General features: G+C 54.9%; 68 protein-coding genes and 1 pseudogene (1 of these 69 cut by a window edge). 39 read left to right on the top strand and 30 right to left on the bottom strand.

Annotated elements, in window-relative coordinates:
- From JT718_RS20820 to JT718_RS06895, 3 genes and pseudogenes are all read left to right on the top strand, one after another.
- Positions 1 to 111: pseudogene (locus tag JT718_RS20820) on the top strand (IS982 family transposase); the annotation flags it as partial.
- Positions 112 to 143: 32 nt separating this feature from the next.
- A complete protein-coding gene (locus JT718_RS06900) occupies positions 144 to 581 on the top strand; it encodes a hypothetical protein (protein WP_205501499.1) in 438 nt (145 codons plus the stop codon).
- 80 nt (positions 582 to 661) lie between these two features.
- A complete protein-coding gene (locus JT718_RS06895) occupies positions 662 to 997 on the top strand; it encodes a hypothetical protein (RefSeq protein WP_205501498.1) in 336 nt (111 codons plus the stop codon).
- A 292-nt stretch (positions 998 to 1,289) separates the two neighbouring features.
- On the opposite strand, the gene JT718_RS06890 is transcribed toward JT718_RS06895, so the two are convergent.
- Both JT718_RS06890 and JT718_RS06885 read right to left on the bottom strand, forming a co-directional pair.
- Entirely contained in the window at positions 1,290 to 2,621 is a 1,332-nt protein-coding gene (locus JT718_RS06890) for a M20/M25/M40 family metallo-hydrolase (RefSeq protein ID WP_205501497.1), read from the bottom strand.
- Between the two features lie 45 nt (positions 2,622 to 2,666).
- Positions 2,667 to 4,871 carry an acylase gene (locus JT718_RS06885; RefSeq protein WP_205501496.1) on the bottom strand — a complete coding sequence of 735 codons (2,205 nt, stop codon included), beginning with the start codon at positions 4,869 to 4,871 and terminating at the stop codon, positions 2,667 to 2,669.
- 262 nt (positions 4,872 to 5,133) lie between these two features.
- On the opposite strand from JT718_RS06885, the gene JT718_RS06880 reads away from it, so the two are divergent.
- From JT718_RS06880 to JT718_RS06835, 10 genes are all read left to right on the top strand, one after another.
- The gene (locus JT718_RS06880) at positions 5,134 to 6,846 is read left to right on the top strand and encodes a potassium channel family protein (RefSeq protein WP_205501495.1); all 1,713 of its coding nucleotides are present in this window, start codon (positions 5,134 to 5,136) and stop codon (positions 6,844 to 6,846) included.
- Positions 6,847 to 7,239: 393 nt separating this feature from the next.
- Positions 7,240 to 9,126, top strand: coding sequence for a gamma-glutamyltransferase family protein (locus JT718_RS06875; protein ID WP_205501494.1), 1,887 nt, complete (start codon positions 7,240 to 7,242; stop codon positions 9,124 to 9,126).
- Between the two features lie 836 nt (positions 9,127 to 9,962).
- The gene (locus JT718_RS06870) at positions 9,963 to 16,562 is read left to right on the top strand and encodes a T9SS type B sorting domain-containing protein (RefSeq protein ID WP_205501493.1); all 6,600 of its coding nucleotides are present in this window, start codon (positions 9,963 to 9,965) and stop codon (positions 16,560 to 16,562) included.
- Positions 16,563 to 16,566: 4 nt separating this feature from the next.
- On the top strand, positions 16,567 to 17,592 hold the full coding sequence (locus JT718_RS06865; protein ID WP_205501492.1) for a PorP/SprF family type IX secretion system membrane protein: 1,026 nt from the start codon (positions 16,567 to 16,569) through the stop codon (positions 17,590 to 17,592).
- A gap of 917 nt (positions 17,593 to 18,509) precedes the next feature.
- The gene (locus JT718_RS06860; protein WP_240336967.1) at positions 18,510 to 24,443 is read left to right on the top strand and encodes a PKD-like domain-containing protein; all 5,934 of its coding nucleotides are present in this window, start codon (positions 18,510 to 18,512) and stop codon (positions 24,441 to 24,443) included.
- 15 nt (positions 24,444 to 24,458) lie between these two features.
- Positions 24,459 to 25,412: a PorP/SprF family type IX secretion system membrane protein gene (locus tag JT718_RS06855; RefSeq protein WP_205501490.1), complete on the top strand. Its 954-nt coding sequence runs from the start codon at positions 24,459 to 24,461 to the stop codon at positions 25,410 to 25,412.
- Positions 25,413 to 25,520: 108 nt separating this feature from the next.
- A complete protein-coding gene (locus tag JT718_RS06850) occupies positions 25,521 to 27,503 on the top strand; it encodes an OmpA family protein (protein WP_317195490.1) in 1,983 nt (660 codons plus the stop codon).
- Between the two features lie 255 nt (positions 27,504 to 27,758).
- Positions 27,759 to 29,726 carry a tetratricopeptide repeat-containing sensor histidine kinase gene (locus tag JT718_RS06845; RefSeq protein ID WP_205501489.1) on the top strand — a complete coding sequence of 656 codons (1,968 nt, stop codon included), beginning with the start codon at positions 27,759 to 27,761 and terminating at the stop codon, positions 29,724 to 29,726.
- Positions 29,713 to 30,354 (top strand): response regulator, encoded by a 642-nt coding sequence (locus JT718_RS06840; RefSeq protein ID WP_205501488.1) that lies wholly within the window; start codon positions 29,713 to 29,715, stop codon positions 30,352 to 30,354. Before JT718_RS06845 ends, JT718_RS06840 begins: the two co-directional genes overlap by 14 nt.
- 512 nt (positions 30,355 to 30,866) lie before the next feature.
- Positions 30,867 to 32,333 carry a PKD domain-containing protein gene (locus JT718_RS06835; RefSeq protein ID WP_205501487.1) on the top strand — a complete coding sequence of 489 codons (1,467 nt, stop codon included), beginning with the start codon at positions 30,867 to 30,869 and terminating at the stop codon, positions 32,331 to 32,333.
- Positions 32,334 to 32,443: 110 nt separating this feature from the next.
- On the opposite strand, the gene JT718_RS06830 is transcribed toward JT718_RS06835, so the two are convergent.
- The 12 genes from JT718_RS06830 to JT718_RS06775 all read right to left on the bottom strand — a co-directional run bounded on the left by JT718_RS06830 (position 32,444) and on the right by JT718_RS06775 (position 46,044).
- A complete protein-coding gene (locus JT718_RS06830) occupies positions 32,444 to 34,231 on the bottom strand; it encodes a hypothetical protein (RefSeq protein ID WP_205501486.1) in 1,788 nt (595 codons plus the stop codon).
- Positions 34,232 to 34,233: 2 nt separating this feature from the next.
- The gene (locus tag JT718_RS06825; protein WP_205501485.1) at positions 34,234 to 36,402 is read right to left on the bottom strand and encodes a DUF4175 family protein; all 2,169 of its coding nucleotides are present in this window, start codon (positions 36,400 to 36,402) and stop codon (positions 34,234 to 34,236) included.
- Positions 36,403 to 36,482: 80 nt separating this feature from the next.
- Positions 36,483 to 38,036: a BatA domain-containing protein gene (locus JT718_RS06820; protein WP_205501484.1), complete on the bottom strand. Its 1,554-nt coding sequence runs from the start codon at positions 38,034 to 38,036 to the stop codon at positions 36,483 to 36,485.
- 149 nt (positions 38,037 to 38,185) lie between these two features.
- A complete protein-coding gene (locus tag JT718_RS06815; RefSeq protein WP_205501483.1) occupies positions 38,186 to 38,635 on the bottom strand; it encodes an RNA methyltransferase in 450 nt (149 codons plus the stop codon).
- 465 nt (positions 38,636 to 39,100) lie between these two features.
- Positions 39,101 to 39,985, bottom strand: coding sequence for a DUF58 domain-containing protein (locus JT718_RS06810; protein WP_205501482.1), 885 nt, complete (start codon positions 39,983 to 39,985; stop codon positions 39,101 to 39,103).
- 234 nt (positions 39,986 to 40,219) lie between these two features.
- Complete coding sequence (locus tag JT718_RS06805; RefSeq protein WP_205501481.1) at positions 40,220 to 40,594, bottom strand: endonuclease domain-containing protein; 375 nt, start codon at positions 40,592 to 40,594, stop codon at positions 40,220 to 40,222.
- A gap of 17 nt (positions 40,595 to 40,611) precedes the next feature.
- Positions 40,612 to 41,607 carry an AAA family ATPase gene (locus JT718_RS06800; protein WP_205501480.1) on the bottom strand — a complete coding sequence of 332 codons (996 nt, stop codon included), beginning with the start codon at positions 41,605 to 41,607 and terminating at the stop codon, positions 40,612 to 40,614.
- Positions 41,608 to 41,835: 228 nt separating this feature from the next.
- Positions 41,836 to 42,456 (bottom strand): DUF4159 domain-containing protein, encoded by a 621-nt coding sequence (locus JT718_RS06795; protein WP_205501479.1) that lies wholly within the window; start codon positions 42,454 to 42,456, stop codon positions 41,836 to 41,838.
- 15 nt (positions 42,457 to 42,471) lie between these two features.
- Positions 42,472 to 42,705: a DUF2442 domain-containing protein gene (locus tag JT718_RS06790; protein WP_205501478.1), complete on the bottom strand. Its 234-nt coding sequence runs from the start codon at positions 42,703 to 42,705 to the stop codon at positions 42,472 to 42,474.
- On the bottom strand, positions 42,689 to 42,922 hold the full coding sequence (locus JT718_RS06785) for a DUF4160 domain-containing protein (RefSeq protein ID WP_205501477.1): 234 nt from the start codon (positions 42,920 to 42,922) through the stop codon (positions 42,689 to 42,691). Before JT718_RS06785 ends, JT718_RS06790 begins: the two co-directional genes overlap by 17 nt.
- Before the next feature lie 95 nt (positions 42,923 to 43,017).
- Entirely contained in the window at positions 43,018 to 44,334 is a 1,317-nt protein-coding gene (locus tag JT718_RS06780; RefSeq protein WP_205501476.1) for a TldD/PmbA family protein, read from the bottom strand.
- 66 nt (positions 44,335 to 44,400) lie between these two features.
- The gene (locus tag JT718_RS06775) at positions 44,401 to 46,044 is read right to left on the bottom strand and encodes a TldD/PmbA family protein (RefSeq protein ID WP_205501475.1); all 1,644 of its coding nucleotides are present in this window, start codon (positions 46,042 to 46,044) and stop codon (positions 44,401 to 44,403) included.
- A gap of 395 nt (positions 46,045 to 46,439) precedes the next feature.
- On the opposite strand from JT718_RS06775, the gene JT718_RS06770 reads away from it, so the two are divergent.
- Complete coding sequence (locus tag JT718_RS06770; RefSeq protein ID WP_205501474.1) at positions 46,440 to 47,345, top strand: TolB family protein; 906 nt, start codon at positions 46,440 to 46,442, stop codon at positions 47,343 to 47,345.
- Positions 47,346 to 47,491: 146 nt separating this feature from the next.
- Here JT718_RS06770 and JT718_RS06765 read toward each other — a convergent pair whose 3' ends face one another.
- On the bottom strand, positions 47,492 to 48,202 hold the full coding sequence (locus JT718_RS06765; protein WP_205501473.1) for a head GIN domain-containing protein: 711 nt from the start codon (positions 48,200 to 48,202) through the stop codon (positions 47,492 to 47,494).
- 376 nt (positions 48,203 to 48,578) lie between these two features.
- On the opposite strand from JT718_RS06765, the gene galA reads away from it, so the two are divergent.
- Complete coding sequence (gene galA / locus JT718_RS06760; protein ID WP_205501472.1) at positions 48,579 to 51,455, top strand: beta-galactosidase GalA; 2,877 nt, start codon at positions 48,579 to 48,581, stop codon at positions 51,453 to 51,455.
- A gap of 58 nt (positions 51,456 to 51,513) precedes the next feature.
- On the opposite strand, the gene JT718_RS06755 is transcribed toward galA, so the two are convergent.
- Positions 51,514 to 52,032: a hypothetical protein gene (locus JT718_RS06755; RefSeq protein ID WP_205501471.1), complete on the bottom strand. Its 519-nt coding sequence runs from the start codon at positions 52,030 to 52,032 to the stop codon at positions 51,514 to 51,516.
- Between the two features lie 231 nt (positions 52,033 to 52,263).
- Between JT718_RS06755 and JT718_RS06750 the strand changes: the two genes are divergently transcribed.
- The 3 genes from JT718_RS06750 (at position 52,264) to JT718_RS06740 (ending at position 54,265) form a co-directional block, all read left to right on the top strand.
- Entirely contained in the window at positions 52,264 to 52,533 is a 270-nt protein-coding gene (locus JT718_RS06750) for a DUF7683 domain-containing protein (protein WP_205501470.1), read from the top strand.
- 421 nt (positions 52,534 to 52,954) lie between these two features.
- Entirely contained in the window at positions 52,955 to 53,434 is a 480-nt protein-coding gene (locus JT718_RS06745; protein WP_205501469.1) for a DUF2243 domain-containing protein, read from the top strand.
- Between the two features lie 24 nt (positions 53,435 to 53,458).
- Positions 53,459 to 54,265 carry a cytochrome c oxidase assembly protein gene (locus JT718_RS06740; protein WP_205501468.1) on the top strand — a complete coding sequence of 269 codons (807 nt, stop codon included), beginning with the start codon at positions 53,459 to 53,461 and terminating at the stop codon, positions 54,263 to 54,265.
- A 159-nt stretch (positions 54,266 to 54,424) separates the two neighbouring features.
- On the opposite strand, the gene JT718_RS06735 is transcribed toward JT718_RS06740, so the two are convergent.
- Both JT718_RS06735 and JT718_RS06730 read right to left on the bottom strand, forming a co-directional pair.
- Positions 54,425 to 56,479 carry a M56 family metallopeptidase gene (locus JT718_RS06735; RefSeq protein WP_205501467.1) on the bottom strand — a complete coding sequence of 685 codons (2,055 nt, stop codon included), beginning with the start codon at positions 56,477 to 56,479 and terminating at the stop codon, positions 54,425 to 54,427.
- The gene (locus tag JT718_RS06730; RefSeq protein WP_205501466.1) at positions 56,454 to 56,855 is read right to left on the bottom strand and encodes a BlaI/MecI/CopY family transcriptional regulator; all 402 of its coding nucleotides are present in this window, start codon (positions 56,853 to 56,855) and stop codon (positions 56,454 to 56,456) included. Before JT718_RS06730 ends, JT718_RS06735 begins: the two co-directional genes overlap by 26 nt.
- Before the next feature lie 281 nt (positions 56,856 to 57,136).
- Between JT718_RS06730 and JT718_RS06725 the strand changes: the two genes are divergently transcribed.
- Positions 57,137 to 57,682: a hypothetical protein gene (locus JT718_RS06725; protein WP_205501465.1), complete on the top strand. Its 546-nt coding sequence runs from the start codon at positions 57,137 to 57,139 to the stop codon at positions 57,680 to 57,682.
- Positions 57,683 to 57,746: 64 nt separating this feature from the next.
- Here JT718_RS06725 and JT718_RS06720 read toward each other — a convergent pair whose 3' ends face one another.
- Positions 57,747 to 57,944: a hypothetical protein gene (locus JT718_RS06720; protein ID WP_205501464.1), complete on the bottom strand. Its 198-nt coding sequence runs from the start codon at positions 57,942 to 57,944 to the stop codon at positions 57,747 to 57,749.
- Between the two features lie 382 nt (positions 57,945 to 58,326).
- Here JT718_RS06720 and arfB point away from each other — a divergent pair, with 382 nt between their 5' ends.
- On the top strand, positions 58,327 to 58,731 hold the full coding sequence (arfB, locus tag JT718_RS06715; RefSeq protein ID WP_205501463.1) for an alternative ribosome rescue aminoacyl-tRNA hydrolase ArfB: 405 nt from the start codon (positions 58,327 to 58,329) through the stop codon (positions 58,729 to 58,731).
- 362 nt (positions 58,732 to 59,093) lie between these two features.
- Here arfB and JT718_RS06710 read toward each other — a convergent pair whose 3' ends face one another.
- Together JT718_RS06710 and JT718_RS06705 are read right to left on the bottom strand one after the other, a co-directional pair.
- Positions 59,094 to 59,897, bottom strand: coding sequence for a DUF481 domain-containing protein (locus JT718_RS06710; protein ID WP_205501462.1), 804 nt, complete (start codon positions 59,895 to 59,897; stop codon positions 59,094 to 59,096).
- Positions 59,898 to 60,192: 295 nt separating this feature from the next.
- Positions 60,193 to 61,542, bottom strand: a complete 1,350-nt coding sequence (locus tag JT718_RS06705; RefSeq protein ID WP_205501461.1) for an MBL fold metallo-hydrolase — start codon at positions 61,540 to 61,542, stop codon at positions 60,193 to 60,195.
- A 174-nt stretch (positions 61,543 to 61,716) separates the two neighbouring features.
- Between JT718_RS06705 and JT718_RS06700 the strand changes: the two genes are divergently transcribed.
- Positions 61,717 to 62,556, top strand: coding sequence for a cyanophycinase (locus JT718_RS06700; protein WP_205501460.1), 840 nt, complete (start codon positions 61,717 to 61,719; stop codon positions 62,554 to 62,556).
- A gap of 75 nt (positions 62,557 to 62,631) precedes the next feature.
- On the opposite strand, the gene JT718_RS06695 is transcribed toward JT718_RS06700, so the two are convergent.
- From JT718_RS06695 to JT718_RS06685, 3 genes are all read right to left on the bottom strand, one after another.
- Positions 62,632 to 63,810: a T9SS type A sorting domain-containing protein gene (locus JT718_RS06695; RefSeq protein ID WP_205501459.1), complete on the bottom strand. Its 1,179-nt coding sequence runs from the start codon at positions 63,808 to 63,810 to the stop codon at positions 62,632 to 62,634.
- Positions 63,811 to 64,168: 358 nt separating this feature from the next.
- Positions 64,169 to 65,362 carry a T9SS type A sorting domain-containing protein gene (locus JT718_RS06690; RefSeq protein ID WP_205501458.1) on the bottom strand — a complete coding sequence of 398 codons (1,194 nt, stop codon included), beginning with the start codon at positions 65,360 to 65,362 and terminating at the stop codon, positions 64,169 to 64,171.
- 293 nt (positions 65,363 to 65,655) lie between these two features.
- Positions 65,656 to 66,549 (bottom strand): NAD(P)/FAD-dependent oxidoreductase, encoded by an 894-nt coding sequence (locus tag JT718_RS06685; protein WP_205501457.1) that lies wholly within the window; start codon positions 66,547 to 66,549, stop codon positions 65,656 to 65,658.
- A 269-nt stretch (positions 66,550 to 66,818) separates the two neighbouring features.
- Here JT718_RS06685 and JT718_RS06680 point away from each other — a divergent pair, with 269 nt between their 5' ends.
- From JT718_RS06680 to JT718_RS06665, 4 genes are all read left to right on the top strand, one after another.
- Positions 66,819 to 68,060: an OmpP1/FadL family transporter gene (locus tag JT718_RS06680; RefSeq protein ID WP_205501456.1), complete on the top strand. Its 1,242-nt coding sequence runs from the start codon at positions 66,819 to 66,821 to the stop codon at positions 68,058 to 68,060.
- A gap of 11 nt (positions 68,061 to 68,071) precedes the next feature.
- A complete protein-coding gene (locus JT718_RS06675; RefSeq protein ID WP_205501455.1) occupies positions 68,072 to 69,517 on the top strand; it encodes an SGNH/GDSL hydrolase family protein in 1,446 nt (481 codons plus the stop codon).
- Between the two features lie 153 nt (positions 69,518 to 69,670).
- Entirely contained in the window at positions 69,671 to 70,138 is a 468-nt protein-coding gene (locus JT718_RS06670; RefSeq protein WP_205501454.1) for a hypothetical protein, read from the top strand.
- Positions 70,139 to 70,683: 545 nt separating this feature from the next.
- On the top strand, positions 70,684 to 71,145 hold the full coding sequence (locus JT718_RS06665; RefSeq protein WP_205501453.1) for a hypothetical protein: 462 nt from the start codon (positions 70,684 to 70,686) through the stop codon (positions 71,143 to 71,145).
- A gap of 414 nt (positions 71,146 to 71,559) precedes the next feature.
- On the opposite strand, the gene polA is transcribed toward JT718_RS06665, so the two are convergent.
- On the bottom strand, positions 71,560 to 74,427 hold the full coding sequence (polA, locus tag JT718_RS06660; protein WP_205501452.1) for a DNA polymerase I: 2,868 nt from the start codon (positions 74,425 to 74,427) through the stop codon (positions 71,560 to 71,562).
- Positions 74,428 to 75,282: 855 nt separating this feature from the next.
- Here polA and JT718_RS06655 point away from each other — a divergent pair.
- Together JT718_RS06655 and fbaA are read left to right on the top strand one after the other, a co-directional pair.
- Positions 75,283 to 75,564 (top strand): 2TM domain-containing protein, encoded by a 282-nt coding sequence (locus tag JT718_RS06655; RefSeq protein WP_205501451.1) that lies wholly within the window; start codon positions 75,283 to 75,285, stop codon positions 75,562 to 75,564.
- A gap of 52 nt (positions 75,565 to 75,616) precedes the next feature.
- Positions 75,617 to 76,687, top strand: coding sequence for a class II fructose-bisphosphate aldolase (fbaA, locus tag JT718_RS06650; RefSeq protein ID WP_205501450.1), 1,071 nt, complete (start codon positions 75,617 to 75,619; stop codon positions 76,685 to 76,687).
- 999 nt (positions 76,688 to 77,686) lie between these two features.
- Here fbaA and JT718_RS06645 read toward each other — a convergent pair.
- From JT718_RS06645 to JT718_RS06635, 3 genes are all read right to left on the bottom strand, one after another.
- Positions 77,687 to 78,472: a TPM domain-containing protein gene (locus tag JT718_RS06645; RefSeq protein WP_205501449.1), complete on the bottom strand. Its 786-nt coding sequence runs from the start codon at positions 78,470 to 78,472 to the stop codon at positions 77,687 to 77,689.
- Positions 78,473 to 78,934: a TPM domain-containing protein gene (locus JT718_RS06640; protein ID WP_205501448.1), complete on the bottom strand. Its 462-nt coding sequence runs from the start codon at positions 78,932 to 78,934 to the stop codon at positions 78,473 to 78,475. It abuts the gene before it with no gap.
- A gap of 162 nt (positions 78,935 to 79,096) precedes the next feature.
- Positions 79,097 to 79,675 carry a LemA family protein gene (locus JT718_RS06635; protein ID WP_205501447.1) on the bottom strand — a complete coding sequence of 193 codons (579 nt, stop codon included), beginning with the start codon at positions 79,673 to 79,675 and terminating at the stop codon, positions 79,097 to 79,099.
- Positions 79,676 to 79,987: 312 nt separating this feature from the next.
- Between JT718_RS06635 and JT718_RS06630 the strand changes: the two genes are divergently transcribed.
- The 7 genes from JT718_RS06630 (at position 79,988) to JT718_RS06600 (ending at position 85,605) form a co-directional block, all read left to right on the top strand.
- On the top strand, positions 79,988 to 80,986 hold the full coding sequence (locus JT718_RS06630) for a sugar phosphate nucleotidyltransferase (RefSeq protein ID WP_205501446.1): 999 nt from the start codon (positions 79,988 to 79,990) through the stop codon (positions 80,984 to 80,986).
- Positions 80,987 to 81,087: 101 nt separating this feature from the next.
- Complete coding sequence (locus JT718_RS06625) at positions 81,088 to 82,047, top strand: NAD(P)H-dependent flavin oxidoreductase (protein WP_240336966.1); 960 nt, start codon at positions 81,088 to 81,090, stop codon at positions 82,045 to 82,047.
- 289 nt (positions 82,048 to 82,336) lie between these two features.
- Entirely contained in the window at positions 82,337 to 82,654 is a 318-nt protein-coding gene (locus tag JT718_RS06620) for a DUF433 domain-containing protein (protein WP_240336965.1), read from the top strand.
- Positions 82,638 to 82,964, top strand: coding sequence for a DUF5615 family PIN-like protein (locus JT718_RS06615; RefSeq protein WP_205501445.1), 327 nt, complete (start codon positions 82,638 to 82,640; stop codon positions 82,962 to 82,964). The genes JT718_RS06620 and JT718_RS06615 overlap by 17 nt, the downstream gene beginning before the upstream one ends.
- Before the next feature lie 4 nt (positions 82,965 to 82,968).
- Entirely contained in the window at positions 82,969 to 83,559 is a 591-nt protein-coding gene (locus tag JT718_RS06610) for a Crp/Fnr family transcriptional regulator (protein WP_205501444.1), read from the top strand.
- Between the two features lie 174 nt (positions 83,560 to 83,733).
- Positions 83,734 to 84,564 carry a 4,5-DOPA-extradiol-dioxygenase gene (gene ygiD, locus JT718_RS06605; protein ID WP_205501505.1) on the top strand — a complete coding sequence of 277 codons (831 nt, stop codon included), beginning with the start codon at positions 83,734 to 83,736 and terminating at the stop codon, positions 84,562 to 84,564.
- 276 nt (positions 84,565 to 84,840) lie between these two features.
- Positions 84,841 to 85,605 (top strand): DoxX family membrane protein, encoded by a 765-nt coding sequence (locus tag JT718_RS06600; RefSeq protein ID WP_205501443.1) that lies wholly within the window; start codon positions 84,841 to 84,843, stop codon positions 85,603 to 85,605.
- Between the two features lie 447 nt (positions 85,606 to 86,052).
- Here JT718_RS06600 and JT718_RS06595 read toward each other — a convergent pair whose 3' ends face one another.
- Complete coding sequence (locus JT718_RS06595; protein WP_205501442.1) at positions 86,053 to 87,321, bottom strand: exo-beta-N-acetylmuramidase NamZ family protein; 1,269 nt, start codon at positions 87,319 to 87,321, stop codon at positions 86,053 to 86,055.
- Between the two features lie 246 nt (positions 87,322 to 87,567).
- Between JT718_RS06595 and JT718_RS06590 the strand changes: the two genes are divergently transcribed.
- From JT718_RS06590 to JT718_RS06580, 3 genes are all read left to right on the top strand, one after another.
- Positions 87,568 to 88,509 carry a hypothetical protein gene (locus JT718_RS06590; protein ID WP_205501441.1) on the top strand — a complete coding sequence of 314 codons (942 nt, stop codon included), beginning with the start codon at positions 87,568 to 87,570 and terminating at the stop codon, positions 88,507 to 88,509.
- 118 nt (positions 88,510 to 88,627) lie between these two features.
- Positions 88,628 to 89,536 (top strand): agmatine deiminase family protein, encoded by a 909-nt coding sequence (locus JT718_RS06585; RefSeq protein ID WP_205501440.1) that lies wholly within the window; start codon positions 88,628 to 88,630, stop codon positions 89,534 to 89,536.
- A gap of 227 nt (positions 89,537 to 89,763) precedes the next feature.
- A complete protein-coding gene (locus tag JT718_RS06580; protein WP_205501439.1) occupies positions 89,764 to 90,684 on the top strand; it encodes a hypothetical protein in 921 nt (306 codons plus the stop codon).
- A gap of 228 nt (positions 90,685 to 90,912) precedes the next feature.
- On the opposite strand, the gene htpG is transcribed toward JT718_RS06580, so the two are convergent.
- Positions 90,913 to 92,733, bottom strand: coding sequence for a molecular chaperone HtpG (htpG, locus tag JT718_RS06575; RefSeq protein WP_205501438.1), 1,821 nt, complete (start codon positions 92,731 to 92,733; stop codon positions 90,913 to 90,915).
- A gap of 594 nt (positions 92,734 to 93,327) precedes the next feature.
- Here htpG and JT718_RS06570 point away from each other — a divergent pair.
- Together JT718_RS06570 and JT718_RS06565 are read left to right on the top strand one after the other, a co-directional pair.
- The gene (locus tag JT718_RS06570; protein WP_205501437.1) at positions 93,328 to 93,627 is read left to right on the top strand and encodes a hypothetical protein; all 300 of its coding nucleotides are present in this window, start codon (positions 93,328 to 93,330) and stop codon (positions 93,625 to 93,627) included.
- 138 nt (positions 93,628 to 93,765) lie between these two features.
- Positions 93,766 to 95,987: the 5' portion of a TonB-dependent receptor gene (locus JT718_RS06565; protein ID WP_205501436.1), read on the top strand. 181 nt of this gene lie beyond the right edge of the window; the window shows 2,222 of its 2,403 coding nt (coding positions 1-2,222); the start codon lies at positions 93,766 to 93,768; its stop codon lies off the right edge, out of view.

The raw sequence follows: 95,987 nt of genomic DNA, 5'->3' as shown, positions 1-95,987 counted from the left end.
GGTATCACCGGCTTTTTCCCAAAGAAAATCCATGCCGTCACTGCCCAAGGATTCATCCTTAAGCTTATCCTATTTATCTCCGCCTACTCTCTAACTCAAGTCATCGAGTAAATCGCAACTTGGGTTAATTAACTGAATACAGAATGGATGAACACTACAATCTTCTCCTTCGCGTGGCAGCCTATAACAGGCAGTTCAAGAATATAGAATCGAAAATCTTCCTGAATGAGGGCACAAACCCAAATGAGGCCAGCAATTACACCAGCTTGCTTTATGAGAGGTATTTGAGTAAAGGCGCAATATTGGAAGTTAAAAACGGCTTGTTCCTTTTCTACTGGAAGCTTATCCACCCGGCGGGCATATTCATACGGGGCCTGAACTTTCTACAAGTATTGGCCTATCTGGAGTATTACGACGAGCTTAGAAATAACAAAATAAAAGAGGCAATGGCCATCTTGAAGGAGTACAACGAAAGGGAAAAGGCCAATAATAATGAGGAGAAGAAAGGCTTTGAACTGGAAGAGCGCGATGGGGTTACGTTCATCAAGAACACCAATTTTGTCATCAGCAAAATCATGTAGCTGTTAAGTCATTTTTAAAAACTTTGGCTTTAGGATTTAGTATCTAAAAAGATGAAGCCTCTTACTTTAACCTAATTCCTATGGATTCTACTATGTCTATCTATGCCCTTCCTGGGCATAAGGTCAAGCTTAAGGAGAACTACATGATGATGGGGTATGGTCACGACAAGGATAATATCCAAAGACACCTGAAGTTGGGGGAAATCTACACCGTAGAGGAAACAATGGTTTTTTCCTCTACTTCTTACGTTTATTTTGAGGAGGTGCCGGGTATTTCCTTCAACCCCATTCAGTTTGACTCTATCATCCCCCAGAGCCATGAAGACGACATGAAAAACCCATACCTTATTAAGTTTATTGAAGATTCAGCAAGATACAGCCAATCAAAGGAAGGAAACTCAGGGGAGGATGTGTGAACAAGAGCATAGGTATCAACTTTGCCAATCACAGATTCCTTCAGCCGTAAAGCTAATTAACGGGCAGCAACTAATTCTGTCATTTCTATTTGCCGTTTTGTGCCTGTTTTAACCCATCCACGCCTTTCTCTTCCTAAAGTCGGGTCACAGGCATGTGGTTAGCATCACAATTACCCCTTCTAAGATCCCCTACTGCCATTGGTAATACCCAAAAAATGTGGTCCTGCAGAAGAAGCAGCACCTAGATGTACCACATCTTCTGCAGGAACTTCAACATACTGCTTAACTCTTATTACCTCTTCCCCTTCACCATACCCGCTTCGGCCAGGAGCAGGAGCAAGGCACGCTGAGCGCCCAAGTAGGCTTTGTCGTTGATCCAATACTCGTCCAGGGCATGCGCTCCGCCGCCTTTGCCGCCGCTGCCAATGGTCACCGCCGGGATGCCTTTGGAGAAGGCGATATTGGAATTGGTGGAACCCACCCGAAGCGCCGGCTCCGTGCCCAGGAACCGGGTGGCGGCCATACTGCGCTGCACCAAGGCCACACCAGGGTCTACGCCGCCCGCCGGACGGTCGCCAATCAGTTTCACCTCCACCGTCAGGTTGGCCCCCAGGCGCTTCATCTGGTTTTCCTCCTGCAAGGCCCGCTGCACGGCAGCTTGCAGGAGTTTGTCAATGCCTTCCACCCGCTCGGGGCTCTCAGAGCGCATGTCTACTTCCATCCAGGACTCAAACGGAATAGAGTTCACCGAGGTGCCGCCGCCAATCACGCCCACGTTGTAGGTGGTTCTTATGCCTTCTTTGGTAAACTGATCGGCGGCTACGGCGAAGTAGTGGATGGCCCGGCCCAAGGCATTGTGCGGATTCGCCAGCCCGAAAGCCCCCGAAGAATGCCCTCCCGGACCTTTGAACGTGATGCGGTACCGGTGCGAACCCAGGCCCCGGTTGGTTACCGTCCCAATGCCGGTTCCGTCCACGGCAATGTACGAATCGATTTTGGGGCCTTTTTCGGAAAACAGGTGCTTAACGCCCCGCAAGTCGCCCAAGCCCTCTTCGCCTACGGTGCCTATGAACAAGACATCGGCTTCCGTTTCCAGGCCGGTTTTCTCCAAAGTCTTTAAAACCGACAGCACCATGGCCAAACCGCGGGTGTCATCGCCAACGCCAGGGGCGAGGAGCGTGTCGCCGCGTTGTTTCACTTTCACATCGGTGCCCTCGGGGAACACCGTGTCCAGGTGCGCCTCCATGACTACCGTTTTGGAGCCGTTTTTCCCTTTTCGGCGCGCCAACACGTTGCCTACTTCATCTATCCAGACCGAATCGGCCCCGGCAGCCCGCAGCATCTCGGCGTACTTTCGGCCGCGTACTTCTTCCTTGAAAGGCGGCGCTGGTATCTCAGTGAGCGTAATCAGGTCCTGGAGTGTTTGCGGCTCCAGCTCCAGAATGGTCTTGAAAGCAGCTTTTACCGCGGAGTTCCTGGCCAGGGCTTTTATCTCGTTTTCGTAACGCTTGTTAACGGCGATGGGCTTGGCGGCTTCTGTAGATTGGGCCAAGGCAGGCAAAGTGCCGAGAGCAAAGGTGACTGGCAAAAGACCGCGGAGCAGGAGCTGAGAGAAGGAATTCATGGGTTGTTTGTTAGTGCTGTTGGTATGGGTTGGAGAGAATGGCTTCTATTGTCTTTTCTCTCCCGGGTGGTAGGTGGCTTTGGCGCGTTTCTCCACATCCTCCCGGTAATAGGCCACGTCTTTGAACTGCACATCGGCGTAGCGTTGGGCCTGGTCATCAAAATGCGGTGAGGCTGGGTCGCCGCTTTGTCCGCCCGCCAGCAGGGTTTTGGCCTTCACCTTAGGCCCAAACTCCACCACGGCCACAAAGCTGTTGCCGGAGGTGCCGTACAGGCGTTTGGTGTTGTAGGAGTTAGCACCGTATGAGGCCAGGGCGCCCCAGTTCCCCGAGGCCATGCCAATGGGAAGGCTCGGTTTGGCATCATTGAACGGCTGCTGAATGTCGCCGGTGAGGCGCTGAAAGCGGTTGATCTCGCCCCAGGGCGTGTTCCATTGCCCGAAGTCTTTTTCCACCTGGTTCATGGCCTGGCGGAACAGATCCAGCCGCTCCTGCTCCGGCGATTGGTTTGCGTAGTAGTCAAAGCGCTGGATCAGGTTCATACTCTTAGGGGCACTGCCGTTCCTCGTGGAAAGAGTGGCGTAAAAGTGCGCCAAAGACATAGCCACCGATTCTTTGGACACGGCATAATCCCAACGGCGCATCACCTCCATGGCCTCTCTCAGCTTAGGGTCGTTGGGCTTGAGCTTATCGTACGCCTTCACCAAGCCGGGAATGAGCACCTCAAAGCCGGGCAGGTACGGGTCGTAGGCCAGGCTAATGAGTTTATCCAAGGTCAGGTTCTCGGCTTTCTTGAGCAACCGCACCGCATGGATGCCCCGGAAGTTCTCGGGCGAAGGCGCCATGTACACGGGGTAATCTTCTTTTTTGGGGCTGTATTCGCCGGCGCTGGTAAACGGCGTGGAGTTGCAGTTCTGAATCCAGCCGTTGGGCGGGTTGATCACCCGAATGGTTTCTTCCAGCGGGTGCAGTCCCTGCCAGTCGGTTTTGGGGTTGCTGCCGTCTACGGGCTTGGAGTAGTCAAAGGCCGTGTCGCGCTTGGGGAAGAAGTTACCGTGGTAATAGGCAATGTTGCCCTCGGCATCGGCGTAGACGGTGCCGTTAGACGAGTTGGTCCTCATCTGCATCATCTCGTTGAACTCCTTCAGGTTGCGCTTCTTGGTGCGGGTGTAGGATTGGGTAAGCGCCTCTACCGGTTTCCACATCAGGGCGGTGGCTACCCATTTGTTTCCGTTCTGGTGCGTGATGGGGCCGTGGTGAGTCCGGTAAGTGGTAAAGGTTTTCTGTTTGATCTCGTTGCCTTCTTTGTAAGCCAGGGTTACCTGAGAAGTACTGACCGGCCGCTGCTCACTACCGTACTGGTAGAACAGCTTGCCATCTTTCTTCACAATGGTTTCCTCAAATTCATCTATCACGTCTACGTACGCCGAGGTGTGCATCCAGCCGGTTTTCTCGTTGAAGCCCTGGTAAATGAAGAACTGCCCCCAGGTCACGGCGCCGTACGCGTTCAGGCCCTCTTCGCTCACCGCGTGCACCTCGCCCCTAAAGAAGAAAGACGTATGCGGATTGATCAGCAGCATGGCGTTGCCCGAGGCCGTACGTTTGCCCGAGATGGTAAAGCCGTTGGAGCCTTTGGGTTCCGCCAGAAGGTTGGGCTGCGTGGCCGGATGATAGCCCGTAAGCCCTGCGGCTTTGTTCTCTCCATAGAACGCCTTGATCTTGTCTGTAGCGATACTTTCTATGTCGCCGCCAATGGAGCCCTCGGTGAAGTACATGGGCATCCAGGGCTCAAAGCGCGTCAGTAGTTTGGGCTTCACCTCGGGGTGCGTGTGCAGGTAGTAGTTGATGCCATCGGCGAAGGCCTGGCAGAGGGTTTTCAGCCACTCGGGGCTTTTCTCGTAGTGCCGGATGGCTTCCTCTTTGGTCATGAACAGCCGGGCCCGCAGATCGCTGTAGAGCATTTCCTGGCCTTCCACTTCGGCCAGCCGGCCGATGGCCCAGATGTAATTGCGCTCCACCCGGTTAAAATCATCTTCGCACTGCGCATATAAAAGCCCGAAGACCGCATCGGCATCGGTTTTGCCGTAGACGTGGGGCACGCCAAAATCATCGCGTATAATGGTGACGCGCGCCGCCTGTTCCTGCCACTTGTCTACCTCTCTGGAGGAAGCCATCTTCTCGCCGGTGGCGCAGGAGAACAGGAAAAAGACAAACAGGAAGTAAAACGCAATGGGTTTGGCAATGGATTTCATGAAGCAGGAAAGATCAACTGATGGATGTCCAATTTAAGGCTATTTTCTAGAAAACACAGGCAAAACAGGAGGCAGAAATAGCCCCGGGGAGAGGCCTGCCAAAACAGGACAGTACCGTTGTATAAAAGGGGCTACTTCCGGCTGAATCGCACCGCCCGTTTTGGGGCTGTTTTCGGCAAACCGGCCCCCAAACGCCCTGTTCGGCAGGAAGTACCCTCAGGGCTTTTCCTATTTCCCGTTTCTTCCGTAGTATGCAGTGGCTATGAAATTCTTACCTACCCAACTCTTACTCTTCCTCAAAAACAAGCCTGACCGGCGTAACCTCATCCTGTTGGGGAAGTTCATGCTGGTCTTGCTGGCCTTAATTGCGGTCTTCACCATCATCTTTCACCTGCTTATGCTGCGGGAGGGGCGCACCTTCTCCTGGATCACGGGTTTGTACTGGACCCTCACCGTCATGTCTACCCTGGGTTTTGGCGACATTACCTTTCATAGCGATTCGGGGCGCTTTTTCTCTATTGTGGTGCTGCTCTCTGGCATGGTGTTCCTGCTCATCCTGTTTCCGTTCACGTTCATCAATTTCTTCTACGCCCCCTGGATGAAAGCCCAGGAAGACGCCCAGGTACCGCGCGCCCTTCCGGCGGGCACCAGCGGCCATGTGGTGCTCACGCAGTACGGCCCGGTCACCGAAGCTTTGATCTACAAATTAAACCAGTTCGGTTACCCTTATGTGGTGCTGGTCCCCGATTTGGCAGAAGGGCTGCGGTTGCACAGCCTGGGCATCCGGGTCATGCTGGGCGATTTGGACGACCCCGAAACCTATACCAGGGTGAACGTGCACCAGGCGGCCCTGGTAGCGGCCACGGCCACCGACGTGATCAACACCAACATTGCCTTCACGGTGCGGGAAATCAGCAGCCAGGTGCCCATCATCTCTACCTGTAACTTTGCGGCCTCAGTAGACATTCTGGAGCTGGCGGGCAGCAACCACGTGCTGCAGTTGGGCGAAATGATGGGCGTTTTCCTGGCCCGGCGCGCCAGCGGCGGCGATGCCTGCGCCCAGGTAATTGGCGAATTCAAGGAACTGCAGATTGCCGAGGCCTCGGTGGCCGGCTCGCCGCTGGTGGGCTTAACCCTGAAAGAGACCCGGTTGCGCGAGCAGGTAGGCGTGAGCGTGGTGGGCGTCTGGGAGCGGGGCAAGTTTGGGGCCGCCCAACCTGAAACCCTGATCACCGAGACCACGGTGCTGGTGCTGGCCGGGTCCAAAAGGCAGATAGAGAACTACAACAAGGTCTTCCAGACCGAAAAGCACCTGAAAGGCCCCGTGATCATTCTGGGCGGCGGCCGGGTGGGCCGGGCCACGGGCAAGTCGCTGGCCGACCGTAACCTGGACTACAGGATTGTGGAGAAAGACCCGGCCCGGGTAAAGGCCAATCCAAACTACGTGCTGGGCGACGCCGCCGAACTGGAAATCCTGAAAGCCGCGGGTATTGACGAATCGCCGTGCGTGATCATCACCACCCATGACGACGACATGAACGTGTACCTCACCATCTACTGCCGCCGCCTGCGCCCCGACATCCAGATCATCACCCGCTCTACCCTGCAGCGCAACCTGCCCACCATGCACCGCGCCGGCGCCGACTTTGTGATGTCCTACGCGTCCATGGGCGGTAACACCATCTTCAACCTGCTCAAGCGAAGCGATATTTTGATGGTAGCCGAGGGGTTAGACTTACTAAAGGTTCAGGTGCCAGAGCAGTTGGCCGGTCGGTCCATTGCCCAGTCTTCCATCAGGCAGGAAACCGGCTGTACCATTATTGCCGTGCGGCAGGGAGACAACCTTATCATCAACCCAGACCCGTTCATGGTGCTCCCGCCCCAGGCCGAAATCATTTTGATTGGCACCGTAGAGGCCGAGAACAAGTTCTTCAGCATGTATGGCCAGAACGATTTCCTGGAAAGGGCAAAATAAACGGGTTGTGCAGCAGGCAGAAAGGCAACTGCGGGAATAGCTGGTTTCCGCGAGCCAGCTTCTTGCCGCTTGACGCATTACGGTAAAAGAGAGGATTAAAGCGCGAACCCAAGGTTTCAGTCCTCGGCCTAGAGAGAAGCTTTTAGTGATGTGCTGTCCCGGGTTCCGTTTCAGGGCTGTTTTGTCCAAAACAGCGCCAAATTGAACAAAATGAAATAGTAAAATAGCTTTGGGTTGCTTCCTGAAAAACAGCTTCTGTTCTTCCTTGCAGGACAATCTGTCCCGGGGAAAACGGCAGAGATTGACATTTCTGGGTCTGCGATTAAAAACAGAGACTGACGCGCCGTTTTTAAGCCGTTTTTGCCTACTTTAAGCTATTCCAACGCTACGGGTATGAAACACTTCTTTACGCTGCTTCTCAGTCTTTGCACGCTCCTGTCTGCCACTGCGCAGCAAACGCAGAAACCGCCTTTGCACGGCAAGCACTGGATGGCCATTACGGGCAAGCCAGTGGCAGCCACCGCCGGGGCCATGACGTTCCAGAAAGGCGGCAACGCGGTGGATGCAGCCTGTGCCATGCTGGCCGCCACCTGTACCATGTGGGATGTTTTAAGCTGGGGCGGCGAAACACAAGCCCTAATCTATAACCCCAAAACCAAAAAGGTAATTGCCATCAACGCCATGGGTGTGGCTCCTACCGGCGCTACGGCGGCTTTCTTCAAGGGCAAAGGCTACCATTTTCCGCCGGAATACGGACCTTTGGCCGCTACTACGCCGGGCACGCCCGGCGGCCTGCTGCACATGCTGGCGAACTACGGCACCCTAAGTTTGGAGCAAGTATTGGCCCCAGCCATGGAAATGGCCGCCGGGTACCCCATAGAGGCTCAGACGGCCAACAGCTTTGAACGCGAAAAAGAACGCCTCAAGCAGTGGCCCTACAGCAAGAAAGTGTTTCTGCCCCATTTAGGCCAGAAAAGGGAAGCCCCGGAAGCCGGCGAGATTTTCGTGCAGAAGGATTTGCTGGCCACCCTCACCAAACTGGTAGATGCCGAGAAAGCGGCCCTGAAAAAAGGCAAGAGCCGCAAAGAAGCCATCATGGCTGCCTATGAACGCTTTTACACCGGCGACATTGCCAAAGAGTTTGTGCGCGGCTGCCAGGAACAAGGTGGATTGATTACGATGCAGGACCTGGCCAAGTGGAAGCCGTTAGAAGAAGAGCCGCTTTCTACCAACTACCGGGGCATTGACGTGTACAAGTTACCGCAATGGACCCAGGGCCCCATGCTGCTGCAGGCCCTGAACGTGTTGGAGAACTTTGACCTGAAGAGCATGGGCTACAACAGCGCCAGGTACATCCACACCGTGTACCAGACCATGAACCTCACCTTCGCCGACCGGGACTTTTATTACGGCGACTCCTACTTTCCGCCGCAGGAACCCATGAAAGGTTTGCTCAGCAAAGAGTACGCCAAGCAGCGCGCCTCGCTCATCCGGCCAGACAAGAACAACCCCAACATTGGCCCCGGCGATCCTTACCCTTTTGAGGGCAAAGGCCTGAAGAACCCTTACCTCAAACTCCTGAAGGAAAGAGGCTATGAGCTAGACACCACCAAACGCAACTTCGCCCCCACCCACGACATCCGCAACGAATCATCCACAGCTGATTACCAGCAAAGGCTCTGGCTGGGTACCACCACCATGGAGGCCGCTGATAAAGAAGGTTGGGTAGTGTCTATTACCCCCAGCGGCGGCTGGAACCCGGCCTGCATTGCCGGGAATACCGGCATTGGCATGAGCCAGCGGATGCAAAGCTTTGTACTGGATGCGAACCTGAATCCCTTCAACGTAGTAGAGCCAGGTAAACGCCCCCGGGTGACCTTAACGCCCTCTATGGCCCTAAAAGACGGGAAGCCTTTCCTGTCCTTCGCGGTACAAGGGGGAGACACCCAGGAACAGAACCTGCTGCAGTTCTTTTTGAACATGGTGGACTTTGGCATGACCGTGCAGCAGGCCTCTGAGGCGGCTAACTTCAACACTAACCAACTCTGGCTCTCCCTAGGCGGCACTAAAACCGAAGACAGGCAGCCAAAGCCCGGCCACATACTGCTCCACGACAGCACCCCGGAAGCTGTCCGCACCCAACTGAAACAGATGGGCTATACCTTAAGCTTTGATGACCGTACCAGCGGCCCTATCAACGCCATCTACTTTGATTGGAAACATGGCAGCCTTTGGGGCGGCTCCAGCAACCACGGTGAAGATTATGGAATAGGGTGGTGATGGTGCGTTCAACAGCAGCCTTCAATGCGCCAAGGGGCACTACCATCAGGTAGTGCCCCTTAACATTTACGCCCCACAACAGGGGATGAGCGCCGCATGGCCCTTGGTTTTGGCAAGAAGGCAAGGGCTGGTTTGCGAAGTACTTACCGCGCTGAAAAGTCTGTACATGGGTCAGAGGACAGGAAAACACCTCTTCCAAACCCAATCCTTATCCATTCCTGAACCATATTTCACCCTTCGCCTAGATTTATACCTATTCCAATATTTGCGGAAAACCAGCTACTGCTTCTAAGTATTTATAGCATCTTACGGATGTACAAACACACTTGAAAAAGCAACATTCTTCATTGACAAACCTTTCTTTATGCTTTATCTCACTGAAGTTACAAGGCGGTGTAGCAAGGCAAAAACTTAGGTGAAACAAAGCCTGAGCCAGGGCTATTCTAGACTATGAAACATTTATCCGCATAGTTTAGGCAGCCTGGGGAATTCTTCCTTTAATGTATGTAACATTTCAAGAATAGTTCTTATTTGAATTATTCAAAATTGCTCAACATTACTCTCCCCTCTTTATCATGATTATAATATCTATTTATAATACTTAGCGATTTACCCCTGCTTGCCCCATAGAACCGTTCTATCATCTTAAAAATTATCTATATAATAGCTTGCTAATATTAATTTTTATTGAAATAATTGAATCATTTTACTAAAAACCTTGTCCATTAATCAACCTCCCCCTAAAAGCAGAGCTTTTTCATTGATCTAATATTTTATATAAATACAGCGTTCAGCTTATGGTGCAACTTTACCGTAGCCTATTTACAGCGTGCTTTTTGGTTTTACTCTCCTGCCTCCAGACTTACGCCCAGGAGTGTAATGTAACCGTAACCGCTAGCGGCCCCACTACCTTATGCCCGGGGCAGCAAGTTGTCCTTACCGCCTCCTCGTCCAGTGCCGGCGCTACATTCCAGTGGCTGAAGGATGGTGCCCCCATCTCTGGTCAGACGTCTACTACACTAACAGTGGCTGCCACCGGCGACTATTCCGTTCTGGTAAAGGGTAGTTCCTGCACAGAAAACACTTCTTCTCCTATCACGGTTACCGCAAGCGCTAACCCAGTTGCCGATTTCACCTTCACAGACAACGTGTGCTCTGGCGCCAACGTCAGGTTTGACGGCGCTCCCACAGGCGCAGGCTTCAAATATGAATGGGATTTTGGAGACCCCTCCTCAGGCAGGAACAACACCAGCGACGCGCAATCCCCCACCCACACGTTTATCTCAAACGGAACCGGCACGGTCACGTACAATGTCAAGCTAAAAGTAACCAATGCGGGAGGCTGCACAAACGAGGTCACAAAAGTGATCACGGTAACGCAACGGGCAGATCCATCTTTGGAAGATGTCCTGGCCACCCAGAACTTCACCTTACCCTTCACCAATTGTTCATCGGTAGCATCAAGTTACCTCTTAAAGGTAAGAAACACTTCCACCACCAAGAGTACTAATAGATCCTACACCATTGACTGGGGTGACGGTAAGGTAGAAAACTTTCCCGCTACTTTTGATGGGGCGGAGCACACCTACACCACCCAAGGCGCGTTCAACCTAAAATATATCATTGCCGGTGCCAATGGTTGTACCACTACCCGTAACATTTTAGTCTATAACGGAAGCAACCCCAGCCTTACGGTGGGCAGCCCGGGAAGTACCATTGGCTGCGCCCCTATTACGTACACGTTTCCTATCTCAGGAGTGGCAAATAACAGCCCGGCCACCATCTACACCTTTCAATTTGACGATGGCAGCCCGGCTTATACGTTCACACAAGACAATGTGCCCTCCAGCCTTTCTCACACGTTTAGAAAAAGCTCTTGCAACAACAACAACAGAGACTCCTTCAACCTGATAGCTACTGCATCAAACCCCTGCGGAATCACTAACGTTACCGTAAGCTCCATTTTCATTTCGGCTACTCCGAGAGCCAGGTTTGAAGTGGAGCCAAAAAGTTCGGTGGGGTGCCTCAACACGCCTTATACCCTCAAAAACACCTCAGACCCTGGGGCTAACATGCTGGGTATTGGCAGGTGTAACACCAATGCCAACTACCTATGGGAGATTAGCCCGGCCACCGGATGGACACTTACCGCCGGAACGCTTACTTCTTTTAGCCCTGCCATCAAGTTTACCAGCACAGGTGATTACAGTATCAAGCTGAAAGTAACCAACAGCTGTAACTCGCATGACACAACCATGGTCTTTTCCGTCATTGATGTGCCCACTTCTAAGTTCTCCACCACGGTCAACCCAGCCACCGGATGTACCAACCTGGAAGTAGCCACCACCAATGAATCTGTGGGAGCGCAACTGTCTTACCAGTGGTTTGTCTCGCCCAACACTGGCTATACCATTACCTCGGGCTCTCTTACCAGCAAAAACCCTGTCTTCAATTTCACGGAAGCCGGAGCTTACACCCTTTCCCTGAAGACCATCAATCCCTGCGGAACCGATAGCAGCAGCACCCAGGTGGTAGTAAAGTCTCCGCCCATTGTCACCTTGCCGGCGGCCAGGGAATACTGCGCTCCCCAGACCATCGCCTTTACAGAGGCCAACACGTCCCATAGACCATCGTATGATCCAAATTCAGGGGCAATCACCGCCTACAAATGGACGGTAACCGGACCTGCCGGCGCTGCCTTTGTAGGGGGCACCACCGATGCGTCACAATACCCCTCCATTGATTTCCCGGCAGAGGGAACATACAAAGTCACCGTTACCGCCAACAATGAATGCGGCACCTCGGTGGCAGCATCACAGGAAATCACCATCCGGGACCTGCCTCTGCCTCCTACGGTAACGGGGCTCACCATCTGTGAAGGGCAGCCTGCCACTCTTACCGTAAGCGGAAGCGCCACAGACCTTACGTACCGCTGGTACACGCAGGCAACCGGCGGCACCCCGCTTTTTACCGGCACCTCCTTTACGCCTTCACCGGACTTAACCAGCACCACCACGTTTTATGTGGAAGCGGTTAGTGGCTTTAGCTGCGTTAGCTCCACCAGAACTCCCGTAACGGTAGTAGTAACCAGAGCTGTTTCCAACAACACCATTACCCCACAGGCACCTCTTACCGTGTGCGAGGGGGAAGCCCCTAAAACCATTTCCGGCTCTGTTCCCGCCGGTGGAGACGGCGCTCCTTACCAGTATAAGTGGCAAATCAGTACAGATGGCGTAACGTTCGCTGATGCCCCGGGCACCAACAATGAACAAGATTATACGCCTGGTGTCATTACGCGCAACACCTGGTACAGGAGAACCATTGCCTCGCAGACCTGCCCGGTACACATAAGCAACGTGGTGGCGTTCACGTTTAGCCCTACGCCGGCGGCTCCTGTTCTTGCTTCCAATGACGTTTCCATCTGCCAGGGCCAGCAAGCCGACCTAGCGGTGAATGCGCAAACAGGCTTTACCTACAAGTGGTACACGGCCAGCACCGGCGGCGTGTTAGTGACCACCGGAAACTCCTTCAGAACTCCGGTGCTAAGCCGAGACACTGTATTCTATGTGGAGGCCATCAATGACAATAACTGCGTTAGCACCTCCCGCTCTGAGGTACGGGTTAGGGTAGCTCCTGCCATTGCAGACAACACGGTACTAGGCGGCCAGGATATTTGTACCGGCCAAACGCCAGGCGTTCTGACGGGCTCTCAGCCAACCGGCGGCAACGGGTCTTTCACGTATGCCTGGGAATCCAGCTCCACCTCAGGAACCAGCGGGTTCGTGCCTATTCCTAATTCCAATACCAAAGATTTCACGCCGCAGGTCCTCACCACCACCACCTGGTTCAGGAGGGTAGTTAGCTCGGCCGGATGCGTGACGACCAGCGGCGCCGTAGAAATTACCGTACGGCCTGAAATCACCGCCAATACGGTATCCTCTAACCAGACCATCTGCACAGGAAGCGTTCCGGCCGTGATCACAGGCTCCCAACCCCTGGGCGGCAACAACACCTATACCTACCAATGGGAAAGCAGCACCACCTCTGATGCAACAGGCTTCTCACCAATTGCAGGTGCTACCAGCAAGGACTTCACGCCTACGGAAGCTATCACGCAGAATACCTGGTTTAGACGGGTGGTTACGTCTGGCACCTGCCAGGAAAGCGCGAGCGCACCGGTATTCATAGAAGTGCAGCAACCTATTGCCAACAACACCATCTCAGCGGAGCAAACCATCTGCGCGGGGGAAACCATCCAGGCCTTGACCGGTTTGGAGCCAACCGGAGGCAGTGGTACCTACACCTACGTTTGGGAGCAAAGCACCACTTCGGCAACCACCGGCTTCAGCCCTATCGCCAATGCCACCACCCGTGACCTGGCGCCCATGGCGCTTACCACCACCACTTGGTTCAGGAGAGTGGTATCTGGCGGAGCATGTGCCGCCAGCACCAGTGACGTGGTTCAGATCACGGTCAGCCCTGCCCTGGAAAACAATGTCATCACGAACGGCCAAACCCAGACTATTTGCACCGGCTCGGTTCCCGCCCCTTTACTTGGTGCACAACCTACCGGCGGCGATAATGTGTTCACGTACCAATGGGAGCAAAGCACCGACGGCTCCACCTATACAGACATCTCAGGGGCTACTGACAAGGATTTTGCCCCGGGGGCGCTTACCCAAGACACCTGGTTCAGACGAAAAGTAATTTCCAGGACCTGTACATCCACCAGTCCGGCGGTGAAAGTTGAGGTGCAACAGCCTATCGCCAACAACACCATTGCCGGGGAGCAAACCATCTGCGCAGGTTCGGCTTCGCAGGAGCTGACGGGGTCGCAGCCAAGCGGCGGCTCTGGCACGTACCGCTATGTCTGGGAAGCCAGTACCGATGGCAGCAGCTTCGCGCCTGTTGCGAATGCAACGCAACAGAGCTACACCCCTGTCAACCTGGCCCAAACCACCTGGTTTAGGAGACGAGTAGAAGGAAGCGCCTGCCCAGCCGACTTGAGCAACCTGGTGAAAGTTACGGTTACCGTGCCGGTGACCAATAACGTTATCAGCGCTCCGCAGACCATTTGCAGCAATACGGCCCCCCAACGGTTAACGGGCTCCACACCCGCCAGCGGACCGGGCGCGGTGTTTACCTACCAATGGGAAAGCAGCACCACCTCGGCCACGGCAACTGATTTCACGGCAATTCCCGGGGCAGATGCGATGGATTATGCGCCTGGCGCGCTCACCAGAACCACCTGGTTTAGGAGGGTAGTCAGCACGGGTGGTTGCACCAGCACCTCCGCCGCAGTGCAAATCACGGTTGACCCATTGCCGGCCTCGCCTACCGTGGCCAACCAGACCATCTGCGAAAACAACAGCGCTATCTTGGCAGTAACAGGAGCCGGCGCAGGCTCTTACCAGTGGTTTGACGCTGAAACCGGCGGCACGCTGCTGGGGCAAGGCACTTCCTTCATCACGCCGGTACTCACCGCTGACGCTACCTATTACGTGCAAATCACCGATGCCAAAGGCTGCGTTAGCCCCCGCACGGCGGTAGTAGTTACGGTAAATCAAAACATAGGGAACAACATTGTCTCCTCAGACCAGGCGCTTTGCGTAGGCTCCAGCCCTAGTTTGCTCACCGGCACTGAGCCTACTGGCGGCAACGGCAATTACACCTATCTGTGGGAAAGCAGCACTGCCGGTCCTACCAGCGGGTTTGCTCCGGCCGCAGGCAACAACACCGGAAGCACCTACCTGCCCACCAACATCACCACAGTCACCTGGTTCAGGCGCAGGGTTACTGCTGGTCCTTGCCTGCCCAGCGTAAGTGCCGCCGTCAGGATCTCCATCAGCCCAGTAATCACAAATAACCGCATCTCCTTCCCGCAGTCTACCTGTTCGGGTACTCCGCCGGCCATGCTTACCGGTACGCAACCACAAGGGGGCGACGGCACTTACACCTACCTCTGGGAAAGCAGTACCACCGGGGCTACCGGCGGGTTCTCTCCTGCGGCAGGCAACAACACCGGCAGCAGCTACCAACCCGAGAGCCTTACCCAGAACACCTGGTTCAGACGGACGGTATTCTCAGGGGGGTGCTCCCTTACCTCGGCAGTGGTGCAGATCACGGTGGTGCCGGTCATTGCCAACAACACCATCACCGCCGACCAGACCATCTGTAGCGGTGATGCCGTTCAGCCACTCAGCGGATCGGTGCCAACCGGCGGCAACGGGACCTACACCTATCTCTGGGAAAGCAGCACCGACGGGGTAAGGTTTACTCCTGCCGCCGGCAACAACAGAACGGCCAATTATACCCCGGGCGCTATCAGGGCAACTACCTGGTTCAGACGTACCGTGACCTCTTTCCCTTGCCTGGAGAGCAAGAGCGCTCCCGTTAAGGTAACGGTGATCACGCCTATTGCCAACAACACCATAAGAACAGAGCAGGAAGTTTGCGCCGGTGTAGTTCCTGCCTTGCTGCAGGGCTCCTTGCCTACCGGAGGCGGCTCCAGCAACGTTTTCCTGTGGGAAGTAAGCACCACTGGTCCTACCGGCACGTTTACGCCTGCTCCGGGCACCAACACAGACATCAACTACCAGCCGGCGGGGTTAACGCAGACTACCTGGTTCAGAAGGGTGGTAGTTTCGGCTCCTTGCCAGAATCAGCCCAGCAACGTGGTGCGCATCCTGGTGAAGCCTTTACCGGCAGCCCCGGCCTTGGCCTCGGCGCCTCCCAGGGTGTGCTCTGGCGACAGGATCAACGTCACCGTCACCAACCCGGGGTTTGGGGTAGAGTGGTATGACCAGCCGCAGGGCGGAAGGCTGCTGTACGTAGGTGCTACGTTTCCCACTCCGGCCCTGGTTGAAACCACCACGTTTTACGCCCAGACCGTCACCCGGGAGGGCTGCACCAGCAGCAGAACCGCCGTGCAGGTAGAGGTGATTCCGCCTTCGGCAAACGCCGGCCCCGATGTGACCATTATTGCAGGGCGGTCTACCCAGCTGGTGGCCACCGGCGGGGTGAAATACGAGTGGTCGCCGGCTACCGGGTTGTCCTCGGTGAACACCGCCTCTACCACGGCCACGCCAAAGGAAACTACTACCTACACGGTCACGGTGACCACCGCCGAGGGATGTATCTCCAAGGACGAGGTAACGGTGACCGTGCTGCCGGAAGTCTTTATTCCCAACGTGCTTACGGCGAACAAAGACGGCATCAACGATGACTGGGAAATCCTGAACATAGAGAAATACCCCAACTGCACGGTAGAGATCTTCAACCGCTGGGGCGTGAAACTCTTCTCTTCCCAGGGCTACAAGACCCGGTGGGACGGCACTTACCAAGGCAAGCCGTTGCCGGTAGCCGCCTACTACTACATCATTCACCTGGACAAGGACGAGAAACCGATTGCCGGAAGCATCACCATCATCAAATAAGGCCATGAAAGCAGGAAAGTATTTAGTAGTTGTGAGCCTGACATTGGTATGGATGGCTTCCTTCAGGGCTGCGGCACAGCAAATGCCCCAGTTCAGCCAATACATGACCAACAGCCTGGTCATAAACCCGGCCGTGGCCGGAATTGAGAACTACATGGACGTGCGTGCCTCCTACCGGAAGCAGTGGATTGGCATTGAGGGTGCGCCTACCACCTTCTACACCAGCATGCACGCCTCCATTGGCAAGAGTGACCGCAACGCCCAAGGCCGCGGCAAGGCCAGAAACACCAAGCCCAGGAGCTCGGTAAACCGGAACAACAGGTTCCATCGGGTGAGTCCGCACCACGGCATTGGGGCCATTGCCCAGGTAGACCAGGCAGGGCTGCTGAAGACCAGCTCGGTGAACCTCATGTACTCGTTCCATTTGCCGCTCACCAGGTCCATTAACCTGTCGTCGGGCATCTCGGCGGGGGTTCTCAAGAACAGCTTCAATACCAGCAAGGCCAGAAGCATCACCCCAACCGATGCCGCCCTCTTGGGGGAGCAGGTGAACCTGACCAAGGCAGACGTGAGCATTGGCACCTGGCTCTACACCTCCCGCGCGTTCCTGGGGATTTCGGGGGCCCAGCTGATCAACAGCAAGAGCGACTTTAAAACTCCGCTGGACGTAAGCATCTCAGGCCGCCTGATCCCGCATTATTTTGTGACGGCAGGTTACCGGTTTAGCGTCCATGACCTGATGTTTACCCCCTCAATCCTGTACAAGAAGGCCGGCCCAAGCCGCGGTGCCATTGACCTGAACATGAAAGCCATGTATAATGAGCGGGTATGGATTGGCGCCTCTTACCGCGACAGGGATGCCGTCTCTTTTCTCTTTGGCGCGTACGTGAGCCACGTGCTGGACTTCGGGTATTCCTACGACCTTACCACTTCTGGGCAGAATGAGAACAGCGCGGGCTCGCATGAGTTTATGGTGGGCTTCAAGCTCAACAACAGATTGAAAGTCATTTGCCCCCGCTGGGTGTGGTAAACCTGGTTGCCCCGCAAGGCACTAGCAGCACTTAACATCCTAAACGGGGCACCTGGAGGTGTCCTGTTTAGATGAATAAGCACCGGCCTAAGTGGCGTGTTCCTGGTAAGGGTACGCTACCCAGGCCGGTGCTTTTTTTATGCCCAAGGCTTTTGCAGCCCTGCGACTTACGCTTCAATCAAATCTGTTTTGGGGCTGTTTTGCTGAAAAGAAGCCGTAAATAGCCTCTCTGCTCATTGGGCCAGGTGCATGCAACTTTGTGTCCTTGCGCTCTTGCATGTGCGTTTTAAGAAGTTGTGCCTGCATTTTCCGGCCGTTTTCACTAAAAGAGGAGCAAAACAGGCTTACTGAGATTAGATAGGCAAGAGGCATGCAGAAGGGTAAAGGCAGCTACAGCCGATAGCAAGATTTTCCTGTGAAGCCAGAGCTAGAGCCAAAGGCACTCGTTTCCGCTACAAACCGCGCCCACAAATTCGTTGAGGGCACAGGCACTCTCCGCAAAGCCGGCTCTTTTCTTACCGCCTTCTTTAATTCACCCCATCATCTTTTGGCAACGGCTACCGGCTGCTTCCCTGTAATGTAGCCGTCCATAGCCCTTTGCCTCCAACAGCCACTTGGTTGTGCAAACCTCTTTATTACGAAATTAAAATTATAAAGTTCAGAATTCCACGGATATCACAATTTATTTGATAATTTTGCACAAGTGAAATTTTATTGTACTATATCAATTAATCAAAGCATTTTTAAAAGCTATCAATCACCATGGAAATAAGGAAATTTATCATCCATACTACCTAAAGAACTACCTTTTCCAGGCTTGACACTAGATTCTTATCATTCCTACGCTTGGTACATTTCTTTAATACAATTGGATTAATAATAAAACAAATCATCCTAAAGCCCCCTGGAGGAGTTGTATGAAAATACGTTTACTACTAATCACTGCCTTGCTTCTGCTTAAGTTTGAAGCATATACACAGAAAATACCCGCATTAAATTCATTGCAGCAGTTCACGGTTGTAGGAGGCACCCATGTTGAAGGAAAGGAAAGCAGCAAAATAAAAGGCGGTGTTCTTCCAGCAGCGTCCCGGAACCCGGAGGCACGGGCAGACCTGGCCAGGGTGTATGCCGAATTGCAGCAGCAACCGCCCACCGCCACCCTGCAGGGCGAGGCGCTGTCGGGTGGCCAGCTCAAACCAGGGGTTTACCGGATCAAAGGCAATGCCCACCTCCGCAAAACCCTGCGGCTACTGGCCAACAGGCACCCAAACGCCAGCTTTATTTTCCAGGTGGAGGGCGACTTGCTGGTAAACCCCGGCGTGGCCGTTGAACTGGGGAAAGGAGTAAACGCCAGGAACGTTTTCTGGCAGGTAGCCGGAAAAGTAACCCTCGGCAACCAAACCGCCCTTAAAGGGGCCGTTGTAGCCGCCGGGAACATCACCAGCACCAACGCCCAGGTGCAAGGCAACCTCTGGAGCAAAGCAGGCAGTGTGTCACTTCTAAAAACAGACATCACTCCGTTGGCCGACAATGTGTCTGACCTGGAAATAAAGCACACCGTCACCGAAGGACCTTACCGGGTGGGCCAGGTGGTTACCTACACCATCACGTTGAAAAACCTGGGGCCCGAGGCGGAAACCAACGTGGCCGTTTCCTTTGACCAGCCAGGACATAAATACCTCACCTCCACCACTTCCGTAGGATCAGCCTATGATCCGGCCACCGGTTACTGGACCATCAGCCAACTGCCCAGCGGAAGCGTTGCCGTGCTGGTGGTCACCGCCAGCATCCAGAGAACGGAATTTTCCACCACCGTGGCCACCGTAACCGGCGACGGCAAAGACCCTAACATCAAGAACAACACCTCTGAGCTATCTATCTGCGCCACACCCTCCAAACTGGGCGAGGTAAGCGGGCAAACGTCCCTCTGCGTGAACACCCCCGGAAATGTGTACCAGGTGGCCCCAGTTGCCGGAACCCGAAAATATGCCTGGACCCTTCCCGAAGGCTGGACTATTACGTCAGGAGCAGAAACCAACAAAATCACCGTGACCACCGGGGGCGCCGAAGCCCGCGGCCGGATCTCGGTGCGCCCGGTAAACGCGTGCGGCGAAGGCCCGGAAAGCATCCTGGAGGTAAGCACCGTTTCTTCGCCCCCGCCCATGCCCTCTACCATAACGGGTCCCAAGGAGATCTGTGGCGGTAAAGACAGAATCACCTACTCCATTGCCCCGGTTTCAGGAGCGGCTTCTTTCCAATGGACCGTACCCGCAGGCTGGACCATAGAGAGCGGCCAAGGCACCACCTCCATCACTGTCACCCCGGGCACCACCGGCGGACAGGTGAAGGTAACCGCCGAAAATGGCTGCGGGAAAAGCGCCAGCAGCGAGGCCCAGGTAGCAGTATCTCCTTCGGCCCCACAGAAGCCTACCCAGTTGTCGGGCCCGGAGCAAGTCTGCGCCAATGCCGATCGGATTACCTACCGGGTAGCCAATGACCCAACCGCCACCAGTTACACCTGGACCGTGCCCGAAGGCTGGACCATCCTCAGCGGGCAGGGCACCGCCACCGTGGAAGTAAAAGCCGGCACCTCGGCTGGGCAAGTGACCGTAAAAGCCCGGAACGGGTGCGGCACCAGCCCGGAAGCATCCATCAGAACAGTTGTTTCCAGTGGCATTCCGGCCATAGGCGCCATTTCGGGCAGCACGGCTTTGTGCCTCTCGCAGGCTGAACAGACCTACTCGGTAGAGCCGGTAGAAGGGGTTACCTCTTACCAATGGAGCGTTCCCGCCGACTGGCGACTCCTGTCAGGGCAGGGTTCCCGCAGGATTAACGTGAAAGCGTACTCTACCGGTGAGGTGAAACTCATCGCCACCAATGCCTGCGGCGAAAGCACTGCCGTAACGCTCAAAGTAACCGTAAGTACTGCGCCGCCCAGCATCCCCGGCATTATCTCAGGGGTAGCGGCCCCGTGCTTTTCGCAGGAGAACCTCACGTACTCAGTTAAGGCACTCAACGGCGCCACATCTTACGTGTGGTCCTTGCCCACTGGCTGGACCCTGGTTTCAGGGCAGGGCACGTCTTCTATTGAGGTGAAAGCGGGCACCACGGCCGGCACCATCTCTGTTACGGCCAGCAACGGCTGCGGAGACAGCCCCGTTAAAACCCTGTTGGTAACCCCCACGTCAGAGCTTCCGGCTGCGACGGTGGCCATCACCGGTGAAACGGCTCCCTGCGCTGGCGCCCAGCAAACGTACACCATCAGCCAGCCGGTGGCGGGCCTGACGTATACCTGGGTGTTGCCCCAGGGCTGGAGCCTTGTTTCGGGCCAGGGCTCTGCCACGGTGGTGGTAAAGCCAGGAACCACGGGAGGCCGTCTGCTGGTAACCGCAAGCAACGCCTGCGGCCAGAGCACCTCCACTGCGCTGGCGGTCACCCCTTCCACGGGCGCGCCGGCTTTGGCAGCAACCATTCAAGGGCAAGCAGGGGTGTGCGCCAGCGCAGACCAACTTACCTACAGCATCACCTCCAACAACGCCGTTTCTTCCTTCAACTGGCAGGTACCCGCCGGCTGGACCATTGTAAGCGGTCAGGGAACCCGAGAAATTATAGTCAAAGCAGGAGCAAACGGAGGCAGCATTCAGGTAACGGCCACCAACGGCTGCGGACAGAACACCACCCGCAGCCTGCCGGTTTCCATTTCTTCCACCATTCCTGTCGCTCCCACCCAGATTACCGGCCCTGCGGCCCTTTGCGCCAACCAGGGAGAAGTCACCTACTCCATTGCCCCAGTGGCCGGCGCTACCTCCTACACCTGGACCATTCCTACCGGCTGGACCCTTGTGCGGGGCCAGGGCACAACCAAATTGGTGGTGCGGGTAGGTTCAGTGGCTGAGCCCGTGCGGGTGGTAGCCCAGAATGCCTGCGGCACCAGTGCCGAAGCAGCCTTGCAGGTAAACCTGTCTTCCTCGGCCCCGGCCAAAATAGGCCCCATTCTGGGAGATAAAGCGTTCTGTTCTTCCACTGCCTCCCGCACCTACGCCGTGGCAGAAGTGGAGGGCGCTAAAACCTACACCTGGGCCGTGCCCGCCGGTTGGACCATTACTTCCGGCCAGGGCACCCGAACTATCAGCGTGACTCCGGGTACGGCGGGCGGATACGTGAAAGTAACGGCCGCCAATTACTGCAGCACCAGCACAGACTCTACCAACATCACCGTAGCACAACCTCTTTCGGCCACGCCAACGGCGATCCAGGGAGCTACCGCCCCGTGTATTTCTGAAACAGCGCTCACGTACTCGGTGAATGCCGTGCCTGGGGCCACCCAGTACACCTGGGCCGTGCCAAGCGGCTGGACCATTGTGAGCGGGCAGGGCACCACCTCCATTCAGGTTACGGCAGGACCCGGCGCCGGCGCCATTACCGTAGCGGCGGCAAATGCCTGCGGCGCCAGCGCAACCCTTCGCCTGGAAGTTACCCCGGCTCCGCAGCCTGTGGCACCGGCGGCAATTACCGGCACCACCACCCCATGCGGCGGCGGAACAGAGCAAACCTATCAGGTTCAGAATCCAGTAGCGGGAATGGCCTACACCTGGGCGGTTCCTGCCGGATGGAGCATTGTGAGCGGACAGGGCACCGGCACCGTGGTGGTAAAAGTGGGCAATACCGCCGGCAACCTTACGGTACAGGCCAGCACGGGCTGCGGGACCAGCGCGGCCCAAACCCTGGCTATCATTCCTATTTCTCTCTCTGCCGCCACTGACCCCGTACAGGGTGCTACTGCTTTCTGCGCCAATACCGTGCAGACGTACAAAGTAGCCGCCAGCACCGGCGCTACAACGTACCAGTGGCAAGTACCTGCTGGTTGGACGATCATCAGCGGCCAGGGCACCCCAGAGGTACAGGTAAGAGCCGGCTCCGGCACGGGCGAAGTAGCTGTCACCACCCAGTATAGTTGCGGAACCGGCCCGAAAAGAGTGTTAGCGGTAAGTGCCGGTTCCAGTGATTTGGTAGCACCAGCGCGTATTACCGGTACCAGCGGCGTTTGCGCCCAGGCCAACCAGGTGACGTACGCTATCCCGGCGGTAGACGGGGCCACCTCCTACGCCTGGACCGTACCAACCGGCTGGACCATCACCGCCGGCCAGGGCACTACTGCTATCTCGGTAAAGGCGGGCTCTGCCGCAGGGCAGGTAAGCGTAACCATTAGAAACGCATGTGGCGCCAGCGCCTCCACCACGCTTGCTGTAAGCGTTGCTCCTGTCACGGCCCCAGTACTGGGCGCCATCACAAGCCAGGGAGTTACCTGCGCCACCACCCGGGTAACTTACCAGGTCGCTGCGGTGGCCGGCGTTACCGCCTACACCTGGTCCTTGCCGGCGGGCTGGGACATTATCTCTGGTCAGGGCACCCACCAGGTGACCGTGGCCCCCGGCACCGCCGGCGGAACCCTGAGTGTGGTGGCGGTGAATGCCTGTGGCCTTTCCTCCAAGCCCAGCACCCTGCCAGTGCAGATTCAGACGGCTACGCTGGCCCGGCCAAACCCCATCATTGCCACCGCCTCGGCGTTGAAGCCGTGCATTGGGCAGAGCGGGATAGTGTTCAGGATTGATCCGGTAGCGGGGGCCACTTCCTACCAATGGACTTTGCCGGCCGATTGGAAAGTGGAAGCAGGACAGGGCACCACCACGCTTACCGTTACTGCCGGCAGCACCGCCGGCACCATCAGGGTAGTGGCGAAGAATGCCTGCGGCGAGAGCGAAAGCCAAACTGTGGCGGTTGTTCCGGGCAGCAGCATCCCGGTGATCAGGGGTGAGATTTCGGGGAGCGGCTTTCTCTGCGCCAATACGGACCCGGTGACGTACAGCATTGGTGACATCACCGGCGCTGCCCAACTCAACTGGACCATTCCTACGGGCTGGACGCTGGTAGCCGGCCAGGGAACCACTTCCATCACCGTTATTCCTTCCGCGGCCAGCGGCACCATTAAAGTACAAGCCACCAGCGGTTGCGGGGTTAGCGCCGAAAAGACCCTGCAGGTAACGCCCGGTACGGTAAGCATAGTGGCTCCCAGCGTAATCACCGGACCTACCGCCTTCTGCGAAACCACCGAGCAGCAAGTCTATGACATTGCCGAAGTAGCCGGCGCCGAGTCATACGAGTGGACCGTTCCGGCCGGTTGGACCATCTTGAAAGGCCAGGGCACCGCCAGCCTTGCCGTGGTGGCCAAGGCAGGCAACGGCACCGTGAGCGTGAAGGCCACCAATGCCTGTGGCAACAGCGCCGTCACCAACCTGCGGGTTGCCGTAGCGCCACCTTTGGTAAAAGAGCTGGTGATCCTGGACGAAAGCTCGGCCTGCGTGGGCAACCAATTCTCAGTGGTAAGTCAGCCCGGGGTTACCTACACCTGGACCATTGAGGCCCGCGAGCAAGGCTGGGCCATCACGTCGGGGCAGGGCACCAACAAAGTAACCGTACGCGCCCCGGCCAACGCCCCGCTGGCATCGGCCAGAATCCTAGTGGTGGCCAGCAACGGCAACTGCTCTACCGCCTCCAGCTCTCTTGACATCGCCCCCCAATACCTGGCCCCTGAACTCAACGTGCCCAACGTGTTCTCCCCTAACAACGACGGGAAGAACGACCTCTGGGTGGTGCGCAACCTGCTGGAGTACCCCGACAATGACCTGGTGATCCTGAACCGTTGGGGCAGCGAGGTGTACCGCATGAAACAGTACCGCAACAACTGGAACGGCGGCGGACTGGCCGAGGGCACCTACTACTACGTGCTGCGGGTGCGCCTCTGCGACAACCAGGAAATGACTTACAGAGGCTACGTAACCGTGATGCGCTAAAGAAAAATGAGGAGAATGAAGAAAGGAATACTAGCAATAGTGGCGCTGGCTATGGGCTTCTGCCTGCCGCAGGAGGGCATGGCCCAACAGTCCCCTCAGTTTACGCAGTACATGTTCAACGGGCTGTTGCTGAACCCCGCCTACGCGGGCAGCAAAGGATTCAGCAGCATCAGCGCGTCGCACCGCAGCCAGTGGACCGGGCTGGAAGGGGCCCCCATGAGCCAGACCTTCAGCGTAGACGGCAACCTGAACCGCAAGCTGGCCGGCGGCCTCATCATCACCAATGACCGGGCGGGGGCGCAGCGCTTCACGGAGGTGTCGGTGAACTCAGCGGTGCGCATTTCGCTCTCGCCGGTTACCCGGCTGGCGGTGGGCATGGCGCTGGGCGTAACGCAGCAAAGCCTCAACGGTGCCCTGCTGCAGCCAGATGAGCAGAACGATGCCGCCATTCCGCAGGGGATAGAACGGGCCGTGAAGCCCAGCGCCAAACTGGGTGCTTATCTCTACAGCAACAAGTACTACGCCGGGGTGTCTGTGAGCAACGTGATTTTCTTCCAGGACGGCCTGCCCACCGACCCCAAACCCCACGTATTCCTGACCTCGGGCGGGGTGTTTGACCTTGGCCGCAAGATGAAGTTCAGGCCCAGCGTCTTGCTGAAGGAAGATTTCAACGGCCCGGCCGCTTTGGACGTGAACACCTTCCTGATGTTCAACGACTACATCTGGCTGGGCACCTCCTTCCGGACCACGCTGAACCTGTTCAACAACCGGGAGTTTGCCACCGCCACCCGCCTGGGCAACGCTCTGGCCGTGCTGCTGGAGCTGCACCCTACGCCCCTCATCCGGGTGGGCTACTCCTATGACTTCTCCCTCACGCCGCTGAGCACCTATTCCAGCCATGAGATTTCGCTGGGCTACAATTTTTTGAAGAAGAAGTATGGCCGCATGCTCACTCCGCGCTACTTTTGAGCTGTTGGCCAAAGAAATAACATACAAGCTGATTTAGGGCCGTTTTGCCGAAAGGACCCCAAAATCAGGTTTTCATTTACCCCCACCGGTTGGGGCAAGAATTAGATTGTGAAAGTACTTTATCTCTTTTTACTGCTCTGCTTTGTCCACTGCGTACAGCCGGTGGGCACCCTGGCCCAGAGCCAGGCCAGGGCAGACAAGCATTACAACAACTTTGATTACGCCCTGGCGCTGGAAGAGTACAAGAAGCTGCTGGACAAAGAACAGCCTTCGCTCCACGTCACGGAGCGCATTGCGCACTGCTACCGGCTCATCAACCAGCCGGGCTCGGCGCAGTTCTGGTACCGGCAGGCCCTGGGGTTTGCGGGAGCCGCGCCCATCAACCTGCTGTACTACGCCAATGCCTGCCGCCAGAACGGCGAGTACACCACGGCCAAGCAGCACTACCTCCTGTTCGCCGAGCGGGAACCGGGCCGCCGCGCCGAGGCCCTGAACCTGGCCAAGGCCTGCGACCTGGCCATGAGCTGGATTGCCCGTCCGGTAGGCGTAGACGTAATCCCAGACAGCACCCTTAACTCGCCATACGCCGATTTTAGCCCGGTTTTCTACCGCGAGGGCTTGGTGTTTTCCTCAGACCGGGTGCGGGGCCACAACGGCTCAGACCAGAAAGTGTACGGCTGGACCGGCACCCCGTACCTGCAACTGTACTACGCAGAGCGCAAGGGCACTACGGCCTGGGCCGAGATCAAGCCCATGGAGAAAACCATCAATACCCAGTTCCACAACGCCATTGCCACGTTCTCGCCCGACTTCAACGAGGTGTTCTTTACCCGCACCAAGCGCGTGAAAAACCGGGTCCTGCCCGATGAACTCCTCACCGAAAGCAACTGGCAGCGCTACTCCAAGAACGATGAATTCATTAACCGGCTGGAGATTTACAGCGCCACCTTCGCCAAAGACAAGTGGCAGGATGCCAAAGCGTTTCCGTTCAACCAGAGCGAGTCGTACTCGGTAGGTCACCCGGCGCTCTCGCCCGACGGGCGGATCCTGTACTTTGCCTCAGACATGCCCGGCGGCTACGGCCAAACCGACCTTTACTTCAGTGAGCGCCAGCAGGACGGCTCTTGGTCTACGCCGGTCAACGCCGGGCCGGTGATTAACACGGCGGGCAAGGAGGTGTTTCCGGTGGTGCACGCAGACGGCACCCTGTACTTCTCCTCAGACGGGCACCTGGGCATGGGTGGCCTGGACCTTTTCTCCGCCGAGGGCAGCCGGGCCACCTGGAGCCCCGTGGAGAACCTGTACTACCCCTTCAACTCGCCGCGCGATGATTTTGGCCTGATTTACGAAAAAGACGGCAAAAGCGGCTACCTGTCCTCTAACCGCGAAGGTGACACCGGCTCAGACAACATTTACCGGTTCAAACCCACCGAGGTGCCCTGCAAGCTGTCGGGCATTACGTACGCCCGCGTTCCTTCGCGCACCGGTAGGGCCCGCCTGGAGCGCGTGGGGCAGGTTCGGCTGGAAATCACCATGAACGGCGACACCGCCAACGCGCTGGTGCTGGAGACCGATGCCAGGGGCCAGTTCCTGTTCCAGGTGAAGGCAAACCAGACGTACACCATCCGGGGCAGCAAGAGAGGCTACCTCACGCAGACCTTCCACATCATGCCCGACTGCCGCGTGGCCACCGACACCGTGCACATTGAGATGGTGATGGACCGCGACACGCCCAACCAACCCATTGTGCTGGAGAATCTTTACTATGACTTGGACAAGCACAACCTGCGGCCCGAAGCCATCATAGAGCTGGACAAGGTGGTGTCCATGCTGCGCGACAACCCCACCATCAAGATTGAGCTCAGTTCCCATACAGACAGCCGCGAAACCCACCGCTACAACCTCATGCTGTCGCAGCTGCGGGCCGCCAGCGCCGTGAAGTACATTCTCTCGCAGGGCATTGCCCCGGAGCGCGTGGTAGACAAAGGCTACGGCGAAACCCGCCTCCTGAACCGCTGCAAAGACGGCGTTCCCTGCTCTGAGGAAGAGCACCAGCTCAACCGCCGCACCGAGTTCAAGATCATCCGATAATCACCCGCTCCTCTTGGTTGCCATTCTGATTTGGGGCTGTTTTACCCAAAACGGCCCCAAAACCAGAATGGCTTTTTTGTTGCAGTTGCGTTAGCGCGGGCCCTGGTCAATCTAGCGAAACGAGTAGCCAGAGACGTACCAGTTTTTCTGAAGCAGCATCAGGAGAATTCTATTTGCTTATTCTTCTAAATTATAGGATTTTTATACCCAGCTCTTTACAACTATTTTTTCTTTCCTTGCTAACCCCCAGTTTGGATGCAGATAAAAATCCATCGTCTTCTTTGTGCCTTATTGCTGTGGCTGACTTGCACGGTACAGGCGCAGGCCCAGATGCAGCTGTTGGCCGAGAAAACCCTGAAACGGCAGGTGAACAGCCTGATTGTGGCCGGAGACAAGCACTTGCTCAATGATAACCTGGACTCTGCGCGGTATTACTTCCTGCAGGCCGAAAAACTGTCCCGTAAGAATAACTTCAAGTACGGCCTGGTGCTCTTCACCAGTTATTACATCCACGTGCTTAACCGCGAAGGCAAGTATGACGAGGCGCTGAAGCTGAACCTCCGCTCCATTGAGCTCTGCAAGGAGATGAAAGACAGCGCCTCCTTATCTATTGCCTACAATAACACCGGGCATGGATACGGCCACAAAGGCGCCCTGGATTCCTGCGCCGCGTATTACCTCAAGGCCCTCCACATTGCGGAGGCCATAGACAGCCTCACGTTTGTGCGGCGCTACACCAACAACCTGGCGTTTGTCTTTCTAGAGCTGGGAGACGCCAAAAAAGGCCTGCATTACGCTACGGCGAGCCATAAACTGTCGGTGCAACTCCAGGACTCCTTCGGGATAGCCAGCAGTCTGGTGAACATTGCCTCCGCCGAAAAGCACCTCAAGCAGTATGAGAAATCCATTCAGCACAATCTGCAGGTAATTGCGTACGGCAAAGCCCTCAAAGACCCCAGCTATGAACTGGATGCTTACCTCATTCTGGGCGAAGTGGCCATAGACCAGAAGAACTACAACTCGGCTTCGGCTTATTTCCAGAAAGGAGCCCAGATACTGAAAACCTACTCAGACCCAGATTACGCCTTCCGGTTCGACTGGGGCATGGCCCGGGTACAGTTTCTGCTGGGTTCCCCGCAACTGGCGAATACCTACTTAGAGAAAGGCCTGAAGCTGGCGCATTCCATTGGGGCGAAAACAGAGCTTCGGCAGATGTACCACCTGGGAGCCGAGATCAAGGAGAAACTGCGGCAGCCGTACCAGGCCCTGGAATTCCGCAAGAAGTACGAGGCCCTCAATGACTCGCTGCAAAGCGCCGAGCACAAGCGCAACATCCATAAGATGGAGATGGAGTACCAGACCTCGCAAAAGGAAAAAGCCATAGCCCAGCAGCAGCTTACCATTGCCAACACCAGCCTGGAACTGCAGAAAAAGACCAACCTGATTTACCTCTCAGTGTTCGCGCTGGTGGTGCTGTTGCTCTTCATTGTCTTGCTGTACCAGTTCTACCGCAACCGACAGAAAGCCGCCGCTGAAAAACTGCTGGCGCTGCAACAGGTGCAGGAGATTGAAGTGCTGCAGGCGCTCATGCAGGGAGAGGAAAAAGAACGGACGCGCATTGCCAAAGATTTGCATGACGGTGTGGCGGGCATGTTGGCTGCCGTGAAAATGCACGTGGGCAGTTTGTCTCTGCAAGATGAGCGGGTTCTCCAGAACATTGGCTACCAGCAGGCAGTCACGTTGCTGGACGAGGCTTCTTACGAGGTAAGAAAAACCGCCCATAACCTCATGCCCGAAATGCTCATGCAACACGGCCTGGACGAAGCCCTGCGCCGGTACTGCCTCAACATCAGCAATGAGAAAACGCTGGTGGTACAGTATGATTCCTGGGGCGAGATAAAGCGGTACAAAGACAGCTTTGAGCTCTCGGTGTACCGGATTGTGCAGGAACTCATCAACAATATCATCAAGCACTCCAAAGCAGACAAGGCCATTGTTCAGTTGAGTTACCAGCACAACGTGCTTTCGGCTACGGTGGAAGACAACGGCATTGGGTTCAGCCATCAGGAGAAAGGTGATGGCTTAGGCCTGAGCAGCCTGAAAAGCCGGGTAAAAGCCATCAATGGTACTTTGGAAGTAGAAGCCGAGGCCGGCAGTGGTGTGAGTGCCTATTTAGAATTTGAAACCAGCGGGTTAGAAGTAGAAGCATATGAACTCAGTTAAACTGGCTATCATAGATGACCATCAGGTAGTAATCAATGGTTTGGTCTCCATGTTTTCTGCTACCCCAGAGTTAGACGTTGTCCTGAGTACCACAAACCACCAGGAGTTATTGGAGTATGTCACGCACACTCCGCCAGATGTGCTGCTGATGGACATTCAGATGCCCCAGATCAATGGCATTGACCTCTGCAAACTGGTTTTAAAGAAGAATGCGGGCGTGAAGATCATCGCCTTCAGCAGCTTTGACGATAGCCATTTGGTGAAGCAGGTGATAAGGAACGGTGCCTCGGGCTATGTGCTGAAAAACGCCGATCAGCAGACCTTGCTGCAGGCCATCAAAGAAGTGACAAGCGGACAGGAGTACCTTGACGACTCCATCAAAAAACTCTTGCTGCAGGAAAGCCTTACCGGCCAGCGGCGGTCTATGTTTGAGATCCCGCTGACCAAGCGGGAAAAGGAAATCCTGAAGCTGGTGGCCGAGGAACACAGCAACCAGGAAATCGCTGATAAACTCTTCCTGAGTTTGCGCACGGTAGAGACGCACAGATTCAACTTAACCCAGAAATTAGGGGCTAAAAACACAGCCGCCCTGGTAAAAGAAGCCATCAAAAGAGGCCTTATTGATTAAACCCGCCTACAAGCCTGGTCTTGCAAACCCTCAGAAAACAGGTTCAGACTTGCGGCTTTGCTGGCCTGGTAACTCTTCCTTCATTTCCTGTTGCCTGCTTTAAAGAAGCAACTACGTAGTACTACTTAATTACATTTTCCAGCGTTTTTGCGCAAAAATACCCGTGTCTGGTAGCCTAAATTTGTCCTATTCAATCACCCGAACACAGGACTAGCTACTATGGAAAAGATCATTCTACCCAATTGTTTGCCTTCTTAGCATCCTTGAGGCTGAGAGTTCTTTAGCCTGCGCCAGACTTTCAGCAGCCCCCAAGAGTAGCTAACAGGCAAACTGCTAATCAGAAAAGCATCCTCCACAAAGAAGCAATGATTTCAAAAAATCAATGACAAAATACCCATGCCTTTCACTAACTGGTTTTAGCCTGTTTCAGATAAAACACCGCTAAAACGGACCAGCTCACCGGTTTAAAAGATTTGTTTTTCCCCTCAACGTTCAACTTTTAACAACTCACTATGTTCTCTTTAAGAAAAATATTCCTGCTCCTTCTTCCTGCCCTATTGTTGTTTTCTGCCTGCGAAGACAAAGAGGACAAAGAAGATCCAAAACCTAACACACTAGTGGCGAACGCCGGCCCAGACCAACAGGTGGAGTTTATCAGAACCATTACCCTGGACGGCAGCGCCTCTGAGGACAGCGAGAACCAACCGCTCACGTATTCCTGGAGCTTCACCAAGAAGCCGGCCAACAGCAACGCCGCGCTTACCGGGGCCAATACCGTAGAAGCCACCTTCCTGCCAGACCAGCCGGGTGAATATGAGGCTGAGTTAACGGTTAGCAACGGCAAGGTGTCGGTTAAAGACAAAGTGCTGGTGACCCTCACCTCATCGGCAGTGGTGCTACAGGACATAGACGTGAAAACCGTGCTGGAAAACCGCATCGCCGATCCAAGCCTCCCCGATTACCTGGTGAACGAGGACATAGGCGTAAACGCCGAACTGACTGTTAAACCAGGCGTGGTCATTGCGTTCGCGGAAGACACCCAAATGTCTGTGAACGGCGATGGCGGGGTGCTAATCGCGAAGGGCGAGGCTACGAACAAGATTAAATTCACCGGCAAAACGGCTCAGAAAGGCTATTGGGCTGGTATCATGATCTACTCTAACAGCAGCCTGAACGAATTCTCGCACGCCGAGGTAGTGTACGGCGGCAGCGAAGACCTGATGAGTGCCGCCAGAGCCAACATAGTTCTGACCGAAGATGCCCGCTTAACCATCAAGAACACCACTATCTCCCAAAGCGGTGGCCACGGGCTGTACCTGGCCGATGGCTCCATCCTGGTGGGGTTTGCCAACAATACCTTAAGCCACAACGCAGAAGCACCCCTTAAATTAGCGGCCAACAATGTGCCGGTGCTGGATGCCGCCAGCGTGTTTACCAGCAGCAACGCCAGAAACGTAATTGAAGTGATGCGCTCATCGGTGGAGGGCAGCAATGAAGTGGTTTGGCCTGCTTTCAATGACAATACCCCCTACCGCTTCCTTGGATTCATCGGCGTGCATGCCGGCTGGAGGCTCACCCCAGGCATCACCATTGAAGTAGCCGAGGACCAGCAGTTTGACATTGGCGATGGTTACATCCATGCGGTAGGTACCCCTGAAAAGAAAATCACCTTCACCGGTGTTTCCAAAACAACCGGCTCCTGGAACGGGATCATGATTTACACCAGAAGCGCCTCTAACCGGATGGAACACGTGCAGATCAGTTATGCCGGCGGTGCCGATATTATCTCTGGCGTGAAGACCAGCGTAGTGGTGAGCCACGGCGGCAGCCTAACCATGAGAAACTCAGTTATCAGCCACAGCGGCGGTTACGGGGTTTACCTCAATGGCCGCGACGTAACCTTCAACGCCGATATGGAAACCGCCAATACCTTTACCTCAAATGCCCTGGCTTCCGTGTACCATAATGTGCGTCATTAAGTCAACAGCTTCTTAGCAGAATTCCGGGTTCAGTACTTAGGTAACTGAGCCCGGGATTCTGCTTTTAAAACGATATTGAAATGGGAGGCAGATTTGTATGGAAATAGCTTTTACAGTTTCTCTTCCAGCCACAGGTAACTTAAAGACACAAGCAAGAAAAGTCCAATCACCCACAAAGGAAAATCAGTGTGCACTTGCATGGACTGAGTGTCTGGAGAGGCGGCGCTCTGCTTGACTAACTTTAAGAACGCCTGCTGCTGTTGCCGAAGTTTCTGCGTTTGCCAACTGTTCTCGGGCTGCACAAAGGTAGTATACTCCTGCCCATTAGAGGTAAGAACAGAATACCAACCGGTTTCCTGTGGCCACAACAAGCCTTGCTGCTGCTCCTGCAGGAGAGAAGAAGGCTGAACCAGAACCGGCGCGGCATCCCCACCCTTCAGGCTCTGAAACGTTACCTCATGGGAGGAAGAATTCGCTGAGAAAGAAACCTGTAGTAACTGATGCGCTTGCGGAACAGAGGGCATAACAGCTAAAGACGGTTCTTCTGCAGGTTTGGCGATGGCATTCAAAACAGTTGCCCAGTACTGCTGATAAAGAGTTTCTTTGCCTTCCAAAACCAAAGGAAAAGTCTCGGGCAGCACACTTACGCCCACCTGCCCCATACCCCGACGGTACCGCACTGCCAAGGCCTGCCGCGGGTTCTGTTCCCAAACCATTGCTTGCTGCCCTTCCTTGAGTTGGAACACTCTGGTTGGCAAAAAAAGCACGGCATTGGAAGAAGCTAACCCTTGCCACCGCACCGCTCCGTTTCTGGGCTGTTTCTGGGAAACTGGCTTGAAAACGGTCTCCGCAAAAAATGGAATGGCTTTGAAACTGGGCTGAGAAAGGGTGGTTAGCATACCTAAACCCTGCTGCCGAACGGCTTGCTGTAGCGCTTGTTTCTCTGCGTCGCTCAGATTTTGTAAGGCTGTTTCATCCAGGAGCACCGCGTCAGACTTCTGCAAAAGCCCGGTTGTGAGTCTATCCAGCTTTGTTGAAGTAAGATTCACCACTTCAGTCTGGAAGACACCCTTGCTCACCTGGGTCCGGATGGCTACGCGGTGCCCTTGCTGGCTTAAGAAGTTCTTCAGGAATTTCACCTCAAACGATGGCGCTGAAGAAAGCACCAGCACGCTCAACGGGCGTGAAGCCTTCACCTCAACCGGAACGGCTTCCTGGTACACAGAATCATTGACCCCAGTCCAGCGCAAGGTATAGACAAACTTACCTGCCGTTTTAGGGGTAAACCTTAAGCGAAAAGCCTTCGCCCTTTTCTTTACGACTGCCGAATCACGGGCCTCACCAGATGCGTGCAAAAATACCTTGGTTTCCTGCGCTGATGCGGTATGGAATGTGCCCTGCACCTGCACCTCTTCGCCCAAGGTTACCTCTTTAGGCCAGGACGCGGCCAGCACACCAGCCGGAATCTCAGACAAGTGGGGCACGAACCGTAAAGAATCAGACGCAGGCATCTCTTCGGACGGAAGGCCATGCCCTAACACATGGATTGTCTTTACTTCCGGGTGCTGTTTCAAAAAAGCGGTAAGGTTTGCTACGGGCTGGGCAGCGTTAGCTTCCAAGTTCAACCCGTACACCTGCGGACGAGGTTTCAGGCTTTTCAACAATCGCTGCAGGGTATCTGGGCTGTAGCCGTCGGTGAGCAGAAGGACCTCTGAGGCATTGTAGGTGCGGGTGATTTTAGGCGGCACCAATAGCAGCACCAGGCACGCAACTGCTCCCCAGGAAGCCAGTAATCGCCACGCTAACCGGCGGCGGTCCGGACGGCGCACGGCCAGCCAAGTGAGCCAGCTTCCCAGCAACACCGCTACTCCCAACAGAAAGGGCAAAGGTATTTCCATGGTTACTTGAGCCGGTTAAAATAGTCTTGGGCCAACTTTTTAGGCGCGGCGGGCGCGACTGGTTTCTGCACTGTTTTAGAAGAAACAGGCAGGAAACGGTGGAAGGCGGCTTCGGCGCGGGTGAGGCACTCTGCACAAAGCGGCCGCTGCCCCCTGATTTCCTGCGCCAGTTGCCGGATGTCTTGCAAGGCCCTTAGGTACCTGCCCGGCTCCCGCACGGCGGCTTTGCCCAGTTCTTGTCCGGCTTGCTCCAGCAGGGCGGCATCTGCCGAGGTAGGCTTTGCTCCTTGCCTGATCTGCGCTACCCGCACCAAGGCTTGCCGCACCATGGTAGCCGTTACCTCGGGCTTTTCTTCCCGACGGGTTTGCACAGCCTGCACTTTGCTCAGATCGCCGGTGAGGCGTTTTTCGGGTTCTTTGAGCGGAGGAGGCTCAAAACCGGTTTTCTTCACGTACGCTCGGGACTTTTGCTGCACTTCCTTGAGCATCCGCAAGGCTTTGTATTCAAACGGCAAAGCTTCTTTGGGTCGGCCAGTCCTGAGCCGAAGCTCGGCTTCCCACATCTGGGCCAAGGCACCTTTGAGCTGGGCTTTGACGGCCGGTTCAAAGAAAGTGGCGGCTTCTTCCTGGTCGTGCTTGTGTAGATAAGGGTCCAGCAACTCGTTCATCTGGTTCTGGTGCTCGCTCTCGCCTTTTTTGGGGGAATGGTCGTGCCCGTCATCCAGGGTGTGCCCTTCGGCTAATCCTTCGGGCAGACCGGCCGTGCCGATGTTCGATTCAAACTCCTCGCCCAGGAACTTGCCGTAGCGCAAACGCAGCAGCTTTTGGTCTACCCCAATGTTATTGGAGCGCTCCTGGAACACGGCCTGCGTGAGGCCTTTCTGCTCCTGGATGAGCTTTTCGGTGTCAATGATGATCTGCCGCTGGCTCCTGAAATACTCGGGGTTAGGCGCCACGCCCAAGGACATATCATCCATAGTTTCCACAATGGTGGTGTCCTCAATCTCTACCAGGAAAGCCTCAGTGCGGGTGTAGCCCCGGTGGTTGTCCCAGGCCTGCAGGTAGAAGTAGAGCTCATCGCCGTAGGTCATGCCCAGTTGCTGCAGGTTCAACGTCTGGTTCAGTTGCAGTTGCCGGGGCTGCCCGTTGAAAGAAAGCTTCAGGGGAATGCGCTGCTCCCGGAACTTCACGGCTTCACCCTCGCCTTTGGCGACGGTAGCAATCAGATCGGCGTTCCGGAGGCCGTAATCGTCCTGCAAGGTGCCCTGGAGAATTATGCGCTGCGGATCTCCGAACAAAATTTCGGTGTACTGCCCGGGTTTCCTGATCTGGATAGAGGGCGCTTCATCTGGAATGACCTCGATGGAATAAAAGTCTGAAGCCTGTCCGTTCAGCCGCAGGTGGTACAGCGCAGATTGCGTAGCCGCGAGGGAAGCGGTATAGGTGTTTTCCTGCCCGGCTACCAGCCGCAACGGAATAGGTTTCTGGTTGCTCAGCACCAACTGAAAAGAAGCAACAGGCTGATTGGTTTGCACGGTCCAGGTGATTTGCGCCCCAGCCTCGGCTTTGAACGAAGGCATAGTCACGGCATACGGCGCTTTCCGGGTGTAGCCCGGCGGCGTAATGCGCAGGTGCATCTGCTCAATGGCGGGCAGAATGGCTTTGGGGTCGGCTACGGGTTGGTTTACATTGCTGGAAGTGCCGGTAGCCGTTCCGGGTGCTTGTTTCTTTGGAAGGAGGTTTGCCGGCACAAACCAGAGGACAGAGGCCAAGGCTACTCCCGTTAAGAGCAGCATCCATCCACTGCTGATATTCACCCGGGAGGCTTCCTGCGGGGAAATCTGGCTCAACATTTCTGCCGTCCGTTGCCGCTGCAATTGCCCCAGCAGCGACAATTCGTTTTCCGGCTGAAGCAGCAACTCGGTACTTTCTTCCAGTTGCGGGTACTTCCGGTTCAGGTGACGGGCAACGGTGGGGTAATCGGTTTTCTGCCTGAGTTGGTACCAACGGCTTACCTGCATGGCCAATACCAGCAACACCAACGTAATTGCTACCACTTGCCCTACAGTACCGCCCCAACCCTGGTACGCCCATAGCAACAGCGGCAGTACCAAACCTACTCCCTGCAACGCAAACAGCCCCCCCTTCTTCTGAAGGTACTGCGTCCGCACTTGTTCAAGAACGGGAGAGGCTGGGGTGCTATGTCGGTTGGTTTGGATCACCTGTTTCTCTTCAAATTTGTTGCTTGAACTTACCCGATTTGCTGCGTTTTACTTCTGCTCGCGAACCACCTTTCTAACGCCAACAACAGCACTACCAATGCCACCAGCCACGGCTTCAGGTCAATTGATTCTTCGGTGGTTGTAGGCTTGTTTTCAGAGAAAGAGGCGGAAATCATTCTGGGCCTTTCCACGGCTTTGGGCAAACTGCGCGTGTCATAAAGCGTGCGCCAGGAAGAGTCTTCGGGGAAGAGCAGACGCAGGAGCAGTTCAGGGAAATGGCCGCTGTCAGGTAGGTTATTCCAGTCTGGATGGAAACGACTGTAAAAGTGATACTGTGTGGCGTTCTGCTGGGTTTGCTGCGTGAGCATCGGCTGCCCGAAACCGTCTTGCCACAGTACTTCAACGGAAAGATTGATGGTTACCGGAATGCGGCGGTGCAAGGGAATAGTCTTAGAAAGCCTTGGAATCTGCAGCCAACTACTTACTGGTTGCGCCTTTGCAGAGGCAGGAGCGTCTTGCAGCGTTTTCAGCTTCTTTTGAGGGAAACGGGCCAGAAACGAAGTGAGAGATTCATCAGAAAGCCAGAACACCCAATCTGGTGCCGAAGTGGGCAGCGGTTGCCCATCTGAAGATACCGTCAAGGTATGAGCAACGCCTTTGTACTCCAACGCAGCTTGCAAGGCAGCCCCCAGGTAGCGCACATCGGCTTGCCGCGATTGGGAATAGCGCACCAGCACCTGCAGGGGCTCCTTTCTGAGCGGGATGGTGTTTCTGGCGCTGCCCAACAAATGAAGTGAATCCACCTCAGAATGGCTGGTAAACCGAACCGAAGGAAAGCCTGGAACCGAAATCACCTGCCCGGAAATCGGCTTCGCTACCCGATGCTCCGTGAACGTGATTTCCTGTTCCTCGCTCCGCCCAAACTGCAGAAGCAGTTGTCCAGACGAGGTGTAATATGCCTCCTGCAGCCAGGTTTGGGTTCGGGGCACACTCACCGGAATCCAGCTGAAGCCGTTCCGTAACAGCGGATGCTCGCCCCGGTGGTGGCGCAGCAAATCAGTGGTGAAAATCTGGGCGGTGGCATGGGACGGGAGGCTGCGGTTGAGTACCCGGGCCATAGCCCACGCGTTGGTGGTATCCGGAAAGAGGCTATTCACCTGGAACGTTCTGATGGAAGTTTCAGGAGTCAAAGACAACTCAGGAAAGGCCGGCTGCAGCCGATGGATACGCCAGCCTTGGACCGCCATTGAATCTACGGTAGCCGCAATCTGGGAGAGATACTGGGGTTGGAATAGCGCCGGGTGCAGAAAGGCGTGTTTCTCAGGTTGTACGGGCACTTCCCGCTTCCAGTGCAGTCCGGCCAAAAGAAGGGCCAACAGCAAAATAAGTAGGCAGCGGAGTAACAGGAGCCAGGGTTGGGTGAGGTGCAGGCTGCTCAGGCGTTGGCTCTGCGAGGGCTGTAACCACCGGATACTGCCTACAGGTACCGTTTGGGGTGGCTTCTTGTTCCACAAGTGAATCGCGATTGGCACCGCTACTGCGGCCGCTGCCCATAACCAAACCGGACTCAGGAACTGAAGCAAAACGAGGTAGATAAACGCAGGGGTAAGACATAAGACGCAAGCAAATGGAGCTTGGTCTGGCAATCCAAGATAAGAGGAGCATATGGATTTTCCTACATTCTCTGGGCATTCCGTTTTGGCCTGCCTTGGTTGCCTTTTGGAAAGTCCTCTTACTTGCCCAGGCTGTTCTTCAGGTGACGGTCATACAGCATGATGGAGCCCGCCGAGGCCACGTTCAGAGAAGTAGCCCCCGGGAGCTGCACCAGGTGATGGCACCGGTCCCGCACGGCATTGGTGAGCCCGTGGTCTTCCGCGCCCAGCAAATACACACACCGGCCTGGGTGCGCAAATTGCTCTACCGGCACCGACCGTACATCCAGCTCCACGCCCACCAACTGGCAACTGTACGGCAGGTGCGCGTAGAAATCCTCGAAATCTGTGTAATGGAACAGCGGAATCTCCTTCCAGCTCTTGTTCGTGTCGGTGGACTGCTTCTTGTACCGTTTGCCTATGGTGAAGATGAAACTGGCCCCCAGAATAGACGCCGACCGCCACAAGGTACCCATGTTGGTCTCGTTTTTCGGTTCAAAGATGCCTATCCCAAAGTAGCCGCTTTCCATAAAATGAGTGAATGAGTGATGGAGAGAATGAGTGAGTGCAAGACAAAGGTAAGGGAGGAAGTTTTCTGTTTCTGCCTTGTTTTTTGGGTAATAGGCTGTAAACGAATGTGGCCGAGACACTCGCAGGTCCTCCGGACACTACGAGGTCTTGAGCGGCTTTTTTGATTGTTGATTGTTAATTGCTGATTGTTTTACAGAAATATTACCGTTGGCACGAGTGTTAAGCGAAACGTCACGCATGCCGGGTAATCCTCGCTGGCCCTCGCTGGCGCGAGCCTCCGGCTCGTGTCCGCACGCATGCCTGATCTCAATTCAGGCGATATTCTGGGGATGTGAGGGATTGAAGGAAGAATAGACTACATGAACAAGGGTAGGGTCAAACAATACACTGCTTTCTTCTGTTTTAGGTTGATTTCTGCAAAAGAGGGCAATAAACGGTCCTAAGAGCGCCTGTTTGAACTCACGCTACTGCCTGGCTCGGCTCATCAGGAAAGCGCGCAGAGCTTTGTCCAGCGGCTCGTGCAGGTGGAAACGCTCGTAGTGGATCTGCTTTTTGCGGGTGTCCGTCTCCAAGTTGCGGAGCCATTCCTGTAATTGTTGCAGATAGGCGGTCCGCTGGCTTTCGGCACTCACCTGCATGGTTTGGCCGGACTCCAGATCCTGGAAGGTGAGTTGCCCTTTGTAGGTAAACTCCAGCTCATTCTGCCCCATCAGGTGGAACAAAAGTGTATCCCTTTCACGGGCTCCAATCTTGCGTAACGTTTCGGTGATCTCTGAAGTCTGCTCGTACATGTCGGTGACCAGCACGGTAATCTCTTTCTGCCGCTTTTTCGCGAAAACAGGCGCTAAACGCTCTGGTGCCGGAAATGCCCCATTAGGTTTTACCTGCTCTACCTGATGAAAGAACCGCTGTAAATGCTGACTCGATTGCTGCGGCGAAAGCTGCACCAATTGCTCTTCCTGTAACACAAACAATCCCACCGCATCACCTTGCTGCACCGCCAGATACGCGAGCGAGGCCACTAGATAACGGGCATAGTCCAGTTTGGTAAGTGTTCCGTCCTGATGCCCCATAGAACCACTGGCATCCACCACAAACCGCACCGCCACGCTGCTGTCCACCTCCGATTCCCGGATGTAGTACCTATCTGAGCGCGCGAACATCTTCCAGTCCAATTGTCGCAGATCATCGCCGGGCTGGTAGCTCCGGTACTGGCTGAACTCTATGCCTGCTCCCCGCCTAATGCTCTGGTTCTGACCCAGCATAAAACCATCTACCACCGTCTTGGCAATCAGGCGCAGGTCTTTAATAGCAGCAAACGTTTGCGGGTTGAGGAGGCGGTGGGGCATGAATGACGATTGTTTAGGTCTTTGTTCTTCTATAGGAGCTTTTTCGTCCCCCTTTGAAGGGGGTAGGGGGATGATTATTCGTGCTGATAGTATTATTACTTTCTTTTAATTTGATTAGAAATAAGCCTCTTCGTAAAGAACAGCAGTCTTGAATTGAAGCGCCTTTGTCATCCCCCTACCCCCTTCAAAGGGGGACTAAATACGTGCACAGCAAAAAACTGGCTTTAAAAGTGCTCAGTTATTCTTTTCGCTCTTTTCTGCAATCCACGTTTCCAAGGTCCTCTGCACGTTGGATAAATCGTTCATGACTTCATCATCTGTGAATCTCAGAACCGTAAAGCCTAAGGCTTTCAAACTCCGATCTCTTTCAGCATCTTCCTCGGTTTTGAAGTTGTGCGAATATCCATCCACTTCAATAATCAAGGCGAGCTCCTTACACAGGAAATCAGCGATGTAGTTGCCAATGGGCCTCTGCCGCAAGAAAGAGTATCCTAGTTTCTTTTTACTCAGTAACTCACACCACAGTCTGATCTCTGCTTTCGTGGAATCTGAACGAAGTGCTTTTGCCAGTGGCTTCAGTTTCTTATTGTAGTGGTGATTGTCCTCCATTTCAAGAACAGTTTGCCCTACCTTAAAACCTCCCTCGGCATCTCCACGCCTTTCAGCAGTTCTTCTACTACTTTATCTGTAGTGATATTGTCTGCCTCGGCGGTGAAGTTCACCAGCACACGGTGCCGCAGCACCGGATACGCCATGGTCTGCAGATCAGGCAATGTTACCGCGAAACGGCCTTGCAGCAGGGCTCTGGCTTTGGCGGTAAGGATGAGCGCTTGTCCGGCCCGTGGACCGGCTCCCCAACGCACGAACTCCTGCACAAACGGCACCGGACTTTCAGCGGGACGGGTGGCGCGAACTACGCGGGCAACAAAGGAAACCAAATCATCAGAAATCGTCACTTCGCGCACCAGACTTTGGAGCGCCAGAATCTCAGGTCCGGAAAGAATGGGTTGCACCGTTTCCCGTTTGCCGCCGGTGGTGTTTTTCAAAACCGAAATCTCCTCCAGTTCTGTAGGGTACTTTATTTTGATGTACAGCAGGAAACGGTCTAACTGCGCCTCAGGCAGCGGGTACGTACCGCTCTGTTCAATGGGGTTCTGCGTGGCAAGCAGGAAGAACGGGCGCGGCAGCGGGTAGGTTTTACCGGCATAGGTCACTTCAAACTCCTGCATGGCCTCCAATAACGCCGCTTGGGTTTTGGGTGGCGTCCGGTTGATTTCATCCGCCAACACGATGCTTGCGAAGATGGGGCCTTCATTGAACTGGAAAAAGCGCTTGCCCGTAGTGTGGTCTTCCTCCAAGACTTCGGTGCCCAGAATATCGGTGGGCATGAGGTCTGGGGTGAACTGAATGCGACGGAACGGCAAATCCACGGCACTGGCCAGCGTACGCACCAGCAGTGTTTTCGCCAAGCCGGGAACGCCTTCCAGGAGTCCGTGGCCACCGGCTAACAGGGTGATGAGCACCTCGTCCAGCACTTCCTGCTGGCCTACAATGATTTTACTTATTTCCTGCCGAAGCGCCGGCAGTTTGCTTAACAGGTGGGTTACGTCTTGTGGGGTCACGTGGGGCGGAAGCTAAACGGTACTACTTGAACTAGTAAGTAAGCGATTGTTGCGGGAATCGCCATGGAGATTTCAAGCTGTTTTCAGGAAAACAGGTAATACTACTTATACCATTTGCGCTGGCGCGAGCTTGCAGCTCGTGCCTCCATTTTTTTAGTGCTCAGAAGAAGAAAATCTGACATGCGTGTGGACACGAGCTACAAGCTCGCGCCAGCAATAAGCTTTTTACTAACTCGTCAACGCATACATCAAGATATTTACCCCAAACTTGGTGTTGTCCTCGGCCAGCCAGCGCTTGTTCCTAAAGTCGTAGTCCCATTCGCAGCCGTAGTCTTTGTTACTATAGAGCACCCCTATGCGGCCGTTCACTTCAACTGCTTTCAGGTAATCATGCACCAGGTCATCGCCCCAACCGTTGAGTTCAAAGGACGTGGTAGGCGGGCCTTCCTCGAACTTGAAAAAGGAACGGTAAATAGGATGGCTGTTGGGAATTTTCTTCAACGCCTTCGGCCCGAAACATACGCGCATCTGCTCCTCAAAAGACCGCGCGAAGAGACCATCTATGTCATGGTTGCAGTCATCCACAAACACAAAGCCGCCATTCTTCACGTAGCGCTCAAAATTGGCTCTTTCCTTCGCGTTAAACTGCACCAGCTTATGGCCGCTCAGGTAGCAAAACGGGTAGCGGAACAACTCGGTGCTTTCCAGGCTGATGACCTTTTCCTGCTCTACGATAGGCACGGTGGTGTACTCTACCAGCGAATGCAGCAGGTTGGAGGGCATCCGTTGGTCGGTGTCCCAGTTGCCGGAGCGGTATTGCAGGCGTACGAAGGTGAAAGGAGCGGGCATGGAAAAACTACGAAACTAGAGTAAACCCGCAATAGATAAATCTTCGTCCAGGTCCTCCCAGTGGATACCAACCCCATTCCCAATTAGGCGCCAGTTCATCCGTTGCGCTTCTGTACTGTCTCTCAAAACCGGAAACCACTCCAAAGGGATTCCCAATTCTCTTCCATCCGAAAGAAGAACATACATCTTGGCATCGGTGAACCAAACCTTCTGAGCTTGAGGAGTAGTGTGCTTAACTAAAGTATTCATGCCATTTTTGCTCAAACAGAGACTTATGTTCTTGTACCAATTTACGTAGTTCGTTCAGTTCCTTTGCATTGAGCTGGTAAGAACTTGCTAATTCAACAGGCGAAATCCAGAACTTAGCATAAGCCTCCGCATTCTCAACATGTAAATGAGGAGGTTCAGAACCTTCATTGCTAAAGAAGAAGAACCTGAATCCTAATATTCTTAAAATAGTTGGCACAGCAATCAGAATGCTTTAGGATGGACAAGTAAAATCCCGCTTTTGGCCTATATTCTTGAAATTAGGCCAAAAGCGGGAAAGAGATTCAGGCCGGACTACACTGCGTCTGACAAGCTGGTGAAGGTAAAGTCTCTGATCTTCATAGGGGGTACCAGATTGCCACCGATGCGCTGCGGTTTACCCAAAGCCTCAAGGTTGTTGAGCATGATGACCGGACTCTCGTTGAAACGGAAGTTCTTCACGGGGTGCTTGATCTTGCCGTTCTCAATATAGAAGGTTCCGTCGCGGGTGAGGCCGGTGTAGAGCAGGGTCTGCGGATCTACGGCTCTGATGTACCACAGGCGCGTCACTAGGATTCCTTTCTGGGTGCCTTTGATGAGGTCTTCCAGGCTCTGGTTGCCGCCGGCCATGATGAAGCCACCCGGAGAGGGCAAGCCTTTCACGCCTTTCTTCTGCGCCCAGAACTGGGAGTAGGTCATATTCTTCACCACGCCTTTGTCAATCCAGGTCACTTTCTCGTGCGGACGACCGTCGCCGGACCAGGTGGAGGAAGGAATCTCGGGGTTGGTAGGGTCTGAGGTGATGGTCACGCGCTCATCAAACATCTTCTCACCCAGTTTAGTCTTGCCGCCTGGCTTGCTCAGGAAAGAGCGGCCTTCCTCAGCGTTACGGGCATCCAGGCTGCGGAACATATTTTCCAGCAGGTCCACGGCCGCGGTAGGCTCTAGAATAACGGTGTATTTGCCGGGTTCCACCGCTTTGGCGTTCACCGAGCTCAGGGCTTTCTGGGCCGCAATCTCTGAGGCCGCAGCGGTGTCCAGCTTGGAAACATCGCTCACATCACGCGTCACGTAGCCCGAGCCGGTACCGTCTGAGGTACGCATGGTCACGGAGAAATCCACGTCTGAGCTTTGGTTATAGGCGAACAGGCCTTTGGAGTTCATCTTGGCGCTGAAGCCACTACGGTCTTCCCAGAAACCGGCGGCTGTCAGTTTTTTGCTATCGGCGAGCTGCATGCTTTTGGCGGCGGCGTTAGCGCGGTATTCAGGATCTATGTCGTGGGTAGTTTTAAACCAGGCGTTGCTGGGCAGGTAATTCTGCGGGCCTAGCATGGGCACGTACTCCGGGCTTTCCGGGGCGATGCGGGCTACCTCTTCGGCACGGCGCACTACTTTCTCCAGCGAAGCATCGTCAAACTCGTTGATGGTAGCTACGCCGGAACGCTTGCCGAAACGGGCTTCCACGGCCAGTGACATGTTTTCTTCCTCGCCGCTGGTAGACACGGTACTGCGGGCATAACGGATGTTACCCCCTTTATAGCCGGTGAGGTTTACCTCGCACTCATCGGCTTTGGAATAGCTCAGGGCCTTTTTCAGCAGCGCCTGCGCCTGATCTTTACTTAATATTGCCATTGGTTAGTATCACGTAGCGAGTAGCAAGACACACGACAAAAGCCAGGGTCTGCTCTCGTGTTTTTGTTAAATCTTACGACCCGTGTTAATTACATTCACACCATTGAAGCGGGTGTGGGCGGAGCCGTGCGAAACGGCACTCACCTGGCTGGGTTGGCCTTTGCCGTCGAAGAAGGAGCCGAACATGCGGTAGTCGCTTTCGTCGCAGACAGCGGCGCAGGAGTTCCAGAATTCCTGGGTGTTGCTCTGGTAAGCCACGTCTTCCAGCGGACCTACAATTTTACCTCCTTTGATCTCGTAGAACAGCTGGCCCCCAAACTGGAAGTTGTAGCGTTGCTGGTCAATGGAGTAAGAACCACGTCCCGCGATGTAGATACCACGGTCCACACCTTTGATCATGTCATCCACGCTCAGTTTCTGCTTGCCTGGCGCCAGTGACACGTTAGGCATGCGCTGGAACTGCACTGAGCTCCAGTTGTCGGCGTAAGAGCAGCCGTGCGATTCTTTCTCACCGATGATGTGGGCCTGGTCGCGGGTGGCCTGGTAATTCACCAGTACGCCGTCTTTGATGAGGTCCCAACGCTTGGTTTTCACGCCTTCGTCGTCATAGCCTACTGCGCCCAGAGAACCCGGCTGCACTTTATCGGCGAAGATGTTCACGTGCTTGCTGCCGTACGGGAAGGTTTTGGTTTTCCATTTGTCCAAGGTAGCAAAGGAGGTTCCGGCGTAGTTGGCTTCGTAGCCCAACACGCGGTCTAATTCCAGCGGGTGCCCCACGCTTTCGTGGATGGTCAGGCCGAGGTGATTAGGGTCTAACACCAGGTCGTACTTCCCCGCCATCACTGATTTAGCCGTCAGTTTCTCGCGGGCTTGTTTTGCCGCCAGACCGGCATCGGCCACCATGTCAAAGTATTTGTCATAACCGGTAAGACCAGTGCCTTCCGGGCCCTTCATGGTAGGCGCTTTCACGGTGAGGTACTCGTAGCCCATGCCCATCGGCGCGCTCAGCGCATCGCGGGTCTTGAATTTGCCAGAAGTTTTGTCCACGGCGGTTACCGTGAAGTTGGGCCAGATGCGGTGGATGTCCTGGTCAATGTAAGAGCCATCGGTAGAGGCGAAGTATTTCTGCTCGTTTATCTGAAACAAGGCCGAATTCACGAAGTTGGCTCCGTTCGCCAGGGCCGCCGCATTGGCTGCCAGAAGCAAATCGGCTTTCTCTGAAACGGGCACCTCAAAGGCGTTCTTCTGGATAGGCGTTCTCCAGCTTACCTCGCCGTAGCCTTTCTGCGGCGCCAGCTGTACCGGCTCTTTCTGCAGCTTGGAGTTGGCTTTGGCGATGGCCACGGCCTGCTCGGCGGCTTTGGCAACGCCTTTGTCGCTCACGTCTGAGGTGGCCGCGAAGCCCCAGGTACCGTTGGCAATCACGCGCACGCCCACACCGTAGCTCTCGGTGGTGCTGATGCCTTGTACTTGCTTCTCGCGGGTAAACACGTTCTGGGCCAGGTAGCGGCCAATGCGCACATCGGTGTAAGTGGCGCCTTTGCTTTTAGCGGCGTTCAAAGCCACATCGGCGAGGCGCTTTTTCAGGGCCACGTCCACGGTTTCCAGGGCGCGGGCCGGATCAATCTCGTGACCAAACGTTGGGACGTTGGAAAGCAAAAGCCCTCCTACACCCATGGCGGTCAGTCCTATAAAATCACGTCTTTTCAAGGGGTTGTTTGTTAGGTAAGCGAGAATTTATCAGAGCAAAAAGATTTGCACTTCTAAGTTTACTTCTTGTTCAGGAGGAAAGCAAGAAAGTTGGGCGGTAACTGCGGAAAGGGCCTCGGGATACACCGGTTAACCACCGTTTTGCCTCTGTTTTCCTGAAAACGGCTCTAAAACAGACAGGCCTTTCAACACCTTCTATATGATTGTTTCGCCAGTCGCCCTGCAAAATGCACCATTGGCTGCAAAACCCTGGCAACGGATTCCTATTCCCCCGAACTATGCAGTAAATACAATCAGCCCCTGCGTTTACCGGCTGGTTTTCTAAAAACTGTTTAAAAATGCTTTCCACCGCTAAAAAGCTTTTACTAGCCCTTACCGCTTTCCCAAGCCTAGCTTTGGCTCAATCAGCCCCAGACACTGTCACTGCCGTTCAACTTTCGGCCACGCCTCGCCTCTTCGCCGACGGCGTGATTTCCACCCAGGACTTTGAATTCAACGCCACCTTTACGCCCGACGGAAAGACCGTTTTCTTCACCAAGGCGACGCCCGGCTGGCAGCGCATGGTGATTCTGTACTCCGAGCAAAAGAACGGAAAGTGGCAGGAACCCAAACTCGCGCCTTTCTCCGGCCAGTACCGCGATGCGGATCCGTTCATCAGCCCAGACGGGCAGAAGCTGTTCTTTATGTCTGACCGGCCGGTGAACGGCGAAACAAAAGTAGACTACGATATCTGGTTTGTTTCCAAGACGAAGGGCGGCTGGAGCGAGCCGCAGGTGGTGCCGGGCGGACCAAATACGTTAAAGGACGTCTATTACCCCTCCGTAGCCGCGAACGGAAATATGTACTTCAGCGCGCTCACCGCCTCCGGCATGGACTTGTATGTATCTAAATGGGAGAACAGCCAATACGCCACCCCGGAGAAGTTGCCGTTCAACACTGCCGCCACCGATCTGGACCCCATTGTCACCGCCGATGAACGCCTGCTCTTTTTCACCAGCAACAACCGCAAGGCGTTTGGCGGGGCAGATCTGTTCGTGAGCGTCAATGGCCCGCAGGGTTGGTCCACGCCGCGGCCGCTAGGTTCCAGCGTGAATACATCGCTCAACGAAGGCCAACCCGGCCTCTCCGCTGATAACAAAAAACTGTACTTCACCTCGGCAAAAATGCCCGCTGGAGCCCGCCCGAAACAAGCTTCCTACAAAGAACTCCTGCAAGAACTGCGGGGCACCTACAACGGTTTGGGCAATATCTACGAGGTGGATATCTCTGAGCTCCTGGCCCTGGCAACGGCCTCCCATTAGGTCAGCTCACTGGCACGCAAATACCCAGTCCTGTTTTAAGGCCGATTTTGGAGAAACAGGACAAAAAACGCCTTTCCGCCCTCCCTTTAAAACACCAATCCCCAGCCTGAGGTTCAAGCTGGGGATTGGTGTTTATTTTTCAAGACTCAGGACTTGATGGGCCTTACTTTGCCCATGCCGCTGTGCTTTATTTTGGGCGAGCCTTTGTAGTCAACGCTCACAATGCCGGCGGCGTCTACGTTCAGTTCCCTGGCCACGTTTACCTGGGCACTGCTGGCCCCGGCGGCGTCAATGGTGAAGAAATCAGTTTTGAGGTCGATGGCCTTGAGGCTGGCGGCCCCGGCCAGGTCCAGGTTCACGGTTTCGGCGCGGCCGCTGAGGGTTATGTCGGCCCCGCCGGCCACATCGGCCACCAGCTCTTTCACGTTCAGGGCCATTTTCACGTCAATTCCCCCGCTGAATTTAAACTTCATGGCATTGGCGTTGAGGGCGTTGGTGGACGTCAGCTTGATGCCGCCGCTCAGGTTCAGGCTTTTCAGGTCTTTCACGGTCACGTAGGCTTTCAGCTTCTTGGCATTTTTGATCCCCGATTTGGTTTTGATCTGCAAAACGCCGTTCTGCACGGTAGACTCAATGAGGGGCAGAATGTTCTCCTCCGCCTCCAGTTGCAGGCGTTCAGTAGCGCCCTGGGTCAGCACCACCTCAAACCCGCCGCTCACGCTCAGGCCCGTAAACGCGCCCACCGAACGGGTTTCTGTTTTCATGTTGCCGTTCCCTTCCACAGCTTGGGCCTGCACGTGCTGCACCAGACCAACAAGCGCCAGCAGCATGCAGAGGGAGAAGAATGTCTTTTTCATGGTGAATAGGAGTTTAGTTTCGGGTTGTTTTCTCTAAAAAGATGCAGAATACGCGCAAAGGTTGCTTGCCCCGCTCAAAAACCAGGGCAACTTACCAGCGCCTGCCCACTCTGCTGGCTCTGTTTTAGGACCGTTTTGGGAGAATCTGCCAGGAAGCAGCGCAGTTTTTCCCCAAGACAGGCCAGGCAGGCGGGGGCCTTGCAAAAATATATAAACTCTTCTATATTCAAGAAGGAAAAGCCAGGCCTGTTCCCATCACCGGCCCTGGCAGAGGACGCGTTTTAGTCCCGTTTTTCAGGAAACAGGCCCAAAAAGACCACCCTACCAAAATTGCCGAAGTTTTAAGTAACTTGATTCCGTTCTCAACCTTCTGTCTATGTCACGCCTGAAGAGCTACCTGTTCCTCGGATTACTGTTTCTGGTGCATCTTGCCTTTGCGCAGGAAAAGAACGGCGGCGGCCGCCAACGTTTCCTGCTGGATTTCAACTGGCGCTTTGCCTTCGGACATCCGTCAGACACCAAAAAGGATTTCGACCACGGCACCAGTTATTTCTCTTATCTGGCCAAAGCCGGCTACGGCGACGGTCCCGCCGCCGCCAAGTTTGATGACCGGGCCTGGCGCCGGCTCAACCTGCCGCACGACTGGGCGGTGGAACAGGACTTCAGTCCGCAGGCCAGCTTCAGCCACGGGTTCAAAGCCATCGGCCGTAACTTCCCTGATAGGAGCGTGGGCTGGTACCGCAAAACCATCCACATTCCCGCCTCGGATCTGGGCCGCCGCATTGCGCTGGAGTTTGACGGCGTGTACCGCGACTCCAGGGTGTGGGTGAACGGCCATCTGGTGGGTGCCGAGCCAAGCGGCTACAACACCTTCCGGATGGACATCTCTGAGTACCTGAATTACGGCGCTGACAATACCATTGCCGTGCGGGTAGACGCCACCATGGAAGAAGGCTGGTACTACGAGGGCGCCGGCATTTACCGCCACGTGTGGCTTTCCAAAACCAACCCATTGCACGTAGCGCCCCATGGCACGTTTGTGACCGCACAGGTGAACAACACCAACGCGCAGGTCACCGCCCGGGCCAACATCCTCAATGAGAACAAGTCAGCCAAAACCTTCTCGGTGCTGCAGACCATTGTAGATGCTGCCGGCAAAACCGTGGCCACCCAACGGCAGGACAACCTCACCCTGGCGCCGTTCCAGACGCAGGAAGTACGCATGGTGCTGCCGGTGACCAATGCCCGGTTGTGGGATCTGGAATCGCCGTACCTCTACAAACTGGTGACCACCGTCCTCACCGGAAACCAGGAAACCGACCGCTACGAAACGCCTTTCGGGATCAGGACCATCCGGTTTGATGCCAGAGAAGGCTTCTTCCTGAACGGCAAGCACGTAAAACTGAAAGGCACCAATAACCACCAGGACCACGCCGGCGTGGGCACCGCCCTCCCCGATGAACTACAGTACTGGCGCATCAAAACTCTGAAGGACATGGGCTCCAACGCCTACCGTTGCTCCCACCATCCGCCCACCCCGGAACTGCTGGAGGCCTGCGACAAACTGGGCATGCTGGTCATTGACGAAAACCGCCTGATGGGTACTTCTGAGCAGCGCATGGAAGACATGAAACGCCTGATCATCCGCGACCGGAACCACCCCAGCATCATCAGCTGGTCTATTGGGAACGAGGAATGGGCTATTGAGAACAGCATCATCGGGGCGCGCATCGCCACCACCATGCAGGACTACGCCAAAAGCCTGGATTCTACGCGGGCCATCTCGGCGGGCATCAGCGGCGGGTTCCGGAGCGGGATTTCTGATGTGCTGGAGGTGATGGGCTACAATTACCTGGGCAACGGCGACATTGAAGCGCACCACAAACAATTCCCCAACCAGCCCGGCATGGGCACCGAGGAAGGCTCTACCTTCGCCACCCGCGGCGTGTACGTCACCGATCTGGAGAAGCACTACCAGGCCGCCTATGACCGGAAACCGCGCCCCACGTTCTATTCCATTGAAGAAGGCTGGACGTTCTACGCCAATCGGCCGTGGCTGGCAGGCATGTTCATCTGGACCGGCTTTGATTACCGCGGAGAGCCTACGCCGCACGGCTGGCCCTCGGTGACGTCTTACTTCGGGATGATAGACAACTGCGGTTTCCCCAAAGACAACGTGTTCTACCTGCGCTCGTGGTGGTCAAATCAGCCTACCCTGCACCTGCTGCCCCACTGGAACTGGCCAGGACAAGAAGGCAAGGAGATTCCCGTGTGGGCCTACAGCAACTGCGATGAAGTGGAACTGTTCCTGAACAAAAAGAGCCTGGGCAGACAAACCATGAAGCCCAACTCGCACCTGGAGTGGAAAGTGAACTACGCGCCGGGCACGCTGGAAGCCGTTGGCTACAAAAACGGCAAGAAGATTTTAACCGATGTGGTGAAAACCACCGGCGAAGCTGCTGCTCTGCAACTCACTCCGCATAAAACTTCCCTTAAAGCCGATGGGGAAGACATTGCCGTTATCACGGTTTCAGTGGCAGATAAAAACAAACTGGCGGTACCTACCGCCGGGAACGAGATTTCTTTCCAACTCAAAGGCCCCGGCACAATCATTGGCGTGGGCAACGGCGATCCTACCTCGCTGGAGAAAGACCGGTTTATTGAAGACATCAAAACCGTGGGAATCACCGACCTGAAAGAGAAACCAGTAGCAGGCATGGACAACGGGCAGGCCGCTTTCCAGGAGACAAACGCCAGCGGCTGGGACGATGCGTTCAAGAAACGGGACTACAAGAACCTGGCTCCTGCCTACGTACACCGCGGCTCATTTGAACTGCCCGCCAACTTCTCCGGCGCAGACATTACGTTCTTCTACAAGAGCATCGGGCGGGAGCAAACCATTTACATTAACGGCAAAGAGATTACCAGGAACCTCAAGGAAAGCGCCGAGGGTAACGTGTTCAAACTGGATCATTCCATCCTGAAGCCCGGTCCAAACCAGCTGGAGATTGTGGCTACGCCTATCCCTAAGAAATATGATTGGGATAACGTGAACCAAGATCCCGGCACCATTCAAGTCTTCACCCCGGCCCCTATCTGGAAACGGAAACTGTTCAACGGCCTGGCCCAGATCATCATCCAGACCACCAAAGACGCCGGCGAAATCACCTTATCCGCCACCGGGCAAGGGTTGAAATCCACCACGTTGAAGGTAGAATCTGCCGCCGTAGCGACAAGGCCTTCTATTGATTAACTCCTCACCACGGCTCAAAAGCATACAGTAAGCCTGCCCTGCACAAAACGGGGCGGGCCTATTCGCGTTCTACCCCGTTTGGTCCAAAGCGCACGTTCTGGTTTGTGCCGGTATTGCTGAAAACCCGCCAGAAATAGGAAGTCTCCTCCAGCACGCCTTCGCTGGGCCTTACCCGCAGCACCTTGTTCCCGTCCAGGGTGAGGGTAAGGTCGCCCTGCGGGGAGGCGGTCACCTGCAGCACCCGCAGCGGCTCCCGTTGGCTCCGCACCAGTTCCTGCAGTTTCCGGTCGCGGAGCGTGCTGCCCGGCACCTGCGGATCAAAGTTCGGGTCGGCCAGGGTTTGGGTGTCGCGGGGAATCTCCACCTCCTCAAACCGGATGGTCACGTCACCGGCCACTTCCACCTGCCAGTGGCAGGCCACCTCCAGGGTCCAGGCCCCCACGTCCAGGATGAGGCCGCTGGCGTTGGTGATATGCGCCTTCCCGAAGTGGAAAAACTGTACATGCCCCAGCCGGGTGGTCTTAGTTATCGGCAATTCCAGCAACTGCTGCATTTCTGGAAAGGTATTTGCACTCATGGTAGTCACACGTTTAAACGAGCCGTGAAGGTACGCAATTACCCGCACCGGTGGTAGACGGATGGTGGCGCGGTCTTATGCCAGGAAAATTCTAAAACTAAATACTGCCGTTTGCTTTGGTTTGTACCCATGATGGAGTACTTTCACCCGATTTATCCGGCTTGCTTTAAAAATTGGACAATTCACTGAGGACCGGCTGGTATAGCAACTAATTAATCTCTATAAATAATCATGAAAATTGTAAGGCAGTTTGATGTCTTTGATAAGAACACAGAAGAGTTGGTAAGCGAGATTCCAATCTCTGATTTTGACCTGGAGCAGGCAGTAAAGATCATTAACCCCAAAAGATATGATCCGGCGCTGTATGACTGCTATAAAATCTCGGGCAGCCTGAAAGAATATTTTGAAGGCAAGGGCCGCAATTTTGACACCAGCAGGAATATGTATTTCCTGTGCTGCTACCAAGGAAAACCAGAGCAACATGAAACACAACTACACTAACTAAGCACGTACCTCCAACCTCCTTAAGGCAGCAGGGCTTTACCTAAATAGTACAAGTTCTGCTGCCAACGAGGCTCCGTACCCTTCTAAACCCTTTCCATAGAAATTTACACGCTTTTTCTAGCATTCTGCAGAGGGAATCACCGGAGGGCCAAGCCAGCAGAGTAACCCAATAGCGGACCGCAGAGCCAACTACACCCAAGGGCCACCAGCGGTACTCACCGGTAAAACGTCCTAGTTCATTTATCTTCTCTTAATTTGCCCGGCTACTGCCCTCACTTGGGTGCCGGCCAACCAGAATGTGAGACTTGCTCCCTCCCAGGCACCCGGCAACTAGCAAACACCCCTAAATTCCCTGGGGCACACCTGACTATGCAACCAGAACGTACGTATCCAGAGAAAGAGAGAAAAAACTGTTTCTATGGGCACTACATCGCAGTCGCAACCACAGCCCGCCAGATCCATGCGGGCCAGTTTTCTCATTGGCGTGGGAGTGATGGCCGGGGTTGATGAGATTATCTTCCACCAGATCCTGGGCTGGCACCATTTCTACGACAGGGCCACGCCCGCCATTGGCCTGCTCACCGATGGGCTTTTACACGCCGCGGAGTTAGTGGCCATTGTGGCGGGCTGTTTCATGCTCTCAGAGGTGCGCCAGCAGCGGGCTCTGGTGCCTCTGAGGGCCTGGGCCGGCTTTTTCCTGGGCTTGGGCGGGTTCCAGTTGTTTGATGGGCTCATTGACCACAAGGTGCTGCGGCTGCACCAAATCAGGTACAACGTGCCGCTCTGGCCCTATGACCTGGCCTGGAACCTGACGGCGATTGTATTGCTGCTAATTGGCCTTTGGCTATGGCTCAGGTGCAAAGCCCGGGAGAAAAGAAGGGCCGAACCGTTTCCTTGATCTTTTCGCCAAAACTTCCGCAAAATGCACCAACATGAACCTACGCATGCCCTGGCCGGCGGCGCCACCGGACTTATTCCCCTGCTGCTGATAGCGCTGGTACTGGCGCTGTACCTGGCCGCCGTGGCAGTGATGCGCCAGAAACACCGCCCCTGGAGCGGCTGGCGCTCCCTCAGTTTTGGTGGTGGCCTGGTCCTGCTCTTCGTGGCCCTGCTCCCACCCTTGATGCAGTTGGCGCACCATGACATAAGGGGCCACATGGTACAGCACCTGTTGGTGGGCATGCTGGCCCCGCTGGGGTTGGTGCTGGGGGCTCCGGTTACGCTGGCGTTGAATACCTTGCCCAGATCTCTTGCCAAACTCCTTACCCGCCTGCTGGGCAGTTCCTTTTTTCACGTTATCAGCCATCCGGTAACGGCCCTGCTGCTGAACATTGGGGGCATGTACGCACTGTACCTTACGCCGCTGTACAACGCCACGCTCACCAGTCCGGCCCTGCACCACCTGCTGCACCTGCATTTTCTGGCGGCCGGATATCTGTTTACCTGGTCCATTGCCGGGCCAGACCCGGCTCCCCGGCGGCCTGGTTTCAGGGTGAGGGCGTTGGTGCTGTTTGTTAGCATTGCGGCCCATGCCTACCTCAGCAAGGTGATGTACGCGTTTCTGTATCCGCAGCACTCACCCCACGGGGCAGACCAGATAAGGGCTGCGGCCAAGCTCATGTACTACGGCGGAGATTTTTCTGAACTGCTGCTCGCGGTTGCGTTCTTTGCGGCCTGGTACCGGAAGCGGCGCCACCCCAAACACCAGAACGAGGTCCTGTTTACCTAGCAACCCGGCCAGCCAGCCCTGGCAACCGGCTCCCCGATGGCTACGCTGTGCCAGCCAACTGCGCACAAAAATCCCCTGCCATCTGTTTCAGGCCTTTTTGGTGAAAAAAGGCCTGAAACAGATGGCAGGGGATTTCTTTTGCCGGGCAACCCAATTGGGTTACCTGGTGGTGTGGCGGGAGTTGTTCCTGATCCTGAAGTTGGCTCCGTCTTTCTGCAGCATCACGTCTACGTCTTCGCCGGAGGCTTTCTGCATGAGCTTTTTGTATTTCTCAAACAGGGCCTCAGATTGCTTCTGGTCATTGATGAACAGGCCGTTTTTGTTGATCTCGAACTCATAGTCATCGTCGGCCGATTTGAGGAAGCCATCGGCCTGGAGGGCTGCCTTGAGTTCTTTCATCATGGCCTCATGCTTCTTCATGCGTTCTTCGTGTTCTGCCCTGCGCACTTCATGCTCCCTCATGCGCACGGCGTGCTCGGCCTGCCGCCGGGTGTGTTCTTCCATGCGGTGGGCATGTTCGCGCATACGGTCTTCGTGCTCGCGCATTCTGCCTGGGTTCTGAGCCATGAAGGCTTCCTGCCGGGCTCTGAACTCCTCCATGCGGGCCTCAAACGCCTTCATGCGTTCCTGGTACTCTTTCATGGACCGCTCGTAGGCCTTCTGCTCTTTCTTGTCATCAGACACCGGTGGCACGGGTGGTACCGGCGGCACAGGGGCTACGGGCGGCACCTCGCCCCGGAATCTTTCGCCCCTGGGCATGGGGGCCCGGGGAGCTCTTGGGGCCGGGGGCGGAGGCGGCATCAGGTAATCATCGGTCTCTAAGCGGCGCAGCGAGGCGTCTACCCGGCGCCGGGCCTGGGCCAGTTCCTCGGGGTCTCTGAGGGGTTTGCCTTGCTTGGCGGCTGCCAACTGCCGGTCAATCTGGTCCTGGTACTTGCCCATCTCGCTTTTGGGTACCCGGCGGCCGTTCACGTACAGCTCCACCACTTTGCCCTTCTTGTTTTTCACAATTACCAGGTCATCGTCCAACTGCTGCAGGCTTAGTTCTTCCTCGGATTCATCTAGGGAGTCAAGCGGGGCGGCGGAAACGGGAGGTTTGGCCAGGGCCGGAGGGGAGGTTTTTTCTTCCTGCGCAGCCGCCGTGTAGTTGGCGCTGGCGCTGGCCGAGAAAATGAGCAGCCCGGCTACCACGGCGCAGCTGGTCAGGAAGCCCTCAGAGAAGGAGGGGCGCACGGCAGGTTGCTGCACCAACCGGGCAATACGGCCCAGCAGGGAGCGGCGGCGGCCCGAGAAGGCCACGGCCAGGCGGGGAGAGGTGGAGTTCTTTTTGAGCATGATTTCTTCAAGGTTGGTTAAGGCATAGGCGTAGGTGAGCGAGTCGCCGCAGATAGAAAGGGCCAGGTCATCGCAGGCGTGTTCCCGCTCGGTGCGGATGCAGTCAGACATCCACCACACGGCCGGGTGAAAGAAAAACAGGGTTTCCATCACGCTCTGCAGCAGGTTAAGGAGGTAGTCGCGGCGGTGCACGTGGGCCAGTTCATGGGCCAGGATGGCCTCTACCTGCGCCCCCGACAAACCGGCCAATGTACCCAGCGGCAGCAGCACCAGCGGCTTGAAGTGCCCGATGACCATGGGCACCTGCACCAGCGCCGACTCGGCCATTTTCACGGCGGTGGTCATGCCTAGCTGGCGGCCCAGCTCCTGCGCCTTCACGGTCCAGGCCGCCGGCACCGGGCTCACGCGGTAAGACCGCAGCCGTTGCACGTACACCCAGCCGCCCAGCAACCGCAGCCCCATCAGGAGCATGCCCACCAGCCACAGCAGCACCACCGCGGGCAGATGCTGTTCAAAATACGCCTGCCCCTGGGTTACAAGGGTTTCCCAGCGGGAGGGAGCCTGCACCGAAAACAGGTGCACGGTGGTGACCTGCGCTCCGCCCTCAGCGGCAGTGAAGGCCGCCGCCCCTTCTAGCGGACCAGCCTCTGGCACGTACAGCCTACTGAAAGTCATGAGGGCAACCGTAAGCATGGCCATGAGCCCGCCCCAGGCCACGCGGTACCGCACGGCGGCAGTGTGCCGGTGCATCAGTCTGAGCAGTACCGCTAACAACAAGGCCAGCAGGGCACCTTGCCAGAGCGAGTGCAGGAGGGTCCAACCCAGGGCGCGGGCTACCGCCTCTGGTACTACATCATAGATCAGCGTTTGAGGAGTCATTTTCAAGTTTTTTCAAAAGGTGGCGGATTTGGTCTAATTCAGCGGGGGTGGTGCGGTGGTTGCCCAGGGCCTGCATTACCAGTTTCATGGCCGAGCCCCGGAACGTGGTGTCCAGGAACCGGTCCAGGAGGCGTTGCTGGGTTTCTTCCTCGGTGACGGCGGCGCGGTACACGTGCGAGCGGCTTTCCTCATCGCGCAGGACCAGGTTTTTCTCAAACATGATCTGCAGCAGCTTGAGGGTGGTGGTGTAGCCGGTCTCTTTGGTCTTGTTCTGCGCTTCGTTCACAAACCGGACGGTGCTGGGCCCGTGTTGCCACAGGATCTGCAGGATTTCCAGTTCGGTTTCGGTGGGTTTGGGGGGTGCGTTGTTTTCCATGGTGGCTGGCCTCTCTCGTTCTACGACTAACTTCGTAGACAAGTATACGAAGCATTTCGTAAAAAGGAAACGTTTAGCACGAATTTTTTCGTAGTTAATACCCGCAACAGCCCCTACGCTCTTATATGTCTGATTCCCATAGGGTTGGTTTACACCTGGCACCATGCCTGCTAATTAATAAAGCGGTGGGGTAAACGAATCTGGGGGCGTTGGCCGTTCAGGAGGCAGACAGCCCCTGCTTTGGGCACGGCTGTTTGGCAATCTCTTCCGTACTTTACCGCATGAAGAAAGTTTTCCTGCTAGGGTTGGGGCTTAGTTTCCTGAGCTGTCTGCCAGCCGTGGCGCAACGCTATAAAACCGCCGCCGGCCTCCGGATTGGCAATGACGAATTTGGGCTTACCGTTCAGCAAAAGATCCTGGACCGCACCACGCTGGAAGGGATAGTGACGGCTGCTCCCCGGCAAATTACGGCCACGGTGTTGGCAGAGCAGCATTTCCCTATGTTAGGCCAGCGGTTCAATTACTACATGGGCGGGGGCCTGCACGGCGGCCGCCTCAAAGACTATGGCGCCATTTACGGGTTTGACGTCATCGGGGGGATAGAGTACAAGGTGAACGGACTCCCGTTCCTGCTCTCGGCGGACCTGAAGCCTGCCATCCACCTCAAACACGAGGAGTGGTTCAACATGGGTGGGGCTTTCTCCATCAGGTACGTGCTGGTGCGGGAGAAACCGCCCACCCCGGGGCAAATCATCAAGAGCATCTTCACCCCCAAGAACAAGGGCAAAGACAAGGATAAAAAGAAGAAGGCTTCTTCCTGGTTTTAGCGCGGCTGTTCTGGGGCTTGTTTGGCAAAATCACCCCCAAAACGGCAGAGCGGCGTGGTGGCGACTAGGCGCTGAAGGTCACCTTGCCGGCCGTGCCGAAACTACAGGCCGTAGCGTTGGCTTCAGCGGTGGGGGCCGGCATGCGCTTGCCTGTCTGGTTAATGTAGATCACTTCCTGCTTGTAGTTGAGCCCGCTCAGGGCGTCTTTCAAGGCCAGGCCAGATCCAATACACATGGCGAATAAGAGGACAATTACTTTCATGGCTTTAGGTAGTAACGTTGATGGATAGACACTTGCTTTTCTGATTGGTTGCATGCTCCAGCAAAAACTGCTGCTGGTCTGGGCTCCTGTGCAACCGCTTCAATTAAAAGATGCAGACCCTGCTTCTTTGGTTGCCTGTTCTGGTTAGTTTCTTTCCCAATGTCGTGCCATTATTTAAATTGTTGATATACAGGTGTTTGCACATAACCTCCTCTAAAAGAGTGTCCGCCCCTGAACCAGGATTGTCCAGAAGTGAACAGTAGTTGCCAGGCGGTCGGGCACACAGAGACCAAGGCTAATCATGCGCCAGGTAGGCCAAGCTCCCTGCGGTTTCTTTGCAAGGAGGACCATCTTCTTTGGGGAGGGCCCGTACTCTTACTCTATGCTACCAGATTTAACCCCAGAATTGACGTTTCAAACCTCGCGCAGCAGTGGCCCGGGCGGGCAGAATGTGAACAAGGTGGCCAGCCGGGTAGAGGTTTGGTTCTCCATTGAAGGCTCCGCCTTGCTCAGCCCCGAACAGAAAGAGCTGCTCCTGGAGAAACTGGGCCCCAGACTCAACAAAGAGGGTTTCCTGCACCTGGCCAGCCAGGAAGACCGCAGCCAGCTGGCTAACAAGGAACTGGTGGTGCAGAAGCTGTACGAGGTGCTGGAACAGGCCCTGCACCGATCCAAGCCGCGCAAACGCACCCGTCCCTCCAAAGCCGCCGTGCAGAAGCGGCTCCTGAGCAAACAGAAGCAAAGCCAGAAGAAAGCCAACCGCGGGTTCAGGGGCCGGATGGAGTAAGCTGTTTTACCGCCCTTTCCTGAAAAAGAGCCCCAAAACAACTGGAGAGCCTCCTACCGCAAGCACATAGCAGCAGCGAAAAGACCTTATGCGTGGCACCGCCGCTGTATTTCTAAAGCAACGTCTCCTTTACGGACAGCTACCCAAAGCGCCTTTCTTTGCCTATCAGAGGCTCCCATCCGCTCCGCTGCGTTCAAAGGCTGCCATGGATGGCCGGAACTTTGAAGCTCCTCCTCTGCCGATAATGATGCGCTTTTCAATGCCCCATCGCCGGCGGCCAGCGTCATCACCGGTCGCCCGGTCGCCAGTGTTGGTATTCTCATTGATAACCTGAACGCAGCCTCAATCTGCGTGTACGTCGCTTAGAAACTCACCTGAATGCCGTTGGTGAGGCTGTACAGGTAGTTGGGGATGGGCACAATGGGCCGGTTCTCATAGGTGTGCGAGAAGTTGGTGATCAGCTGAAACCGGTTGTTGATCTTGGTGACAATGGAGATATCGCCGCTGAAGCGGTGCCGGGCCATTTCCGCCGGTTGGTCATAGCCCACCTGGTAGTAATGGATGGTGCTCAGCTCCAGGTACGGGTTCAGGGGCAGCCGGATGCTGGCGTAGTTAGACAGCTTGGGAATGTCTTTCTTAATGTAGCGGTCTTCTTCCTGGTTGCGCCAGCGCTCGTGCTCGTACATGACGCCGGTACCCAGGTTAAACCTGATGTTCGCCTTCTGCACCACCGTGTACCGGATGCCTGCGCCCACCAAGGCCCTGAACTCCAGCCCCCGGTTGTAGTCGTACTGGCCCTGGGCGTAGGTCTCATAGGACAGCCGTTCCTTCCGCCTGAAAGTTACCCGGCCGTGCACGTACCCGGTCTCTACCTGGGTTTCGCCCTTCAGTCGCACGTAATTGTAGGAAGCCAGCAGCAGGTAGGTGTTGTGCTCAGAGACATAGCCAATGTTGCCGCTCCCCGTCAGGCCAATGTAGTGGTCGGTTTTGCCCTCCTTGCCCACGGCCCGGTTAAACAGGTTCAGGTTCAGGCCAGCCTTGCCGGTGAAGTAATGAGAGGAGTCGCGCTCTACCCTGGATTTCTCCACGTTCAGGATTTGCGCCGGGGCCGATAAGGAAATAAGCAGGAAGAGACAGAAAAGAGAACGACGGAATAGCAAAAACATACGCAAAACAGACCGGCCCCTAAGGGTTCAGGTCCTTCTTCAGGGTGAACGTTGAGATGCCAGCGGTAAACGCCCTTTGCACCTGTATTACCCGAAGTTAGGACTTTTAGCCCAAGCGGCCAAGGCTTTGCGCCTAAACCGGCCCAGCCGGCGGCACCGGGTGCCCCTGTGCTGGCATAGCATTTACCCCAAAGGGCCGGCCCAAACAGCCCCAAACGCCAGCACTCCGGTTTGGGGCCGTTTTCTAAAAAACACCCCTAAAACCCATCGCCGACCGGTATCAATGCCGCCTCTCTTACGCTTTCCGGGAGCCGTTGAACTCAGAAATGGCGTCGCCCAGGTCATAGACCGGCACGCCTGTGACAAACTGGGCCACAATACTGGCCGCCACCGCCGACCGGTAACCGCCCGCGCAGTGCAGCACCAGGGGCTTCTCCGTGGGGATCTCGGGCAGGCGCTCCCGCAGCTCCGGCAGCGGCACCGACAGGGCACCTTTGAACACCGGTTTTTCCCGCACCTCGCTCTCGTTGCGCACGTCTATGATGGTGTACTGCTCTGGGTGGGCCCTGAAGTGGTCCAGGTCCAGCAGGGGCAGCTGCTCTGACCCGGTGGGCGGCACGGGCATGGCGCCCACAATCAGGGGCTCGTAGCCAATCCGGGAGGCCCGGCACACCAGGTCGCGCAGTTTTTCCTCGTCTTCGCCAATGAGGTAGAAGGTTTCATCTGGCCACACAATGGAGCCCAGCCAGGTTTCAAACTTGGGCCCGTCCTGGAGGTTGATGGCGCCGGGCAGATGCCCCTGCTTGAATTGGTCCTGCGGCCGGGTGTCAATGATGAGGCTTTCCTCGTCCAGGTCATGGTCTGATGCGATGATGGGCACCTGCTTGATGGACGTGAGAAAGTTGGGCGCCCCTTTCTGGTTCAGGCGCACGTCATAGGCAAAGTACTTGGGCACAAAGGGCAGGTCGGCGGTGATAAATGCTACAAACTCCTCTTCCGTCATGGGCTGCAGGGCGGGGTTAGAGGCTTTCTCGGCGCCAATGGTGCTGGACTTGGCCTGGCTCATGGATTTGCCGCAGAGGCTACCGGCCCCGTGCGCCGGGTACACCAGCACGTGGTCTGGCAACTGCATGAGTTTCTGGCGGGTAGAATGGTACATCTGGCGGGCCAGTTCTTCGCGCGCGGCGGTTTCGTTGCCCACGTTTTCGCGCAGGTCTGGCCGGCCCACGTCGCCCACAAAGAGCGTGTCGCCGGTGAAAACGGCGTGTTCCCTGCCGCTGGGGTCGCGCAGCAAAATGGAGATACTGTCTGGCGAATGGCCGGGCGTGTTGAGGGCCTCCAGGGTTACCTGGCCAATCTTCAGGTGGTCGCCCTCGTCAAAGGGCTGGTGCTTGTAGGTGGCCCCGGCCCGTTTGCTCACGTAAATGGGCGCCTGCCGGGCCTCAGACAGCTCCAGGTGCCCGCTCACAAAGTCGGCGTGCGGATGCGTCTCTATGATGGCCACAATTTTGGCGTCGTGCAGCATGGCATACTCCTCGTACGGCCTGGGGTCACGCGCCGGGTCAATGACGGCTATCTCGGCTTCGCTCATGACAATGTAGGAGAACTGGGCGAGTCCTTTGTCTTCAAATTGCTCAATCTTCATATCAACAGAAAATACGTATGGCGCCCATATATCGTTGAGGCCCGTGCCCGGCCTTTGACGCGAGCGATTTCTGCGCTATTTTAGAAACTATCTCCGGCAGCACCACCCCTGGGCGGCATTCTCGCGTAGGGGATGAGAGAACCCTTTGCACCGTTTACCCTAACCCAGATTACCATGCAAACCCCTAAAGGAACCCTTATAGCCCTGGGCGGCGGCGATGATGACGTCTTAATCAACCTGATCAGGTCTGAGATCTGCAGCGTGCACTCTAACATAGAGGTCATTACCACGGCCACGCTGGAGCCCATGGAGTCTGGGCAGGCCTACAAAGAAGCCTTTGAGGAGCTGGGCTGCAGCAGCGTGCGGTTCATGCACATTGACGAAGACAATGAAGCAGACCGGCCCGAGAACATCTCCCGCATTGAGCAGGCCCAGGTGATTTTCTTCACGGGCGGCAACCAGCTACGGCTAAAGGAATTCCTGGGCGGCACCAAGCTCCACCAACTCATGCAGACCCGGTTTATGGAGGAAGAGATCACCATCTCGGGCACCAGCGCCGGGGCGGCGGCCATGTCTAACCGCATGATCTATGAGGGCTACGGGTATTACTCCCTGGTGAAGGGCGAGGTAAAGACCACTGAGGGGCTCTCGTTCATCCAGAACGTGTTCATTGACACCCATTTTACCGAGCGGGGCCGCTTTGGCCGCCTGGCCCATGCGGTGACCAAGCGCCCGCAGTTTGTGGGCGTGGGCCTGGGTGAGGAAACGGGCATCATCATCAAAGGGGGCAACCACATAGAGGTGTTCGGGGCTGGGGTGGTCACCATCATGGACGGCTCGCACGTGCGGTACTCCAACCTGGAGGAGGTGGACGAAGGCGAGCCCATCGCCATTGAGAACCTTACCATGCACCTGCTGGTGGAAGGCCATGAATACTGCCTGTCTGACCGCGTCTTCCGGAAGGTGTCGCAGCAGAAGCGAAAGCTTACCACCAGAACGCAGGCCGCCCGCTAGTACCCCGCAAAAAAGGGGCGCCCGGGAGATGACACCTCCCGGGCGCCCCTTGGCTTCAAGGAGCTGAGCTGCTGCCTAGTGCTTCACCACCCGGCGGGCAATCTCTTTGTTGTTGTCTGTTCTGATGTGCAGGATGTACATGCCTGCCGCCAGGTGCTCCGTTGGGATTACGTGCGCGCCAGCAGCCAGGGACCGGTGCGAGATGGCGGCCTCGTACACTTTGGTTCCCTGCGCGTTCACCAGCTCTACCTGCGCCTCCCTGAACTCTACGCTCTTGAGGGTGATGTTCAGGTCCTGGGCGGTGGGGTTGGGGAACACGGCCAGCGACGACTGGGGCAGCTGCTCAGGCGACTTCATGATGTTGAAGATCTGGAAATCACTGTACACATCTCTGAAGGCGTTCTCAAACGGGCCGGTCTCCTCGTCTTTGGTTTTGGTGATCCGCTCAGTGAGCACATCATTGGCATTGTAGATGTAGTCTATCTGCGTTTCGCCATCAAAGGCCCAGGCATTGTTCTGCCACTCCTGGTCCAGCATGCTCACAATGTTCCTCTTGGCGTCATACGTCAGTATCTCCCGGGTATCGTTCTCCCAGTTGGTGCCTGTGTGCACCTCGGTGGTAATGGTGAGCTTGCGGGTAGTGGTGTTGTAAGACGTGTTCACCCTCTCTGTGCTCACCCAGGTGTTGGTGCTGCTGTTGTAGTCCTGGGTTTCGGCGGTGATGAGGCCGTAGGGGTTGGCGCCGTCGGTAGACCACATGAGGTTGGTGTCTCTGGAAGAGTTTTCCCAGGCGTTGCCCGCCTCATCCCAGCTCTGGTGCAGCACGGTAGTGGGGTTGGCGTCATTCCCGTTGTAAGTGTACACCGACCGGATGGAGTTCTTGAGGGGATCAAGGCCGAACTTGGTCTGTATGGTGATGGTCATGGTTCTGCCCCTGGCGTCATACTCGTACATTAATTTGGTAACATCTTCCCAAGCGTTGTTGAGGATGGACCAGGACTGGGCGGTGGTTTCCTTCAGCCTGTTGTTCTCATAGGTGTTCACCGTTCTGGACTGGTTGATGGTGCCCACCTTCATGATACTCTCCTGCACCTGCGCCCTGGAAGTATAGGTATAGAACTGATCACTGGCGTATTCCCAATTGCCTTCATCCCAGAGAAAGTGCTTGGACTGACGGGGCACGGTAACGGTGGTTTGCGCGAAGGCGCTCAGGCACAGGGCACCTAGCAAGACAAAGATGTAGAGTGTTTTCATAGGAATGGGATTGGATGATGTAGTATAGAATTAGACAAAAACCAAGGTTAGCTGAACTCTTACGTTGTCTGCCCTTTTCAAAACGCCTCACTGTCCCCCGCCTCTTTCTTCCTAAACCTCTTTAGGGCAACCTGTTACCTTCTGACAGCCGCTCTTGCCTTTACCCCCATGCCCTCCCTTACTTTTTGTTCCGGAGCCCCGCCAGCTCCTCCCGCACCCGCTGCAGGTTCCTCTTGGCAACCCCCTTTCTTTCTGCACAAAAATGAGTTTTAGGCCTGTTTTTGCAGAATCTGCCCTAAAACCCACCTTTAGCGGGTTGTTCCACGGGTTACGCGGGGGCCTTTGGCAGCAGGCTCAACTACTGCTTTACCACCCGGCGCGAAATCTCCTGGTTGCTGTCCAGTTTCAGGTGCAGGATGTACGTGCCTGCGGGCAAGTGCTGGAGGGAGATCACGTGAGGTTGGCCGGTAATGCTCCGGCTGCTCACCGTGGCCTCATACACGTACTGCCCCTGCAGGGTAACTACCTGCACCTGCGCCTCTTTGAACGCCACCTGCCTCAGGCTGATTTCCAGGTTGTCTGCCGTTGGATTGGGGTAGAGAACCAGCGAGGCCTCTGGCCGCTGCTCCCCTGCGCCTGTCACCACAAACGTCTGGAACTCTGAGTACACCTCTCTGAACAAATCTACCAGGGGCGCTCCCTCCGTTTTCTGCTGCCTGGTTATTTTCTCCACAAGTACACGGTTGGCATTGTAGGTTAACTGGTACTGCAGCCCGTTTATGAAGGCCCAGGCACCATTGGTCCACTGATAGCTCAGCTGACTGGTTTCATGCATCTGCTCATCATAGGTAGTGACGTTGCGGCTCCAGTTCACCCAGGTTGTGCTGGAAGTGGCCGTGTCAACGGCAATCGTGAGCGTGCGGGCAGCCGGGTCATACGTTGCGCTTACCCGCAGGTCGTTGACCCAGGCGTTGGTAGTGGCATTGTACTCCTGGAAGTCAAATTGGCTAAACCCCACGGGGTTGCCCGGATCAGTAGACCACACGTAGTTGGTAGACCGCTCAATGTCCACCCAGCCGTCGGCAGCCCCTCTCCAATCCTGCCGGAGTATTGTCTCGGGCTTTTCTGCGTCACCCGTATAGTAGAAGAGCTCCCTTGCGTCATTGACAGGATTTCCTGTGCCCGTGTCTTGCAGCATTGTAAGGCTGGTTACCCGGCCTTGCTGGTCATACTGGTACTGGGCTTTGGCTTCGTCTATCCAGGCCTCCATAACCATAGACCAGAACTGGTGGGTGGTTTCCTGTAACTGAAAATTGGAATAGGTTTTGACCGTTCGGGCACGGTTGCGCCCGTTAAAGGTTGATACGCGCTCTGTCTCCTGCCCCTGGGCATTGTACGTATGCGTATGCACTTCCCCCAGCATCCACGTGGGCGGAGAAACATCCGTACGGATAAAATAGGTCTGGGTCTTGCGAGGCAGGGTGAGCGTGGTTTGCGCAACGGCACTAAAGCAAATAGCGCCTAGCACCACAGCAAGGAAAAGCGTTCTCATTGCAAGCAAAAATCAATGACTGCAACCACTCACAGCAAGCCTGGCGGCATTGCACGTCTACTCTCCAAAGACTACTCCTTTTGGTACGCAAGCCTTTTGCGGGAGCATCTTTAACGCTTTTCCATATGGTGACTTTAAATTACATAAACATTAAAACAAATACCACTATCTGTTATTGATTTTTCAACAACAAATAGTGGTATTGTTCTAGGGCAATGTGTTTTGCCGTACTTTCCAGAAAATCAGCCCTGAAACGCCCTTGCCGTCAGTTGCCCAATTCCACAGACCAGAGCTTACAGCCTGAATTCTTTCTGCAGCTCCATGTTGATGGCTACGGCGGCCTTGGTGCCTTCTGCGGCGGCCACAATTACCAGCTGCATGTCACGGGCGGCATCGCCGGCTACGTACAGGCCGGGCACGTTGGTTTGTTGGTGCTTGTAGGTGCGCACCACGCCCTTGCTGGTGAAGTCGCACTGCAGTTGCCGGGCCAGGTCTGAGTGCTGGTCTGAGCCGGTGGAGAAGAACAGGGCCTGGCGGTGCTCTACATGCCCGTTCCTGAGCACGATGCGCTGCAGGTGCCCCTCTTCGCCCTCCAACCGCTCTATGGCGGCGGTGTTGATCTGCACCTTGTTGCGGCCCAGGAGCTCGCGGTCCTCGCGGGTGAGGCGGTGGGTGCCGTCGGTGAACAGCATTACGTCGCTGCTCCAGGTCTTGAGCGAAAGCGAGAGCCCGATGGCATCGCGGTTCTTGCCGTACGCGGCAAGGGGCTTGTTCCGGGACTCGAAACCGTCGCAGTACGGGCAGTGGTGGATGCTGGTGCCGTAGAACGGCTCGGCTCCGGGCAGCTGGGGCCAGCGGTCCTTGAGGCCGGTGGCCAGCAGCACCTTGCGGGACAGGTACACCTGGTCTTCCTCATCGCAGGCCCTGAAGAGCTCGCCTTCCTTGGCAAGCTTCACAATGCGCTTGTGCTTGAACTCTACCTCATATTTCTCCAGGTCTTCGCGGCCCAGGCGCAGGAACTCCTGGGGCGGGGTGCCGTCGCGGGTGATGAAGCCGTTCATGGCGTGGGAATAGGAGTTGCGGTACTCCCCAGAATCAAACAGGGCCACCTTGCGCATGCAGCGGCCCAGCAGCATGGCCGCACTAAGCCCAGCCGGGCCTCCGCCAACAATTAAAACGTCATACATAGATCTAATTTCACTTAGCCAGTGAAGGCTAAACGCATCTGGCAGAAAAGAGATGGCGCCTGGACCGCTTTTTTCTTGCGGATCATCACCAAGAAGTTAAAAACCAACGGCTTGCGGCAAGGCGGCGGGGGCTACCCTAAAGAGGTTATTAATATTTCTAAAATATATAGTGCTTATGCATACCACTATTAGAATATCTGTTCTGTTTTTCTATATTTGATTAACAAATATGCAAGAACCAATTACACCTATTTTTAACTAGTAAACGCATGAAAAACAAATTTTTGGCCTTTCTGGGCAGTGCCGTGCTTTCAGCAAGCGTGGCCACGGCGGGAGGCTTCCAAGCCAACCTACAGGGGCAAAAGCAGATAGGAATGGGGCACGCGGGTACCGGCCTGGCTTTAGACCAAAGTAGCATCTTCTTCAACCCGGGCGCCCTGGCCCACCTTCGGCAGAACGGGATTCAGTTAGGCGTGAGTGCGTTGAACGCTAAAATCGCTTACCGTGAACCGGCGCCGGGCATCTCGCAGGCCCAGACCGACAACCCGCTGAGCACGCCGTTCCAGGCCTATGCCTCGTTTGGCAAGGAAGAGAGCCCGCTGCGCTTCGGGATTGGGGTGTACACGCCGTACGGTAGCTCGGTGAACTGGGGAACCCTGTGGCAGGGCCGCTTTGGCCTGAACGAGCTTACCCTGCAGGCCATCTTCATTCAGCCCACCATCAGCTACCGCATTTCAGACAAGCTGGGCTTTGGGGCCGGGTTTGTGTACGCTACCGGTAACGTAAACCTACAGCGGAGCATTCCGCTGCAAGCCTCTAACTACGCAGAGGGCCAGGTAGAGCTGGACGGCGGCGCCAGCGGCATGGGCTTTAACCTGGGCGTGTACTTCCAGCCTATTGAGAAGCTTTCCCTGGGCCTTACCTACAGGTCTAAGGTAGAGATGGAGGTAGAAGACGGCGATGTTTCCTTTGTGCTGCCCAGCTCAGGGCTCATCACCAGCCAGTTCCAGGCCACCAAGTTTGGCGCCAAGCTGCCCTTGCCGGCCAACATTACCCTGGGAATTGGTTTCAGGCCTACCGAGAAACTCACCATTGCCGCCGACATCCAGCATGTGCAGTGGAGCGCTTACAAGGCCCTGCGCTTTGACTACAACGCCGGCATCAGGGGCGAGACTTTCTCTGAGAGCCCGCGCAACTATGAAGACGTGTTTATTTACCGCTTAGGCGCCCAGTACCAGGTGTCTGACATTCTTGCCCTGCGCGCCGGCGCGTACTATGACAAATCTCCGGTGCAGGCCGGTTATCTTACCCCCGAAACGCCAGACGCCGACTCAAGAGGCGTGTCTGCGGGCCTCACCATTGCCCTGAGCGACCGGATAGACCTGGATGCCTCGTTCCTGTACATCAACAAGAAAGAGCGCACCGATGACGCCAGCAAGTCTGGCGGCGTACCGGGTACCTACAAGTCAGTGGCGTACATTCCGGGCGTAGGCCTCAACTATAAGTTTTAATCTAAAGTACCATGAAGAATATATTCTACAAATTTGGCGCTGCGGCTCTTCTCTCCAGCGCGTTCCTGTTTTCTGGTTGTGACCCTGAGTTTGAAGACGATGTACAGGTAAGTGCGGGTTCTTTGGATTTAAGCAAATACGTAGCCGTGGGCAACTCCCTAACGGCCGGTTACCAGGACAATGGCCTGTACCTGGAGGGCCAGGTTTTCTCTTACCCTAACATCCTGGCTAACCAATTTTCTTTTGCGGGTGGAGGTGCATTTGCGCAGCCTTTGTTCACCAATGAGCAGCGCAACGGCTCTGGCTATCTGCGGTTAAGCGGTTTCACGGCTACCGGGTCTCCTATCCTGCAGCCGGTAACCACCAACCTGGCGGTGCGCACAGACGCCGCCCCGCTGCCCGGGGGGCCAAGGCTTGCCAAAGCATCAAACCTAACTGGCATTCAGAACTGGGGCGTGCCGGGCATCTCGGTTTTAGCCAGCGCCACCCCGGTATACGGCGGCGTTAATCCTTACTTTGAGCGCTTGCTCGCCGATAACGAAGTGGGTCAGGTAAGCTATGTGCAGAAAGTGGTGGCCACGCAGCCTACCTTCTTCTCTGTCTGGTTGGGCAACAATGATGTGCTGGCCTATGCCACGGCTGGCGGGGTAGTAGACCAAGCCAACCCGTTTGGCGGCATCACGCCAACAGCCACTTTCAATGCTGTCTATAGCCAACTCATTGCAGGGTTATCCCGCAATAAGACCGCTAAGGGCATTGTCGCCACCATTCCAGATGTAAGATCGGTTCCGTTCTTCACCACGGCAGGCCCGGTGTTCAAGGCTGGCTTACCGGCTGCGGTTACCCAGTTTGTGGTGCTCACCAAGAGCGGTGCGCAGCGCAAGGTCATTGCCCGCGATGATATCCGGGTAGGAAACACCGGCACTACCCTGTTCACGCTAACCTCCAGCGCCTACCTGGGCTTGCTGGGGCAGCCTACCGGCAAGTACTGGCGTGATCAGGCCAGAGCCAAATTCCCAACCGATGCCGCTGCCAGAGATCAGGAAATTAACCGTTACCTGCAGACCTACCAGGTAGATACCACCAAAATGTTTGGTTTAAGCGTTGAGAACCCATTGCCAAGCGCACTGGTGCTGGATGCTGATGAGCAGGCGGAAATTGAAACGGCTACCAATGCCTTTAACGCCACCATCAAGGCCCAGGCCCAAACCCATGACCTGGCAGTGTTTGACGCGCATAATTTCTTCAACAGCATCCAGGCTGGCTTTACCCAGAACGGAGTTGCTTATTCTCCGGCGTTTATCACCGGTAACTTGTTCTCTCTTGACGGGGTGCACCCCACCCAGCGCGGGTACGCCATCATTGCCAACGAGATGATCAGAGCCATCAACAGCAAGTATGGCTCCTCCATCCCCACCATTGACGTGACGCAGTTCAGAGCGGTGTTGTTCCCGTAACCCCGGCGCACCATGCTACGCAGAAGACCAGCCCTACCCGGCTGGTCTTTTTGTTTACCAGCCCTTTGGCTATCAACTAATTCCGGGGGAATACGTTGGGTAATATGGTGCCAAAAAGATAGATTTGTCACGGTCCATTTAATCTCTACTTCTATGAAAAACTACGCCTTTCTCCTTCTCCTTTTTTGCGGCGCGCTGCTCCTAACCGGCTGCAGTGACGATGATGACTCCACTCCTTCCAGAGAGGAAATGCTGGTGAACAAGCGCTGGCAAATCACGGGCTTAACCATCTCCAGCCTGTTGGGTACCATAGACTACTACGAGGAATCTGAGCCCTGCATGCGGGACAACTACGTAGAGTTCAAGCCCGGCGGCGTGTTGCTGATGAACGAAGGCCTCAGCAAATGCAATGCCTCAGATGCGCAGGAAGCCGAAGGCCGCTGGTCTTTGAACGGCAATGTGCTACACCTGGAGGGCGTGGGCGATCCGCTTTCATTGCCGGTAGATGAACTGGACCTTGACATAAAGGAAATGAGCAGCACGGAGATGTCGGCGGAATTTGAGACTACGTTCTCTGGCTTCAACTTCACCGGCACCCTGGACATGACCGTGATGCAGTAGCGCCACCGCACCAAACGGCTGTTTCAAACGCCTCAACCCGTCCAAAAACAGAGCGGGAGCCCCAGGGCTCCCGCTCTGTTTTTGGGTCCTTTTCTCAAAAACGCCCTTAAAACAAAGGCTCCTCTCTTTCCTACCTTGCCTCTGCCAAGCCAGAACCAGCCACAGTCTCTCCCAGCCAACAGGCAATCTGGCTAGCGCCCCCATTTGCTTAGCAGAAAAAGTGCCCCCAATACCCGCGCTCCCTTGCGGAGTACTCCCACTCCCCCCACTTCCTGGCATTTTTCTTCCTGAGCCCCGGCTGTTTCAGGCCTGCTATATCCGGTTTGGGACGCGCCAAATCTGGGTTTAGGCAAGAAGGCCGCTTTTCTACAAACTGCCCATAGGGGAAACCCCTGGGTTACAAGTCTTTAGTACAAGAACGGCAACCTACTCCACAACACAAAACACTATAAATCAAAGAGTAACAAAAAGAGGGCCCCGTTCAGAAGAGCAACCAATTTACTCAACCCATAACCCGTTTTTGTTTTATTTTACCAATTACAGCCATGTTCAAAAAAACGTATCTCCTTACCCTTCTGGCCGCCTTTACCCTTGTTTTTACCTCTTGTGAGAAAGACAAAGATGATGCAGATCCAAAACCACGCATTGACGTGAGCCAACTAGAGAAACATGAGTGGCTCGTCACCAAACATACCGTGAAAGTAGGCACCCAGGAGGCCGATGTGATTGAGGATGAATATGAATCTGATGTGTACGCCCAGTTTGATGGCGAGGGTGAATTTATCCTGACCGCCGAAGAAGCCGAAAACAATTTCGCTGGCAGCTACGAGGTAGACAATGGCCAGATCACCTGGGACTACCCGCTTTCCATCATCGCGTACATGAAAGGCGAATCTGAGTCTACCTACAACATTGAGGAGCTGAATGCCTCCACGTTCAGGATTTCATTCTCTACCAAGATAAACGGCAAAACCGTGGAAGAGAACATGACCCTGAAGGCCCAATAGCCTAAGCTCTCCTCCCTATCCGGGCCCTGAGGCACAATGCACCTGCGTTTGCCTCAGGGCCTTTCCTTTTACCGCTGCCGGCCAGTTCTGCAGCACCTTGTTTCCGGGCATTTTTCACCAAAACCTGCCTGAAACGCAAAGGCGCCAGAATTACCGCTGAAAAGAGCATTCAGCCCACCCCAAAATACCTGCGCCCCACCTGCACGAGTTCTCTTAGGCTGTAAACTTGGGGAACCCCCACTGCTTTAGAGCCGATTCATCAAAGGGCATAAAAAAGCGCAAAGCAGTTTCGGCTGCTTTGCGCTTTTTTATTTGGGAAGCGGGAGGCTCTGCAAGGCCCCTTCCGCAGTGATTCTACTTAGGGCTTATCTGCTCTGCTTTCTTATGCCGTTGCGGCGGAGTGTGTCACCGGCTTTAATGTGCCTGCAGCCAGTTCTCACCGGTGCCCAGGCCTACTTCCATGGGTACACTCAGCGGGAAGGCGTTTTTCATGAGTTCCTCAATCTTAGGCTGCACCACGGGCAGTTCCTCTTTGAGCACGTCAAACACCAATTCATCGTGTACCTGCAGGATCATGCGGCTGGCCAGTTTCTCGTCGCGCAGCCATTGGTCAATGTTGATCATGGCAATCTTGATGATATCGGCGGCGGTGCCTTGGATAGGCGCGTTAATGGCGTTTCGCTCGGCGTAGCCTCTGATGTTCTGGTTCCGCGAGTTGATGTCACGCAGGTAGCGTCTGCGGCCCAGAAGCGTTTCTACGTATTCCTGGTCGCGGGCCTGGTTGATGGCGCTGTCCATGTACTCTTTCACGGCTGGGAACTCCTGGAAATACGCTTCAATGATCTCGGCGGCTTCGCGGCGCGGAATGGCCAGACGCTCGGCCAGACCAAAGGCCGAGATGCCGTAGATGATCCCGAAGTTGATGGTTTTGGCTTTCCGGCGCATGTCTGAAGTCACGTCCTCCACATTCACGTGAAACACCTTGGCCGCCGTGGAAGCGTGAATGTCCTGCCCGTTCTGGAAGGCCTCTTTCATGGTGGCATCGTTGCTGAAATGCGCCATGATTCTCAACTCAATCTGCGAGTAGTCAGCGGAGAGGAGCACGTGGTTCTCATCACGTGGCACAAAGGCTTTGCGTATCTCGCGGCCTTTCTCCGTTCTAATAGGAATGTTCTGCAGGTTGGGGTTGGTGGAGCTCAAACGCCCAGTAGCGGCCACGGCCTGGTTGTAGGACGTGTGCAGGCGGTTATCTTCGTTGCAAACCAAGGCCGGCAGCGCGTCTACGTAGGTGCTCTTCAGCTTAGTCAACTGCCGGTGGTCCAGAATGAGCTGCACAATCTCGTGCTCAAAGGCCAGTTTAGAAAGGATCTCTTCGCCGGTGGCGTACTGGCCGGTTTTGGTTTTCTTGATCTTGCTACCACCCAACCCCATGCGGTCAAACAGCACCTCGCCCAATTGCTTGGGAGAGCCTATGTTGAACTCCATGCCCGCCAGGTTGAAGATCTTCTGCTCTATCTCCTGAATATCGGTTTGCAGCACCTGAGACGACTCCGCTAAGGCTTCGGCATCAATGCTCACGCCTTCGCGTTCCATGTGGCCTAGCACGCGCAGCAGCGGGTTCTCCACCTCGTTGAAGAGGCGTTTCAGGCCTTGTTTTTCCAGAAGCGGGTCAAAGTAGTTTTTGAGCTGCAAGGTGACATCGGCGTCTTCGCAGGCGTACTCATAGATCTGCAGGGCTGGCAGCTTGTCCATGGTGAGCTGGTTTTTGCCTTTGCCCAGCAGCGTCTCAATGGAAATGGGCGTGTAATTGAGGTAGGTCTCAGCCAGCAGATCCATGTTGTGGCGCATGTCGGGCTCCAGCAGGTAATGGGCCAGCATGGTGTCATAAAGTGGTCCTTGTACGTCAATGCCGTAGCGCTGCAACACCACCAGGTCGTACTTAATGTTCTGCCCAATCTTCACAATGGAGGGGCTTTCCAGTACTTCCTTGAACTCCTGCACTATCTCAAAGGCGGCTTCCTCATCGTGCGGCGGCACCGGAATGTAGTAGGCCTCACCGGGCACGTAGCAGAACGACATCCCTACCAACCGAGCCGTGATGGCGTCAATGCTGGTGGTCTCGGTGTCAAAAGAGATTTCCTTCTGCAGTTTGAGATATTTCAAAAGCTGCTGCCGTTGCTCAGGGGTGGTGAGCAGGTGATACTCGTGCAGCGTGGTATCAATGGTTTTGCGTACCCGTGGCGTGAACTCATCTGCCGCAGGTTCAACGGCCGAGCCAATCTCCGGGGCAACAGCTTCTTCAGTGGCTCCAAACAACGAAGTCTGGCCAGTAGGCACGCTGGATTTTACGCCTTTGCCCACGGTAGGCTTATTGGGCACGGGTTTGGGAACGGCCGGCGAGGCGGTGCCCAGCACTCGGGTAGCCAATTGCCGGAATTCCAGCTCGTCAAACAGGGCGGCTAGTTTCTCGGTGTCCGGACCATCATAGCGCAATCCATCTTCGTCAAAGTCAATGGGCACGTCCAGGTGAATGGTGGCCAGTTCTTTGGACAGCAAGCCCTGCTCCGCGAATTTCTCCACGTTCTCGCGCTGCTTGCCTTTGAGTTCGTGTGCGTTGGCGATGAGGTTCTCCACACTCCCAAAGCGTTGGATAAGCGTTTTCGCGGTCTTTTCACCAATTCCGGGGATTCCTGGGATGTTGTCCACGGCATCACCCTGCAGGCCCAGAATGTCAATGACCTGCTTTACGTTGCTGATCTCCCAGCGCTCCAGCACCTTGGGTTTGTCAATTACCTCAATGGCGTTGCCCAGGAAAGCCGGCTTGTAGACAAACACGTGGTCGGTGACCAGCTGGTAATAGTCTTTGTCGGGCGTCATCATGTAGACATCGTACCCGGCCTTCTCGGCTTTGCAGGACAGCGTCCCGATGATGTCATCGGCCTCATAGCCGTCCATGATCAGGCCCGGAATGCGGAACGCCTCCACAATTTTCTTCACGTACGGAATGGCAATGGCGATGTCCTCGGGCATGGCCTGGCGGTTGGCCTTGTACTCCACGAAGTTCTCGTGCCGGAACGTTTTTGAGGGTGCGTCATAGCAGACGCCAATATGGGTAGGCTTCTCGCGGTTCAGCAGGTCTACCAAGGTGTTGGTAAATCCCAGGGCTGCCCCGGTGTTCATGCCTTTGGAATTGATTCTGGGGTTCTTGCTGAACGCGAAATGGGCGCGGTAGATGAGCGCCATGGCGTCTAGCAGAAACAGGCGTTTGTCTGGTGTACTCATAGGCTAGCGAAGGTACGGGCAAAGCGGCGGCTGTGCAATGGTGGTTCTTGTATAAACTATGGTTTGCGTAAAAAGTTGAAGGGTTTTGTTTTGGAGCCGTTTTCTGCGGAACAGGCTCTAAACGGTTTTGCATTTTGCTGGTGGGGTGACGCGTTGTCTATGGACTGTTGCTGGCGTAGCTTCTGCTTGCCTAGGGCTTCAAAAGCGGTTGTTTATTTAGCTTTTTGCTGGCGTAGCGGCAGTTTGTCTATGGACTTATAGGCTGAGTTGTTTCATCTTTTCTGAAAAGCGCTCACGGCCGCGGGGCCCCGTCTTTGCCCCTCGCACTGCCCTTGCGGCCCACAATTGCAGTTTGTGCTTAGTTCATGTTATCCAAGGCCCACAAGCGAGGCGCTCGAGCCAAAGACTGGAATCGGGATCTTCTACCAGTTGCGTTGTATAGCGGCTGGGTTGCTTCCCAACCTACTTTTATAAACTGTGACGCAGCACTACCTCCGTCCCTTTTTTTGATACACGTGCTTTTATCGCTGGCGCGAGCTTGCAGCTCGTGCCTTCTTTGCCTGATCCGGCCCAGTCTGTTACGTAGCCCTGTCTGCCGGCAACTTTCTATGGCGCGGAAGTTCCTTCCGTGCCTTTCTTACTTTTCTATGGTTCAAGTCTGTGACTTGGACCTACCATGGTTGGCAGTTTGTAACTGCCGTGAGGCGAACCTCATCAAACGCTAGAGGTCCACGTATTGGCCGGTGAGCTGACAGGCAGCACTACTTAAGGACTAAACTGGGAGCCTATAACATAAATACGAACATTCATTCGTATTTATACTTATATTTAGTTCTTACTATATTTCACCAGCCTATGGAAGCCGGAAAAGACAAATCCCTCTGGAAACTGGCCAAGAAGCGCGTGGCCTTCAGGCGTCATTTCGCCATGTATGTCTTGGTCAATATCCTGGTCTGGGGCGTTTGGTATCTCTCCAAGGAACCTCGCATGATGACCGGGGGCCTGCCTTGGCCGGCCTGGCTCACGTTTGGCTGGGGCGTGGGCCTGGCGTTCAACTACTACGAAGCGTACTACGGCTTCCAGGATGACGCCGTGGAGCGCGAATATGCCAAACTCGCCCGCAAGAAGAAACTTTAGAACTATTGCAGAATTTAGCTAGTTTTGCTTGAAGACCAAAACTAGCTAATCCATGCCTAAATTTAGATCTGGCGTTCTGTACGGCGACGAAGTGCAGGACTTATTCAAGTATGCGAACGAAAATAACTTTGCCCTTCCGGCCGTAAACGTAATTGGTACCAACTCTATCAACGCGGTGTTGGAGACGGCCAAGGCGGTAAACTCTCCGGTGATCATCCAGTTCTCCCAGGGTGGTGCCCAGTTCTACGCGGGTAAAAGCCTGAGCAACGAGGGCCAGGCGGCCTCCATTGCCGGTGCCATCTCAGGTGCCCACCATGTACACCAAATGGCCGAAGTTTACGGTGTTCCGGTGGTGCTGCACACCGACCATGCCGCCAAGAAACTCCTGCCCTGGATTGATGGCCTGTTGGATGCCGGCGAGAAATTCTACGCCCAGCACGGCAAGCCCCTGTTCAGCTCGCACATGTTAGACCTTTCTGAGGAACCGTTGGAAGAGAACATTGAAATCTCTGCCAAATACCTGGAGCGCATGGCCAAAATGGGCATGACCATTGAAATTGAGCTAGGCGTAACCGGTGGCGAAGAAGACGGCGTAGATAACTCTGACGTTGACAGCGCCCACTTATACACGCAACCTGAGCACGTGGCTTATGCCTACGAAGAACTGCTGAAAGTGAGCCCCCGTTTCACGGTGGCTGCGGCGTTCGGAAACGTGCACGGCGTGTACAAGCCCGGCAACGTAGAGCTTCGCCCTGAGATCCTGAAAAACTCTCAAGACTATATTCAGCAGAGATTTGGCACTGAGGCCAATCCTGTGGATTTCGTATTCCACGGCGGCTCTGGCTCTGAGAAAGAGAAAATCACCGAGGCTATTGAGTACGGTGCCATCAAGATGAACATTGACACCGACATGCAGTGGGCATTCTGGGACGGCATCAAGAACTACTACGAAGGCAAAAGAGACTATCTGCAAGCTCAGATTGGGAACCCCACCGGCGAAGACAGCCCCAACAAAAAGTACTACGACCCCCGCGTATGGTTACGCGCCGGCGAAGAGTCTTTCGTGACCCGCCTGAAAGAAGCCTTCCAAGACCTGAACTGCCTGAACCGCAACGCGGAGTAATGTGCTAATTTTTCAATGTGCTGATGTGCTAATGCATTGCAATAAACAAAAAAGCCGATCCCTGTGGGATCGGCTTTTTTGTTGCCTCACAGCCTGACCGTCAATAATCTTGAGGCTTTATGGTTCTTATGCTTTATGGTTCCTATTGTTAGGTTGAGCATCTGGGATCAACTTGAAAAGCGCGAGCAGAATCAGCGTCAAGATTCTTCTTGCTCCCTTAAAAGGAGGAGCTTGCTCATGGAGCGTAGTTCAGGTTGTTGGTGAGAACACCAACAACGGTGAAAAGTTGAACGGTGAAAAGTTGGAAACCTCAACCATTGGGAAGAGGGAAGGTATTACCCGCTTTCAAGAAAAGTGAGGAGACACTCGCAGGTCTGGAAGACACTGCGATGTCTTTTGCGTGGGCAAGGCTGTGGGTTGAGTAGAGAGATCTTACAGGTTTTCTAAACCTGTGAGGTTTGGTGTTCTGAAGCCGCCCAACTATGGCGCGGAAGTTACTTCCGTGACTTTCAACCTCGCAAGTCACGGAAGTAACTTCCGCGCCATAGAAAGAAAAGTTCTAGCACAATAATTGGCTAAACCGCTGCTATGCAAGTCCACAGCTGGAAGATCCCGATCTCAGTCTTTGGCTCGAGCGCCTCGCTTGTGGCCCTTGAGTGACAGAAGCTAAGAGAGACAAACAGAGGTGGGCCGCAAGGGCAGTGCGAGGGGCAAAGATGGGGCCCCGCAGCCGTGAGCGCTTTTCAGAAAAGATGGAACAGCACTGCGTATAAGTCCATAGACCAGCAGCAGTTCGCCAGCAAAAAAGCAAACTAAGCAACCGCTTTTAAAGCCCTAGGCAAGTCGCCGTTAGACCTGCAACAGTCCATAGACAACGCGTCACCCCACCAGCAACATCCTTACAAAGCAAAAAGCGTTTAGAGCCTGTTTTACAGAAAACAACCTCTAAACGCCTTCACGATCACAACACCTGATTTTACAACAGGTGAAGCCAAAGCATTACCAACTGGATCCGGCCCCGCCGCCCCCGAAGCTACCGCCCCCGAAGCCGCCGAAACCACCGCCGCCTCCTCCAAAGCCGCCACCGCCGCCCCCGAAGATGCCACGTCCGCCGGAGAAGTCCCCGAAGATCACAGGTGGGAAGAACGGTCCGCCCAGGGTGCGCATGCCCCGGCGACCACCGCGTCCGCCGCCGCCCCGCCGACTGATGATGAAGATGAGGATGAGCAGGCCAATGATGATCCAGAGCACCGGAATACCGCCTTCGCCCTCGCCCCGGCGATCACGCGGGTCGGCTTTATACTCGCCGCTGGCTACGTCAATGATAAAGCTGGTGCCTTTGTCCAGGCCGGCGTAGTAGTTGCCCTGCTGGTACTCGGGTTTGATGGTGTACTCGGTGATGCGTTTGGCAATGGCGTCTGGCACCACGCCCTCCATGCCGTAGCCGGTGGCAATGAACACGCGGCGTTCGTTTACCGCAGTAAGAATGAGAATACCGTTGTTCTTGCCCTGCTGGCCAATGCCCCACTGCTCGGCCAGCCGAAAGGCGTAGTCTGAGATGTCATACCCGCCAATGGAGGTGATGTTGACCACGGCAATCTGGGTGGAGGTACTGTCACTGTAGTTGACCAGCTTCTGCTCTAGGGCCTGCTCTTCCTGCGGACTCAGGATATCGGCTAAGTCATTGACCAGGCGCGGCGGGTTAGGCCGGGGCGGAAAATCCTGCGCCAGCCCTTGCCAAGCCCATAGCCATAGTACTCCCAGAAGCCAGATAGATTTTCTCATTTACTTTTTAGTCTCGTCAAGGGTACTGCCGAAGGAGATATCATCAGACAGCTCATTGATGTCTTTGTGGTCTCCGGCGTAGGGGAAATACGCCTTGAGCTGTTCGCCCGCCATTTTAATGCCTTTGCTCAGCCCTTCGGCGTACTTGCCCTGCTTAAAATCGGCAATCACTACTTTGTTGATCTCTACCCAGAAATCTTTGGGCACCACGGCGTTGATGCCGGCATCGCCCAGCACGGCAAACTTGTGGCTTTTCATGGCCACATAGAACAGCACCCCGTTGCGGAGTTTGGTCTGGTGCATGTGCAGGTAGGCAAACACCTGGGTGGCCCGGTCCAGCACTTCGCCCTCGCAGGTATCTTCAATGTGCACCCGCACCTCGCCGGAGGTATTGCGCTCGGCTTCCTGAATGGCCGCCACAATAACGGCCTCGTCTGCTTCAGTGATGGTATCGCGTGGCATTTTGAGAGTTCTGAGTCTTGAGTGATGAGTCTTGAGTCATGTTAGAGGATGCGTTTCTGCCCTGATTTTGAGGAATCAGGCCAGAAACGCATAGGTAGGTTGGCAGAGTGCAGTCCAACAGCTAGGCTCAAGAAGTCTTGCTACCTGATACTTGCTACTTGCTTAGAACTGTACCGTGGGGGCGCGCTGGGCACCGGCATCGGCCTCAAAGTAGCCTTTGCGCTCAAACCCGAACCAGCCGGCGAAGAAGTTGCGCGGAAACGCCCTGATGTACGAGTTGTAGTCCTGCACGGTGGTGTTAAAGCGTTGCCGCTCTACGGAAATGCGGTTCTCAGTGCCTTCCAGCTGGGCCTGCAGCTCCAGGAAGTTCTGGTTGGCCTTCAGGTCTGGGTACGCCTCGGCGGTGGCCAGCAGGCGCGAGAGCGAACCACTCAGCTGGCCCTGCACTTCCTGGAAGCGCTGGATGTTCTCGGGGGTCAGCTGGTCGGCGTTCAGCTGGATGCTGGTGGCCCGGGAGCGGGCTTCAATCACCTGGGTAAGCGTTTCTTTCTCAAAGTTGGCGGCGCCTTTCACGGTGTTCACCAGGTTAGGCACCAGGTCGGCCCGGCGTTGGTAGGAGTTCTGCACCTGGGCCCATTGGCTGGAGACAGCCTCGTCTTTCTGCACCATCTCATTGTAGCCGCAGGAGCTCTGCGAGGCCAGAATCACCAAGCCGAAAAGGTAAAGCAATGCTTTTTTCATAGTAGGTTATTTGTTCAGAATAGGTAATGACAACACAGTACTTGTAGCACAAAGGCTTCTTCTATACGTACCCCGGCCAGAAAATATGCGTTTTAGGGCCATTTTCCTGCAACAGGCCCAAAACCGGGTGTACCCTGTCCGCTGGTTTACGTAGAAGTTGGTTTCTAAAGATAAGGGCATCTCGTTATATATTCAGAAAACTCTATTAATATTTTGGAGGAAAGGCGCCCGGGAGGTTCTTCTGGCGGGATAGATGCCAAACAAACCGCTAAATTGTGTAGCTTGTGGTGTTAAGCCTCCTTTACAGGTGATATGAAAGCATTAATTCCGGTAGCGGGCATGGGCGCCCGTTTGCGGCCCCACACCCACACCCAACCCAAGGCGCTGGTGCCCATTGCCGGCAAAGCCATGCTGGGGCATATTATTGAACGGCTGCAGGCCACGGGCATTACCCAGTTTGTCTTTGTGATTGGCTACCTGGGCGAGAAGATCATGCACTACGTGCAGCGCAAGTACCCGCACATACAGGCCGAGTTTGTGGTGCAGCAGCCCCGCGAGGGGCTGGGGCACGCCCTGTGGGCCGCGCGCGAAACGTTCCGCCATGAACAGGACCTGCTCATCCAGTTGGGCGACACCATTGTAGACGTAGACCTGCAGCAGCTTTTTGCGGCGGAGCACACCACCCTGGCGGTGAAAATGGTGAAGACGCCCACCTTGTTTGGCATTGCCGAGCTGGACGCCGAGGGGTTCATCACCAAGGTGGTAGAAAAGCCCAAGATCCCTAAGTCTAACTTCGCGCTGGTGGGGCTCTACAAAATCAACAATCCCGCTAACCTGGCAGAGGCCCTGGAGCACATCATTGCCCAGGACATCAGGACGCAGAACGAGTACCACCTCACCGATGCGCTCATGCACATGATCCAGAGCGGCGAGAAGATGGTGCCTCTGACCGTAGACCACTGGTTTGACTGCGGCCGCAAAGACACGCTGCTGCAGGCCAACGCCACGCTGCTCAACCGCCCCGAGTTCAAGCGCACCGAGCACCTGGACTTTCCCAACACCATCATTATTCCGCCAGTGAGCATTGGCAAAGGGGTGCACATCTCCAACTCCATTGTGGGCCCCAACGTGGCCATTGGCGAAGGCGCTATCCTCAACTACACCATTGTGCGCAATTCCATCATCGGCGGCTACGCCGAGCTGGGCTACGCCGTGCTGGAAGACTCGCTGGTGGGCTCAGACTCTGCCCTGAAAGGCCTGAGCCAGCGCCTGAACATTGGCGACAGCACTGAGATTGATTTTAGCCACTGATTTTTAGTAGCAAGTAGCACGTATCAGGTAGCACGACTTTATAGTAGAACATTCATCCATCATGTAGCATCAAACAAGGCTGTAGTCTTGCTACTTGCTACATGATACTTGAGACCATGAGCAACAGAATCACCCAACTCTTTCACATCCAGTACCCCATTATACAAGCCGGCATGATCTGGTGCAGCGGCTGGAAACTGGCCTCGGCGGTGAGCAATGCCGGTGGCTTGGGCCTCATTGGCGCCGGCTCCATGTACCCAGACACGTTGCGCGAGCACATTCAGAAATGCAAGAAGGCCACGGATAAACCCTTTGGCGTGAACGTGCCGCTGCTGTACCCAGACCTGGAAGAGCATTTCAAAATCATCCTGGAAGAGAAAGTGCCGGTAGTGGTCACCTCGGCGGGTAACCCTAAGACCTGGACCAAGGTGCTGCAGGAGAACGGGGCCAAAGTGGTGCACGTGGTGAGCAACGTGAAGTTTGCCCGTAAGTGCGAGGAAGCCGGAGTAGACGCCATTGTGGCCGAAGGATTTGAAGCCGGGGGCCACAACGGCCGCGAGGAAACGACCACCTTTTGCCTGATTCCCATGGTGCGGCAAGCCGTGAATTTACCACTTATTGCCGCAGGCGGCATTGCGAACGGAGCGGGAATCTTCGGTGCGTTGGCGCTGGGAGCCGAGGGCGTGCAGGTAGGCAGTCGGTTTGTGGCTAGCGTAGAGTCCAGTGCGCATCCCAGCTTCAAGGAGCGCGTGGTAGCCGCCCAGGAAGGCGACACCGAACTCTCCCTGAAACAACTCACGCCCGTGCGCCTGCTCAAAAACAAGTTCTACCAGGACGTGAAAGCCGCCGAACTGCGGGGCGCCACTCCCCTGGAGTTAGCGGAACTACTAGGTTCCCGCCGGGCCAAACGCGGCATGTACGAGGGCGACCTGGAAGAGGGCGAACTGGAGATAGGCCAGGCCGCCGCCATTGTACAGGACATTAAACCCGCCGGGCAGATTGTGCAGGAGATGTGGCAGGAGTTCCTGGAGGCGAAAGCGAGATTTTGTGGGGAATGGTAGTACCCTTCCGTTTAGGACCAAATTTTAAGAAAACAGGCCAAAACGGAAGATTCTCCTCTTGATGATTCTTCCTTTAGAGAGCGGATAGGGATGTTTTCTGCCATTCCTGACTATGGCGCGGAAGTTACTTCCGTGACTTTCTCTTACTCGTTAGTCACGGAAGTAACTTCCGCGCCATTGAAAGCATTCTACAAAGAACTTTCCTTGTCCTCCTAAAAGGATTTTGTGGGCGAATGGTATTGACGTTTACTCCAGCGCTTTTCTAGCCTTCTCTCAAGATCTTTCCAAGATGACAGAAAAGAGCAGCATTATATTAAAGGTATTTCACCGCGCTCCTGAAGGCATCTTCTCCGTATACTTCACCATGGCAACCATCAAAGATTATATCGCCATTGACCCAGAGATTCTGGCAGGTCAGCCGGTGTTTAAAGGAACCCGGGTTCCTATTGAGACTTTATTTGCGCATTTGGAAAAGGGGATTTCACTGGATGAGTTTTTAGAGGATTTTCCTACCGTAGATAGAGAACAAGCCGTAGCCGTGTTAGGAATAGCCGGAAAGCTGGTCACGTCTAAAAACATAGAGCAGTTGTATGAAACTGCTGCTTGACGAGAACCTTCCTAAACGACTGAAGCTGGATTTCGAGGAACATGAAATCTATACCGTGCGGGACAAAGGGTGGAACGGGAAGAAGAACGGAGAGTTAATGCAGTTGCTCCTGGCAGAAGGTTTTGATGCCTTCCTAACTTTTGATAGAAACCTTCAATTCCAGCAGAATCTCACCAAATTCGCCGTTCCGGTTCTCGTCCTGGCCGCTCCAGATAACACCTATATCACGCTAAAGGCCCTTGTTCCTGCGTTGAAGGAAGTCTTGGCTACGCCATTGGTGCCGGGAGCAACCATCATTACAACATCATAAAGTCTTGCCCCAAAACCTCCTCACCGCCGCCCTTGCCCAACACGTCACGCTTACCGCAGAGGAGGAAGCGGCGTTCCTGGCTATTTGCACCACACAGGAAGCGAAGAAGAAGGAGTATTTGCTGCGTACGGGCGAGTTGAACCACGCCATCTACTTTGTGCAGAAGGGTTGTCTGCGGTCGTTTATCATTGACAAGGCGGGCAAGGAGGTGAATCTGGAGTTTGCGGTAGAACGCTACTGGATCAGCGACATCGCGTTCAACAAACCGGCTATGCTGTCTATTCAGGCGCTGGAAGCTACGCAGTACGTGCAGATCAACATCAATGCCTTTGAGCAGCTCACGCAGGAGCGTCCCGTTTTCAACCTGTTTTTCCGGAAACTGCTCCAAAACGGCTACTTCGCGTTCAAGAAGCGGATGCTCACCGGCATGACGCAGACGGCCGCCGAGAACTACCGTGATTTCCTGCTCAAGTTCCCAGACCTGAGCCAGCGCATTCCGCAGTATCACATCGCCTCATATTTGGGCATTACGCCCGAGTTCTTCAGCACCATCAAATCCGAAGGGCTGGATTTGTACCGGCAGGCGATTTCTTAAACTACCTTATTCTTTTCGGCCCCGCCGCACGCGATCTTTGTATGGTGAACCTGCGGCAGAGAGAGGTTGTTTTGCCAGTAGCTGCCGCGGCAACGTCACTTTTCTTGATCCATACTTACCAACATGATGGAACGGAGAACTTTTATCAAATCACTGGCAGCAGGAGCAATCACCATGACTACTTTAAGCGCATTCCGGAAATTTACCGAGGAACTGACGCCTCAGGACTATACCATGCCGGTGCTCTTTATTGGGCACGGCTCGCCTATGAACGGCATTGAAGACAACGAGTTCAGCCAACGCTGGAAGAAGATGGCGCAGGAGATTCCCACGCCTAAAGCGGTGTTGGTGGTATCGGCGCACTGGTTTACCAAGGGCACCAAGATCACGGCCATGGATTTCCCGCAGACTATCCATGATTTCGGAGGCTTCCCGAAAGAACTGTTCGCGGTGCAGTACCCGGCTCCCGGCAATGCTGCGCTGGCCCAGGAAACCGTTGACCTGATCAAAAGCGCCCACGTGGAACTGGACCATGACTGGGGCCTGGACCACGGCACCTGGACCATCATCCGGCACATGTACCCCGAGGCTAACATTCCGGTGCTGCAGCTCAGCATTGACTACACCAAAGGTCCGCAGTACCACTATGATCTGGCCAAAGAGCTTCAGGCGCTGCGCAGGAAAGGCGTGCTCATTGCCGGCAGCGGCAACATGGTGCACAACCTGCGCATGATGAACTGGGCCATGATCAACGGTGGCGGCTATGACTGGACCCACTCCATGAACGAGAAATTCAAGGAACTCATCCTGAACCGCGACCACCAGCCGCTCATCCACTACCAGACCCTGGGCAAGGAAGCGCTGCTGGCTATCCCCACGGTGGAACACTACCTGCCGCTCATGTACACGCTGGGGCTGCAGGGCAAAGACGAAGAGGCCTCGTTCTTCAACGATAAAATGGTGGGCGGCTCACTGACCATGACCTCGGTGAAAATTGGGGCATAAGCTCTCTGGCTAATATATCAGAAATGTAGGGGCAATCCTTGTGGTTGCCCTTTTTCGTTTATCTCCGCTTTTGTACATTACATGGGCTGCCCTAATAGATAGGTACTCGGGGATAGGAACCAAACTGGTTGCCAACCATTTCCGAGGATTCGTCTAAGTAATTGGGCGGTTGGTCTAAATGATTTTTCAGGCTGTGGAACTCTCTTTTACTTGGAGTCATGATAGGAGCCGATGGTTGAAATCGGGCTCCTGATTTTCACCTCAATCTACCAGACCATGCTCCGAAACAAAGACTTTCTCGTGCTCCTCATCCGGCTCTTTTTAGGCTACGTCTTCTTCTCGGCGGGCATCTGTAAACTCACCCACGGGAACTTCGGGCAGTTGATTGGTCCGCCCTGGCTGGAGGAGGCGCTCGCCAAGCACGGCCTTGGGTTGTTTGCGCAGGTAGTGGCGGTATGCCAGGTGATCATAGGCGCGTTGCTGTTCTCGCAGCGGTTCAGTCTGCTGGGCGCCGTGATGCTGGTGCCTATGAACATCTCTATTTTGGCCGTTACCGTTTCGCAGAACTGGACCGGCACGCCCTACGTGAACACTGTGTTCCTGCTGCTGAACCTGAGCCTGCTGCTGTATGAGTCTAAACGTTTCTGGTTCCTGTTTTCTCCCGAAGTGATGATGCCTGCCGAGCCCACTCCGCTGGAGCAGTTCCGGAGCGGGAAGCTGCCTTGGGCTATTCTGGCGGCGGCGTTGAGCACCATGGTTTCCACCCAATTCAGTTATGACATGACCAACGGTTTCGGGCTACTGACTTTCGGGTTGACAGGAGCGTGTGCGCTGTTGCCGCCTTCGCTCAGCAGATTGGAGAAAGTGATGGTGGTACAAGCTATTGCCAATATGTTCCTGATGACGTTAGGGAAGATCTCTGGGGCCTTGCCGGTGCTAGCCGTCAACTCAGGAATTCTGCTGGTGCTGCTGCTGGTGAATCTGTGGCTCACTAGCAGAAAGCCCGTAGCGGCTTCGGCTTTACACGCTGCGGCTAAGTAGGTTCCTCCTCGCGCTGCAAGAGGCTCGGCTTTCTTCATCATTATTTATTGTCTTTATGTCGTCCTGGAAGGTATTGTCTCTTTGTCATCCTGGAAGGATCTTGGTTGCGAACGGTAGTGGCGCTTGAATAAACGCTTTTCTAGTTCGCCCACAAGATCCTTTCAGGATGACAAAGAGAGAGGATGCATGACAAAGGGAGAAGTTGGAAGGCAACGAGAAGGATTGAATGACAAAGGGAGAGGGTATATGACAAGAGAGGAGTTGGGGACAAGGAAAGAGGTTGAATGACAAACAGAGGGCTGGAGGAGGAAGAGAGAAGGATTGAATGACAAAGGGAGAGGTTGGAGAGCAAAGAAGGTGTGCCTTTAGAATGAAAAGAGGCCGGAGCATTTCCGGCCTCTTTTTGTGAAACTACCGCTGAAACGGGGGTGGCTTTCTGGTGTTACCTCACGGATACAAGAGATACTTCTTCCGCATCTCTTTGAAGGCTTTCAGGCCGGGCTCCCAGGTTTTCCGGATTTGCTCTTCAGACCAGCCTTCTTCTATCTGTTTCCGGAAATCGGCTACGCCGGCCAGGCGCTCAATCACGCCCATCTGCTTGCTGTAAGAAGAGTCAAAGAACCGGGCTTTCTCGGGGTAGGCTTTGTAGAGTTCTATCATCCAGCTCAGGTTGATCTGGCGTTTCTTTCTGAGTTGCTCTACGTCATAGTTCCGCAGGTCCAGGCCGTAGCATTCCTCGTTCATGTGCAGCGGGGTTTCGCTCATGCCTTTGATGCTCACCGGGGTGAAGGAGAACGAATATTTACCTTTCAGGGCTGGGGCACCTAACACGGTAAACGGCATGTGCGTGCCGCGGCCCTGGCTGATGATGGTTCCCTCAAACAAGCACAGGCTGGGGTACAGCATCACCGATTGCGGCGTGTTCAGGTTAGGCGAGGGGTTCACCGGCAGCACGTACGGCATGTCATGGTGGTAATTGGCCATTTTAATGATGTTGAGCTTGTTCAGTTTCAGGCCTTTCTCCATCCAGCCTTCGCCGTTCACCATCTGGGCAAATTCGCCAACGGTTAAGCCGTGCGCAATAGGAATAGGAAACTGCCCGATGCCCGATTTATACTTCATGTCCAGGATGGGCCCGTCAATCATGTAGGCGTGCGGGTTGGGGCGGTCCAACACCATCAGTTCCACGTTGTGCTCGGCGCAGGATTCCATCACATCGCGCAGGGTATTGATGTTGGTGTAGAAGCGCACGCCCACGTCCTGGATGTCATAGATGAGCACGTCCACGCCGGCCAGGTCTTCTTTGCTAGGCTTCCGCTTTTTGCCGTACAGCGAGATAATGGGAATGCCGGTTTTGGCGTCTACCTCGTCGTCTACCTTGGCGCCGTTGCTGGCATTGCCCCTGAACCCGTGCTCGGGCCCAAACACCTTCACGATCTGAATTCCCGAAGCCAACAGACTATCCACACTGGATTTTCCCCCGATGATGGAGGACGGGTTCACCACCATGGCCACTTTCTTGCCCTTCAGATAGGGCACATATTTCTGGGTTTGGTCGGCACCCGTCAGCAAGGCCTTGGCTGGTTTGGCCGCAGTAGAACCGCTGGAGGAAGCCGTAGACGAAGCAGTTGTGGTGGAGGTTTTAGAACAGGAAGAGCAGCCCAGCGCTAGCGTGAGCAAGCCCATGGACAGGTACGAAAGCAAGGAATTCGTCATAACTTGAGGGATAGTAGGAGATTAAACCGCAAGATGAAGGATTGCCGCCAAAGTAGCAATCAAGACCGGGGCTGCGCCGCTACTATTTGGCCCACGCGCCAGCATCGGCACCACAACAGGAGAGAAGTGCCCGGTTTTGGAGCTGTTTTCACGAAAGCGCCCCTAAAACCGGGCGTTACCCTCAAAGTATTTTGTATATTGAGACACCACTTCTACATGCCATAGAAACGCATCTGGTTTAGTTCTATGAAGAAGCTTCTCAGCCTGTTCATTCTTGCTTTGTTTGTGCTGTTCGCCTTCCGGATGAAGGGCGATCTTCGGGCGAAGGAGGTAAGCACGGCCTTTCTGTCTCTGGTGGGGCAAATGAACCCTAGTCTGCCTCCCCTTCAGGCGTATGAAAAGTATGTCTCGGGGTTAGACAGCAGCAATGTCACGCATGTCTCCAAAGCCGCCGAAAAGTACGCCTCCTTGTTCAAGGCGCAACGGCCGGCGCTCGCCGATTCAGGCTACGCGGTGTTTGAGGGGTTCTACCAGCGGGTGAACACCGCCCTCACCCGCCTGCACGGGGAAAATGCCGCCCACTCCAATCTGCTGGCGCAGGTTCACGGGGAGGCCAACCCTGCCCAACCTACCCCAACGCAGAAGGACTTTCAGCAAACCATGCTGGCCAACGGGTTTGAAGTGCACCTACGGGAAGGGGGAACGTACCTGAAACAGAACCGCGACTCTATCGCCCGGCACTTTTATCCGTTTATCAGTCCGGTTTTGAGGGAGTATCTGGAACAAGTCAACAAAGAAACCAAGGAAGGCTTCGCCGATGATACCGGCCTCACCATCATTGAGGAAGCGTTTGTGGACCGGGTAGTCTGGTGGGAATCCTTCGTGGCCAGAAACCCCACGTTCCTGTACGCGAAGGAAAGTGCAGAAAGGAAGAAGTACTACCTGACCGTTCTACTGGCTGGGCTGGACAACACGCCCGTCCTTACCTATGAGCGCAAAAAATTGGACACCTACTTCGCCGTGGCGTACCGGGAACTCCATAGATGCGCCCCCGCCTCAGAAGCCAACAAACTGGTACAACCCTACTTCAAAGCCTTGGTTCGGTCAGACAAACTCCGGGCGAATGCCCTCCTGCAGCAATACCGGAAAGCCGGCGCCATCCTGGGTTCCTCGGCACCGGGGTCTTGATCTGGGCGAAACAGGCTAGCACCTGATCTTCTATCAGTATTAAGCAAACACCTTTGTACATCTGCGTTTGCGGTTTTAGGAGCTCCTTTCTATTCAGAATTTACTATATTCACTGGTAATGGAAAATATGACCAATGCAGCTACTGCCTTTTCTGAAGAGAGAGCTAAGGGCGAAATGATAATAGACCAGGAAACCAATTTTGTCTACCTGTCTGCATTACTTGCCACCGAAAAAAAATACAGGCCTTTCTGGCTCAGGCTGAAAAGCATCCTAGACAAAGAAGGCATCAACTACAGCCTGCTTCAAGGCACTAAAGACATCTGGTGCCGCGATTACATGCCGGTACAAGTGTCAGACGATGGATTGGTGCAGTTCATTTATGACCCAAGCTATCTTGAACCTAAGAAGTACCGCCACCTCAGAACCAATGTTGCCGAGGTTCCCTTGGATTGGCACTCACCTGTAAAACATTCCTCCTTGAAGCTAGACGGAGGCAATGTAGTGAAGGCAAAAAGCAAAGCCATTGTTACGGAGAGAGTCTTCACAGAGAACAGCCACTTATCTAAAGAGGTAGTTAAAGCAGCTGTGAAAGATGAACTGCAAGTGGAAGAACTATTTGTTATACCTAGTCAGCCTTATGACTTTACCGGCCATGCAGATGGAATGGTTCGTTTTTTAGACGAGCATCGGTTGCTGGTGAATGACTTCAGCCATGCAAGCCCTAGTTGGAAGCAACGTCTTGCCAGAGCTCTGAAAAATACCGGTCTGGAGATTGTTCTGTTTCCTTACGTGCCATCAGACGAGAAAAATGAAGACGGAGATTATACTGCCATAGGTTGTTACATCAACTTCGCTCAAGTGGGCAATGTTATCCTGCTCCCTTTCTTTGGTCTACCAGAGGACGAGATTGTTCTAGCGAAGATGAAGGAACTGTACCCTGGTTGCATTATTCATCCTATTCTATCAAATGAAATCGCTTACCATGGAGGCGTTCTGAACTGCGCCACCTGGAATGTTAAACTCTGATCATTTCTTCTTTTCCTGTCATCTTGGAAAGATCTTGTTAGCGAACTAGAAAAGCTGTGTTGTAACGCTACTACCGTTCGCCCACAAGATCCTTTCAGGATGACAGAAGAGAGACAGAAAGGAGCCTAAAAGCAAAGAGCCTAGAAACATGAGTTTCCAGGCTCTTTTGGTAAAAACTACTTTAAAACTGTTACTTTAGACCCAACCACTTCCCATCTTTCAGACCTATGAGAGGATTGCTCTATTTGTTTACAGGCGTTTTGCTTCTGGTAGCAGCATGCCAACAAACTAGTCCTCCCCAGCAAGAAACGAAGGCACCAACGCAACTTCCTGAGAGAACAAGTACACCAACAGTCTCTCCGCTGATAGAGTATCAGCAGTTCCTGGCGAAACTAGATAGCGGAGATGTTACCAGCGTGTCTAAGGCAGCAGACAAGTACACCTCTTTGTTCAAAGGCCAACCCTCTTCCATGGCAGACTCTGGGTACGTCATCTTCGAAAAATTCTACCGGCGAGTTGATAATACTATCAATGAAATCCATTTTCAGGATTCTACCGACTATAAGCCCCTAGTCTTGGTATATGATGAACCCAATCCGCTGGCGTTAACCCAAAAACTAAAAGACTATAATAATAAAATGATAGCCAATGGCTTTGAAGTGGACATGACGGAGGGAGCGACCTATTTAAAGCAAGACCGTGATTTCATCGCGAAGCATTTCTATAGCTTTATAAGCCCAGTTCTTAAAGAATACCTCGTTCAGGTGAACAAGGACCACAAAGAGGGCTTCTCAGAAGATGGCGGCTTAACAATTAGTCCTGTTCAATTGGCGGATAGGGTAATCTGGAGAGAAAACTTCTTACGCAAACATCCTGATTTCATTTTTCGGAAATCTGCTGAATCAGAGAGAAAGAGTTATTTAGCTACTTTATTTGAGGGGATGGACAACACGCCAGTACTGAGCTTTGAGGATGGCAAACTAGATCCATCCTATGCTGAGGCGTACCAATATCTTCAGAAGAAAGCACCCCAATCACCTGCCAGTAAACTAATTAAGCCTTATTTCGCAGCCCTTCAAAAACAAGACACCTCCAAAGCTAACTCTCTTCTTACCCTCTATAAACTAGATGGCTTGGTGGGCTACTAACTTTCCTTGTCATCTTGGAAAGATCTTGTTAGAAAACTAGAAAGACCTTACAATAACGCCACTACCGTTCGCCCACAAGATCCTTTCAGGATGACAAAAGAGATGTGAAGCTGGAACGGGAGCAGAGCCAAACCATGAAAGAGCACGTTCGCAGATATGTAAAAACAAAGAGGCCGGTAAACGTACGTTTCCGGCCTCTTTTCTATAAAACTACTTAAAAACGACAGACTATTCTTTGTCAATTAGCTCCACGCTGCGCTTCACAAACGCGGTAAGGGCTGCACCGGAAAGCATGTTCTGCGACAGCAACGCCAGGTCATAGGCTTGTTTGGCTATCTTCTCACCGCGCTCGTCGTTGTGCTTGAGGATACGGTGGTTGATGGGGTGATTGGCGTTGATGGTCACGTTGTACATGTCTGGGAAGTTGCCCATCATCATGCCGCCGCCGCCCATGCGGTTCATGTCTTTCATGCGGCGCATGAACTCAGGCAGGGTGATGATAACCGGCTGGTCATCGGTGCTCAGGGCTTCCACGCCTACGGTCATGTTCTGGTTGTTGATGGCCTTCTCAAACAACTCTTTCAAACGCTTGGTCTCGTCTTCAGACAACACGCTGGCCGGCTTGGCATCGGTCTCAATGAGCTTGTCAATGGTATCGGCGTCTACGCGTTTCAGGGTCGTTTTCTCCAGTTTCTGCTCTAACTGACCAATGAAATGCGGGTCAATCATCGTGTCCAGCTTAACCACGTCATAGTTGCGGTTCTTGGCGGTTTCAATGAAGGCGTGCTGCTTCTCGGCATCCGTAGTGTACAAGATTACCAACTGGCCGTTTTTATCGGTTTGATTGGCTTGCACGTAATTGCGGTACTCTTCCAGGGTGTAGAATTTCTCGTCGGTGCTTTGCAGCAGGGCGAAGTCTTTGGCTTTCTCGTAGAATTTGTCGTCAGAAAGCATGCCGTACTTCACGAACACCGCAATGTCATTCCACTTCTCTTCGTAGGCAGTGCGGTCTTTCTTGTAGATCTCGTTCAGTTTATCGGCCACCTTACGGGTAATGTAGGTATTGATTTTCTTCACGTTGGCATCGGCCTGCAGGAAGGAGCGGCTCACGTTCAGTGGAATGTCTGGGGAGTCGATCACGCCGTGCAACAGCATCAGGAACTCAGGCACTACGTCTTTCACCTCGTCGGTGATGAATACCTGACGGCTGTACAACTGAATTTTGTTTTTCTGGAAATCGAACTCATTCTTCACTTTAGGGAAGTAAAGAATACCGGTGAGGTTGAACGGATAGTCTACATTGAGGTGAATCCAGAACAGCGGGTCCTCAGAGAACGGGTACAGTTCTTTGTAGAAGTTCTTGTAGTCCTCGTCGGTCAGTTCAGACGGAGACTTGGTCCAGATGGGGTTCGGGTTGTTGATGGTCTCGCCGTTGAACTCTACCGGAATTGGCAGGAACTTGCAGTATTTGTTCAGGATGGATTGCAAGCGGGCTTCTTCCAGGAACTCCTCAGAATCCTCGGCGATGTTCAAAATCACATCGGTACCACGCTCAGTGCGGCTGCCGGTAGTGATGGAGAACTCTGTAGAACCGTCGCAGATCCAGTGCGCAGGCTCCGCGCCGTCCTGGTGCGACAAAGTGTCAATCTCCACGGTGCCGGCCACCATGAAGGCAGAATAGAAACCTAAACCGAACTGCCCGATGATCTGGCTCTTGTCAGTAGAGTCTTTGTAGCGCTCCACAAACTCAGTGGCGCCGGAGAAGGCAATCTGGTTGATGTATTTCTTGATCTCCTCGGCGGTCATCCCTATCCCGTTGTCCGAGATGATGATCTGCTTTTTCTCTTTGTCCACCTTCACGGTCACCTTCAGGTCACCCAGGTCGCCTTTCAGTTCACCAATCACCGACAAACGCTTGGCCTTCTGGCTCGCGTCTACAGCGTTTGAAACCAACTCACGCAAGAAGATCTCGTGGTCTGAGTACAAAAACTTCTTGATGATAGGGAAAATGTTCTCGGTGTGAATCGAAATCGTGCCTTTTTCTTCCATTTCCTTTATATCGATGTGTATGTATTGCGGTTTTGAAGAGGCTTGGCAAAAGCTGTTCCACCTACGTCAAAAGTGACAGGATGGCAGAAAAAATATGGCAGGAGCAGCATTGGCGAATGTCAATGATTAGCTGAGGCGTTTTATGAAAGAACAATTTACTCGTTTATGCCCCGCTGGCGCGAGCTTGCCGCTCGTGTCCGCACGCATTCCATTGCTTCTTTCTGTCACCCTGAAAGGATCTTGTGAGCAAACAGTAGTAGCGTCTCTTTAAGGCTTTTCTAGTTTGCCTACAAGATCTTCCCAAGATGACAGGAGTGGGTGAATCGATTATCCCGGGAATGCGTGCGGACACGAGCTGCAAGCTCGCGCCAGCGGATAAGAGCAACTCTGTGAAGGCAAAGCATTTCTCATTTATAGCCCAGTTTCTGAGAAACACCCTAAAAACATAAGCCCGCACCTCCTCGTTTCAATAGCTTATAGCTGCCGTTCTTCCTGTTTGTCTGACGTTTGCTGTACAACTATTATTTTTAGGACCTATATTTGCTTATTCCCCTTTTGAAAGTGCGTTGTCTTAGAACCATAAGTGCCTACCTCTTGCTCCTGCTGTTTATGCGGGTGATGGTACCTGAAAAGGTACTGGTGGCTTTGCACGCCCACGCGCACTCAGAAGACAAACCCCACGACGAGAACCGGCCGCACATTGACAACAAGCACACGCATTGTCCAACGGCCGAGTTGTTCAATACGCCTTTTCAACCCTCAGAGACCGTAGTGGCGTTTACCGCTCCTATTCCGTTGATAGACAGCTATCAGGCTGGTTACGCCTTTATCTGGAAGTTCAGCTATCCACAAACCACCTCTCCGCGCGGCCCGCCTGTGGCCCGGCTTAGTTAATTCTTTTTCCTTTAAGGCAGACTTGCCTGGTCACGCTGTTTTCAGCTGATTTTGTAAAAACAGGCAAGAAACACCCTGCGCTTGAAGGACGTTTGGAGGGGAATCCTCCTGTTTTTCCATTTCTTTTTTCTTACTGAGTTGCGCAAATACATAAGCTATTTTGTGCTGCTTCTGCTGTGCATTGGTCTGGCTTCGGCCGGAACCATGGCACAAACGGGTCCGGTACCGCCCCTGCAAGACGCCCCTTCTGCCGAAGATTGCGGCATCACCTTGTCTGGCACGGTCACAGACCACGAAGATCGCAGCCCATTGATAGGTGCCACCGTAGTTTTGGAGGGCACCCAACACACCAGCATCACCGATGCCAACGGTCATTACCATTTTCACGATCTCTGCCCCGGCACGTACCGGTTGGTAGTGTCTTACATTGGCTACAACCCAGAACGGCTGGAGAAATCGGTACGGGCGCCCGAGGTGATCAATTTCAGGATGCACCCAGACGCCCTGCAACTGCACTCCGTGGAAGTGCGCGTGGCCCGGCAACGCGAAGAAGTTACCCAGGCCACTAGCCAGCTAAAAGGGCAGGAGCTGCGGCAGACCCAGGGTCAGTCGCTGGCCCAGTCGCTGGAGCGGATGACGGGCCTTACCAGCATCCAGACCGGACCCAGCATCGCCAAGCCCGTGATCCACGGCATGCACAGCAACCGCGTACTGGTTATGAACAACGGTGTGCGCCACGAGGCCCAGCAGTGGGGTTCTGAGCACGCGCCCGAGATTGATCCGTTTGTGGCCTCTGAACTTACCGTGGTGAAAGGTGCCGCCGGCGTACGCTACGGTGCCGATGCCATTGGCGGCGTGATTCTGGTAGAACCTAAACCGTTGAGAGATTCCGCCGGTACCAGTGCCGAGCTGAACCTGGTGGGCGTGAGCCACAACCGTCAGGGCGTGCTGTCTGGTATGGTGGAAAGCAATCCGGCAGGCATTCCGTCGCTGAGCTGGCGTCTGCAAGGCACACTCAAAAAGGCCGGTAACAGCAAAACCCCTGACTACTACCTCGCCAACACCGGCTACCAGGAACAGAACTTCTCGGCGGCCGCCGGTTGGACCCGCGAGAAGCTTGGGGTAGATGCTTTTTTCAGCCGTTTTGACACCAAGTTAGGCGTGTTCTCGGCCTCGCACGTGGGTAACCTCACCGATATCCGCAACGCACTGCAACGCGAACGCCCGGAGCCGGAGGCTGCTTTCACCTATGACATTGGGGTGCCGTACCAGAACGTGACGCATGATTTGTTCCGGTTGCACGGCTTCTACCGCACCGGACCCGCCAGCCGACTGCTCTTCACCTATGCCCGGCAATACAACCAGCGCGAGGAGTACGATGCCCACGGCGATTCCAGCCGGCCCGGTCTTCGGTTCGAGATCACCACGCACAGCAGCGAAGCAGTTTGGGAGCATCCTTTGATCTGGAATTTGAAAGGCAGCATCGGGGCGACGTACCAGTACCAGTTCAACCGCTACGAGGGCCGTTTCTTTGTGCCGTTTTACCAGATGCACACCGGCGGCTTGTTCTGGATTGAGCACTGGGAGAAAGGCAAATGGCACGTGGAGGCGGGACTCCGATATGATTACCGCTACCTGCAGGCCAAGTTGTACCGCAAAGACACCCCGGAGAGAACCGGTCAGTCGGCGCTGGACAATGAACTGCTCACGCCCACGCACCGGTTCCAGAACCTGTCTGGTACATTGGGCGCCATCTACCATTTCGGGCCGCACCTGGACCTGAACCTGAATGCCTCTACGGCCTGGCGCTCGCCTACCACCAGTGAACTGTACAGCAACGGCATCCACCACGGTACGGGCACCTATGAGTACGGCAACGCCAACCTGGGCGTGGAGCGGGCCTACAACTTCATGGCCACGCTGGCGTACGTGCAGAACAAGCGCCTGAACGGCGAAATCAGTGTGTACCACAACTTCATTGACAACTACATCTACCAGGAACCCGATACGGTGCCTACGCTTACCATCAGAGGCGCGTTCCTGACGGCCCGGCAGAAGCAAACCAATGCCACCTTTACCGGCCTGGATGTAAGTGCGTCTTACCAGTTGACGGATCACCTGCTGTTCGCCACCAAGGCGTCTCTGGTGCGGGCCTACAACCGTACCGCCGATGAGTACCTGATCTGGATTCCCACAGACCGCTACGAGAACAGCCTGCGCTATTCGGTAGAGCAGTTGGGAGCCCGGGGAGTATTTGCGCAAAACTTTCTTCAAGTAAGTGGCTTAGCCGTAGCCCGGCAGCGCCACATCCCAGACAATTACCTGGCCCGGGATTACGCCATGCCACCGGCCGGTTACTT

It is taken from the genome of Rufibacter psychrotolerans (assembly GCF_016924645.1).
Lineage (GTDB): Bacteria > Bacteroidota > Bacteroidia > Cytophagales > Hymenobacteraceae > Nibribacter > Nibribacter psychrotolerans.
Note: the sequence above shows the minus strand (reverse complement) of the source record. Positions and strands in the feature narration are given on the sequence as shown.

What these genes read in the sequence shown, in the direction of transcription:
- JT718_RS06735 (WP_205501467.1), bottom strand. Translation starts at nt 56,479, where the DNA reads ATGACTCCTCAAACGCTGATCTATGATGTAGTACCAGAGGCGGTAGCC.
- JT718_RS06830 (WP_205501486.1), bottom strand. Translation starts at nt 34,231, where the DNA reads ATGGAAATACCTTTGCCCTTTCTGTTGGGAGTAGCGGTGTTGCTGGGA.
- JT718_RS06620 (WP_240336965.1), top strand. Translation starts at nt 82,337, where the DNA reads ATGACAGAAAAGAGCAGCATTATATTAAAGGTATTTCACCGCGCTCCT.
- JT718_RS06635 (WP_205501447.1), bottom strand. Translation starts at nt 79,675, where the DNA reads ATGAAAAAAGCATTGCTTTACCTTTTCGGCTTGGTGATTCTGGCCTCG.
- JT718_RS06640 (WP_205501448.1), bottom strand. Translation starts at nt 78,934, where the DNA reads ATGCCACGCGATACCATCACTGAAGCAGACGAGGCCGTTATTGTGGCG.
- htpG (WP_205501438.1), bottom strand. Translation starts at nt 92,733, where the DNA reads ATGGAAGAAAAAGGCACGATTTCGATTCACACCGAGAACATTTTCCCT.
- JT718_RS06580 (WP_205501439.1), top strand. Translation starts at nt 89,764, where the DNA reads ATGAGAGGATTGCTCTATTTGTTTACAGGCGTTTTGCTTCTGGTAGCA.
- JT718_RS06695 (WP_205501459.1), bottom strand. Translation starts at nt 63,810, where the DNA reads ATGAAAACACTCTACATCTTTGTCTTGCTAGGTGCCCTGTGCCTGAGC.
- JT718_RS06890 (WP_205501497.1), bottom strand. Translation starts at nt 2,621, where the DNA reads ATGAATTCCTTCTCTCAGCTCCTGCTCCGCGGTCTTTTGCCAGTCACC.
- JT718_RS06700 (WP_205501460.1), top strand. Translation starts at nt 61,717, where the DNA reads ATGCAAACCCCTAAAGGAACCCTTATAGCCCTGGGCGGCGGCGATGAT.
- JT718_RS06595 (WP_205501442.1), bottom strand. Translation starts at nt 87,321, where the DNA reads ATGACGAATTCCTTGCTTTCGTACCTGTCCATGGGCTTGCTCACGCTA.
- JT718_RS06615 (WP_205501445.1), top strand. Translation starts at nt 82,638, where the DNA reads ATGAAACTGCTGCTTGACGAGAACCTTCCTAAACGACTGAAGCTGGAT.
- arfB (WP_205501463.1), top strand. Translation starts at nt 58,327, where the DNA reads ATGCTACCAGATTTAACCCCAGAATTGACGTTTCAAACCTCGCGCAGC.
- JT718_RS06840 (WP_205501488.1), top strand. Translation starts at nt 29,713, where the DNA reads ATGAACTCAGTTAAACTGGCTATCATAGATGACCATCAGGTAGTAATC.
- JT718_RS06675 (WP_205501455.1), top strand. Translation starts at nt 68,072, where the DNA reads ATGAAGAATATATTCTACAAATTTGGCGCTGCGGCTCTTCTCTCCAGC.
- JT718_RS06680 (WP_205501456.1), top strand. Translation starts at nt 66,819, where the DNA reads ATGAAAAACAAATTTTTGGCCTTTCTGGGCAGTGCCGTGCTTTCAGCA.
- JT718_RS06860 (WP_240336967.1), top strand. Translation starts at nt 18,510, where the DNA reads ATGAAAATACGTTTACTACTAATCACTGCCTTGCTTCTGCTTAAGTTT.
- ygiD (WP_205501505.1), top strand. Translation starts at nt 83,734, where the DNA reads ATGACTACTTTAAGCGCATTCCGGAAATTTACCGAGGAACTGACGCCT.
- JT718_RS06875 (WP_205501494.1), top strand. Translation starts at nt 7,240, where the DNA reads ATGAAACACTTCTTTACGCTGCTTCTCAGTCTTTGCACGCTCCTGTCT.
- JT718_RS06670 (WP_205501454.1), top strand. Translation starts at nt 69,671, where the DNA reads ATGAAAAACTACGCCTTTCTCCTTCTCCTTTTTTGCGGCGCGCTGCTC.
- JT718_RS06740 (WP_205501468.1), top strand. Translation starts at nt 53,459, where the DNA reads ATGCACCAACATGAACCTACGCATGCCCTGGCCGGCGGCGCCACCGGA.
- JT718_RS06780 (WP_205501476.1), bottom strand. Translation starts at nt 44,334, where the DNA reads ATGGCAATATTAAGTAAAGATCAGGCGCAGGCGCTGCTGAAAAAGGCC.
- JT718_RS06630 (WP_205501446.1), top strand. Translation starts at nt 79,988, where the DNA reads ATGAAAGCATTAATTCCGGTAGCGGGCATGGGCGCCCGTTTGCGGCCC.
- JT718_RS06900 (WP_205501499.1), top strand. Translation starts at nt 144, where the DNA reads ATGGATGAACACTACAATCTTCTCCTTCGCGTGGCAGCCTATAACAGG.
- JT718_RS06645 (WP_205501449.1), bottom strand. Translation starts at nt 78,472, where the DNA reads ATGAGAAAATCTATCTGGCTTCTGGGAGTACTATGGCTATGGGCTTGG.
- JT718_RS06625 (WP_240336966.1), top strand. Translation starts at nt 81,088, where the DNA reads ATGATACTTGAGACCATGAGCAACAGAATCACCCAACTCTTTCACATC.
- JT718_RS06845 (WP_205501489.1), top strand. Translation starts at nt 27,759, where the DNA reads ATGCAGATAAAAATCCATCGTCTTCTTTGTGCCTTATTGCTGTGGCTG.
- JT718_RS06690 (WP_205501458.1), bottom strand. Translation starts at nt 65,362, where the DNA reads ATGAGAACGCTTTTCCTTGCTGTGGTGCTAGGCGCTATTTGCTTTAGT.
- JT718_RS06805 (WP_205501481.1), bottom strand. Translation starts at nt 40,594, where the DNA reads ATGGAGGACAATCACCACTACAATAAGAAACTGAAGCCACTGGCAAAA.
- JT718_RS06725 (WP_205501465.1), top strand. Translation starts at nt 57,137, where the DNA reads ATGAAGAAAGTTTTCCTGCTAGGGTTGGGGCTTAGTTTCCTGAGCTGT.
- galA (WP_205501472.1), top strand. Translation starts at nt 48,579, where the DNA reads ATGTCACGCCTGAAGAGCTACCTGTTCCTCGGATTACTGTTTCTGGTG.
- JT718_RS06665 (WP_205501453.1), top strand. Translation starts at nt 70,684, where the DNA reads ATGTTCAAAAAAACGTATCTCCTTACCCTTCTGGCCGCCTTTACCCTT.
- JT718_RS06590 (WP_205501441.1), top strand. Translation starts at nt 87,568, where the DNA reads ATGAAGAAGCTTCTCAGCCTGTTCATTCTTGCTTTGTTTGTGCTGTTC.
- JT718_RS06745 (WP_205501469.1), top strand. Translation starts at nt 52,955, where the DNA reads ATGGGCACTACATCGCAGTCGCAACCACAGCCCGCCAGATCCATGCGG.
- JT718_RS06705 (WP_205501461.1), bottom strand. Translation starts at nt 61,542, where the DNA reads ATGAAGATTGAGCAATTTGAAGACAAAGGACTCGCCCAGTTCTCCTAC.
- JT718_RS06685 (WP_205501457.1), bottom strand. Translation starts at nt 66,549, where the DNA reads ATGTATGACGTTTTAATTGTTGGCGGAGGCCCGGCTGGGCTTAGTGCG.
- JT718_RS06895 (WP_205501498.1), top strand. Translation starts at nt 662, where the DNA reads ATGGATTCTACTATGTCTATCTATGCCCTTCCTGGGCATAAGGTCAAG.
- JT718_RS06720 (WP_205501464.1), bottom strand. Translation starts at nt 57,944, where the DNA reads ATGAAAGTAATTGTCCTCTTATTCGCCATGTGTATTGGATCTGGCCTG.
- JT718_RS06730 (WP_205501466.1), bottom strand. Translation starts at nt 56,855, where the DNA reads ATGGAAAACAACGCACCCCCCAAACCCACCGAAACCGAACTGGAAATC.
- JT718_RS06790 (WP_205501478.1), bottom strand. Translation starts at nt 42,705, where the DNA reads ATGAATACTTTAGTTAAGCACACTACTCCTCAAGCTCAGAAGGTTTGG.
- fbaA (WP_205501450.1), top strand. Translation starts at nt 75,617, where the DNA reads ATGCCTAAATTTAGATCTGGCGTTCTGTACGGCGACGAAGTGCAGGAC.
- JT718_RS06880 (WP_205501495.1), top strand. Translation starts at nt 5,134, where the DNA reads ATGAAATTCTTACCTACCCAACTCTTACTCTTCCTCAAAAACAAGCCT.
- JT718_RS06885 (WP_205501496.1), bottom strand. Translation starts at nt 4,871, where the DNA reads ATGAAATCCATTGCCAAACCCATTGCGTTTTACTTCCTGTTTGTCTTT.
- JT718_RS06585 (WP_205501440.1), top strand. Translation starts at nt 88,628, where the DNA reads ATGGAAAATATGACCAATGCAGCTACTGCCTTTTCTGAAGAGAGAGCT.
- JT718_RS06710 (WP_205501462.1), bottom strand. Translation starts at nt 59,897, where the DNA reads ATGTTTTTGCTATTCCGTCGTTCTCTTTTCTGTCTCTTCCTGCTTATT.
- polA (WP_205501452.1), bottom strand. Translation starts at nt 74,427, where the DNA reads ATGAGTACACCAGACAAACGCCTGTTTCTGCTAGACGCCATGGCGCTC.
- JT718_RS06835 (WP_205501487.1), top strand. Translation starts at nt 30,867, where the DNA reads ATGTTCTCTTTAAGAAAAATATTCCTGCTCCTTCTTCCTGCCCTATTG.
- JT718_RS06655 (WP_205501451.1), top strand. Translation starts at nt 75,283, where the DNA reads ATGGAAGCCGGAAAAGACAAATCCCTCTGGAAACTGGCCAAGAAGCGC.
- JT718_RS06795 (WP_205501479.1), bottom strand. Translation starts at nt 42,456, where the DNA reads ATGCCCGCTCCTTTCACCTTCGTACGCCTGCAATACCGCTCCGGCAAC.
- JT718_RS06755 (WP_205501471.1), bottom strand. Translation starts at nt 52,032, where the DNA reads ATGAGTGCAAATACCTTTCCAGAAATGCAGCAGTTGCTGGAATTGCCG.
- JT718_RS06815 (WP_205501483.1), bottom strand. Translation starts at nt 38,635, where the DNA reads ATGGAAAGCGGCTACTTTGGGATAGGCATCTTTGAACCGAAAAACGAG.
- JT718_RS06600 (WP_205501443.1), top strand. Translation starts at nt 84,841, where the DNA reads ATGCTCCGAAACAAAGACTTTCTCGTGCTCCTCATCCGGCTCTTTTTA.
- JT718_RS06750 (WP_205501470.1), top strand. Translation starts at nt 52,264, where the DNA reads ATGAAAATTGTAAGGCAGTTTGATGTCTTTGATAAGAACACAGAAGAG.
- JT718_RS06810 (WP_205501482.1), bottom strand. Translation starts at nt 39,985, where the DNA reads ATGCCCCACCGCCTCCTCAACCCGCAAACGTTTGCTGCTATTAAAGAC.
- JT718_RS06855 (WP_205501490.1), top strand. Translation starts at nt 24,459, where the DNA reads ATGAAGAAAGGAATACTAGCAATAGTGGCGCTGGCTATGGGCTTCTGC.
- JT718_RS06865 (WP_205501492.1), top strand. Translation starts at nt 16,567, where the DNA reads ATGAAAGCAGGAAAGTATTTAGTAGTTGTGAGCCTGACATTGGTATGG.
- JT718_RS06765 (WP_205501473.1), bottom strand. Translation starts at nt 48,202, where the DNA reads ATGAAAAAGACATTCTTCTCCCTCTGCATGCTGCTGGCGCTTGTTGGT.